Below are 111,070 nucleotides of genomic sequence, written 5' to 3'. Positions count from 1 at the left end.
TGCAGCAGGATCCAGAACACGCCGGACGAAAGGAACAGGCCGACAGGTGCGCCGAGCTGCGGGAACATGCCGTACCAGCTGCGCTTGCCGGGAGGGGCGTTTTCCGTGGCGAGCAGGACGGCGCCGCCCCATTCCCCACCAAGGCCGAAGCCCTGACCGAAACGGCAAAGCGCGAGCAGCAGCGGGGCCAGAACGCCGGCGGTCTCATAGGAGGGCAGGAGGCCGATCACGACCGTCGAGACGCCCATCGTGAGCAGGGCGGCGACAAGGGTGGTCTTGCGGCCGACGCGGTCGCCATAGTGACCGAAGACCACGGCGCCGAGCGGGCGGGCGAAAAAGGCGATGGAGAAGGTGGCGAAGGACGCCAGAAGCGCCGTCATCGGGTCATTGTTCGGGAAGAACAAAGTGGGGAACACGAGCACTGCGGCCGTGGCGTAAACGTAAAAATCGAAAAACTCGATGGTCGTGCCGACCAGGCTGGCAGTGAGAACTCGTGCAGGCGAATTTGTCTTTACAACGTTCGAATTGCCAGCTGTCGGCGATACCGGAGATATCGCGTCAGTCATGGTTTGGGTTCCATTTTGGAGGATTGCAATGTCATGCCTTGGGAGGCGATGTCTGCGTTAACGCAATTTTTGTTCCTATGGAATGCTGAAAAAGAAATAATGCAAATAATGTGATTGATGAATGCGACAGGCTTGGCCGTGGTGGCCGCGCTGCGGTCCGGCGATTGAGAGACTGATTCAGGCCGTGGATTTAAAACGCTGAAACGCCAGATTATTTTCCCTGGGGAATAATCCCGTCTGTTAACGTTTTGACCTTGCCTTCGTCGGGGAGCCGCAGCCCTGCCGGCGTGATTTTATTTCCGATCATTGAAAACCTGCATGTTGCAATCGGTGCAACTCTCTGATTCCAAGGAGGGAATCCGGATCGATGCTGATTCTTTAATGGAACTCGGCATGTTGGGCGCGGCGGTTAACGAAAGTAAACGATTCATTAACCTTAATGGCGTTTAACTGATCACAAGGATCATGTGCCAGAATCACCGTTCGTCAAATTCGGTCGGTTCGGGGGTGGTTCGTAACGGAGAGTTGGTGTCAGAGGTATCGATGGGCGGCAAGCACGTAGCTGTTCTTTTGGGTGGATTTTCGTCGGAGCGGCCGGTCAGCCTCTCGTCGGGCAACGCTTGTGCGCTTGCGCTCGAAGGCGAGGGCTACAAGGTCACCCGGGTCGATGTGGGGCGCGATATCGCCGCCGTGCTCGGTGAGCTGCGCCCGGATGTGGCCTTCAATGCGCTGCACGGTCCCTTTGGCGAAGACGGCACCATTCAGGGCATCCTCGAATATCTCGCCATTCCCTATACACATTCCGGCGTGCTCGCCTCCGCCCTTGCCATGGACAAGGCGCAGGCCAAGAAAGTTGCTGCCGCTGCTGGCATCCCGGTGGCTGCCGAGCGCGTCATGAACCGTTTCGATTTCACCAGCGAACATCCGCTTGCGCCGCCCTATGTGGTCAAGCCGGTGCGCGAAGGTTCGAGCTTCGGTGTTGTGATCGTCAAGGAAGACCAGTCGCATCCGCCGCAGATCCTCACCTCTTCGGAATGGCGTTACGGCGATCAGGTGATGGTCGAGCGTTATATTCATGGGCGCGAGCTGACCTGCGGTGTGCTCGACGGCGAGGCGCTGGGCGTCACCGAAGTGGTGCCGCTCGGTCACAATTTCTATGATTATGATGCGAAATATGCGGCTGGTGGCTCGAAACATGTCATTCCCGCAGAAATTTCACCGAAAATTTACCAAAAAATTCAAACACTGGCGGTTATGGCGCATCGGGCGATCGGATGCCGTGGCGTAAGCCGTTCAGACTTTCGTTACGACGACCGTTTCTCAGAAGATGGCGAAGTTATCTGGCTTGAAGTGAATACGCAGCCGGGCATGACGCCGACCTCCCTGGTGCCGGAAATGGCGGCCCATGCTGGCCGTTCCTTTGGTAACCTTGTCAGCTGGATGGTGGAGGACGCTTCGTGTTTGCGGTGACCGGCAAAAAGTCGACGGCAAAAAAGCGCGAACAATTCGCGGCGGCGGCCAGTGCCGACGACCGCATGGTGTTGCCGCGTCCTCTGCGTCGCTTCGTGCGTTTCGGTGTCAGCCTTGCGACCGGACGCATTCACATTCCCGCCCATACTGGCACGATTTCGGCTGTCGCCTTTTACGCGGTGACCGGGCTGTACGGCATGTCGCTCGGCGGGCACACCAATATCGTTACCCAGACCACGACATCGGCCGCGGGCTTCGCGGTCGAGGACGTGAAGGTCTCAGGCAATTTGCAGACCTCCGAGATCGAAGTGTTCCAGCTTCTCGGCCTTGATGGCAGCACCTCGCTGATCGCGCTCGATATCGATGCGGCGCGCCGCAAGCTGGTGCAGCTTCCCTGGGTGGAAGATGTCGATATTCGCAAGGTCTATCCGAAGACGGTTGAAGTTCGCCTGAAGGAACGTGAGGCCTTCGGCATCTGGCAGCACGGAACGGAACTGTCGCTGATCGAAAAAAGCGGCAGCGTGATTGCGCCGCTGCGGGACAATAAATTCGCCTCCCTGCCGCTCTTCGTCGGACGCGACGCGGAAACGGGTGCCGCCGGTTTCGTCGAGCAGCTGGCCGACTGGCCGGAAATCCGCAACCGTGTCCGCGCCTATGTCCGCATTGCCGGCCGCCGCTGGGATCTGCATCTCGACAACGGCATCGTCGTCAAGCTGCCGGAAGAAAACCTGCCGCAGGCGCTGCAATTGCTGGCGCGGCTCGATCTCGAGGAAAAGGTGCTGTCGCGCGATGTCGCCGCGGTTGATCTCCGGCTCGCGGACCGCACCACGATCCAGCTGACCGAGGGTGCCACGGAACGCCGCCAGGCCGCCGTCGATGCGCGCACCAAGGCTCTCAAGAAGGCGGAGAAGAACACATGAGCTTATTCGGTTCTTCCCATTTCGGTCTGCCTCGGCTGAAGCCGCTGTCCTCCAAGCGCAGCCACATCGTTTCGGTGCTGGATATCGGCTCGACCAAGGTCGTATGCATGATCGGCCGGCTGACGCCGCGTCAGGAAAGCGAAATCCTGCCCGGCCGCACCCACAAGGTCGAAATCATCGGCATCGGCCACCAGCGTTCGCGCGGTGTGAAATCCGGCGTTATCGCCGATCTTGACGCGCTGGAAGGCGTCATCCGTCTGTCTGTCGATGCGGCCGAGCGCATGGCGGGCCTTACCGTCGACAGCCTGATCGTCAATGTTTCCGCCGGACGCCTGGCAAGCGATATCTATACCGCGAGCATCGATCTCGGCGGCCAGGAAGTGGAAGCAAGCGATCTGCGCAAGGTTCTGGTGGCGGCAAGCCAGCAGTCCATGCGTCAGGACCGGGCGATCCTGCATTCGCTGCCGACGGGTTATTCGCTGGATGGCGAGCGCGGCATTCGTGATCCGCTCTCCATGTATGGCGATCTTCTCGGCGTCGACATGCATGTGGTGACCGTGGAGCGCACGGCGCTGAAGAACCTCGAGCTTTGCGTCAACCGCGCGCATCTTTCCGTCGAAGGCATGGTGGCGACGCCCTATGCCAGCGGTCTTGCGGCGCTGGTGGACGATGAAGTCGAACTCGGCTGCGCCGCCATCGATATGGGCGGCGGCACCACGACGATTTCGGTTTTCGCCGAAGGCCGGCTCATTCACACCGACGCGATCGGCCTTGGCGGCCATCACGTCACGACAGATCTTGCACGTGGCCTCTCGACACGAATCGAAGATGCGGAGAGACTGAAGGTGGTGCATGGTTCGGCTTTGCTGAATGGCGCGGATGAGCGCGACATGATTTCGATCCCGCCGATTGGCGAAGATGATCGCGATCAACCATCGCAAGTTTCAAGAGCCCTTGTAACCCGCATCGTGCGGGCGCGTATCGAAGAGACGCTGGAATTGATCCGTGATCGTATCCAGAAGTCCGGCTTCAGCCCCATTGTCGGTAAGCGCGTGGTCCTGACCGGCGGCGCAAGCCAGCTGACGGGGCTGCCGGAAACGGCACGGCGCATTCTCGCCCGCAACGTTCGTATCGGCCGCCCCATGGGTGTGGCTGGTCTTCCGGTCGCGGCAAAGGGACCGGCATTTTCAACCGCCTGCGGACTGATGATCTATCCGCAGGTGGCGGACATCGAAATTCATGCGGCGCAAGGCGGAATGTTCTCGCCGTTTGGTACGGGTAGCGGCCGGATAGCCCGGGTGGGGCAATGGCTGAAAGAGAGTTTTTGAGTGGCCTCGTGGCGTAAGCCGGAGGTTTCAGAGTTGAGTTTTCAAGAATCGGCCAGCGGGGCGATGCGGCCAGAGAAAGAAGGAATGCTAAAATGACGATACAGCTGCAAAAGCCTGATATCACCGAGCTGAAGCCACGCATCACCGTTTTCGGTGTCGGCGGTGGTGGTGGTAACGCTGTCAACAACATGATCACGGCCGGCCTCCAGGGCGTCGATTTCGTCGTCGCCAACACGGATGCCCAGGCGCTGACCATGACGAAGGCGGATCGGGTCATCCAGCTCGGCGTCAACGTCACCGAAGGCCTCGGCGCCGGTTCCCAGCCGGAAGTCGGCCGCGCCGCCGCTGAAGAATGCATCGATGAGATCATCGATCACCTGAACGGCACCCACATGTGCTTCGTCACCGCCGGCATGGGCGGCGGCACCGGCACGGGTGCTGCTCCGGTCGTCGCTCAGGCTGCCCGCAACAAGGGTATCCTGACGGTCGGCGTCGTCACCAAGCCTTTCCACTTCGAAGGCGGCCGCCGCATGCGTCTTGCCGAACAGGGCATCGAGGAACTCCAGAAGTCCGTCGATACGCTGATCGTCATTCCGAACCAGAACCTTTTCCGCATTGCCAACGACAAGACGACCTTCGCCGACGCCTTCGCCATGGCCGACCAGGTTCTCTATTCCGGCGTTGCCTGCATCACCGATCTGATGGTGAAGGAAGGTCTCATCAACCTCGACTTCGCCGATGTTCGCTCGGTCATGCGCGAAATGGGCCGCGCGATGATGGGTACCGGCGAGGCTTCCGGTCCGGGCCGCGCAATGCAGGCTGCGGAAGCGGCTATCGCCAACCCGCTGCTCGACGAAACCTCGATGAAGGGCGCACAGGGCCTGCTGATCTCCATCACCGGCGGTCGCGACCTTACCCTGTTCGAAGTCGACGAGGCTGCAACCCGCATTCGCGAAGAAGTCGATCCGGATGCCAACATCATCCTCGGTGCGACCTTCGACGAAGCGCTTGAAGGTCTCATCCGCGTCTCCGTCGTCGCAACCGGCATCGACCGTGTTGCCGGCGTCGGCGAACAGAACGTTGCCGATATGCGTGCCGCAGCAGCCGTTGCCAAGCCGCTTATCCGTCCTTCCGCGGCCGTTGCTTCCGCTCCGGCCGCAGTTCAGCCTGCTCCAGCAGTATCGCAGGCACAGAAGGCCGTAGACCCGATCGCCCAGACCATCCGTTCGGCGGAAGCCGAAATGGAACGCGAACTCGGTTTCGCCGCACACCAGCAGCCGGCTCAGGATTTCCGTCCGCAGAGCAAGCTGTTCGCATCTTCTCCGGCTGAAGCGCCGGCGGCTCTCCGTCCGGCCCAGCCGGTTCAGCAGGTCGCTCCGGCACCGGTTGCTCCGGCACCCGTCTACCATGCACCGGAACAGGTTGCCGCTCCGGCTCCGCGCATGCAGCAGCCGCAGGCACCGGTCTACCAGGAGCCTGCTCCGGTTGCCCGCCAGCCAGAGCCGGTACGCATGCCGAAGGTCGAGGACTTCCCGCCGGTCGTCAAGGCCGAGATGGAACATCGCACCCATGCCGCTCCTGCCGCCCAGGAAGAGCGTGGCCCGATGGGTCTTCTGAAGCGCATCACCAACTCGCTTGGCCGCCGCGAAGAAGAAGAAGTTCCGTCCGACATGATGGATGCACCGAGCATGGCTCCGCAGCAGCGCCGCGCACCGCTTTCGCCGGAAGCCAGCCTCTACGCACCGCGTCGTGGCCAGCTTGACGACCACGGCCGTGCAACGCCTGCCTCGTCCAGCCACCACGACGACGACCAGCTGGAAATTCCGGCCTTCCTGCGCCGCCAGTCCAACTAAAGGCGATTCCATCTGCCTCTTCGAACGCCCGGGTTTCACGATCCGGGCGTTTTGTTTATTTTACGTTATTAACGCTAAATTAATTCGTTTTTTCAAAGGCTTATGTGTGTAACAATCCGAAACGAACAGTGATTTGTCGTGGCACCTACATGTGCGTATGTATGAGCCTGGGTAAAGGAAAATACGGACTTGGCCGGTTGCCAAAACCGGCTTGAAAACTTGAACGGCGCCCAGGCGGCGCGGTTTGCAAAACAAGGCATATACGCATGACTATCGGACTGCTCGGATTTCAGACAACTATCGCACATGCTGTTCAGCTCAAAGGCATTGGCGTGCATTCCGGCAATCCGGTTTCGATGACGTTCCAGCCCGCAGAAGCCGGAACGGGCATCGTGTTTCATCGCCTTCATGACAATGGCAGCGTTACCGAGTTGAAGGCCGTTTCGGCCAATGTCGGCAATACCGATCTGTGCACCGTGCTCGGCCGTTCGCTCTCCCAGTCGGTGGCGACGATCGAGCACGTCATGGCTGCCATCTATGCCATGGGCCTCGACAACCTCATCGTCGAGGTTGACGGTCCTGAAGCGCCGATCATGGACGGCAGCTCCGCTCCCTTCATCGAGGCGATCGAATCGGTCGGCATCAAGAGCCTCGGCGTGAAGCGCCGCTATATTCGCGTCACCAAGCCGGTGCGTATCGATTCGGGTGCGTCCTGGGCGGAGTTCCGTCCCTATGACGGCACGCGCTTTGAGGTTGACATCGATTTCGACACGCCGCTGATCGGCAAGCAGTCCTGGAAGGGTGACCTGACGGCGGAGAGCTTCAAGAGCGAACTGTCTCGTGCCCGCACCTTCGGTTTCATGCGTGACGTTGAGCGCCTGTGGGCTGCCGGTTATGCGCTCGGCTCTTCGCTCGAGAATTCCGTCGTCATTTCCGACGATAACAGCGTCATCAACATGGAAGGCCTGCGTTACGCCAAGGACGAATTCGTCCGCCACAAGACGCTGGACGCCGTGGGCGATCTGGCGCTTGCCGGCGCGCAGTTCATCGGCTGCTACCGCTCCTATCGCGGCGGCCACAAGGTCAATGCGAACGCGCTGAAGGCTCTTTTGAGCGATCGTACGGCCTATGAGATCGTCGAGGCGCCGGCCGCCCGCAACCAGATGGTGCGTGCCCGTGAGTTCGTCGCGGTCAACATGCCGGAATTCGCACCCTGGTCTGCCTGAGTTTGTTTGCAGGCTATCAATTGACAGGAAAAGCCGCTCCTTCGGGGCGGCTTTTTCGTGATGCAGGACAAGATGTTTCGTCATATCGCCTGATATTCATGCGATTGCGCGCGCGGATGCCATAAAAATGCGTTAATGCGTCATCATTGCGTTGCCCTGCGGATGCTTTTATGGCTAGAAACGCCAGTGCAAAGCCGATGCTTATGTATTTGCGCGGGAAGTGGGAACTGTCGAATGAAGCATGTAGGGTCTGGTGCGATGAAGGGTACGATGCGGGGGATCGCCGTTTCGTTGTTGTTGGTCGGTGCAAGTGTCGCCGTCACGGCCTGCCAGTCCGATCCGGATATCGACATTACCAAGCTCGGCGTCGAGACCGATCCGCCTGACGTTCTGTACAAGCAGGGGCTTGCCAACATGAACGCCGGCAACATGACGGAAGCCTCACGCAAGTTCGAGGCGATCGACAAGCAATATCCCTTTACCGAATGGGGCCAGAAGGCGCTTGTCATGCAGACCTTCATTGCCACGCGTACCAACAAGAACGATGTGGCGATCACAACCGGCAGCCGGTTCCTGCGGCAATATCCGCGCTCCAAGGATGCCGCTTATGTTCAATACATGATCGGCCTTGCCTATTCGAAGCAGATTTCCGACGTGACGCAGGATCAGCGCGCCGCGCAGCGTACCGTCGAGGCGATGAACAAGGTCGTCAACGACTATCCCGATTCGGAATATGTCGCCGACGCGCAGGCAAAAATCCGTTTCGCCCGCGACCAGCTCGCCGGCCGCGAAATGCAGGTTGGCCGCTATTATCTTGAGCGCAAGGAATATCTCGCCGCCGTTTCGCGTTTCCGTATCGTCGTCGAGCAATACCAGAACACCAACCAGATCGAGGAAGCGCTGGCGCGTCTGACGGAGGCCTATTACGCGATGGGCCTGACGGACGAGGCGCAGACCGCGGCCGCCGTTCTTGGTAACAACTATCCCGACAGCCAATGGTATGCGGATTCCTACAAGCTGCTGAAGGGCAGCGGGCTGGAGCCGCGGGAAAACAAGGGGTCCTGGATTTCGCGCGCCGGCAAGAAGCTTATCGGCGCCTGAGACGGGGCATAGGCCATGCTGGTCCAGCTCTCGATTCGCGATATCGTCCTGATTGAAAGGCTCGACCTCGGTTTCGAGGCGGGCCTTTCCGTGTTGACGGGGGAAACGGGCGCGGGCAAATCGATCCTGCTCGACAGTCTTTCATTGGCGCTCGGTGGCCGCGGCGATGGCGGCCTTGTACGGCACGGCGAGGACAAGGGGCAGGTGACTGCCACGTTCGAAGTCCCCAATAATCATCCGACACGGCTTCTTCTGCGGGAAAACGGTCTCGATGACGACGGTGACCTGATTTTTCGCCGCGTGCAATCCTCCGACGGACGTACCAAAGCCTATATCAACGATCAGGCCATCAGCGTGCAGATGATGCGCCAGCTCGGGCAATTGCTGGTCGAAATCCATGGCCAGCACGATGATCGCGCGCTTGTCGATACCGATGCCCACCGCACGCTGCTGGATGCCTTTGCCGGGCTGAGCGATGAAGCCCGCGCTGTTCAGGGTTTCTACCGCACCTGGAAAGACGCCGAGCGCGCGCTTAAGACCCACCGCGCCAAGGTGGAGGCCGCCGCCCGCGAGGCGGATTACCTGCGTTCTTCCGTCGAAGAGCTGGAGACACTCTCGCCGCGTGATGGTGAAGAGGACGAGCTGGCCGAGCGCCGGGCGGTGATGCAGAAATCTGAACGCATCGCCGGCGATATCGCTGAAGCGAGCGAGTTTCTGAATGGCAATGCTTCGCCCGTGCCTGTCATCGCATCCATGATGCGCCGGCTTGAGCGCAAGAGCCACGAAGCACCCGGCCTGCTGGAAGACACCGTGCAATTGCTGGATGCCGCGCTGGACAGCCTTTCCAATGCGCAGATGGAAGTGGAGGCGGCGTTGCGCCGCACCGAATTCGATCCGCGTGAGCTGGAGCGGGTGGAGGAGCGACTGTTCGCGCTGCGCGCCGCCGGCCGCAAATATAATGTCGCGGTGCCTGACCTGCCGGCTCTAGCCGAAAAAATGGTGGCTGATCTCGCCGATCTCGATGCCGGTGAGGAAAAGCTCGGTAAGCTGGAGGCCAATCTCGGCGTCGTCAAAGCTGATTTCGACCGTGCCGCCCAGTCGCTGTCCGACAAACGCCGCCATGCGGCGGATGCACTTTCCGGTGCTGTGATGGCCGAGCTGCCGGCGCTGAAGCTGGAGCGGGCACGGTTTACCGTCGAGGTCACCTCCGATACCGATCAGGCGACGGCCGACGGCATCGATACCGTGGAATTCCACGTCCAGACCAATCCGGGCACACGGCCGGGACCGATCATGAAAGTCGCCTCGGGTGGTGAATTGTCCCGTTTCCTGCTGGCTTTAAAGGTTGCGCTGGCGGATCGCGGTTCGGCGCCGACCCTGGTGTTCGATGAAATCGATACGGGCGTCGGTGGTGCCGTGGCGGATGCTATCGGCCAGCGGCTGCGTCGCCTGTCGAAGACGGTGCAGGTTCTCTCCGTCACCCATGCACCGCAGGTGGCGGCGCGGGCGGCGACCCATCTCTTGATTTCCAAAGGCCCATCCGGCGATGGCAGCGAGCGCATTGCCACCCGCGTGGCGACGATGGAGCCGAAACACCGCACCGAAGAGATCGCCCGCATGCTTGCCGGCGCATCGGTAACCGACGAGGCGAGGGCTGCGGCGGCCCGTCTACTGGCCGCCAAGGACTGATCGTTCGCCAAAGCGTTGCGAGAGCACCTTCGGCATTGTGGGTCTTGTGAGTCTGGCGGCAAAACTGATTTTATTGCTGCTTTATTTCGGCTAAAAGCGTTCGGTAATTCCGAAAAGAGGCCGACATGTCGAAAGACCAGATTCCCGTCGAAAACCTGACTGAGCTTGAAGCCTCTTCCGAGCTGGCATTTCTGGCAGCCGAGCTCGCCCGTCATGACGCGCTTTACCACGGCAAGGACGCGCCGGAGATTTCCGATGCTGACTATGATGCGCTGAAGCGGCGCAATGATGCCATCGAGGCGGCTTTCCCGGCATTGGTGCGGGCTGACAGCCCGTCGAAAAAAGTCGGCTTTACACCGCTGCCGACCTTTGCACCCATCGTGCATGCCCGCCCGATGCTGTCGCTCGACAATACATTTTCGGAAGAGGACCTGCGCGATTTCGTCAGTTCCGTCTATCGTTTCCTCGGGCACCTGCCTGACGATTCCATCGCCTTCACCGCTGAGCCGAAGATCGACGGCCTTTCCATGTCGATCCGCTATGAGAAGGGCAAGCTGAAGACGGCGGCGACGCGCGGCGATGGCACGACCGGCGAGAACGTCACCGCCAATATCAGGACCATCAAGGAAATCCCGAACGAATTGCCTTCGGACGCGCCCGATGTGGTGGAGGTGCGTGGTGAGGTCTATATGGCCAAGAGCGACTTCATGGCGCTCAACGCCCAGATGGAGGCCGAGGGCAAGCAGACCTATGTGAACCCGCGCAACACGGCATCCGGTTCGCTGCGCCAGCTTGACGCCAATGTGACGGCGAAACGCAAGCTGCGGTTCTTCGCCTATGCCTTGGGTGAAGTTTCAAATGGCGGCCAGCCGGCGCGGATCGCCGATACGCAATATGGCATCGTCGAGAAATTCCGGGAGTGGGGTTTTCCGGTCAATCCGCTGATGAAGCGATTCACCTCCGCCCAGCAATTGCTTGAGCATTATAATGAAATCGGCGTCGCACGGCCTGATCTCGATTATGACATCGATGGCGTTGTCTACAAGGTCGACCGGCTTGATCTGCAGGAGCGGCTGGGCTTTCGTTCGCGCAGCCCGCGTTGGGCTACGGCGCACAAGTTTCCAGCCGAACAGGCTTTCACCACGGTCGAGAATATCGAAATCCAGGTAGGGCGCACCGGGGCGCTGACGCCGGTGGCGCGCCTGACCCCGATCACCGTCGGCGGCGTCGTCGTCACCAATGCGACGCTGCACAATGCCGATTATATCGAAGGCATCGGTAACAGTGGCGAGCGCATTCGCCCAGAGGATCATGACATTCGCATCGGCGATACGGTCATCGTGCAGCGCGCCGGCGATGTCATTCCGCAGGTGCTGGATGTGCTGCTGGAAAAGCGCCCTGCTGAAGCGGTGAAATATGCGTTTCCGGAGAAATGTCCGGTCTGCGGCAGCCATGCGGTACGCGAACGTAATGAAAAGACCGGCAAGCTCGATTCGGTCACGCGCTGCACTGGCGGTTTCGTCTGCCGGGCGCAGGCGGTGGAGCACTTAAAACATTTCGTCTCGCGCAATGCCTTCGATATTGAAGGGCTGGGCACCAAGCAGATCGATTTCTTCTTCGAAAGCGATGATCCGGCGCTCTCGATCAAGACTGCGCCCGATATCTTTACGCTGAAGGCGCGGCAGGAAGCATCCCACCTGACCAAGCTCGAGAATATTGACGGTTTCGGCAGGGTCAGCGTCAGGAAGCTGTTCGATGCCATCGATGCCCGCCGCGAGATCGATCTGCATCGGCTGATCTTTGCGCTCGGCATCCGTCATGTCGGCGAGACCACGGCGAAGCTTCTGGCGCGCTCCTATGGCACCTATGAACATTTCGAAGAGGCGATGAAGGCGGCGGCGGATCCGGCAAGTGACGCCTGGGCGGAGCTCAACAGCATCGACGGTATCGGCGAGGTGGTGGCCCGTGCCATCATCGAGTTCTACAAGGAACCGCGCAATCTCGACGTCATCGACCGGCTGATACGGGAGTTGCAGCCGAAGGAGGCCGAGAAACCTTCGACTGAGGGCAGTCCTGTGGCAGGCAAGACGGTGGTCTTCACCGGTTCGCTGGAAAAATTCACGCGGGATGAGGCAAAAGCCCGGGCTGAAAGCCTCGGCGCGAAAGTGGCTGGTTCCGTTTCGAAAAAGACGGATATTCTGGTGGCCGGGCCGGGGGCGGGCTCCAAGCTTGCCAAGGCGATGGAACTGGGCGTGCAGACCATGGACGAGGATGAGTGGCTGGCGCTGATCGGCGGCTGATCTGCCGTCATCACCCTGTTGTCCTGCACCGCCAGAGGTTTGCGCCTGAAACGGGGAACGCATCATGGATGACCGCATTGTCGTCACCGTTCAGCAGGTCCGGGCGCTGATTGCCAGCCAGTTTCCGCAATGGGCGGCGCTCGATGTTCGGCCGGTGGAATTGAGCGGCTGGGACAATCGCAGCTTCCGCCTTGGCGACGACATGCTGATCCGCATGCCAAGTGCTGAGCGTTATGTGGCGCAGGTGGAAAAGGAACATCGGTGGCTGCCGGCCCTTGCGCCGTTCCTGCCGGTTCCGATTCCCGCACCCTTGGCGCTTGGACAGCCGGGTGAGGATTATCCGTTCTGTTGGTCCGTCTATCGCTGGCTGAAGGGTGAACCTCTCGCCCGGCAACTGGACAGTATCGATCTTTCGGCCATCGCCAGCGATGTTGCGGGGTTTTTGAACGCCCTGCATGACATCGATGCTTCGGATAGCCCCCTTGCGGGCGCACATAATTTCCATCGCGGCGGATCGCTGGCGGTCTATGATGGCGAGGCGAGAGCCTCGGCGGCGCGCCTTTCCGATGAGGTGGATCAGGGGCTGGCCATGGAGATATGGCAGCTTGCGCTTTCGAGCCGTTGGCAGGGGCAGGGCGTGTGGGTGCATGGCGATATCGCCGAGGGCAATCTGTTGGTGCAGGACGGGCGCCTGTCGGCCGTCATCGATTTCGGCAGTTCCGGCGTCGGCGATCCGTCGTCCGATCTCATTCTCGCGTGGAATGTGCTTGATGCGGAAAGCCGGGCTGTTTTTCGCCGGGCGCTGGATCTGGATGAGGCCACATGGCAGCGCGGGCGCGGCTGGGCACTGTGGAAGGCGTTGATCGTACTGGATGCCGAGCGCGGGCGGAACGAAGAAATGGCCGAATGGTCGCGGCGAACCATTCGGCGCGTGTTTGAGGATCATTGCTTGGCCGTCTAAACCATTACCGCAGACGCGCCATGCAATAGGCATCGATATATTCGCCATCGCGGAAGGCGAAGGATTTCAGATGGCCCTCGACCTCGAAGCCGAATTTGCGATAAAGCGCCAGCGCCGGCTCATTGTCGGTGAAAACGGTCAGTTCGATCCTCTTCAGGTCCAGCCAGCGATCCGCAATGGCGAGGATTTCGCCGATCATGGCGCTGCCGATTCCCCGTCCCGTATAGGCATCATGAACACCCATGCCGATGCTGCCCGCATGGGCCCGGCGGTTGGTGTGGCGCGTCAAGCCGATATCGCCGACGATCTTGCCGTCGAGGATGGCGACCAGCGCAAAGCTGTTGGCCGACTGGGTTTCGATCCCCTTGCGAATATCTTCCGGATTCTGATGTGGCCAGCGCAGCGTCCCGTTGCGAAATCCGGCCATGTTGTGCAGTGCCGTTATCCCCGGCGCATCTGCCGGGGTGCGGGCGCGGATGCACAGGCCTTCGGGCCAGCGCGCATCGGGGTCCAGGGGTGAGGGTATATCGCATTCCGGCATGTCTGCTCTCCTTGGGTTTTTCAGCCGAGGCAGAGCGGGAACACCAGACCCTGCCAATATGCGGCAGGGTGGTGGACGGATGACCAGTTGACTAACGCACTGACACCGCCACGCGCCCTGCGGGGCGAATGGTCACGGCGAGATGCATGTGGGTGGCAAAACTGGTCATGGCGGCATAAGGCCAGAGGAGCCGCCGGGCGTCAAGACGGCACGGAAGCGTTCATTGCCGGAAAACATCGGGGTGAGAGGAAAAGAACGAGGCCGTTCTCTCGCAAGTCGGCCTCGATCGTCCGGCCTCATTGCAGCCGTTGGCGCGGCTGGCGCAATCTGGAAAGCAATCTGCCATCGATTGCGGCAAGACCGGCAGCGATCATCGCCATGCCGGCGAAATGTTTCATTTCCAGTTGCTCGCCGAGAAGCAGCGAACCGAGCAGGATGGCGCTGACGGGAATGAGGAAGGTGACGAGGGCGAGATTGGTGGCGCCGGCGCTGGCAAGAATGCGGAAGAAGATGAGGTAGGCGAGGGCTGTTGACAACAAGGCGATGCCGATCAGCGCGCCCCAGGTGCCGAGGCTTGGCATGGCGAGTGTCCATGGCCTGTCGACGAGAAGGGCGACCGGGATCAGCATCAGCGTCGAAGAGGATATCTGGCCGGTAGCGGTCATCAGCGGCGGCACGCCCATGGCCTTGAAGCGGCGGCCGAATATGCCCGCGAAGGAATAGGAGATGGCTGCGCCAAGAATGGCGATCTGGCCCCAGAGGCCGGATGATCCGCCAAAGGCTGCCGGACCGATCATTGTCGCCACGCCGGCAAAACCGATCAGCACGCCCACGAGCTTATTGCCCGTCATCTTTTCGTCAGCGGTCAGAAAATGCGCGACGATGACGGTGAAAAGGGGCGTCGTGGCGTTGAGGATCGAGGCAAGCCCGCTGGCAATATGGGTCTGGCCCCAGACGATCAGGCAGAAGGGAATGATGTTGTTAAGCAGCCCCATGCCGAAAAAGGCGCGCCACACCGCCCATTGGCGCGGCAGTTGAAGGCCCATGATACGGCAGACGATGAGAAGCGCCGCAGCGGCAAGCGTGACCCGCAACGTGACGATGGTGACGGGCGGCAGTTCCTTGACCGCGACGCCAACGAAAAAGAACGATCCGCCCCAGAGCAGCGAGAGCGCTATGAGCATTACCCACTCTCGGGCATCCATCTGTTTCTGTATCGCCATCATCGTCTCCCACGCTATATGAATATCGACATGATTGCAGGGAGGCACGCTGTCATCCACCCGATATCGGTTGAGTTTACCTCAAGCCGATATTGCGGCCTTTTCTCCGCCCCCATATCCTGTTGCGTCTATTTACTCCCTGTTTTATTGTGTTTTCAAACGATAGTTTCTCTCGCGATAATTGAGCCCAGCTAAATCATGGCAACGGAACTTCCATCGCTTAAAGGGTTGCAGGCCTTTGAAGCCGCGGCGCGGTATCGCAGCGTCACGCTTGCTTCCAACGAGCTGAACGTCACCCCCGGTGCGGTCAGCCTGCAAATCCGGGAGCTGGAGACGCGGCTTGGCGTGCAGCTGTTTTTCCGCAAGCCGCGCAGCATTCAGCTGACGCGGGAGGGGGAACGTTACTACGGCGCGCTTCGCACCGCCTTCCGGATGATGCGCGAGGCGACGGCGGAACTGACGGCACGCTCCGAAATCACGGTTCTGACCCTCAGCTGCACGCCGACTTTCGCCATACAATGGCTGATGCCGAGATTGCCGGCCTTTCAGCAGCAACATCCCTATGTGGACGTCCGCATCAGCGTGACCAACCGGCTGGTGGATTTTTCGCGGGACGATGTCGATCTGGCGGTGCGGCACGGTTTTGGCCGTTATGAAGGGCTGGAGAGCATCCGTTTCATCGATGACAGCACTTTGCCGGTCTGTTCGCCGCAGCTTCTTGAGAAATACGGACCGCTTCAGGAGGCGGGAGACCTGAAAGCCGTGCCGCTTCTGCATGATGAAAACCGCAATGAGTGGCGGCGCTGGCTGGAGGCGGCCGGAGCATCCGATGTCGACGCCTCCGGCGGCACGGTCTTCATCGACAGCAATGGCGCGCTGGATGCGGCGAAAGCCGGGCATGGCATTGCGCTGACCCGCCGTTCGTTCGTTTCCCGCGAACTTGCGGAAGGTGCATTGATCGCGCCCTTCGGGAAAGACATGGCCAGCACGCTTGCCTATTTTCTGGTTTATCCGCGACGCATGCTTGATAATCCCGATCTGGTGACGCTCATCGAATGGATGCTTTCGCAAGCGCGTTCAGCCGAGGCCGGTTCTCTTTGATGCCAATCCGGTCTATGCCGGAATGAAACAACGGGAATCACTCTTGAAAACCATCGCCATCGATTTCGAGACCGCCAATGAGGAACGGGGCAGCGCCTGCTCCATCGGGCTTGCGTGGATAGAAGACGGTAATATCGTTCGTGTCGAGGAACGTCTTATCCGCCCGAAGGACATGCGGTTTTCATCCTTCAACATTGCCGTGCACGGAATTCGGCCTGCTGATGTCGAGGATGCGCCGGAATTTCCTGAGGTGATGGAAGAGTTCATTGATGACTTCCATGGCGCTACCATGATCGCCCATAATGCCGCCTTTGATTTCAGCGTCATGCGGGCGTCCTTCGACAAATATCGGCAGCCCTATCCTGATCTTTCCTATCTGTGCAGCGTCAAGATTGCCCGGCATGTCTGGCCACATCTGGAATCGCACAAGCTGAATGTGATTGCCCATCATCTCCAGCTGCGCTTCGTGCACCACAATGCCGCCGAAGACGCGGTTGTCTGCGCTGCCGCATCGATTGCGGCGGCGAAGGCCTTGCGTGTCGCCCATATCCGCGATCTGCCGGAAAAGATCGGCATGGTCGCCGGCCGTCTCACCTCCACCGGCTACCAGCCCTGCAGCATGAAAAAACGCGCCGTCGCCCGGGTTGCTTAATGGTGTCGCCCACCTATGTTTGAAGCAGCGTAACGGAGAAGATGCGATGACGATGAAAACTCTGTCGGGTTTGTTTGCGGGCTTTCTGGCATTGCTTCCGGTGACAGCGGCGCATTCGCAGGTCGTGGGTGAAGTCGGGGTCGACTGGATCGGCAATGATATCGTCATCGAGGCGATCGCCGATCCCAAGATCAAGGGTGTCACCTGCCACGTTACCTATTTCGAGCGTGGCGTCATCGACCGGCTGAAGAACGGCAACTGGTTCGAAGACCCATCCAACAACGCCATTTCCTGCAGCCAGACGGGGCCGGTGGAGATCGGCGACATCGATCTGTCGAAGGGTGGGGAAGAGGTATTCCGGCAGGGCATGTCGCTGGTCTGGAAGAAGCTCGTCGTCAGCCGCGTCTATGACAAGGCCAATGGCACGCTGATCTATCTGGTGCATGCGCGGGAACTGACGGACGGTTCGGCCAAGATGGCGATTTCCACGGTGCCGCTCTATAATCAGCAGGTGACGTGGCAGAAGGGCAAGCCGTGAGCTCTTCCGGTATTTTGGTAAGAAATTACAATGCATTAGCCGTTGTGCCGGACTTGGTCCGGCATTCAGCCACGACGCGTCCGCGTCGTGAAGGGGCTCTTTCGCGATCAAAGACTTGATCGCGCTGGACCCCGGATCAAGTCCGGGGTGATGGGGTGGGGGGCTCAGGTGGTGCCAAACCCTAAGGTTCTGCATGCAGCCCGCATGGCTTCAGCTGATCAGGCCGCTTCGCGCGCCAGCTCGTCCGCAATGACGGTGTCGAGGTTGAGGAAGCAGACCATGCTCTTTTCCAGCGCCACGATGCCGCGGCAGAAGCTGCGCTGTTCTTCCGGAATGATATCCGGCGCGGGCTGCAGGTCTTCGGAGCGGATGGTCATCATGTCGGAGACCTGTTCCACCAGCAGGCCGACCAGCTTGCCGCCGATATCGGTGACGATGATGGCGGAGCGCTCGGACGGCTCGGTCATCTTCATGCCGAGGCGGCCGGCCATGTCGATGACGGGAATGACGGCGCCGCGCAGGTTGATGAGGCCGAGAACATAAGGCGGCGTGTGCGGCATCGGGGTCACCGGCGCCCAGCCGCGAATTTCGCGGATCGCCATGATGTCGATGCAGAATTCCTGATCGCTCAGATGGAAGGAAACGATTTCGAGATATGCGCCGGATTGCTTGATGGCGTTGGACATGACGGCAGGTTTCCTCTGATGGCTCTCTAACAGGCCCGCGCAGGATTGAGCTTTATGCGGTGGCCGGCATGGACCGGGAGACATCATGTCGAGGCTTCAAAAACCGCTGCGATCATAATGCGCAGCAAGATTTTAAACTTTCCCTAACAATTGCCGCTGCCGGATCGTCGAAGCCCAGTATTTTGGCGGTTTTCGCGCTTGCGCAAACAGGTTATAATAGAAGCATGAAGGCACTCACGTCCCATCCGCTGAAGTTTATTCTGGCAAGTCTTGCCGCTGCGGCTTCGCTTGCCGTTGTGCTTCTTGCCTTTGACGGCTGGGTGCGGCACAGCACGGATATTTTCCTTTCCACCGTGCAGAGCGGTATCGCCTGGTGTCTGTGATCGTTTGGGCCGTCCGCGCTTTGTGACAAATCAGCGCGGTTCCCGCAAATACGTCCAGTTGATTTGCCGTCGCCGTCGCCGTTCGTTATCAGTCTGCCAGGGCTGGCGACATGCCGCCGGCTTTCGGGGTAGGATTGGACAATGAGAAATATTCGCATCGTATTGTGGGCCGTGGTGGTCGTTCTCGCCGGTGTCGTCAGCTGGCTGACGATCGAGATGACGAAAACCCGTGAGCAGATGGTGGAAACGGCCTATGGCGTGCCGTTCGAACTGACGGCGCAAAACGGCCAGCCGATCACCGAAAAGGCGTTTCAGGGCAAGCCTACGGCCTTGTTCTTCGGTTTCACCCATTGCCCGGAAGTCTGCCCGACGACATTGTTCGAGCTGAACGGCTGGATGGAAAAGGTGGACCCGGCCGGCGACAAGATGCAGGCCTATTTCGTTTCGGTCGATCCAGAGCGTGATACGCCCGAGATCATGCAGCAATATGTTTCCAACGTTTCAAAGCGGATTACCGGCATTACCGGTCCGGCCGACAAGATTGCCGAGACGCTGAAAGGCTATCGCATCTACGCCAAGAAGGTGCCGGTGGATGAGAAGGATCCGAATGGCGATTACACCATGGATCATACCGCCTCCGTCATCCTGCTTGATGCCAAGGGCCGTTTTTCAGGCACCATCGCTTATGGCGAAAATCCTGAAGTTGCCGAGCAGAAGCTCCAGAATCTTCTGAAGGGCTGATAGAGCCGGCATAATTGCGCCAGGCTTATTGGACTGGCGCAGCTTTTGTGGCAAAGGCAAGACAACAACCTCAGCCAGAGAAAGCAGCCCGCCGTGAGCGAAATCCGACTTTACGTCACCACGACCGAAATCAAGGCCGGCGAAATCCTCGATCTCATGTCGGATTATTTCGGCGAGGAGGATGTTGCGATCGCCACGACCGAGGTGGATGAGAAGCGCGACATCTGGGAAGCCTCCGTCTATCTGATGGCCGAGCAGGAGGATGAGTTCCGCGAGCGTGTCGGCGCTTTGCTTGCACCTGCATTTCCCGGTCTTGTCATCGAAAAAGAGATCGTTCCCGATGTCGACTGGATCGCCAAGTCGCTCGAGGGGCTGAAGCCGGTCAGGGCAGGGCGGTTCATCGTGCATGGCGCGCATGATCGCGACAAGGTGCAGCCGCACGATCTGGCTATCGAGATCGAAGCGGGGCAGGCTTTCGGCACCGGCCATCACGGCACGACGGCGGGTTGCCTTGAGATGATCGAGGATGTTCTGCGGGCACGGACGGTGCGCAACGCGCTCGATCTCGGCACCGGCAGCGGCGTGCTGGCGATTGCCGTGCGCAAGATGCGCCCCATTCCGGTGCTGGCGACGGATATCGACCCCATTGCCGTCAAGGTGGCCAAGGAAAATGTACGGCTGAACGGCATCGTGTCAGGAATGGCGCTGGAAACCGCCCCCGGTTTTCACTCCGATGCTTTCCGCAAGCATGGTCCATTCGATCTCATCATCGCCAATATTCTGGCGCGGCCGCTGATCAAGATGGCGCCGCAGCTTGTCACGCATCTGGCGCCCGGCGGCACTGTCATCCTGTCGGGTATTCTTGCGTCACAGCGCTGGAAGGTTCTCGCCGCTTATAATGGCGCTCGGCTTTCCCATATCCGCACCATCTGGCGCAACGGTTGGGTGACGCTGCATCTGCGCAAAGACTGACGCTCTTTCGACCTTGCTTTGGGCAAAAGAAAAGGCGGCGCTTTCGCGCCGCCTGGAACCCGCGAGCATATGGGAGGATCTTGCTCAAGCGGGTCGACGTATTCCTGTTCAGACGCGGTGGAGGGAGGATCGCCGCGCCTGACGTGATCAGAATACGTAGCTGGACTTTGCCTTGCGACGCAGATCGGCGCGGTTCATGCCCAGCGCTTCGAGCGACTTGTCGTCAAGGTTCAAAAGCGCTGCGTTGACGTGGCGGCTGACCTGACGCTCGCGTGCTTCAACAACACGATCGAAGGCGGTGCGGAGGAAAGATTTTGCCATTGCTTCAAATCCCTTTTTGCCAGGAGAGCGTCTCTCTCGCTGTGTTGATCCAGATATAAGCGATGTGTTTTTGTTTGGTTAGAGAGGATATCTCACGGTAGATATGCGTTTTTCGCATATCATATCGCATTCAGTATTACTTATTTTGCGAATTATGCACAATTTATCGTCGAAACCGGGGCTGTCATATATGGCTTGAAACGGGGTTTGCCCGCATGGCATTGTCGATGCGCGCCAATGATTTGACGGCGCGACAGAACCGCTTTTCTCATGACAGTTCCCGAAAGACGCCCATGTTCCAGACCTTCGAAAACAAATCCGCGCCGCAATTTGGCAAGGCCCGTGTCGAGGCGCTGCGCGCCGGTTTCGACGCCCTCGGCATTGACGGTTTTCTGGTGCCGCGGGCCGATGAATATCAGGGAGAATATGTGCCGGAATGCGCCGAACGCCTGTCGTGGCTGACGGGGTTCACCGGTTCGGCCGGTGTTGCGCTGGTGACACGCGCGCAAGCGGTGGTGTTTGTCGACGGCCGATATACGACGCAGCTCAAATCCCAGGTCGATCAGTCCGTGTTTACCGGCGGCGATCTCGTGGGCGCGCCGCCGCCTGTCTGGCTGTCCGAACATGCCACGCAGGGCTTCCGGCTCGGTGTCGATCCGTGGCTGCATACCGGCGCGGAACTGAAGCGTCTGGAAAAGGCACTGGCAGGCAAGGGTGGCTCCGTTGTCCTGCTGGAACGCAATCCGCTCGACGCCCTGTGGCAGGATCGTCCGTCCGAGCCGCTGGAACCTGTCGTCATCCAGCCGGAAGCCTTTACCGGGGTACTCGCGAAGGAAAAGATCACGCTGCTGGCGGAGACGGTTTCGGCAAAGGGCGCGGATGCCCTGCTGGTTACCGATCCGTCCTCCATCGCCTGGATTTTCAATATTCGTGGCAATGACGTGCCGCATACGCCGCACCCGCTTGCCCGCGCCATCATCTATGCCGACGGCAGGGCGGATATTTTTCTCGACAAACGCAAGACCGGCATCGAGGCCGAGGCCTATCTGGCGCAACTGGCGACGCAGTTGCCGCCATCGAAGATTGCGGACCGCCTGCATGCGATTGCCAGCGCCAAGGGCCGGGTCATGGTCGATGCCGATCTGACGCCGGTGGCGTTGACGGGCGCAATCGCGGCGGCGGGCGGTACATTGGTCGAGGCGGCCGATCCGGTCCGCCTGCCGCGCGCCTGCAAGAACAGGGCGGAGCTTGCCGGTTCTGCCGCAGCGCACGTGCAGGATGGCGCGGCCATGGTCGAATATCTGAGCTGGCTGGATCGCCAGCAGCCGGGCAGCGTCACCGAAATCGCTGCGGTCAAGGCGCTGGAGGCAGCGCGGGGCAAAGTGGGGCAGGCGATGCAGAACCCGCTGAAGGATGTGTCTTTCGACACGATTTCCGGCGCTGGCGAACATGCCGCCATCATCCATTACCGTGTCACCACCGACACGGATCGCACACTTGCCGATGGCGAGATGTTCCTCGTCGATTCCGGCGCGCAATATGTCAACGGCACTACTGATATCACCCGTACCGTCGCAATCGGCACGGTGCCGGAAGAGCAGAAGCGTTTCTTCACGCTGGTACTGAAGGGGGTGATCGGCATCAGCACCGCACGGTTTCCGAAGGGAACGCGCGGTTGCGACCTCGATCCCCTGGCGCGCATCGCGCTGTGGAAGGCCGGGGCGGATTATGCCCATGGCACCGGCCACGGTGTCGGTTCCTACCTTTCTGTGCACGAGGGACCGCAGCGTATTGCAAGGCTTTCGACGCAGGAGTTGCTGCCGGGCATGATCCTGTCGAACGAGCCGGGTTATTACCGCCCCGGCGCTTTCGGCATCCGCATCGAGAACCTGATCTATGTGCGTGATGCGCAGGAGGTGGCCGGCGGCGACCAGCCAATGTTCTCCTTCGAGACGCTGACCTGGTGCCCCATCGACAACAGGCTTGTGGTCGTGTCGCTCCTGACCGACGAGGAACTCGACTGGCTGAACGCCTACCATGCCGACGTTCTGGAAAAGCTCTCTCCGCTGATCACCGATGAAGAGGTGAAAGCATGGCTTGTTGCCGCGACCAGGCCACTGGAGAGGATCGCTTAAAGCTGCCCGAAATGCCTGATGGCGATGACGACGGCCCAGCCGATTGCCAGCATCGTCAGGCCGGGAAACCGCAGGCAGACCAGAAGGGCTGCCACCATGCCGATCTTCACCTCGTATCCGCCTTCGAAAAAGGCGGGTGCGACGAGCGTGGTCAGAACCGCAACCGGTACGGCGTTAAGTCCGGCTTCCATGCGCGGCGGGATGGATTTCATCCGCGTCATCAGCACATAACCACCGATGCGGGTGAGATAGGTGGCGATGGCGGCGAGCGCGATCAGGATCATCGTGTCGGTATGGAGCATGTCGCTCATGGTGTTTCCACCCGGTTTTCGGCGTTCGCCCCGCCGGCTGGTTTCGGCGGATAAAGGACGGCAACGAGAATGCCGGCAATCGCGCCGAGGCTGACATGCCAGGGCGAGCCGACGAAATGATAGGCGACCGTCGCGCCGGCTGCGCTTGCCAGCATCACGGGGTAGAAATTCTCCCGCTGGCGGAAGCTCAGGACCATGCCCATGAAATAGATCGGCAAAAGCACATCGAGGCCGATGGCCTTCGGATCGCCGACGAGATTGCCGAGCGAGGCGCCGAGAATGGTCATGGCCAGCCACAGCACATAGACCGGTGCCGCAAAGCCCATATACCAGGAAAAACCGACCGTGCCGGTGTTCTCATATTTGCGGACCGATTCGGCGAATTGCGGATCCACTAGCACAAAGAAGCCGGCAGCTTTCTGCATCAGCGACCAGCCGGAGATCATTCGGGCAATGGCTGCCGAATAAAGGATATGGCGGAAATTGACGGCGAAGACGGAAAGAACGATCAGCCATGGGGCGACCTTCTGGCCAAACAGTTCGATGCCGACAAGCTGGCTCGCGCCGGCATAGACGGTGCCGCTCATGATCGTGGCTTCGGTGACGCTCAGGCCGTTATCGACTGCAACCGCGCCGAACAGCGCACCAAAGGGGGCGGCGGAAAGGGCGATCGGGAAACCGGTCCGCAGCCCCTCGCGAAAATCTTTATTGAACATTCTCTGGAAACTCCTTGCCGCCGCTCTATCGCCGTCCCGGCCGGCTGGCAAACGAATTGCATGAATGGATCGATTGATTCCCTTGAAGCTTCCGTTACGGTAACGCCCGCGCGATATTTCGTGCCTGAAATCGGATCATGGAAGACAGATGCTGGAAAAGCAGGAAAAGGCCGCGCTGGCCGCACGGATAAGGGATTACCTCGCCCGGGAGACCGAAACCGAAATTGGTCTTCTGCAGGCTGAGATCTTCGTGGAATTTCTGGCCGAGGAGGTCGGATATGTTTTCTATAATCAGGGGCTCAAGGATGCACATGCCGCAATCCTGAGACGGCTTGAGGACGCGGCCGGTGATATCGACGTCTTGGAGAAACCAAGGCGGCGCTGACGGAGCTTTCCATACCTCACGCCTGTGGCCGGCAGAACAGTGAGATCAGTCGCGCAATATGTCGCGGCTGTTGACGATTGCGGCGCCCTTTTCCCGCATCTCCGCAATCGCGGCCTTTATGCCCTGCGGATCGATGCCGCGGCTTGCATCCTCGATGAAACGGACCCTGACGCCGGGTAGCATGTCGAGCGCATCGAGCACCGAAAAACTGACGCAATAATCGGTGGCGAGGCCGCATATGTCGAGCTGCGTCACGCCCTGACGCGCCAGATAATCGGCAAGGCCCGTCGTCGCCGACTGGTCGTTGTCGCGAAAGGCGGAATAGCTGTCGACGGCGGGGTTTTCGCCCTTCTGCTGAATGTAGTCGAATGCCTCCGTCTTCAGGTCGGGATGGAATTCGGCATCCTGCGTGCCCTGCACGCAATGGTCCGGCCACATCATCTGCGGTTTGCCGGAAAGTTCGCCCATGTCGAAAGGTTTCCTGCCGGGGTGCTGCGAGGCGAAACTGCCGTGGTTTTCCGGGTGCCAGTCCTGCGATGCGACGACGAGATCGTAACCGCCATTGTCGATCAGGGCATTGGCGGCAGGCACGACCCTGTCGCCTTCGGCAACGGCCAGATTGCCGCCCGGGCAAAAGCCGTTCTGAATGTCAATGAGCAGCAGCGCCTTCATGATGTGCCTCCCTTTTTGCCAGCAGGATGCCAAGCCGGCTTGGGCGGATCAAGTGCCCTTTCAACCTTTGTGCCCGTGACGGGCGCTCGCCCCGTCGCAGTCCTGCCGTATTTGCAGCAAATTTCCGGCCAAGTCGGAATTTACCTGACGATGCGGCGACGGAAATTTTAAAGGCCGATGGCGCCCCGCAGGGGCCTTCTTCCGGGACGATGTGGTGCAGATGCACGCTATGCCCGTGTAAGTCATTGTTTTGCCTTCGCCCTACAATGCGCAGACCTTAACGAAATATTTTTGCAGGGACTCGTAAACACTTTGGTTACCATAATTCGTCATGCTTCGAACCAGTCAGTTCCGAAACCGGCGTGGTGTTTACCCGCTCTTCGGATGCCCCAAAATCCCACCGGCATCGGCCGGGTGTGCGTGAACGGTTCGAGTAACGAGTATCATGGCGTTTTCTGCTGCGGCCTATAATGGCGCCGGTCTTGCCGGCCCGTCTTCCGTCAAGAGAGACAAATCATTTTCGCTTGGCCGAATGTCCGCGCTTCTTGGTGGCGGCGCTTTCGCCGGGCTGTTCGCCTTTGCCGCCTTTGCTTCGCTGCACAGCATGGCGGCCGCCTCCCACGGTGTCGGGCAATTTGAAAAGACGCTGGTGGCAAGGCTCGATTCCGCCACGGCTGCCGCCCCTGCGGCTGGGCGGGATATTCACGTCCGCAAATTCTCGCGCCTGAGCGACCACAGCCATGGCCAGCAGAAGGCGGTTCGTCTTGCCGGCATCATGCCCGAAATCGGTGCGAAGGAATTCGGCGAGCGTTTTGGCGCGGCGGTGAATGCGAAGGGGCAGGCGACGGTCAGGGAACTTGCGGCGCTGCGGCCTTCGGCAATCGTCGATTCGGCGCTCGGACGCACCTCCGAGGTCGCCTATCGGAGCCCCGCCTCGCAACATCCGGCATTTGAAGTGGCGCTGGCGCGGCCGCAGATCGAGGAGGAGGCCAACAGCCTGCTTCCCGACGATGTGCCGCTGCCGAGCTTCCGCCCCGAGGTTGCTGCGGCTGAGACGGTGGAGCCATCACCGCGTCCCGCCGCATCTTCCAGGGCGGAGGAACGCGTCCCCGCTGTCGCTTCCGCCCCGGATTTCGATGCGCCGGTTCCGCTGCGGGCCCCGCAGGCGCCGAAGCAGAGCACCGGTGCCATGCTCGCCTTTGCGAAGCCGGACAATCCGATGCGTGAGCCGAGCAAGATGGATGCTGTTCCGTGGCCGGACCGCGGCAACGGCACGGCGATCTACGATATTTCCTCCGGCGTGGTGCACATGCCAAACGGCGAGAAGCTGGAGGCGCATTCCGGCATCGGCAAGATGCGCGACAACCCGGATTACGTTCATGTGAAGATGCGTGGCTCGACACCGCCTTCCAGCTATAAGCTGACGATGCGCGAGGCCCGTTTCCATGGCGTCGAGGCCATTCGCCTGACACCGGAAAACGGCGTCAACCCGCATGGCCGCGACGGCCTTCTGGCCCATACCTACATGCTGGCGAAACGCGGCGAATCGAATGGCTGTGTCGTGTTCCGGGACTATTCCCGCTTCCTCGCGGCCTTCAAGCGCGGCGAAGTCAAACGCATGGTGGTGGTGCCCAAGCTCAACGGCAATCGTCCCACGCTTGCCAGCGGCGGCAGCAAAAGCGGTGGCAAGACGCTGTTCAGCATGTTCTCGCGCGGCAGCGATTCCTGAGGCTGCCCGAGTTTTGTCAGCGGCCGCGCCGCTGTGTCAGTACCATGCCGGCAAGGATGAGAAGAATGCCGAGCGCGCTTGCCCAGATTTTCGGCGGATGATCGCTGAAAAGATCGAGCACGACGCCTGATACCATCTGGCCGCTGATGACCAGAAGGGCGGTGTTGACCGCGCCGATGCGCGGGATGAGCCAGCTTCCCGAAGCGATGAAGACGACACCGATCGGGCCGCCGATGAAGGCAAGCCAGGGGGCATCGGCCGCGCCCGGCGGAATGAGGCCGCCGACGATGAGCCCGATGACGGTCAGCACGCCAAAACCGACAATATGGTTCCAGAAGGAGGCGATGAGCGGTGAGTTCGACAGGCTGAGACGGCCGTTGATCTGCCGGCTCAGCGCCACGAACACGCCACCCGTAAAGGCCATGGCGATCCAGATAATCATGCCGTTCTCCCGACGAGAATAATAAGTGCGCTGCCGCAAAGGATCAGTGCCACCGCCGCCATGTCCCGCATGTCCGGTCGTCTTTTGGGCAGGCCGAAGAGGCCGAAAAGATCAGCCAGCAGGCTGAAGATCACCTGTCCGCCAAGACCGAGCGCAATGGTGCCGGAAAGCGCCAGCGGCGAATTGACGGCGGTGGAGGTGAGGATGACGATGGCCGCACCCACGACCCCGCCGCAATAGGCCCAGAGCGGCGCTTTCGGTTTTGCCGGTGCCGCTGGGTCTGTCTTCGGGCGCATGATGGCGAGATAGATCAGCGCCGCCACCGTGCCGGTGCCATGCGCCGTCCATGAGGAAAACAGCGCGCTGCCATAATGGGCAAGCTGGCCGTTGAAATGGACCATCAGCGTCAGGAGGCAGCCGCTGGCGAAGGCGGCGGCAAGATGCAGCGGGTTGAGGCGGGGATGCGTCGTATCTGTCATGGCGGGCCGGGAAAGCTGAAGAGGAACCTGAGCTTTAGCTGATATGTGCCTGAAGCGGAATCGAATTGCGCCTCTTCTTTGCCTTGGGCGACATTATCCTGTGCGCTACGGAACCAGCGACCCAGCCGCGCATTGTTCCAGCATGAAGAAAACGACGCGCAAGCCATTGAACCGGATGACGATTTTTGTCATTTCGATTTTCATTCTCGCAGCCATGGTGGCTGCGGTCTATCTCATCGGCTTCATGCCCGGAGAGATCTGAGCCCGCCGCTCAATCTCCGGCAGCGGCAGCTTTTCGCTTGCCGCCTTCCATTGCCACCCGTGCTTTCGCCACCGCAAAGCGGAGGCCGCGCAGGAGAAAACGGCTCGTTTCCAGATAGGCGCGGTAGGGCAGTACCGTGAAATAACGCCAGCGCGGCAGGCGATAAATGCGCAGGTTGTTCTGGATCTGGCTTTCACCGTCCGCATCCTGCGTCGCGCAGAGCGGGTAGATGAAGGCTCCCTTCAGGCCCGCGAGATATTCCAGATCAAAAGCGATATCGTAGGCGAGCCGCATGGGAATGAGTTTCGAGATCCACCGTCCGGCGCGGCGATTGACGAGATAGGCCCCAGATCCTTTTTCGCGGGTCAGTGCGATGGCGAGCGAACGGCCGCCGGCGAGCGGGCGAAACGGAAACTTCCGGCCATTGCTGACCGTGGTCAGCCGCAGCAGATCCCAGTCATCGCCGTTCAGCGCTGCCTCGTCGAGTGCATCGAGAAAATCATGGTCAAAGACGACGTCGTCTTCGAGGATGAGCGCGATATCGGCATCGCTGTCCATGAACTTATTGGCGCAGGCGACATGGCTGAGATAACAGCCGATTTCCGGCGGCGAGGTACGGCGGCCATGCATGAGCATGTAGGAAATCTCGCTGAATTCCGGGATCGGATACTTCAGCTCCCTGCCATTGACACCGGCCACCCGCTCCGCCTTCAGCCCCATGGCATCAAGCCGGGTCGTCATGTCCTCAAGGCGCCTGGTGGCACCGTCCATGTTGATCAGGAAAACGGCAAGCTTGCGCTGGCTTTTCGGTAAAATATGCAAAGCGGTCCTCGCCCGGTTTTCACTGTCGTGTAGCAATTCCTTTATTGCAACGGCTTGAGGCGGGCTATGGAAAAAGCTGTCTTGAACCTGTCTTAATCGTGCGAATCAAACCTTTTCCACAAATCCGTCCAGCACCCGTTTCTGCCCGGCGCGGTCGAAATCGATGGTCAGCTTGTTGCCCTCGATGGCGGAAATATTGCCGTTGCCGAATTTGAGGTGGAAGACGCGGTCGCCGACAAAGTATTTCGATGGCGTGTCGGCCACGGATTTCGCCACCAGCTCGCCGTCGATGGTGCGGGTGCGCGGGCCGCTTTCGCCATAACCGATCCGTTCGACCGCATGGCCGGAGCGGGTGCCCCAATTGTCGCGGGTGGCGTCGCTGCGGTTCTGCTGCGCACGCTTCCAGCCGGGGGTGGAGTAGTTGTTGGCGAAGGGATCGGCCTTGTCGAATCGGGACTGGCCATAGCCACCGCGGCCGCCATAACCGCCGTAACTGCTGTCGGACGCCGCCACATCCACATGGGCGGGTGGCAGTTCATCGAGGAAACGGGAGGGCAGGGTGGATTGCCACAGCCCGTGAATGCGCCGGTTCGATACGAACCAGATATGGCAGAGCTTCTTGGCGCGGGTGATGCCAACGTAAGCGAGACGACGTTCTTCCTCCAGACCGGCGCGGCCGCCTTCATCCAGCGCCCGCTGGTGCGGGAACAGGCCTTCTTCCCAGCCCGGCAGGAATACGGTGTCGAATTCTAGACCCTTGGCGGAATGCAGCGTCATGATGGAGACGGCATCGAGATTTTCGTTCTGCTCGGCATCCATGACGAGGGCGACGTGCTCAAGGAAGCCGCGCATACTCTCGAAGGCTTCCATCGAGCGGATGAGTTCCTTGAGGTTCTCAAGTCGTCCGGGCGCTTCTGCTGTCTTGTCGGCCTGCCACATGGCGGTATAGCCGCTTTCGTCGAGAATCTGCTCGGCAAGCGTGGTGTGTTCGGTGTTTTCCAAGAGGCCCTGCCAGCGGCGGAAATCCTGCACCACGTCGAACAGCGCCTTGCGCGCCTTCGGTTTCAGCTCGTCGGTCTCGATGATGTCCGCGGCTGCGGCCAGCATCGGAATATCGCGGGCGCGGGCGTAATCGTGCAGATTGCGGATCGTCGTATCGCCAAGACCGCGCTTCGGCGTGTTGACGATCCGCTCGAAGGCAAGATCGTCGGCCGGCTGGCAGACAAGGCGGAAATAGGCCATGGCGTCGCGGATTTCGAGGCGCTCATAAAAGCGCGGGCCGCCAATGACGCGGTAATTGAGGCCGAGCGTGACGAAGCGGTCTTCGAATTCGCGCATCTGGAAGGAGGCGCGAACGAGAATGGCCATGTCGTTCAGATTATGGTTCTTGCGCTGAAGCTGTTCGATTTCCTCGCCGACCGCGCGGGCCTCCTCCTCGGAATCCCAGGCGGCATGCACCACGACCTTTTCATCGTCAGGACTGCTGCGTTCGGTAAACAGCGTTTTGCCGAGGCGTCCCTCGTTATGGGCGATCAGATGGCCGGCCGCGCCGAGAATATGTTCGGTGGAGCGGTAGTTTCGCTCGAGCTTGATGACCTTGGCGCCCGGGAAGTCCTTGTCGAAGCGGAGGATATTGTCCACTTCCGCGCCGCGCCAGCCATAGATCGACTGGTCGTCGTCTCCAACGCAGCAGACGTTCTGCGGTTCGCCCTTGGCGCGCTGGGCCAGCAGCCTGAGCCACATATATTGCGCCGTATTGGTGTCCTGATATTCGTCCACCAGAATGTAACGGAACTTCTGGTGATACTCTTTCAGAATATCGGTGTGGCGGCGGAAGATGCTGATCGGGTGCATCAGAAGGTCGCCGAAGTCGCAGGCGTTCAGCGTTTTCAGCCGGTTCTGATAGGCGGTGTAAAGTTCGCGGCCCTTGCCGTTGGCGAAGGCGCGGCTGTCGCCCTCCGGAATATCCGGCGGCGTCAGGCCCTTGTTCTTCCAGCCGTCGATCATGCCGGCGAACTGCTTTGCCGGCCAGCGCTTGTCATCAAGACCTTCGGCCTGGATGAGCTGCTTGATCAGCCGCACCACGTCGTCGGTATCGAGAATGGTGAAATCCGATTTAAGACCGACGAGTTCGGCATGGCGGCGCAATAGCTTGACGCCGATGGAATGGAAGGTTCCGAGCCAGGGCATGCCCTCGACAGCGCCGCCGACCAGAACGCCGATACGCTCTTTCATCTCGCGGGCAGCCTTGTTGGTGAAGGTGACGGCAAGAATCTGGCTCGGATAGGCGCGGCCGGTCGCCAGAATATGGGCGATGCGGGTCGTCAGAACGCGGGTCTTGCCGGTGCCGGCGCCGGCGAGAACGAGAACGGGTCCGTCCAGCGTTTCCACGGCATCGCGCTGTTCCGGGTTGAGGCCGGAAAGATAGTCAGGCGCGGCACGCGTCTGGTCGCGCGCCGCCATGGCGCGGGCGGCAATGCCAAGCCCGCCGCCGCTTTCCGCACCGGCATTGTTCGTCGCCCTACGCGGCGCCACGGGTTCCTCATCGAAGAACGGCATATCGTCAAAACTGTTGCTCATGCGGCCCAATGTAGTGATTCGGGATATAAAGGCCAGAACCGTGTTCTGCTTTTATTCCGGTATCGTCAGTCAAAACGCCTATTCCAAGGCATTTTTTGTATCACGTCTGCCTGTCGGCGTCGAAAGCGGCGTCAACGGGCACTTGCAGAGCCACAGCAAGCTGGTTGGTTTTTGCGGCAAGCGCGATGACGCGCAGCAAATCGGCATGCTGCTCTTTCGTCATGCCCTTGGCTTTGGCGGCGGCCGTGTGGGAATGGGCGCAATAGGAGCAGCCATTGGTGACGGAAACGGCGATATAGAGCATTTCCTTCACCACGGGATCGAGCGCCGAGGGTGTCGCCATCACCTCCTTGACTTCACCCCAGGTCTTTTCAAGCAGATCGGCATCGAAGGCGAGGTAGAGCCACATATTATTGATGAAATCCGATTTGCGGGTGGCGCGGATATCATCGAACACCGCCTTGACGCGCGGGTCGGCTTCAGGATTCTCGGCTTTCGTCACGGTGCTCATGGTTCCTCCAGTCGTGTTTCTCCGTGGGGCAGATTATCCCAACGGAAGATATTTGCGACAGGATTGCGCGGAAGGATTGCCGGCCGGCTGCATGGCGCGGCAATTGCGCCCAAATTACAATTACGTAAGGAACGGATTTGTGCGTTGCCTTGCCCCCGCCAAGCAGGAATACTGCACCTGTCCCGGAACGTGTCGTTTTCGGGAATGTATCGTGCTGCGCGGATCAACCGGAGAAATACATGCGGGTCTGGAAACAGGTGGGTGTCAGTCTTGCCGTGGTGGGAGCCGGGCTCTGTCTCTGGGGCTTTTATTCGCCCGAAGCCCGCAATGTGCTCGCCGCCATCGGGCTCGGCAAAATGCCGGCCGGTGCGATCGAGGTGGCGGCATCCGGCGCCGGAACCTCAGGCGCGCCATCGGGCCAGAATGCCGGCGGCGCTCGCCGCAACGGCAATGCCACTCTGGTGGTGACGGCTCCGGTTAAAAAAGGCATGGTCAATGACCGGCTGAACGCTATCGGCAACGGCGAGGCGATCCAGTCTGTTGTCGTCATGCCGCAGACCTCCGGCACGCTTTCGGAAATCCGCACCTCCTCCGGTGCACGCGTCGTGAAAGGGCAGGTGCTCGCGCGGCTCGATGATGAGGAGCAGGTGATCGAGCGGGACAAGGCGCAGGTGACGCTGCGCAGCGCGGTCGAAAAATCGAATTCCTACAAGAACCTTAAATCCGTTTCCCGCCTTGATGTGCTGGATGCGCAGATTGCCGAAGAGGCCGCCAAGCTTGCGCTGAGCACCGCCGAGCTTAATCTCAAGCGTCGCGACATCGTCGCGCCCATCGAAGGCGTGGCCGGTATCGTCGCCGCCAATATCGGCGACAACGTTACCACGCAGTCGACCATTGTCAGTATTGACGACCGCTCGGAAATTCTCGTCAATTTCTGGGCCCCCGAGCGCTTCGTGACCGCGATCAAGGTCGGCATGCCGGTGGAGGCGACGTCGATTTCCCGGCCCGGCGAGACCTTCAGGGGCGAAGTCGAGGCGGTCGACAACCGCGTCGATGAGGCAAGCCGCACCATCCGCATCCGGGCGAAATTCGGCAATGAGAAGGATGAACTCAGGGCCGGCATGTCGTTTGGCGTCATCATGCGTTTTGCCGGGGAGATCTATGCCTCGGTCGATCCGCTTGCCGTGCAATGGGACGCGGAAGGCTCCTATGTCTGGCGCGTCACCGAGAACAAGTCGAACAAGGTGCGGGTGCAGATCGTGCAGCGCAATCCAGATGCCGTTCTCGTCAAGGCCGAGCTGGCGGAAGGCGAGCCTGTCGTGATCGAGGGCCTGCAGCGCGTGAGAGAAGGCGGCGCGGTCCGCGTCGGCAACCAGCCGAAGCCTGAAGAGGTCGCCAGCCAATGACGACGCATCCGCCTTCCGGTCAGGATTCCAAGCTCGCCTTTACCGCATTGTTCGTGCGCCGGCCGATTCTGGCGGCGGTTCTCAACACGCTGCTGGTCGTTGCCGGCCTTGCCGCGCTGGTTGGCGTCGAAGTGCGCGAACTGCCCGATGTCGACCGGCCGACGATCAGCGTCAGGACCACCTATGAAGGTGCCGCGCCGGAAACCATCGATCAGGAAGTGACGCAGACCATTGAAGGTGCTGTCGCCCGTGTCAGCGGCGTCAAGTCCATCTCGTCCAACTCGCAATTCGGCACCAGCCGCGTGACGCTGGAATTCGGCGACAATGTCGATCTGGCCGTCGCAGCCAACGACGTGCGCGACGCCATCGGCCGCGTCACCAATCAGCTGCCTGACGATGCCGACGAACCGCAGATCATCAAGGCGGATTCCGACAGCCAGCCGATCATGCGCCTTGCCGTCACCTCGACCACGCTCAGCATGGAAGACCTGACCAAGCTGGTGGATGACGAGATCATCGATCGCCTGGCCGCCGTCGATGGCGTGGCCGATGTGGAGCTCTACGGCGATCAGGAAAAGGTTTTCCGGGTCGATCTCAATCAGGCGGCGCTCGCCAGCCGCGGTTTGACGGTGACCGATGTTTCCAACGCGCTTGCCAGCGCGGCCCTCGACGTGCCGGCGGGGTCGCTGAAAAGCACGACGCAGGACATCGTCGTGCGCGCCACGGCCAGCCTGACGAAGCCTGAGGATTTCTCCAATCTCCTGATCAAGAACAATATCCGTCTCAGGGACGTGGCAACCGTCATGTTGGGTGCGGATGATGAATCCACCTCGCTGCGCTCCAACGGCGTGCAGGGTGTCGGTCTCGGCGTCATCCGTCAGGCGCAGTCGAACACGCTCAATATTTCAACCGGCGTAAAAGCCGCCGTCGCCGCCATGTCGGCCAATCTGCCTGAGGGTACGCGTATCGTCGTCACCAGCGATGATGCCGTCTTCATCGAAGGCGCGCTGCACGAGGTGGAACTGGCGCTCGGTCTCTCGGCGATCATCGTCGTTGTCGTGCTTTATCTCTTCCTGCGCGACTGGCGTGCGACCCTCATTCCGGCGATCACCATGCCTGTCGCGCTGATCGGCACTATCGTCGCCATCTATATGGTCGGCTTCTCGGTCAATATCCTGACCCTGCTTGCCATCGTGCTGGCGACGGGCCTCGTGGTCGATGACGCCATCGTCGTGCTGGAAAACATCGTGCGCCGCCGGGCGGAAGGCATGGGGCCGCGGGCCGCCGCCGTTCTCGGCACGCAGGAGGTCTTCTTCGCGGTCATCGCGACGACGGCGACGCTCGCCGCCGTGTTCATTCCGCTTTCCTTCCTGCCCGGCCAGCTTGGCGGCCTGTTCCGCGAATTCGGTTTCGTCCTGGCCTTTGCCGTGGGCTTGTCATCGATCGTGGCGCTGACGCTCTGCCCGATGCTGGCTTCCCGCATGCTGAAGGAGGGGCTGAAGGAGCCGACGGGACCGCTCGCCTGGTTCGGCAATGTCTTTGCCTCCACCTACAAAACGACGCTTTCCGCCTGCCTCAACAATCCGCTGATCGTCATCGTTGTCGCGCTGATCTTCTCAGGCCTGTCATGGATCGCCTTCGGCATGATCCAGAACGAACTGACACCGCGCGAAGACCGTGCCTCGATCATGATGCGGGTCACCGCGCCACAGGGCGTCAGCCTCGAATACACCCGCGACCAGCTGCAACGGATCGAGGAAAACCTGCAGCCGCTGCGCGACAGTGGCGAAATCCGCAATATCTACTCCATCACCGGCATGAACGGTTCGTCCAATACCGGCTTCATGGTGTTGACGCTGGCGCCTTGGGCCGATCGCGAGCGGACGCAGAACCAGATCGCCGCCGATGTCACCTCCGCCGCCAACAAAGTTCCGGCGCTGCGCGGCAATGCGATGCAGCCGAACAGCCTTAGAATTCGCGGCGCCGGCAACGGGTTGCAAATGGCGATGGTCGGCAGCAATTATGCGGCGCTGACGGCGGCGACACAGAAACTGCTGCTTTCCATGGAGGAAAGCGGCCTGTTCGACACGCCGCGTTTTGACAACGAGCCCAACCAGGCGCAGCTTTCCGTTTCCATCGACCGCGAACGTGCGTCGGATCTCGGCATCGACATCACCGGCCTGTCACGCGCCATGCAGTCGCTGCTGGAAGGGCGCTCGATCGTCGATGTCTTCGTGGATGGCGATGCTATCCCGGTGCGGCTTCTGTCCTCCACCCGGCCGATCAACGATCCGACCGATCTTGAAAACGTCTTCCTGAAAACGGGCGACGGCAAGATCGTGCCGATGTCGGTTATCGCCACGCTCAGGGAAAATGCGGTTGCGCCGCAGTTGAACCGCGAACAGCAGCTTCCCTCCGTCGGCTTTACCGCCAACCTCAAGGATGGCGTTTCGCTCGGTGCGGCGCTGCAGAAGGTGAATGAGCTTTCGCAATCCGTGCTGCCGCCCGGCGCGCGCCTGCTGCCGCTCGGCGAAGCGGCGACGCTGGAGGAAAACTCGAGTGGCATGTTGCTGACCTTCGGTTTCGCCATCGCCATCATCTTCCTCGTGCTGGCCGCGCAGTTCGAAAGTGTGCTGAGTTCGGTCATCATCATGTCGACGGTGCCGCTTGGTCTTGCCTGCGCGGTGATTGCGCTGCTGGTCACCGGCTCGAGCCTCAACGTCTATAGCCAGATCGGCCTTGTGTTGCTGGTCGGCGTGATGGCGAAGAACGGCATTCTCATCGTGGAATTCGCCAACCATCTGCGCGACCAGGGTGCCACCGTGCGCGAAGCCATCGAAAAGGCCACCAGCATCCGTCTGCGCCCCGTCATGATGACGATGATCGCCACCATTCTCGGCGGCGTGCCGCTGGTGCTGGCGCAGGGGGCGGGTGCGGAAGCGCGCATCGCGCTCGGCTGGGTCATCGTCGGCGGTCTCGGTTTTGCGACGCTGGTGACGCTTTACATCACCCCGGTCTCCTACCTGCTGATTGCCCGCTTCGCCAAGCCGCAGGCGGATGAGGAAATCCGCCTCCACCGCGAACTGGAACTTGCCGCCCGCCGCAAGGCGCTGGAGGAAGACAAGCCGCTGCTTGCGGCGGAATAAAAGTCTATGGGCAAGCCGAAAACCGACTTGCCCATTTTAGAAACCATTAAGTCCTGTTTGTCTCAGGCGACAAACAGGAAATCGTTTGCGGAAAGACTCGCAACGGAAACCCCGACCAGAGACAGGCTATCCGACGGAGTGAAGTTGATCACCGTCGATCCGTCTACGTCGTTAAACAAAGTGGCAAGATCAGAGAACTCGTCGATGCCGCTAAATCCTGTGATTTCGATCACATCCCCACCAGTCACTGAGAAATCAGCAATCACATCGTCTCCGAAGCTGGTGCGAAAGATGAAGGTGTCGCTCCCGTTTCCGCCCTCGAGTTGATCGTTGCCAAATTCGCCGGAAAGAAGGTCGTTGCCGTTTCCGCCTTGCAGGTTGTCATCGCCATCTTCGCCGAAAAGTTTATCGTTTCCGTCTCCACCGGCGACGGTATCGTTGCCAAAGCCGCTATAAGCCACGTCGTTTCCTCTGCCCAAATCGATCACATCATTTGCGCCATCGTCGGTCGTGTCTCCGGAATTTTTCCCTGCCAAATATAGCGTATCGGCGTTATCTGAGCCTCGAAACCTGGCGATGTCGGTGATTTGGACCTTCGTAAAGTCGAGGGTACCACCGAGATCATCAAATTCGATGCTGACATTTGTACGGCCAGCGCCTTTGATTTCTTCGATGTTGCGGATCGAGCGAATGCCGATGCGGCTTTCGTTGAAACTTGCCTCAATAATGTCATTTCCGGAGCCGCCGTCAAAATCCGTGCCCATGAGAGACGCACGGTTCGCATAGAAGATGTCATCGCCCGCGCCGCCTGAAATAAACATTTCGAAGCCATAATTGAGGTAAATTTTATCTGCGCCATCACCGCCATCGACCGTGGTGCGCGCGGTAATATGACCTATTCCAAGAACAATGGTGTCATCACCCATATCGCCATAAATGGTGTCGGCACCGCCACCGCCTTCAATACGATCGTTGCCCGAGCCGCCATCGATTGTGTCCAACCCTATGTACCGAAAATAATATCGTCTCCTGCTTCCCCATAAGCATAATTCCGCAAGGGGTTTTGCTCGAGATAGATTGTATCGTTGCCGTCACCGCCCCATACGCGGTCATATCCGGGCAACCATCCGCCGCCCGCATAAATGACGTCGTTGCCACCGTTACCGCGGAGTTCGTCGTATCCTCGTCCGCCGTAAATTATATCATCATAAGGAGTGCCGCTGTAGACATCAGCTTTGTCGCTTCCGGTATATCTGGCCATATAATATACTCCTGATATATATAATTAGTTAAAATGCATACTTATGGTTGCGTGTTTGGCTGTCTCTGTCGAGGGGATTTTTGTGAATATTGCAAGACAAGTTAGGGCCGCACGGGCATAGATGTATGCTCCTTGCGAATGCCGTTTCATTTGCCGTTACATTCGGGGTTTCTGGAAGTTGCCGAAGTGTTGAAAGCGGACTTTTAGTGGCGGCGGTCGTCGCGGAGACTGGTCAATTCCCTCCATTCGGACGATAAATCTGAACACCTTTGTACGATAGTTTAAAGGCTCCGACGCTAATCCTACCAGCGGCATCCGTCTCAATCAGATTTCCTGTTCTGTCGTAGCTCCTGAACAGGCTGGAAATCGTCTGATCGAGTTGATCCTTGGCGCGTTTTTTCCAGTAATTATTGCTTTCCTCGAGCATTTTAAGCGTTGCCCGCTGTTTCTCCGTCAAGGTTTCCGGATCCACTCGTTGGGTTTTAGCTTTGTGGGTGCTGTTATAGAAATCGATTGCATTCTGAAGTGTCTGTATGCTTCCGGGAACGCCCATAGCGGCATAGGTCGGGTTGTCCAAGCCAGACATATAGGCATCGAAATCGACGCCGTGTAATGCCCAACTTTCCCTCTGTTCCCGCTCTGAAGCGTTGTTCTGTGCTTGACTTACCGCTGCAAAATATGCCTCCGGCGTTAGGTCATAGACGCTTTCTTTCGTCATGCCTTCGGGAACGAAATTGCGGGTTACGTCTTCAGGCCGTATGCCAGGAATGAGGATGGCCCGTTCGAACCGCAACCTTTCTCCCCACAAATCCACTCTGCTGGAGGCAGGGGAAAGGTCGAGGCTGGTGGTCCGGATGAGTTCCGCTGCCCAGTCATGTTCCCCCTCGGCGCCTAAGTTGCTTTTCGCGTTATCAGCGTCGGCGGTGACTTTCGCCGACATGTTGTCGATCCTGCCTGTCCTGTCGTAGGTGAGGTCGCCGGTTTCGTTGTCCGGGTCGGACGCAAGCAGAGCGGTTAGAGGATCGACACCATTTATGGCGTGTGAGGGGTTGTTTGTCCGGTCTACTCCAGAGCTGTTTTCTGTCGACAGCCGAAAAGAACTCAATGTAGCGAAGGGCTGACTTGTAATTGCAGTCATCTTGAAACCCTGATGTTTGAACGCGGACCTGCTTTTCCAAGATCCGCATTCCGGTTGTAATTCATATGCATTTATGAGTATCGATGAATAAATTCACGTATAAGGTGTATACGGGGCGGAGCTTGCTCGGGGCTGGCAGTCGCCGAGTTCCGGAGCATTGGCAGTAGCCGTTCGTTCTTGCCGCGCAGGCAACTGATCGGCTGGACAAAGCGTTAACCTTATCCCATACCACCTGACGGAATTTCGTAACGGATCGAATCCGTTACGGGCGGATGTTGCGGTGGAGATGGATGATGGCGCTGAAAGATGTGGTGGCGGGCAAGCGGAACGAAGAGGGTATCGCATCTGCGCTCGCGGTGCTGAAGCAGCAGCTTGGTGACAGGCTCCAGACCGGGCAGGCGTTTCGCGAGCAGCACGGCCACACCACCACCTATCTGACCCTGCAGGCGCCTGACGGTGTTGTCTTTGCCGAAAACGCCGATGATGTGAAGGCCGTGGTGAAGGCTTGCGCGCAGTACAAGGTGCCGGTCATTCCGTTCGGAACGGGGTCTTCGCTCGAAGGCCAGGTGAATGCCCCCAATGGTGGAATCTGCATCGATTTCAGCCGGATGAATCGTATCATTGAGGTGAATGCCGAAGATCTTGACGTGACGGTGGAACCGGGCGTGACGCGCGAGGACCTGAATGTCCATCTGCGCGATACCGGCCTGTTTTTCCCGATCGATCCGGGTGCCAATGCCTCGATCGGCGGCATGGCCTCGACGCGGGCGTCAGGCACCAATGCCGTGCGTTACGGCACGATGAAGGACAATGTGCTGGCCGTCACCGCTGTCGTCGCCAATGGCGAGGAGGTCCGCACCGCGCGGCGCGCCCGCAAGTCTTCGGCAGGTTACGACCTGACGCGGCTTTTTGTGGGTGCGGAGGGGACGCTCGGCGTCATCACCTCGGTCACACTGCGGCTGCAGGGCATACCGGAAAAGATCGCTGGTGGGGTCTGTACCTTCGACAGCATCAAGGCAGCCTGCGATGCGGTCATCATGACGATCCAGATGGGCGTTCCGGTTGCCCGTATCGAATTGCTTGACGAGGTGCAGGTGCGGGCCTGCAACGCCTATTCCGGCCTGAACTACGCGGAAAAGCCGACGCTGTTCGTGGAGTTTCACGGCACGGAGGAGACGGCGGCGCTGCAATCGCAGCAGTTCGCCGAAATCGCTGCCGAATGTGGCGGCGTCGACTTCCGCTGGACGAGCGATGCGGCCGAGCGCAACAAGCTGTGGAAGGCGCGGCACGATGCCTATTGGGCCTCGCGGGCGCTTGCGCCCCATCTCGACGGGCTTTCCACCGATGTCTGCGTGCCGATTTCGCGGCTGGCGGATTGCGTGGTGGAAACACAGCGGGACATCGAGGAAAACGGCTTTCTGGCGCCAATCGTCGGCCATGCGGGCGACGGGAATTTCCACGTCCTCATTCTGTTCGATGGCAAGGATGTGGAAAGCGTGGCGAAAACGGAAGCCTTCGTCGCCCGCCTCAACCGCCGGGCGATTGCCATGGACGGCACCTGCACCGGCGAACACGGTATCGGCCAGGGCAAGATGAGTTTTCTCGCCGAAGAGGCGGGAAATGCGCTGGATCTCATGCGCGCCATCAAAACGTCGCTCGATCCGGATAATATTTTCAATCCGGGCAAGTTGTTCCGTCTTGTCTGATCATTCTCACATTTGATTGGTACAAAAGGCTGCTTGCCGTTAAGGCAGAAAAGAATAGGTTTGCAGCGTTCGCGAAGGGAGATGCAGGTCAGTGCTCGGGCGTATTCTGGTTTTTCTGGGCGGACTGCTGGCCTTGGTGCTGTTTTCGGCGCTGCTCATTCCCTATTTTGTCGACTGGACGGATTTCCGCCGCGATTTCGAGGATCAGGCAAGCCGTATTCTCGGCAAGAAGGTGGTGGTGCATGGCCGGGTCGAAGCCCGAATCCTGCCTTTCCCTTCGGTAACCCTGCATGATGTGCGTGCGGGAACGGATGCGGACGGCTCGCCGCTCATCCAGGTCGCCCGTTTTTCCATGGATGCCGAGCTTGCGCCGTTCCTCTCCGGTGAGGCGCGCATCTTCGACATGCGTATCGAGGAACCCAAGGCCAAGATCAGGCTCTTGAAAGACGGCACGCTGGACTGGATGCGTGGCAGCCGGGCGGAAATTCCCGCCCGCACCGTGGTGCTGGAAAGCGTGCAGATCGAAGGCGGACAGATCGAATTCATCGATGAGCAATCCGGCCGCAACCGTGTCGTGACCGGTCTCAGCGCCGACATGTCCGCCAATTCGCTGGCCGGCCCGTGGAAGGCGGAAGGGCGTGCTGCCGTCGACGGGCATCCGGGTTCCTTCTCCCTCTCCAGCAGCGAGCCCGATTATGCCGCCGGCCGCATGGGGCTCAGGGTGCGGCTGGTGCCGGACGAGCATCCGGTCGAGGTCGATCTGGACGGTGCGATCGCCGCGGCCGCGGGAAAGCCAGCCTATAGCGGCTCGTTCTCCTTCATCTTCCGTGAAGACGAAAAGCAGAAACAGGCCGGACCGTCGCTATTTTCCTCGCCACGCACCCGCGGCAGTTTCGAACTGACCAATGAGAGCGTGCGCATATCGAGCTACCGCATGGAACTCGGCGGCAGCGAAAATCCCTATGTCGTGACCGGGGAAGCGACGCTCGATACCGGTGCGAAGCCGGAGTTCCTGCTGACGGCGGATGGCCAGCAGATCGATGTCGCCCGCTTCGCGCCACCCGTCGTGCAGACGGGCAAGACCTCGCGCCAGCCCACCGTTTCGGTGCGACAGCGCATCGAGGCCTTTGCGGCCATGGTCGCCCGCATTCCGGTGCCGCCGGTGCCGGGCAAGGCCAGCATCAGTCTTCCGGCCCTTGTTTCCGACGATACGACCATCCGCGACATCAGGCTGGATGTGCGCCCGGAAGGCAGCGGCTGGCAGGTGGTGAATGCGGTTGCGACGCTGCCGGGCAGGACGCAGCTGGAAGCCAAGGGATCGCTGACACTGCTTGGCGGTCCGGCTTTCAATGGTAATCTGCTTGTGGCCTCCAACCAGCCCTCGGGGCTGGCCAACTGGCTTTCCGGTTCCGTCGATCCGGCAATCCGGCAGCTCAACGCCGCCGGTTTTTCCGCCGATGTCTCATTGACGACGCTCAACCAGCGTTTCGACAATCTCGAGCTTGCCATAGGCGAGGCATCGCTGAAGGGCGAGCTGGAACGGCGCTCCGACGGCAAGACCTCCAATCTCTCCATCGATCTCGCCGGCAACGAAATCGACCTTGATGCCCTGAAGGCACTCGGCAGCCTGGCGCTTGGCGATCAGGTGGGAAGCTCGGTTCTCGATCATCGAATCAATGCCAAGTTCAAGGCCGACCGTTTCAACATGGCCGGCGTGACCGCCAATCATGTGGAGACCGCCTTCAGCATGGCAGGCGGCATCCTGACGCTCGAAAACATGACGGCGGGCGATATTGCCGGCGCCGAGGTGCGGGCCAGGGGAGAGCTGCAGGGCTCGCTGCTCAAATATGCGGGCAAGGGTACGGTGAACCTGCATGCGGCGGATATGCAGCCGTTCTTCACCATGCTGCAGCAGAAATTGCCTGATCACCCGTTCCTCGGGCGTCTGGCGGCGAGCGCACCCTGGTACGCCAATTCCGACCTTGCCGTGGATGTTTCCGTCAACAGCGAAAATGGCGGGGCCAATGTGGCCGTTTCCGGTACCGTCAATGGCAGCCGTCTGTCGGCCGTTGCCAAGATGCCGGATTTCCTGTCGATCACCGATGATACCGCGATGTCGCTGGAAGCGGTCCTGAAAAACCAGTCGACGGCGATCCTGTTCGGACAGGCGGGGCTTGACCCGCTGCCCTTCGATGCGGATGGCGAGGGGCTTCTCTCAGTCAAGCTCAATGGCACGCTCGGTTCGCCCGCCCAGACCGACATACGTTTTTCGACGGAGCGCACGCATTTTTCGATGAACGGCTCCTTTGCCGTTGCGGCCGCCAATTTCGGTGAAGGCAGTGCCGATGTGGCGCTCGAAAGCGCTGATATAGAGCCATATCTCATCATGAATGCGGTGGGGCTGCCTCAGCTCGGCGGCGGCATGGCCGTGAAGGCCAATGCGAAAATGGCCGTCGATGGGCAGAAAATCGCTTTTTCCTCCGTTGGCGGGCAGGCCGGTGGCAATCCGTTCTCGGGCAATCTCGTCATTCAGCGAGCCGCGCCTTATCCTGTCAGTGGCGATCTTGCGCTCAGGACCGTCGATCTCGCCTGGCTGGGCGATGCGATCTACGGGCCGGTGATCGATCCGGAAACCGGTGCGCTCAATGCCAAGCCGCTGGCCATGGCTGCTTTCCCGCAGCTCAAGGCCGCGCTGTCGCTGAAGGCGGAGAATTTCGAAGCCGGGCCTTTCGGCACGATCACGGGTCTTGCGGCCAAGGTCACGCATGATTCGGGCAGTCTTGCGCTGGACGATGTCACGGGCGGCTTCATGGGCGGTAAACTGACCGGCCGGCTGGCCATGTCCACGGGCGAAGGGGCGGGAATTTTCCGCACCAAGATCGCGGTGGCCGATGCCAATCCGGAGCCGATCCTGTGGGCGAATGCCAATGGGCCGGTTGCGACCGGCCGGGTGGCGATCGACCTGACAGCCGAATCGACCGGCAAAAGCGTCGGCGAGATTCTGAAATCTGCCGGCGGCTCAGGTGAAATCCGTGCCGGCGGGCTCGTGCTGAAGGGGCTCAATCCCGGTGCCCTGCCGCCGATCCTGCAGGCGGCCGATGGTTTGCAGCAGCCGATCGACGCGCCCAAGGTTCGGCCGCTGGTGGATCAGAGCCTGTGGCAGGGTGAAATCGGGCTTGGCGATGTGGGCCTGCCGTTCTCGCTGAATGGCGGTGCGCTTCATTTCCAGAATCTGCGTGCCGGTATCGATCCGGTGACGCTTGCCGGCGATGCGACCGTCGACCTTGCCGCATCGACCGTGAACGGCGATCTCGATCTTCTCTTCAATCCGGGTACGGAAGCCGTTGCCGGGGCCGAACCGTCGCTGCGTCTCAACTATAACGGCCCGCTGGCCGCGCCGGCATTGACGACCGATGTTTCGGCGCTCAGCAATTACCTGTCGCTGCGGGCTTTCGAAAAGGAGCGCCGTCGGGTGGAGGCCATGCAGGCCAGCGTTCTTGAAAAGCAGCGCCTGCGCCGCGAAGTGGCGCTCTACCGTTCTCAGGCGGCCGAGCGGCAGGCTGAAAAGCAACGGGTGGAGGCGGAAGCCAAGGCCAAGGCGGAAGAGGAAGCCCGCCAGAAGGCTGCGGCTGAAGAGCGTCTTCGTCAGGAGAAGGAACAGCAGGAGCGGTTGCAGCAACAACAGCAGCAACAGCAGCAACAGCAACCCGTGCCGGAGCCGCAATCGGCACCGATGCTGGTGGTGCCGCCGACCGAAAATGCGATCCGGGAGTTGGCGCCGGAAAACGCGCCGGCCAATCGATAGGCCGTTTGAAAAGCTGGAGCACACCGGTCCAAACGAAATCGCCGGAGGTGCTCGAGCCTTTTGTTTTCCCGCATTTTCCGGACGTAGAACCGCCACGCACTTTTACCGGACATGCTCTGAGGCGGACCACTCTCCAGATTGCTCTATCTGGATATATCCCTGAAGCGGCATCATCTTCCGGTTCGCACCGGGAATGCGTGCCATTGCCGCGCCAGTTGCGAATCCTCAGTCCAACCCGGAGACGATTGTCGGACCAAGCTTCGCGATATTGTCTGGGGACGAATCTGATGCGGTCCTAGGCCTGCTTTTTCTGCCGCCTGTGACCTGCCCGGCAGCCGGCTAGATCCAGCTTTCGCGTTCGCCAAAGGGCGTGCTGGCGTCGAAGTTCTTCGTGCCGATCCTGCTGCTCTCGCCGGATAGGCTGGGCTTATCCGCACTGCCGGTTGAAGATGTGGACTTATCGGCGCTGTTTTCGAGGGCTTCAAGCTGCGCCTTGAGCGATGCGATGGCGCTCTTCAGCTCCTCCTGTGCTTTCGCTTCGGTGGTCTGGGCCAGTTCCGACTGCTTTTCGGCAATCTGGGCTTTCAGTTCGGAAACGCTTGAAGAGGAGGTCGATGAAGAAGAGAGAACGGAAACAGCGATGCTTGTTCCGGAAACGGCAGAAACCATGGGTCGCCTCGTGGCGGATGTGTGGATTGGAAAGGTATGGAATAAAGATCGAAAACAAGGCTACGCAATACGGGAATGCCTTGCAGCACAAATTAGGCCGCGAATGTTTAATGAATGCTTTCACGGCGTTACGAGTTTTTGGCAGGAATATTTGTAGTTGCCCGGAGAAAGAGCGGAAGCGGCGAGCCCGTATCGCCGGCCGGCCGGAAACGTTTACCGGGTCTTGAGCCAGTTCAGCACATAGACGCGCAGGGACGAGGACAGATTGCTGTCGGCGGGCCTGTTGTCATCTATTTCCGCCAGCAGGGCGGCGAAGCTGATCTTGCGCTTTTCCGCAATCATCTTCAGCTCTTCCCAGAAGGCGTCTTCAAGTGAAATGCTGGTGCGGTGGCCGTGCAATGTTGCTGAATGCTTGCGGATCATCAGATCGGCCTCCGGCTGGAAATCTGAATCATGTTTCGCCGGCAGGCCTCTGTCTTGCGGTTGGTTTCGATACTGCGGTGCGCTGGTTGCGGCAGCCCTGATACGTCAGTCCCTGTCGGTCCCGCCATCGTCCTTTTCGAGCCGGCCCTGGTCAAGGCGCTTTTCGGCTTTCTCGTTAAGGGCGGAGGTGAGGTCTTTTTCAGCCTTGGTGCGGCCGAAGGACAGGCGGTTCTGTTCCGCCTGCTTTTCCTTTTCGTTACGGGCTTTCTGCTTGCGAAACTGACGCAGATTGACGATATCGGCGGCCATGCGGATATGTCTCCCCGTGTTTCCTAATGTTGGGACAAAAGGCCGTTATTGCTTCTTGCGGAAAGCATCGAGCGAAACGACGGAGCCTTCCTTCTTTTCTTCACCGGTTTTGGGCGTCTCGGAAGAAGCTGCCGGCTTTGCTTCGCCGGATACGGGGTAGGCGGTGATTTCGGCTTCTTCCATCTCTTCCTCGTCGGCCAGCGGCACGTCGAACTCAAGCTCGAAATTGACGGAAGGATCGTAAAAACCGCGAATGGCGTTGTAAGGGATAACCAGCTTTTCCGGCGTATCGGAGAAGGACAGGCCGATTTCGAAGCCGGTTTCCGTAACCTTCATGTCCCAGAACTGGTGCTGGATGACGATGGTCATCTGCTCGGCATATTTGGCCTTGAGGTGCTGGGAAATCCGCACGCCCGGTGCGCCGGTCAGGAATGTGATGAAGAAATGGTGGTCGCCGGGAAGGCGGCCGGTGGCGGCCACTTCACCCAGAACCTTGCGAATAACGCCGCGAAGGGCATCCTGTGCGAGAATGTCGTAACGGATATGATCCTGCCCCATGCGGTCCTGTCTTTCCCTTATTCGAACGTCTTTTAATGCGCTGCGCGCCTTGCGCGCCAAGGACGCTGTAACAGTCTGAATCTTCGCACAATCCTTAACCGGATGTTGAACTCGATCCAAGCGGCTGCGCGTTGCCCAAGTATACGCAATGTCCTGAACGGCAGCAACGGAAAAGCCGATGCCGTCCGCAAGTCAGCTATCATATAACCAATTCAGGCAAAATGGAGAAGGTGGAGGTTTCTGTTGCCAGGTACCTCCGAACCCCGCCTCACGGGGCTAACCGTGAGGGCTTTAGAGCGGAATTCCCGCACCGCCATTAGGCAGCGAGAGCATATTCCTTAGCGTTGTTGTCGTTTGCAACTACACTTGTGACCCGATAACGGCGGTATCATGCCGAGCAAAAGTTCGATCTTTACGCCCTTGTCGATCCTGTTTCGCCCCCATCAAAAGCCGGCCTTCTTCCAGAGAGAGCCGCCGGTTTTTGGTGGAGGCGCCGGGTACCGCCCCCGGGTCCAATAGGTTTATTACACCGACCGTTTATCGCCATAGCCGGGTTGCCCCGGCAAGGCTCATATAGGCGTTTCGCCCGGCGGAGAAAAGGGGGGGCATGACAATTCCATGAAAAGGTTTCGTGATTGCGTCTGGCAGTTTAGACAATTCTTGACGACGAGGGATTGCTGTCACATTCTCCATGCAACCGGTCATTAGAAGCAACACCGGGCCGGGGATACACGAAGGAGTGGACATGACTGACTATCTCGCAGATGTGAAGAAATACGACGCAGCAGCCGACGAAGCCGTGGTCGGCAAGATCGTCAAACATCTCGGCATTGCCTTGCGCAACCGGGATTCCTCGCTGGTGTCCGCTTCCGATCCGGAAGAACTTGCGCGCGTCAAGGCGAGCTGGTGCGGCAAGAAGCTCGGTATCACCGACGATAGCGCCGACAAGGCGATCGACGCCGTCTGCAAGATCATGGCAGGTGACCGCTCCAAGTCGCGCGTGACCTTCTATTATCTGGTGGCCAAGGAACTGGGTAAGCTCCAGTCGCTGTGATTTGAGCCGGGGATAAGCCCGCATTAGGTGATTGGTTCTGCCGCCATGTGCTATTATATTCCCTGATATCAGGGAATCGGCGGCAGAACGTATGAAACAATATCTCGATCTTCTCCGGCATGTCATGGAAACCGGCTCCGACCGCGGAGACCGCACCGGCACGGGTACGCGCTCGGTCTTCGGTTACCAGATGCGCTTCGACCTTTCCGAAGGTTTTCCGGTTCTCACCACCAAGAAGCTGCATCTGCGCTCCATCATCCATGAATTGCTGTGGTTCCTGAAGGGCGATACCAATATCGCCTATCTCAAGGATAACGGCGTTTCCATCTGGGACGAATGGGCCGACGAGAATGGCGATCTCGGCCCGGTCTATGGTGCGCAGTGGCGTTCCTGGCCGGCGCCGGACGGCCGCCATATCGACCAGATCGCGCTTCTGATCGAGGGTCTGAAGACCAACCCGAATTCCCGTCGCCATATCGTTTCGGCGTGGAACCCGGCGCTGGTGGACGAAATGGCGCTGCCGCCCTGTCACTGCCTGTTCCAGTTCTATGTTTCCGATGGAAAGCTGTCCTGTCAGCTCTATCAGCGCTCTGCCGACATCTTCCTCGGCGTGCCGTTCAACATCGCCTCCTATGCGCTGCTGACACTGATGGTGGCGCAGGTCACGGGCCTGAAGCCGGGTGATTTCGTTCATACGCTGGGTGACGCGCATATCTATGCCAATCATTTCGAGCAGGCGCGGCTGCAGATGACCCGCACGCCGAAGGCCCTGCCGACGATGCGCATCAACCCTGACGTAAAGGACCTTTTCGGCTTTAAGTTCGAAGACTTTACGCTGGAGAACTACGAGGCCGATTCAAGCATCAAGGCGCCGATCGCGGTATGAGCGGGCCGCGTGTCACCCTCATCGTCGCGGTTTCGGAAAACGGTGTCATCGGCCGCGATCTCGACATGCCGTGGAAGCTTTCCACCGATCTGAAGCGCTTCAAGGCGATGACGATGGGCAAGCCGCTCATCATGGGCCGCAAGACGTTCCTGTCGGTCGGTGAACGTCCTTTGCCGGGGCGGCCGCATATCATCATCAGCCGCAATGCGGATTATCGGCCTGACGGCGTGGATGTCGTTTCGTCGCTGGATGAGGCGTTCAAGCTTGCAAAGACGAAGGCTGCGGAGCTGGGTGTGGACGAGGTTTTTGTTGCCGGCGGCGGCGAAATTTACCGTCAGGCCATGCCCTTCGCCGATCAACTTTCCGTCACCCATGTCGCCGTAAAACTCGATGGCGATACTTTTTTCCCGGAAATCGATCCCGCCGTCTTTGAAAAAATCGAGGAAAGTGCCGTTCCGGCAGGGGAAAAGGACAATTATCCGGTTCTGTTCACCACTTATGTGAGAAGAGCCGCGTCAAAGTGAACTATTTACCGCGATTGGGTATTTAGTTACCACCTCTGCGTTGAAACGGACGCTTCTCCTTCCTATAACGGGTCGATATTCCCGCCGCACGCGAGCAATCGCTTTCGAACGGAACCGGGAGAGGCTTTTATAAAGAGGTATTGATGCCCTGGAGCAATCAGAATGGCGGCGGCGGCCCTTGGGGCGGCGGCGGTGGAGGAAACAACCAGGGCGGCGGTGGCGGCCCGTGGGGGCAGGGGCCTAACCGGCCTCGCGGCGGCGGTGGCGGCAATAATGGCGGCCCGCCCGATCTCGAAGAGATCATTCGCCGCAGCCAGGACCGTTTCAAGAATGTCCTGCCTGGCGGCTTCAATGGCGGCGCGGTTGCGATCCTCGTGCTTGTCGTTCTCGTTTTCCTCGGCATCCAGTCCGTCTATACCGTTCAGCCGGACGAGCGTGGCGTGGAGCTGCGTTTCGGCCGTCCCAAGGACGAAATCTCGATGCCGGGCCTGCATTTCCATCTGTGGCCGATCGAGACGGTGGAAATCGTCAAGGTCACCGAGCAGCAGCAGAATATCGGCTCGCGCGCCTCGTCTTCCTCGTCGAGCGGCGTGATGCTGACGGGCGACCAGAACATCGTCAATGTCCAGTTCTCGGTGCTCTATACGGTCTCCGATCCGAAATCCTATCTCTTCAACGTCGACAGCCCGGCGGAAACCCTGCAGCAGGTTTCCGAAAGCGCCATGCGTGAAGTGGTTGGCCGTCGTCCGGCACAGGATATTTTCCGCGACAACCGTCAGGCGATCGCGGCGGATGTGCGCACCATCATCCAGTCCACCATGGACGGTTATGGCGCCGGTATCTCCATCAATGCCGTGGCCATCGAAGATGCGGCGCCGCCGCGTGAAGTGGCCGATGCCTTCGATGAGGTGCAGCGCGCCGAACAGGACGAAGACCGCTTCGTTCAGGAAGCCAACCAGTACGCCAACCAGAAGCTCGGTGCCGCACGCGGTCAGGCCGCGCAGATCCTCGAAGAGGCGAACGCCTACAAGTCGCGCGTCGTCAACGAGGCACAGGGTGAGGCACAGCGCTTCGTCTCCATCTATGACCAGTATCGCACGGCGCCTGATGTAACCCGTCAGCGCATGTTCCTGGAAACCATGGAACAGGTGCTCAAGGGTTCCAACAAGATCATCATCGACGAGAAACAGGGCGTGGTGCCTTATCTGCCTCTGAACGAGATCATGCGCAACAATCCGGGCGCAGCACAGCAGGGAGGCAACTGATATGAGCAACCGTCTTACGGCCGTTCTCGTCGGTCTCGCCGTCCTGCTTTTTCTTGGCTATTCGTCGATCTTCGTGGTCAACGAGCGTCAGCAGGCCATCGTCGTCCGCTTCGGTCAGATCCAGGATGTGAAAACGGCGCCGGGCCTCTATTTCAAGCTGCCCTTCGCCTTCATGGATGCCGACCGGGTACAATATATCGAGAACCGGGCGCTGCGCTTCGATCACGACAACATCCGTGTTCAGGTGTCCGGCGGCAAGTTCTACGAGGTAGATGCCTTCGTGGTCTATCGCATCACGGATGCACGCCGCTTCCGGCAGACGGTCTCGGGTGACCAGATGTCGGCGGAATCGCGCCTGCGCACCCGTCTCGACGCCTCGCTGCGCCGGGTCTACGGTCTGCGCGGCTTCGAATCGGCGCTTTCGGACGCACGTGCATCGATGATGCAGGAAGTGCGTGACGATCTGCGTCCCGACGCGGAATCGCTCGGCATCAGCATCGTGGATGTCCGTATCCGCCGTACCGACCTGACGCAGGAAGTCTCGCAGCAGACCTTCGAGCGCATGAAGTCGGAACGTCTGGCCGAGGCCGAATTGATCCGCGCCCGTGGTAACGAAGAGGCGCAGCGCCGCCGCGCCATCGCCGACCGTCAGGTCGTCGAGCTGGAATCCGACGCCCGCCGTCAGTCCGAAGTGCTGCGCGGTGAAGGCGATGCGGAGCGCAACAAGGTGTTCGGCGAGGCTTTCCAGCGCGATCCGAACTTCTTCGAGTTCTATCGCTCCATGTCTGCCTATGCCAACTCGCTGAACGGCAACGGCACGACGCTGGTCCTGTCTCCGGATTCGACCTTCTTCCGTTATTTCAACAATATCGACGGCGCGGCGCCTGCCGCTCCGGCCGCACCTGCGCCAGCACCGGCGAACTGATAGCGGATCAAATGATTTTGGAGGGGCCGGTTTTTACCGGCCCTTTCTTTTTACTCCGTTTTCGTGCCAATGCTGTCGACAGGGGCAAGCATCATCCGCCTGTTCACGAAAAGGTATTTTTACACTTCATCATTCCGCCTTATGCTTTGTCGATATATGCAGGGCAGGACTATTTGAAACGCGAGGACGCTTATGGCCGTGACCCTTCTTTCGCCTTTTCGCAGCAGCATTGCCGCAGTCGCGGGCATCGCACTTGTGGCGGGTAGCCTTTCGGCGCCGGTTGCAGCGAGAGCGCAGAGCCATGGGCCGGAATCGGTGGCCGATCTCGCCGAACCGCTTCTTGATGCGGTGGTGAATATTTCGACGTCGCAAAACGTCAAGACCGAGGGCAAGGGGCCCGTTCCGCCGCGTCTGCCGGAAGGGTCGCCCTTCCAGGAATTCTTCAAGGATTATTTTGACAGCCAGAAGCCGGAAGGTGGCGAAAAGGTCAATTCGCTGGGCTCGGGTTTCGTCATCGATCCGGCCGGTTATGTCGTCACCAACAACCACGTCATCGAGGGTGCTGATGCCATCGAGGTGATTTTTCCGAACGGCTCGAAACTCAAGGCGACGCTGGTTGGCACCGATACCAAGACCGACCTTTCGGTCTTGAAGGTGGAGCCGAAAGCGCCGCTGAAGGCGGTCAAGTTCGGCGATTCGCGCAGCATGCGCATTGGTGACTGGGTGATGGCCATCGGCAATCCCTTCGGGCTTGGGGGATCGCTGACCGTCGGTGTCATTTCCGCGCGCGGCCGCAATATCAATGCCGGTCCCTATGACAATTTCATCCAGACGGATGCGGCGATCAACAAGGGCAATTCCGGCGGCCCGCTCTTCAACATGAAGGGCGAGGTGATCGGCATCAATACGGCGATCATTTCGCCGAGCGGTGGTTCGATCGGCATCGGTTTTGCCGTGCCGACGGAACTCGCGCAGAATATCGTGCAGCAGCTGATCGAATTTGGCGAGACGCGCCGAGGCTGGCTCGGTGTTCGCGTCCAGCCTGTTACTGACGATGTGGCCGCGAGCCTCGGCATGGACAGCGCCAGGGGGGCGCTGATTTCCGGCGTGGCCAAGGGCGGGCCGGTGGAAAACGGCCCGATCCAGGCCGGCGATGTCGTGCTGAAATTCGATGGCAAGGATATTCATGAAATGCGTGATCTCTTGCGGATCGTGGCGGAAAGTCCGGTCGGCAAGGAAGTCGATGTTGTGATCCTGCGCGACGGCAAGGAAGAGACCGTCAAGGTCAAGCTTGGCCAGCTGCAGGATACCACCGACGAAAAAGCCGCCACCGAAGACCCGCAGGCCGAGGATGGTGATGGCGGGATGGTGGCGCCGGAAGACGATGGCGGCACCGACGATCAGGCGCAGGACCAGACGCCGGAAGTGCGCGAGGCGCCGCAGAGCGTTCTCGGCATGAATCTGGTCGTGCTCAGCAATGAGTTGCGCACCGAAAAGGGCATTGCCGAAAGCGTCGAAGGTGTGCTGGTCGCAAGTGTCGATCCCGGTTCGACTGCCGAACAGAAGGGCATGAAGGCCGGCGATATCATCGTCGAGGTCGGTCAGGACTTCATGGAGGTTCCCGGCGACGTTCTGGTCCGGGTCAACGGTCTGAAATCCGAAGGCCGCAAGAATGCACATATGATGGTTGCCGATGCCCAGGGCAATCTGCGCGTTGTGGCGTTGCCGCTGGAGTAAGCCGCTTTCCGCCCGGTCCGGCAGGAATCGGGTGGTTACGATCCCGACCTCTCTCTAATCCTTGGTCTCCATCAAAGGAGGCCAAGGATATGAAATTGCTCGAAAACAAGGTTGCCATCATCACCGGCGCGTCATCCGGCATCGGCCGGGCGACGGCAAAGCTGTTCGCCGCTCAAGGGGCAGCTGTCGTTATCAATGCGCGGGGTGCTGCGGCTCTGGAAGAAGTCGCCGCTGAAATTCGCGAGGCTGGCGGTCGCGTCCATACGGTGGCGGGCGATGCCGGTGTTGCCGAAACCCACTACCGGCTTACGGATGCGGCCGAGAGCGTCTTCGGCGGTCTCGATATCGCCGTCAATAATGCCGGGGCGGTCGGGGTCATGAAGCCGCTGGCGGAGATTTCGGCCGAGGAATGGGAGCATGTGTTTAATGTCAATCTCACCTCTGCCTTTCTGGGCGCGCGTTGCCAGATTCCGCCGATGTTGACGCGGGGTGGCGGGTCCATCGTCTTCACCTCGAGCTTTGTCGGTACCAGCGTCGGCATACCGGGCATGACGGCTTATGGGGCTGCGAAGGCGGCGTTGATGGGGCTCGTAAAAGGCGTTACCGCCGACTATGCCGTCAGGGGTATCCGCGCCAACGCGTTGCTGCCCGGCGGGGTCGATACACCTGCCGCCGGAGACGCGGCCCAGAAGGAATGGGCCGCCGGCCTGCATGCGATGAAGCGCATCGCCGAGCCGGAAGAAATTGCGCAAGCCGCGCTTTTCCTCGCCAGCCCGATGGCGAGCTTCGTGGCCGGTTCGGCGCTATTTGCCGATGGCGGCAACGCGGCGGTGAAATAAACTCCGGAACTGGTGGGCGGGGCGTTACCGCGTCCGCCATTCCTCCAGCGTCAGCGCATAGGTCACGTGTGGTCGCAGATGGGGGTGCGTTTCTTCTGGTACGCGCGGATGATCGAAATCGCGGGAGGGGTCGCGCTTCAGGCCGATACGCTCCATTACCGCCGTCGAACGCTGGTTGTTATGGACGGCGAAGGAGACGATTTCCGGCGTTTCCTTTTCATCGAAGGCCATGACGAGCAGCGATTGCGCGGCTTCCGTCACATAGCCGTGCCCCCAGAAGCGGGTGGCGAGCCGCCAGCCGATCTCCATGGTTCCGAGCGGGAAGGGCGGGTCGAGGTTCATGACGGGCGATATGCCGCAAAAACCCATAACCTCGCCGGTCTCGCGCAATTCCATGGCGTAGAAGCCATAACCGCTGCCACGGATCATGCCGTTGATGGTTTCCAGTACGGCGTCCGCTTCCGCATGGCTGCGGCGGAAGGGGAAAAACTCCATGACCTTTTCGTCGGCATTGATTTCGCGGAACAGGTCACGATCGCTCTCCTTCCACTCGCGCAGAATGAGCCTTGGTGTCTCGCGGATGATCATGGAGTGACAAAATCCGTCTTGCGATAGCCCTGAATGTAAAGAAGCGCGGTCAGGTCGCCGTGGTCGATGCGCATCTGCGCTTCGGCGGCCACGGCCGGCTTGGCGTGCAGGGCAACACCCGCGCCGGCCAGATGCAGCATGCCGAGATCGTTGGCGCCATCGCCGACCGCCATTGCCTCTTCCGGCGAGATGCCGAGCTTTGCGGCGATATCGTTCAGCGCATCCACCTTGGCCTGCTTGCCGAGGATCGGCTCGGCCACCGTGCCGTCAAGCTCGCCATTGGCTTCACCGAGCAGATTGGCGCGGTTCTCGTCAAAACCCAGCATGGCGGCGACGCGGCCGGTGAAGACGGTGAAGCCGCCGGAAACGAGGGCGGTGTAATAGCCTTTCGCCTTCATGGTGGCGATAAGCTCCCTGCCACCGGGGGTGAGGGTGATGCGCTTTTCGATGACGTCGTCGATGACCGAAACCGGAAGGCCTTTCAGCAGCGCCACACGTTCGCGCAATGCCGGTTCGAAGGCGATCTCGCCATTCATGGCGCGGGCGGTAATAGCGGAGACCTTGTCCTTCAGACCGACTTCGGCGGCCAGCTCGTCGATGCATTCCTGGCCGATCATGGTCGAATCCATGTCGGCGATCAGCAGTTTCTTGCGGCGCTGATCCTGCTCCTGAATGACGATATCGATTTTCCGGTCGATGATTGCCAGGCGCAGGAGACGATCCGCCGTCGCCATATCCGTTCCTTCGGGCAAAGCGATATCGCAGGCGATGCCATCCGCCAGCCAGTAAAGGCCTGACGCATTGACGGCCTTCGCGGCCGCTTCGCCGAGGGCCGGTGTCAGAACAGGATTTGACGGATTGGCGATAAGCGTGGCAACGAGAGCCATGATGAAAAACCTTGATGAGAATTTTGATGCGATCCTGATAACCGGCCCGACGGCAAGCGGCAAGTCCGCGCTTGCGCTTCGTCTGGCGCGGGAGCGTAACGGTGTTGTCATCAATGCCGACAGCATGCAGGTTTACGATACGCTGCGGGTGCTGACCGCCCGGCCTTCGGAAGAGGAAATGGCGGGGGTGCCGCATCTTCTCTACGGCCATGTGCCGGCGCGCAACCTCTATTCGACGGGAGAATGGCTGCGGGATATCTCCGCCCTGCTTTCCGACTTGCGCGGGCAGGGGCGTTTTCCTGTCATCGTCGGTGGCACGGGGCTTTATTTCAAGGCACTGACGGGTGGCCTCTCCGACATGCCCGCAATTCCCGATGACATCCGCGAGGGTTTTCGCGCCCGACTGGTCGCGGAAGGGGCGGCGACACTTCACGCCGAATTATCCCGCCGTGACCCGGCCACGGCGGAAATGCTCCAGCCGGGAGACGGGCAACGCATCGTCCGGGCGCTGGAAGTGCTCGAGACGACCGGAAAATCGATCCGGGATTTCCAGCAGGCCCGAGGCCCGGTGATTATCGATCCCGACCGCGCACAAAAATTCGTCGTCCTGCCGGAAAGGCCGGTGCTTCATGAGCGCATCAACCGGCGTTTCGAGGCCATGATGGACAGCGGCGCGGTGGAGGAGGTGGAGGCGCTTCTCGCGCTCAGGCTTGCGCCCGACGCAACGGCGATGAAGGCGATTGGCGTTGCCCAGATCGCCGATATGCTGGCCGGACGCATGGGTGAGGCCGAGGTGATCGAAAAATCGGCCGCCGCAACCCGCCAATATGCCAAACGGCAGATGACCTGGTTCCGCAACCAGATGGGAGAAGACTGGACCCGCATCCAGCCCTAAAGGCCGGCGTCAATCCTTGCGGTAAAGACTGCCGAGCGGTTTTTTCAGCAGGCTTTCGCGCAGCGAAGGGCGTGTATCGGCGGGCGGGCCGCTTTGCGCCTGCATCTGGAAGCCGGCCTTGCGCAATTCGTTGACGGCTCCCGAGGCGCTGTCCGTCCTCGCCGGATTTTGCGGTGCTGGCGGCGTGCGGCCGGGCAGCATGTCGGGGCGATAGGGCTCGTATCCCCCTTCCGTCGTCGGACCCAGTTCACGCTTCCAGCTGTCGATATCGTCGGCCTTCCCATGGGGCGGCAGCGCCTCCTGCTGATCGGAGAAGGCCGCCTCGACGCTTTGCTGGAAGCCGGTGATGACCGGTCTGGCTGCGGCGCGCATGCGGGTGACGATGTTGTTCAGGTCGACGGTATCCGGCGTCTCGTGGGGGGCGTGGCTGACCGTACCGCTCGCCTTCGGCAATTTACTCATGGGCACCCGGTCGAAGCGCATGCGCATCGGCACACCGACAGCCTCGCCGAAGGCGATGGCCTCACCATTGCCGATGGACGACAAAAAGCTGGTGGTCGAAGCCGAGGCGTTCGGAACGGCAGACAGGATGATCTTCTGGTCGATCTCGTTCGAGAGCCGCATGGCGAAAACGGTCGAGCACTGCGACAGGATGGTCTGGTCCAGTTCGCTCGGCCGCTGGCTGATGACGCCGAGCGAAATGCCGTATTTGCGGCCTTCCTTGGCAATCTGGGCGATGGATTGCCGGGTGGGGAAAAAGCCGCGTTCGGGGTCGGCGGGAACATAACGGTGGGCTTCTTCGCAGACGACCAGCATGTGCAGCGATCCGCGTGCGAGAACGGCAAGCTCGAAGGACATGCGGCAGAGGACGGAGACCACCGAATTGACGACTTCGGAGGGAATGCCCGACAGCTGGAACACTGAAATCGGCCTGCCTTCGCCGGGAATACGGAAGATATGCGCCACCGTCTCCAGAATGGTGTCACTGATCGTATTGCTGGAGAACATGAAATTATAGCGGGGGTCGTTGATGGCCGAGAGGATGCGGCCTTTCAGCGAACGCAGCGCCGGCTTTTCGCCGCGCCCTTCCAGCCGCCCGATGCGCTCGTCGATGAAGGCCAGAAGATCGGCCATGCGGTAGGGGATCGGCGTGTCCGGCGTGATTGCGCTCTTGTCGGAGGTGCGGCGGACGGCGGAGCCTTCGGTACCGCGAAATGCCTTTTTCGCCTCCGGGATGACTTCGCGCAGAACATCCATCTCTTCCGGCACGGGTTTGCGGCCACGGAAGATCACCTCCGTAAATTCCTCAAGGCGCATCAGCCAGAAAGGAAGGTCGAGCGTATCGGTATCGATGACGACAGAATGATCCGGAAAAGCGGCGGCGAATTCGTTATGCGGATCGAGAATGAGAACGCGCAGTTTCGGGTCTGTCTCGATCGCCTTGTGCAGCAGCAGGGACACCGCGGTGGTCTTGCCCACGCCTGTCGAACCCACGACCGCGAAGTGTTTCGAAAGCATCTGGGGAATGCTGATGGAGGCACCGATCGTCTCGTCCTGCGTCAGCTTGCCGATGATGCAGCTGTCGCGCTTGCCGCTGTCGTAAATCCTGGCGAGGTCACTGGTGCGGATGCGATGCGCTACCGCACCGAGATAGGGGTAACGGGAAATGCCGGAGGAGAAGCGTTCGCTGCCGTCTTCGGTACGGTAGACTTCTCCCACCAGTTCCACGTCGATCAACAGCCTGTTCGCCCTGTCCGACGACCAGTATCTTTCATCGGTGCGCATGGCGAAGACCAGTGCCGCAACACGGCTCGTTCCCATTTCGATGGAGATCAGGCGTCCGACGGACCAGAGCTGCGCAATATCGGTGGAACCCGGTTCCGTTTCAGCGGCGATTGTCGCATGGGCACCGTCGCAGGCGATGACACGGCCAAGCATGCGGTTTGCCGGTTGCTGATCGGATCGCCGTTCGTTTTCGTCCGCGCGGGACGCTTTATGAATCTCGCTATTGTTCACATCGTATCCCGGGACATGCGGATGATCGCGGTGGTTCGGGCAGTATCTGCGTCTTCGAGAATAAAAGATTATATTTAACAACAGGTGTATCAATCGCGTTCGAAAATTTCGTGGGCCTATGCTTTTTCGCAATAAAAGAAGCGGCCGCCGATTTTTTCCGCAATATGCGTTGACGACAGGCGCTTTTCTGGCTAACACTCCGGCCCATGAAAAATCTTAACGTACTTATCGTGGTGGGACGGCGCATGGGCAGGATGGTGTAACCATCCGGCGAAAGCACCCATGCGCTGAACGAGGCTCCTCTAGGGGCCTTTTTTTATGTCTTCAAACAGGCCCTCGGGCTCCTCGATATCCAAAGCCAAAGCGGGATGGAAACAGGCAATGACGGATAAGGACAATACGGAAAACAGCAATCGCATGACAGGGGCGGAGATCGTTCTGCAGGCGCTGAAGGACAATGGCGTCGAGCACATCTTCGGTTACCCTGGTGGTGCCGTGCTTCCGATCTATGACGAGATTTTCCAGCAGGAAGACATCCAGCACATTCTCGTGCGCCACGAGCAGGGCGCCGGCCATGCGGCCGAAGGTTATGCCCGCTCCACCGGCAAGGTTGGCGTCATGCTCGTCACGTCCGGCCCCGGCGCGACAAATGCGGTTACCCCGCTGCAGGATGCGCTGATGGATTCCATTCCGCTCGTCTGCCTGTCCGGCCAGGTTCCCACCACGCTGATCGGTTCCGACGCGTTTCAGGAATGTGATACCGTCGGCATCACGCGCCCCTGCACCAAGCACAACTGGCTGGTCAAGGACGTCAACGAACTGGCGGGCATCATTCATGAGGCTTTCCGCATCGCGCAGACGGGTCGTCCCGGTCCTGTCGTCGTTGATATTCCGAAGGACATCCAGTTCGCCACCGGCACCTATACGCCGCCTTCCGCCTCCGTTCAGCAGAAGAGCTACAAGCCAAAGGTTCAGGGCGATCTGAACGCCATTCATGCGGCCATCGAGCTGATGTCGAAGGCGAAGAAGCCGGTTTTCTATACCGGCGGCGGTGTCATCAATTCCGGCCCGGAGGCAACCCGTTTGCTGCGCGAACTGGTCGAGCTGACCGGCTTCCCGATCACCTCGACGCTGATGGGTCTCGGCGCTTATCCGGCTTCCGGCAAGAACTGGCTCGGCATGCTGGGCATGCACGGTTCCTACGAAGCCAATATGACGATGCATGATTGCGACGTTCTGGTCTGCGTCGGCGCGCGTTTCGACGACCGAATTACCGGCCGTATCAATGCCTTCTCGCCGAACTCCAAGAAGATCCACATCGACATCGACCCGTCCTCGATCAACAAGACGGTTCGCGTCGATGTTCCTGTTATCGGCGATGTCGGCCATGTTCTGGAAGATATGGTTCGCCTGTGGCGCGCTTTGCCGAAGAAGCCGGAGAAGGCGCAGACCGCCGACTGGTGGGCGCAGATCGAGCGCTGGCGCGCCCGCAATTCCTTCGCCTACAAGAATTCCAAAGATGTCATCATGCCGCAATATGCCTTGCAGCGGCTTTATGAGGCTTCGAAGGGACGCGACACCTACATCACTACCGAAGTCGGCCAGCATCAGATGTGGGCGGCGCAGTTCTTCGGTTTCGAGGAGCCCAATCACTGGATGACCTCGGGCGGTCTCGGCACCATGGGCTACGGCCTGCCGGCGGCCATCGGCGTTCAGGTCGCGCATCCGGACGCACTGGTCATCGACATTGCCGGTGACGCCTCGATCCAGATGTGCATTCAGGAAATGTCCTGCGCCATCCAGTACGGCCTGCCGGTGAAGATTTTCATTCTCAACAACCAGTATATGGGCATGGTGCGCCAATGGCAGCAGCTGCTGCACGGCAACCGCCTGTCCAATTCCTATACGGAAGCCATGCCTGATTTCGTCAAGCTGGCGGAAGCCTATGGCGCGGTCGGCATGTATTGCGACGATCCGAAGGAACTGGATGACAAGATTGCCGAGATGATCGCGGTCAAGAAGCCCGTCATCTTCGATTGCCGCGTTGCCAATCTTGCCAATTGCTTCCCGATGATCCCGTCTGGTAAAGCCCATAACGAGATGCTGTTGCCGGACGAGGCGACGGATGAAGCGGTTGCCAACGCCATTGACGCCAAGGGCCGTCAGCTAGTCTGAGCCGGGAGAGGAAAAGGACATGAACGCACACCTACAACCCACCGGCTCCGCCTATTTCATCCAGAAGGAAACGGCTGCCGTCGAAAATCACACGCTGTCGGTTCTGGTCAGCAACGAGCCGGGCGTTCTCGCCCGGGTCATCGGCCTGTTCTCCGGCCGCGGCTACAACATCGAAAGCCTGACGGTTTCGGAAACGGAACATGAGGCACATCTGTCGCGCATCACCATCGTCACGCGCGGCACACCGATCGTGCTGGAGCAGATCAAGGCGCAGCTGGAGCGTATCGTGCCCGTGCACCGGGTTCTTGACCTCACCGTTCGCGCCCGCGAGCTGGGACAGGAGCGGCCGATCGAGCGCGAAGTGGCGCTTATCAAGGTGGCTGGTACGGGCGAAGTTCGCGCCGAAGCGCTGCGCCTTGCCGATGCGTTTCAGGCCAAGGTGGTGGATGCGACGGTGGAGCATTTCATCTTCGAAATCACCGGCAAGTCGTCGAAGATCGACCAGTTCGTGGCGATCATCAAGCCGCTCGGCCTGATCGAGATCTGCCGCACGGGCATTGCCGCGATGAACCGCGGTTCGCAGGGGATGTAATCTCCCTGTTCGGCGCAGATGCCGGAATATAAGCCCGCGGTTCGCCGCGGGTTTTTTTATGCGCTTCGTCTCCGCCAATCAATATTCAACCATATGGTTGACTTTTGTGGTTGGCAGTCTATATTCAACAACATGGTTGAATTATCTGTTCCACAACTCGACACTGTCTTTCATGCTCTTGGCGACGCGACGCGGCGCACGATGCTGCGTGACCTTTCCCTTGGCGAGCGAACGGTAAGCCAGTTGGCCGAGCCGTTCGACATATCGCTGGCTGCGGCTTCCAAGCACATCAAGGCGCTGGAAAATGCCGGGCTTATCCGCCGCGAGGTGAGGGGGCGCACCCATGTTTGCCGGCTGGCGCCGGAACCGCTGGCGCAGGCGCATGAATGGCTGGGCTTCTACCGGCAGTTCTGGAACAGCCGTCTCGATATTCTTGAGCAGATGCTCCGGGAGGACGATCAGGGAAAAACCCCTGCAGATGGAGGAAATGACAATGGCTGATATTGCAATGGCTGACACCTATGGTCAGCTCGTGGAGCCCGCAACCCTGAAGATCGAGCGGCTGTTGCCGGGACCGATCGAGCGGGTGTGGGCCTATCTGACGCAAAGCGATCTTCGCCGCCGCTGGCTGGCATCGGGCGAAATGCGGCTGGCACCCGATGCGCCATTCGAATTGGTCTGGCGCAACGACGAGCTTTCAAATCCGCCCGGTCGCCGGCCGGAGGGCTTTTCCGAAGAGGAAAAGATGGCATCCCGCATCATTACCGTCGTTCCGCCGCATCGCCTTGTCTTCAGCTGGGGCGAAGGCGGCGAGGTATCGATCGAGCTTCAGGCTCTGGGCAAGGATGTGCTGCTGACGCTGGTTCACCGCCGGCTGGTTGACAGGAAGACCAGGCTCGATGTCAGCTCCGGCTGGCACGCGCATCTCGATATTCTCGCGGCCCGCCTTCAGGAGAAGGAACCGGGACCTTTCTGGGATGCCTGGCTGGCGCTGCGGAAAGAATACGAGCAGCGCATACCCTCATAAGATACGCTCGGCCCACGGGCCTGACGGCGCGGCTTGCCGCGCCGTTACTGGCGGTTCCGGTGGCGCGGCGGTGTCGTCCCGCTTCTCACGTTCCGATTCAACCGCTTCAGCACCTGATTCCGGAATGTCTCTTAACCCCATGTTCCGTCAGAGCATTTCCAATACTGTCTTGCGCGTCGGTGGCGGGAATGCGGCGTCGAGGGCGGCCCAGTCTTCCTCGGTTATCTCAAGATCGGTCGCGCCGCGATTTTCCTCGACGCGGGAGGCGCTGGCGGATTTCGGGATGGCGATGACGCCATCTCTCTCCAGCAGAAAGGCGAGCGCCAGCTGCGCCGGTGTCGCCTGATAGGCCTTGGCGATGCGGATGAGTTCGTGGTTCTTCAGGATGCGGCCCTGCTCTATGGGAGAATAGGCCATCAGCGGCACGCCATGCTGCTGGCACCAGGGCAGCAGCGAAAACTCCGGCCCGCGCCGGGACAGATTGTAAAGCACCTGATTGGCGGCGCAGTTTTTGCCATCTGGCACCGCGAAAAGCTCCTCCATGTCGTCGGTATCGAAATTGGAGACGCCCCAGTCGCCGATCTTGCCATCCCTCTTCAGCCTTTCGAAAGCCGCCACGGTTTCTGCGAGTGGGTGCTCGCCGCGCCAGTGCAGCAGATAGAGGTCGATATGGTCGGTGCCGAGCCTTGCAAGGCTGCGCTCGCAGGCCTCCACCGTGCCTCTGGCGCTGGCGTTCCAGGGATAGACCTTGCTGACCAGAAACACGTTGTCCCGGCGGCCGGCGATTGCCGTGCCGACCACCTCTTCCGATCGGCCGTCCGCATACATTTCAGCCGTGTCGATCAGCCTCATGCCGAGATCGATCGCCCTGCGGATGCTTTCGACTTCCTGTGGTGCGGATGATCTTGTCTCCCCCATGTTCCAGGTGCCGAGGCCAAGGGCTGGAACCTCTTTTCCGGATGGAAGGCTAACGGAAGGAATGTCGTCATACATCGTTTCGCTCCAGCGTTGTCGACTGAGAATAGCCCTTTGCTCCAACTTCTCAAACCCGGCATGGCGGGGATCGATCCATCAAAAAAATTGACCCCGTCCATCTGTCTGGTGGGGTGGTCTGATGATTATCCCATGGCTAGGGTCCCCAGCACAGGAGAGACCATGACCGTTGAAACTTTCGTTGCCCTGGTGCTGTTTGCCTTCACCACCTCCATCACGCCCGGCCCGAACAATATGATGCTTTTTGCTTCCGGCGTGAATTTCGGGTTCCGCCGCACCATTCCGCATATGCTGGGTATCGGGGCGGGGTTCCTGTCGCTGTTGATCGGGGTCGGTTTCGGTCTCGGGGCGCTGCTGCATTCGGTGCCGCTGCTCTATACCGGGCTGAAATTCGCGGGCGGGCTCTATCTCGTCTGGATCGCGTGGAAGATCGGCACTTCCCGCAGCCTGAATGAAGATACGGCCGCTACGCAGCCGATGAGCTTTCTTGCCGCCGCCGCGTTTCAGTGGGTCAATCCCAAAGCCTGGGTGATGGCGGTGACGGCGATGGCGACCTATACCAACGAGGCGCAATATTTCGTCACTGTTCTGGTCGTCGGTGTGGCCTTCGCCGCCGTCAATCTTCCCAGCGTTTCCACCTGGGCCGGTTTCGGCTCTGCGCTGCGCGACTGGCTATCCGTGCCGGTGCGGCTCAAATGGTTCAACATCACCATGGCCGTGCTGCTCGTCATCAGCCTCTGGCCAATGCTGAAATAACAGTCTTTACGTCGGGAATTGCCGGTAACATTCCTCGGCGATCGCCTGCACCTCGTCGCGTGTCAGTTCGGCCGACACGGCGTAACCCAGTTCGTTGTCGATCCAGTAGAAGGTCTCGATGCCGTCGGCGCTGGCCATACGGAAACTGGTGGTGCGGTTTTCCTCGTTGTGGCCGATCAGCACCGTCACCCGGCGGCCGGTCTTGTCCTGATACATCAGCATCGCGCCCGGCTTGCCGCTGACGGGGATGAGGCGTCCACCGACGAGGTCATAGCCGATCTTCGAGAGATCGGGGATGGCGAAGGGATAGCCGAGCCGCTTGCCGAGCCATGTCGCGAGATGCTGCTGCTCTCCGGCGCCGACTTCGACGGGATGGCGCACCTCGCTCGCATAGATGAGATAGGCGGATTTCGCCTGTGCCGGAATATCCGTCGTCAGCGATGCCAGCGTCACGTCCTGGGGGGTGGAAAAAGACGATGGCAGAAGCCTGCCGGCTGCGGCACCCGCGACGAAGATCATGAGGGCCGCCGCCGTTTTCAGGAGAGCCGGTTTCCGCCGCCATGGTTGGCCCGGTTCTTGCGGGCCAAGCAATGATGCATCATGCGGATGTGCGGCTGCATAGGAAGCGAAGGCATTGCGAAGACTATCGGCCTGTTGTTTCCAATCCTGCACACGGGCCTGTTCTTCAGGTCTTTCTGCGAGCCACGCCTCGACAGCCGCGCGGTCGTCGTCGGAAAGAAGCCCGTCGACATAGGCGTGCAGGTCGTCTTCGGTTATGGCGTCGGGCCGTTTCATCGTGGTCTCCGCAGGGGAATGATATTGTCCGCCGCCAGCTGCTGGCGAAGGGTTTCGCGGGCGCGGGACAGTCTGGACATGACGGTGCCGAGCGGGATCGACAGCATCTCGGCCGCCTCCTGGTAGCTGTAGCCTTCCACCGTCACCAGCATCAGCACAGCCCGCATATCAGGCGCAAGAAGGGCGAGCGCGCCGTGCAGCCGGTCATTCTCCAGCGTATCGGAAAGCGTGTCGGCGACGGCGATGGTTTCATGGCCCTCGAGGCTTTCTGACGGGTGACGTTTCTCGGCGCGATAGCGGTTGCGATAAAGATTCGTCATTATCGTGTAAGCCCATGATTTCAAACCTGTTCCGCGCCATTGCCTTTTATTGGCAAGGGCCTTTTCCACGCAGTCCTGCAGAAGGTCCTCGCCGTCGGCGTCGGAGCGGGAAAGGCTGCGGGAATAACGGCGCAGCATGGGTATCAGGGCCAGCATCTCCGCCTCGAAGCTGCCGGCTGCGGGGGAGAGGCTCCCCCGCGTTTTTCCAGTCATGCCGTCAAGGTTTTGCGGCATCCCATACACCGTTCATGCCATCGCCGGTGGCGTCGCCCTTCTTGGTATCCTTGATCCAGTAATAAAGCGGCATGCCGTCCTTTGCCCACTGCATCTTGCCATCCTTGCGTGTCACGAGGGAATAGGCGCCTTCCGCTTTGTCGCCGGTGGCCGCGAAAAACGGCGGCCAGTTCGTGGCGCATTTGTCATAACAATTGGATACGCCCTTCTTGTCGTTCTTGAAAGTGTAGAGCGTCATGCCTTTTTCGCCTGCCAGCACATTGCCTTTGGCGGTCTTGACCGTTTCGACCGCAGGGGCGGCATAGGCCGTTCCGGCAAAGGCCAGAATGAGGGCGGGAACGATAAAGCGGATCTTCATGGACATATCCTCCTTGGTTCGGGCGGGCTCAAGCCGCCAGCACACCAAGAGACACCGCAGGCGGCGGCTTTATTCCACGGGATCGCGAAATTTTCGCGATTTTTAAACTTATCCATTGAGCTAAGTGTTGCGTCGTGATAGTTAGCCTTATGGAAAACTATTCAGACGCGCTCGACGATATCTTCCAGTCTCTTGCCGATCCGACCCGCAGGGCGGTGATCCTGAGGCTGGGCGGCGGGGAGGCGAGCATCGGAACGCTGGCCGAACCCTTCGACATGGCCCTGCCTTCCTTCATGAAACACATTCGCCAGCTGGAAGAGGCCGGGCTGATCGTGACGCGTAAGCAGGGCCGTGTCCGGTTCTGCTCGCTGGAGAAACAGCGGTTTTCCATGCTTGACGGCTGGCTTTCGCAACAGCGCGCCATCTGGGAAGGCCGCACGGACCGGCTCGAACAATTCGTCATGGCGCAACAGGACAGGATGTCCGGCAAAGGGGAGAATGAGCAATGACCGAGACTTTCAATCCCGATCTCGATCTGAAGATTTCACGCATCATAAGGGCGCCGCGCCGGCTTGTGTGGAATGCATGGGTGGACAAGAACAGCCTTGAACAATGGTGGGTGCCACATCCCGGCCAGTGCCGGGTGGAAAAAATGGAGCTTTATCCCGGCGGCGCCTTCGAGACCCGCTACAGCGAGGATGGTACGACATTCGGCGACCATATCAGCGGCTGTTTTCTGGCGGTGGATGATGGGGAGCGTCTGGTTTTCACCGATGCGCTGATTGCGGGTTTCCGCCCCTCCGCCCAACCGTTCCTCACCGCCGTCATGCAGTTTCGCGATCATCCCGAGGGCATGGAATATGTGGCCTATGCCATGCACAGAAACCCCGGGGATCGCGACCGGCACTCCGAGATGGGGTTCTTCGACGGCTGGAACACGGTTGCGGAGCAACTGGCGCAGCTTGTCGAAAAGCAGGCGGCCCATTGAACGGCATCAGCCGAACAGGGCAATATCCGGCTTGTTGAGCATCAGCCAGATGATGCCGAGGACCGCAAAGAAAGCGGGGAAACCGCAGGCGAACCAGATGCGGTAAAGACCGAACCATTGCGCCGGCAGGGCCTGTCCCGTGGCGGCGCAGTCTCGGGCGATATTGCGCAGTTGGATCTGTATCCACACCACCGGCAGCCAGAAAATGCCGGTGAAGACGTAAAGGCCAAGCGAAAGGGCGATCCAGCCTTCGGTCAGCGGCCAGCCGATGGTGCGCGCGAGAAAATAGCCGGTCACCGGCTGGACGATCGCCGCCGTGGCGGTGAAGATCGTATCGGCAATGACGACCGTGCCCGCCACATGCGCGATCAGTGCCGGGTTTGCCGTTCGCCGTGCCATGACCATGAAAAATGCGATGCCCGCGCCGGTGCCGAACAGCACCGTTGCGCCGATGACATGGGCAAGCCGCAGCAGTTCCTCAAGCGTCATCAGCGTTCATCCAGCGTGGTGAGGGCGACAAGTGTCAGGGCGATGGAAGGCAGGACCTTGACCAAGGGGCCGAGCGGATCGAGCCACAGACCCGGCTCCAGCAGGCTGCCGCCGGCGAGGTAAGCAGCGCTGACCAGCAGCATGCCGATGAGCGCCTTTCTGGCGAGCGGCCGCAACAGGACGGTGGCGCCGAGGGCGATATCGATGAGGCAGGTGGCGAGTGTGAGGGTGACAGCCGGTGCCTGCGGCATGAAGGGCAGAAAATGCGCCGCTGCTTCATTGATGTTCAGCAGCGGCACGAGGCCGGACAGCAGCCAGAATAAAGACAGGCAGAGGATGACCAGCGGTTTGAGCAGATAGGATCTGGCAAACCAAAGGTCCTGCACGCCGGAAGGGTGGGCGGCCAGCGTCTGTTTCAGGGTCTTGAGCGACGCCATCCTCGGTCCCGTTTCATTTTCCGTCACGATGCCTTCCGACATCACCGTCATGGCGGTTGAACGAAGCGGCGAGCGCCAACCGAGCGCGCCTGCGGCGTCCGCCACAAGGCTGACAGGGTGCATGAGCGCCGACGGAAGATTTATGACGGGGGCAGGAGGCAGGCCGAGCCATTGCCGGTGCGTGGTGACCACATCCTGCAATGTCAGTGTTTCATCCGCGGCGAGTTCGAGATCGCTGCCAGGTGGAATTTCGCCGTCGATCGCCGCGTTGACGGCTGCCGCCACATCCTCGACCGCGACCGTCTGGACCGGCATCGTGCCATTGACGAGCGGCAGCGCGAGGGGAAAGCTGGCGAGCGCGCGCACAAGTGCCGTGCCGCCATGGGCATTGCGCCCGACAACCAGCGCGGGGCGAAGAATGACGCAAGGCAGGCCGCTTGCGGCAAGTGCCGTGTCGGCGCGGCGTTTTGTGGCGAGAAAGGGCAGGTCGGCTGCGGCTCCCGCTGTGCGGGCCGATATCTGGATCAGCAGCCTGCCGCCCGCCTGTGCCGCCGCCTCGTAAAGCACCAGCATGGCTTTTTCCTGTGTCGCGGCAAGATCGTCCGACAGACCGTCCTGAAGCGCGCCGGCGCAATTGACGATGGCGTCGTGATCCCCGACCAGGGCATCCCAGTCCGACGCGCGTGTCATGCGGGCAAGGTCGGCGGAAATCCAGTTCGTGAAAGGCCATTTGTCGCGGGCGCGGGTAACCGAACGCGCAAGCCCCGTCACGGGGTGGCCACGGAGATGCAGGTTTCTGAGAACCTCCGAACCGATGAAACCTGTCGCGCCGAGAATCAATATCTTCATGCCCGGCATGATAGCGACCATGGCTCAAAAACCAGCCGTGTTTTATTGCCGCATTCTGGCTGGATGATTCATCTTTCGTTCTTTTTCTGTTGCGCATGACGCTCGAATCCTGCGATGAGGACGCATGTTATTTTCACCGCAACAGGACGAAGCGCTCAAGGCTGTTTCCCGCTGGCTGAAGGAAGGCCGGACACCGGTTTTCCGGCTGTTCGGCTATGCCGGAACGGGCAAGACGACGCTTGCCAAGCATTTTGCGGAAAATGTCGATGGCGAGGTGCTGTTTGCGGCCTTCACCGGCAAGGCGGCGCAGGTGCTGCGTTCGCGTGGCGCGACCAATGCCCGCACCATTCATTCACTGATCTATCGCCCGCGCGGTGAAGAAACGGTGGAAGACGAGGAAACCGGCAAGACCTCGATCGCGCCGATGTTCTCCATCAACCGCCAGAGCCCGCTCGCCAAGGCGGCGCTCATCATCATCGATGAATGTTCGATGGTGGACGAGCAGCTCGGCAAGGATCTGATGAGCTTCGGCACGCCCATCCTCGTGCTCGGCGATCCCGGACAGCTGCCGCCGGTTTCGGGCGGCGGCTTCTTCACGGAGCAGGAGCCGGATTACCTGCTGTCGGAAATCCATCGGCAGGCCAAGGACAATCCCATCATCCATCTCGCCATGGATGTGCGCGAAGGCCGTGAGATCATGCGTGGCGATTATGGTTCCGCGCAGGTGATTTCCAAGTCCGAGGTGACGCAGTCGCTCGTTCTGGAAGCCGATCAGGTGCTTGTGGGCACCAACCGCACGCGCCGCCGCTACAACCAGCGTCTCCGCGAGCTGAAGGGCTTCACGGCGGATTATCCGCAGTCGGGCGACAAGCTGGTCTGCCTCAGGAACGATCCGGCCAAGGGCCTGCTGAACGGCTCGCTCTGGCAGGTCATGAGTTCTTCGCGCGAGACGGTGAAGCCCGGCATCAACCTGATGATCCGGCCGGAAGACGACGATATGGACCGCGGCGCGGCCAAGATCAAATTGCTGAAGGCGGCGTTCGAGGATGTGGAGACCGAAATTCCGTGGTCGACCCGCAAGCGGTACGATGAATTCGATTTCGGCTATGCGCTGACCGTGCACAAGGCGCAGGGCTCGCAATGGAACAACGTGGTTCTCTTCGATGAGAGCTACGCTTTCCGGGATTCTCGCGAAAGGTGGCTTTATACCGCCATTACGCGTGCGGCAGAGACCCTGACGATCGTTCGTTGAGACAGGCTATTGGTTCTGTCTCCTTGTCCTGCGCATCGTCCGGACGGAAAGCCGCCATGCACCTTTCCAGAACATGCTTTCAAGCGCGGATGACGCCGAGCAGGACCGCCTTGGCGACCGCCTGAAAGCGGTTGCTGGCATTGAACTTGCCGATGATCTTCGCCTCCAGCGCGTTGAGATCGCTGCCCGAAAGCCCGAGTGCGCGGGCAAGCCGCACCGGCGCGTAACCTTCCGCCATCAGTTCCAGGCATTTCCGTTCGGTATCGGTGAGCGCTATGTCCCTGGCCGAGCTTCGCTCCGCCGCATCGACACCGTCTCCATCGTCTTCGGCGACAAGCAGTTCCTCGATCTGGTGGGCCTGGCGCTGGAGGGTGGAAAGCTCGGCGGTCAATTCCCTCTTCCGCTGCCTCAGCGCCGCGCGGAATATGTCGTCCGCCTCGTCCTGGGAAAGCGTGCGCACGAGCTTTTCCATGATTTCGGTGATTGCTGCGACGGAAATGCCGACTTCGCGGCAGACATTGATGACAGCCATGCGCTGGACGTTGCGGTGGGAATAGACCCGCATCTGGCCGATGCGTTTCGAGGTCAGCAGGGCCTTTTCCTCGTAAAAATGCAAGGTCCGGTGGGTTACCCCGAAGATATTGGCCATGTCGGCGATGGGGACGGGTTCCGCGGGCAGGGAGGAGGGCAGGCTTATATCCGGTAAAAAGCTGCTGATCCTTAGATTGGGTTTGTCCTCGTCGCCGTGACTTTCGAACGGCATCCGGCCATCCTGCATTGTCTCCCCCTTCGCGCTCTCTGGCAGCGTGCCTGCCTTTTAAGGCGTCCGTTGCTTGTTCCCCCGCGACGGACATGTTTTCCGATCAAGACATTGTGCCAAACGCTACATCAGAACCGTAACGTGTATCGTGTGTTTTCGTTCCCGCCATAATAAAAAATTTATCGGCCTCCTTGCGATTGGCGTCAACCTGCGTGAAACAGGGTGTCAATTCCGAACCGGAGCCGATGTCATGCCCGCAAAACTTTCTGTCAATCTGAACGCAATTGCCATGTTACGCAACCGTCGCGATCTTCCATGGCCGGATGTCGCGCATTTCGGGCATATTGCACTGGCGGCGGGGGCAAGCGGCCTGACTGTACACCCGCGACCCGATCAGCGCCATATCCGCTTTTCCGATCTGCCGGTGCTGCGCGCCCTGATCGACGACAGTTTCCCCGGCGCGGAATTCAACATCGAGGGTTATCCGACCGAGGATTTCCTCGTTCTCTGCGAGAAGACCCAGCCGGAACAGGTGACGCTGGTGCCTGACGACCCGTCGCAGGCGACGTCCGACCATGGCTGGGATTTCCGCAAACATGCGGTTTTCCTCAAGGACGTCGTGGGACGGCTGAAGGCTGGCGGCATGCGCGTCTCGCTGTTTGCGGATGGCGATGGTGAGCGCGAGCCGGTGGAGCTGGCGGCAGAGACGGGGGCTGCGCGTATCGAACTTTACACCGGCCCTTATGGCGGCTGTTTTGACGATCCGCAAAAGGCTGATGCGCTTGTCGAGAAGCTTGGGCAAACGGCAGACCATGCCAGAGCGCTCGGACTTGCGGTTAATGCCGGCCACGATCTTACGGTGGCAAACCTGCCCAAGCTGATGAAACGTATTCCTGATCTCGCCGAGGTTTCCATCGGCCACGGGCTGACGGCGGATGCGCTGGAATATGGCATGGCTGAAACAGTCCGGCGTTTTTGTCAGGCCTGCGGTCAGCCTATTTCATAACCAAAGTCAATTTTTTCGCCTATGCTTTGGCTGCGCATGCTCCGTGCGCGAGCTTTTGAAGGCAGAGACATATGCAAGAACATCATGTTGTCGTCGTGGGTGGAGGCTTCGGCGGTTTACAACTGGTACACGGGCTGGAGGGGGCCCCTGTCCGCATTACACTGATCGACCGCCGCAACCATCACCTGTTCCAGCCACTGCTTTATCAGGTGGCGACCACGGCGCTGGCGACATCCGAAATCGCCTGGCCGATCCGCCATCTTTACCGTGACCGCAAGGAGGTAACGACCCTGCTTGCGGAGGTGACCGGCATAGACCGGGCGGCGCGGACCGTGCATTTAAGTTCCGGTCAGGTGATCGGTTTCGATACGCTGGTGCTGGCCACCGGCGCGCGCCATGCCTATTTCGGCCGTGACGAGTGGGAGCGTTCCGCTCCCGGCCTCAAGACGCTGGAAGATGCAACGACAATCCGCCGCCGCCTGCTTCTGGCTTTCGAACGGGCCGAACTCGCCACCAGTGAAGAAGAACGGCAGGCGCTGCTGACCTTCGTCATCATCGGCGCAGGCCCGACGGGCGTGGAAATGGCGGGCATGATCGCCGAACTGGCCCACAAGGCGCTGCCGGCGGAATTCCGCAATGTGGATACCAGAAAGACCCGTGTGCTGCTTGTCGAGGCCGGCCCGCGCGTCCTGCCGGTTTTCACCGAGGATCTTTCTGCCTATGCCAAGGAAGCGCTCGAAAAGCTCGGTGTCGAGGTTCTGCTCGGTACGCCGGTGACAGCCTGCAGCGATGAAGGCGTGACGGTGGGCGACACTTATTATCCCTGCCGCACGGTCGTCTGGGCCGCCGGTGTGCAGGCGTCTCCCGCCGCGAAGTGGCTAGGGGCGGCGGCCGACAGGGCGGGGCGCGCCATCGTCGGACCTCATCTCAATCTGCAAGACGATGCCGATATCTTCGTCATCGGCGATACGGCCGCCGTCAATCAGGAAAACGGTAAGCCGGTGCCGGGCATCGCGCCCGCGGCAAAACAGCAGGGCGCTTATGTTGCAAAGGTCATCAGGGCGCGGCTGGACGGCAAACCATCGCCGGCACCCTTCCGCTACAGCCATCAGGGCAATCTCGCCACCATCGGCAAACGTGCGGCGGTGATCGATTTCGGCAGGTTCAAGCTCAAGGGCGTGCTGGCATGGTGGATCTGGGGCCTTGCCCATATCTACTTCCTGATCGGAACGCGTTCGCGGCTTGCCGTGGCGTGGAGCTGGCTGTGGATTTATCTGAGCGGCCAGCACAGTGCGCGGCTGATTACCCAGAAAGAGACGCTGAAGGATGAGGCCTGAGGGCCGGGCGGGCAAAGGAAAAGGCGGGAAGCATGGCTTCCCGCCCTTATGTTATGACAGCTGCGCCAAACTACTCCTCCGTCATGCCGGACTTGATCCGGCATCCAGACGCCGCGCGTCTGCGCGGCGAGAAGAGTTTTTCAGCCCAAGGACTTGGGCTGGCTGGACCCCGGATCTAGTCCGGGGTGACGGCGTGCAGATGGGGCGGGTTTGCCCAATCCAAGACTCACGCGTCGAGCGACGCCATGTCGATGACGAAGCGATACCGCACGTCGCTCTTCAGCACGCGCTCATAGGCTTCGTTGACGTCCTGGATGTTGATCGTCTCGATTTCGGAGACGATATTGTGCTCGCCGCAGAAATCCAGCATTTCCTGGGTTTCCTTGATCGAACCGATCATCGAGCCCGACAGGTTCCTCGCGCCGACGATCAGCGCGAAAGCGTGAACCGGAATCGGGTGCTCCGGTGCGCCGACCACGACCATGCTGCCCTTGGGCTTCAGGAGGCCGAGATAGGCATTCCAGTCGATGGCGACGCCGGCCGTGCAGATGATCAGGTCGAAGGTGCCGGCCAGCTTCTCGAAGGTCGAGGCGTCGCTGGTGGCGTAATATTCCTTCGCGCCGAGCTTCAGGCCGTCTTCCTTCTTCGACAGCGTCTGCGAGAGAACGGTGATATCCGCCCCCATGGCCGCGCCGAGCTTGACGCCCATATGGCCAAGGCCACCCATGCCGACAATCGCGACCTTCTGGCCGGGACCGGCGTTCCAGCGGCGCAGCGGCGAATAAAGCGTGATGCCGGCGCAGAGAAGCGGTGCGGATGCATCGAGTGGCAGGTTGTCCGGGATCGACAGGACATAACCTTCCTTGACGACGATCGAGTCCGAATAGCCGCCATGGGTTGCGGTCTTGGTGTGCGGGTCGACGTCGTTATAGGTCTGGACGAGGCCCGGCATATAATGCTCGTTGTCGAGATCGCGGGTGGCGCAGCCGACGCAGGAATCGACGAAGCAGCCGACGCCGACATGGTCGCCGACCTTGAATTTCGTGACCTTGGAGCCGACAGCCTTGACGACACCGGCAATCTCATGGCCGGGAACGATCGGGAAGACGGCATTCTTCCATTCGTTGCGGACGGTGTGGATGTCCGAGTGGCAGATGCCGGCATATTTGATATCGATGACGACATCGTCATCGTTCGGCTCGCGGCGTTCGAAGGTGAACGGGGTAAGCGGCTTCGACGCATCGGTCGCAGCGTAACCTCTAGCAATAGCCATCTGAATATCCTTTCGGGAGTTGGGGACGACGGAATATGCGATGGAAGAGGGACGCGGCGTTAGAGCGATCCTCCGAGCTTTTTGCACGATCCTGCAAAAATATGGTGGTGCGCTCTTTGCGCGGGCCGCGCGGCTTTCTAGATAAAAGGCATCAGACGCATCTCTTCCTTCAGTTAAGGGATTTCCCCTATGTCCTTGCCGTTCAATGTCTATCAGGAGATCGCCTCCATTGCCGCGCGGCATGCTACCCAGGATGGCGAGGTGCAGACGGCAATCGACTCCCTCGGCATCAGCCGGCGCACGACGCCCAGCGCCCCTTGCCACGGCAGCTATCGCCCCTGTCTCGCCATGGTGATCCAGGGGTCGAAAAGCGTTCAGCTGGGAACGGACACCATCAATTACGGCGCGGGGGATTATCTCCTGACGTCGCTTGATCTGCCGGTTGCGTGGCGGGTGGTGGAGGCGAGCAGGGAGGTGCCGCATTTCTGTATCGCGCTTGCCATCGACAGTGAAAAGCTGCTCGACCTCATGCGGCGTGTGCCGATCGATCCGCCTTCGGAGCCGGCCAATGCGCAGCGTGGCATCGTCGTCAATGCCGCCACGCCGGAACTGCTCGATGCGGCCATCCGGCTGTTGCGCTTGCTCGATCGTCCGGCGGAGATTGCCGCCATGGCGCCGCTGATCGAGCAGGAAATCCTCTATCGCATCCTGACCGGACCAGCCGGCGGGCAGCTGATGAATATCATCGCGGCCGGCAGCCAGGGTAACCGCATTGCCCGCGCCATCGCCTGGCTGCGGGAGAATTTCGCGCGCCAGCTGCGCATCGAAGACCTTGCCGAGCATATCGGCATGAGCGTGTCGTCCTTCCATCACCATTTCAAGACGATCACGGCCATGACGCCGGTGCAGTACCAGAAGCAGCTGCGGCTGCATGAGGCGCGCCGGCTGATGCTTGCGGAACGGCTGGATGCCGGCACGGCCGGCCATCGTGTCGGTTACCAGAGCCCGTCGCAGTTCAGCCGCGAATATAGCCGTTTTTACGGATTGTCGCCGTCACGCGATATCGATGCTTCGCGTGAGATTATCGCGGCGGAACAGGCTGTTTCGCCTTCGACCCTGCGGGCTTGAGCAAAGGTCGCTGTTTTAAAGCCCGTTCCGTCCCGGCGCGGGGTGGAACGGGCCGGCATTTCAGCCGAGCAGTGCGGATTTATGCGCGCTGAAGAAATCCGCTGCGGATTGCGGCGTCGCACCTGTCAGCGTTTCGAAGTCTCGGGTCACGATATCGAAGTTTCCAGCGGCGATATTGGCGTCGGCGGAAGCGATCATGCCGGCAATGATCTCAGGCAATCCCGTCGCTGTTATGGCCTGCTTGAGCTGCTCGGGTGTGACCTGCACCACGGCAAGCGGCTTGCCCGTCACCTCGCTTATCAGGGAAGCCAGACCGTCGGCCGTCGATGTTTCCGCCCCGGTCAGCGTATAGGTCCGGTTTTCCGCCGGCTTCAGCAGTGCGGCGGCGGCGGCATGGGCGCAGTCTTCCCGGGAAATATCGGCGACCCTGCCGTTGCCGCGGGCCGTGAACCACTGGCCGTTTTTCAGATTTTGCGGCATGCCGTGCAGGTGGTTGTCGAAATACCAGGCATTGCGAAGAATGGTGTAGGGCAGGCCGCTTGCCTTGATCGCTGTTTCCGTTCCCAGATGATCGGGTGCGAAGCTGACGAGCGATTTGTCGGGGCTTGGCATCGACGTATAGGCGATATGCCGGATACCGGCTCTTGTGGCTGCCTCCACCGCCGTTTGGTGCTGTCTGAGGCGAAGGCCGGGGACCATGAGCGCGTCGGTGGAGATGACCAGCAGCGTGTCGATACCGGAAAAGGCCGCGTCAAGCGATGCGGGATCGTCGAAGTCCGCGCGTCGCACTTCGACGCCTTTTGCTGCAAGCGCGGAGAGCCGGGATACGTCGCGGGTGGCGGCGACGATGTTGGCGGCCGGGACATGGTAGGTCTCCAGGAGGTGGCGGATGACGGCCTGTCCAAGCTGTCCGGCGGCGCCGGTCACCAGAATTCTGCTCATGATTTTTATCCTTTCGGCGGTCTCAAAAAGAGAGCAGCACTAAAATAGGAATTGCCTAGAGGCTGTAAAGAAGGCAGGTTCTGTGCGGATCGTTACCAAAAGGGAACCATGCTTATGGATGTTGTCGGACCCGCGAGGCAGGAAAACAGGCTGGACGAGGCCTTCGGGCTGGTGTTTTCCGCCACCAGTGTTGCCGATTGCCCCGTGCGGGACGTCATGAGCCAGATCGGCGGAAAATGGTCCACTTTGCTGCTGGGGGCGATAGCATCGAAGCCCTACCGTTTCGGCGAACTGCGGCGCATGGTGCCGGATATTTCCCAACGCATGCTGACGCAGACACTGCGGGATTTGCAGCGCGAAGGCTATATTCACCGGCAGGTCTTTCCGACGAAGCCGCCCAGCGTGGAATACAGCATCACCCCGCTCGGCGCATCGCTCTACGCGCCGCTTAAAGTCGTCATTCAATGGGCGCTCGACAATCACGATGCGATACGCAAGGCGAGAAGCCGGTTCGACATCGAGAACTGAATGCCGGCGCCTGCCACGCTTCATGCTGCGGCGCGTGGCCATGCCGCAGCGCGTCAATTCTCGTCCTCCTCCGAAGAATCCGCTTGACCGGGAAGCAGCCTCCGCTTAAATGGCGCTCGAACCGTACCGTACGGTACATTAATCGAGCCCCTGGAGTGGAAAAGACTTGGCTTCCGACCCGATCACAGCGCAGGAATTTTCGCCGCGCCAGAACGCCGTTCTGGATCAGGCATTGCGTCTATTGGTCGAGGGCGGCGAAAAAGCGCTCACCACATCCGGGCTGGCGCGCGCCGCCAACTGTTCCAAGGAAAGCCTCTACAAGTGGTTCGGCGACCGGGACGGCCTGCTGGCGGCGATGATCACCTTTCAGCAGAGCAAGGTCCGCACCTTCGAGAAGGCGGGCGACCGTGTCTCCGCACCGCAGCTTGCCGATCACCTTGAGGTTTTCGCGCATGATCTGCTGGATGTACTGGCGGGTGACGTGTCGCTGGCGCTCAACCGTCTGGCCATCGGGCAGGCGAGCCGCGACGGTTCGAAGCTTGGCGATCTGCTGCTGGAACGCGGCCGTCGCCAGATCGACCGCCGCGCCCGTGGACTGATCGAAGCGGGTCGCCGATCCGGCTACCTGCGCTTCGATGACGCCGAAGAGGCGTATCGCGGTTTTTACGGTCTCATCGTTTCGGATCTGCATGTGCGCATGCTGCTGGGCGAGGCGCCGGACAAGGATTTTTCCGCCCGGGCGAAGAAGGCGGTCGTCGCCTTTCTGACGCTTTACGGGACGGAAAAGGTACATTCGGAACTGGGCGGCAAGGTCGCCTGAGATTCCGGTTCAGACAACTGAGAGACAAGCATTAGGGAAGGACCATAAAATGCGCGTTTATTATGATCGTGATGCCGATCTCAATCTCATCAAGTCCAAGAATGTCGTCATCGTCGGTTACGGCTCCCAGGGCCGCGCCCATGCGCTGAACCTCAAGGATTCCGGCGCCAAGAACGTCGTTATCGCCCTGAAGGCCGGTTCGCCGACCGTCAAGAAGGCAGAAGCCGACGGCTTCAAGGTCATGACCGTTGCCGAAGCCGCCAAGTGGGGCGACCTGCTGATGATGGCGACGCCGGACGAACTGCAGGCCGACATCTACAAGGCCGACATTGCCGGCAACATCCGTGATGGCGCGGCGATTGCCTTCGCACACGGCCTCAACGTTCACTTCGGCCTCATCGAGCCGAAGGCATCGCTCGACGTCGTCATGATCGCACCGAAGGGCCCCGGCCACACGGTTCGCGGCGAATACCAGAAGGGCGGCGGCGTTCCCTGCCTCGTTGCCGTTCACCAGAACGCTTCGGGCAACGCGCTTGAGCTCGCTCTCTCCTACGCCTGCGGCGTTGGCGGCGGCCGTTCGGGCATCATCGAAACCAACTTCAAGGAAGAGTGCGAAACCGACCTCTTCGGCGAACAGGTCGTTCTGTGCGGTGGTCTCGTCGAGCTCATCCGCGCCGGTTTCGAAACGCTGGTTGAAGCCGGTTACGCTCCGGAAATGGCCTATTTCGAGTGCCTGCACGAAGTGAAGCTGATCGTCGACCTGATCTATGAAGGCGGCATCGCCAACATGAACTACTCGATCTCCAACACGGCCGAGTGGGGCGAATACGTCACCGGTCCGCGCATCATCACCGCCGACACCAAGGCTGAAATGAAGCGCGTTCTGCACGACATCCAGACCGGCAAGTTCACCTCCGAGTGGATGCAGGAATGGAAGGCCGGCGCTGCCCGCTTCAAGGGTATCCGTCGCAACAACGACGCCCACCAGATCGAAGAAGTCGGCGCCAAGCTGCGCGGCATGATGCCCTGGATCGGCAAGAACAAGCTGGTCGACAAGGCTGTCAACTAAGCTTCATTGTTTGGTAGAGAATTGGAAGGCCGGAGCGAAAGCTCCGGCCTTTTTGTTTTCGATGCGCCGCTACACGATGGCGTCGTCTTCCTCGACGATGACGGAAACGGGGAAGTGATCGGAAAAACCGCCGAGATTGACGTTTTTGACCGCATCGCCTTTCGACAGGCCGAAGCGGATCGGCCCCTCATTCTTGCTGTGGCTGACCATGGCGGCAATCGCTTCGACCTTTGCGGTTTCTTCCCGCACCTTGAAGCCGCTGTTGCCGGTCAGAAGCGATCGGGAAACGAGAATCTGATCGAAGATATTGGCGTCGCCGTTGAAATAGAGCGTGCCGTAGATCGTTCTGGCCGAGCCGACGGAGTCCACCACCGGCTGGCGCAGATAGTTCCAGGCGAGATTGTAGAACATGGCCGATTGCGAATTCTCGACATCGTCGCGCTCGCGGGTGGAATTGGCATGGTAGCGCAGCGAGGCATCGGAAGGGTCGTCGTTGAAGTCGCCGAAGGCGATGACCGCGATGTCGTTGCCTTTTTCTTCCCTGATACGCTGGTGCCAGTAGCCCAGCGTTTCGCCGGCCGTCATGCGAAAACCGGCGCTTTCCACCGCGCCGCCCGAGCGCGACGGCCAGTGATTGGAGAGCGCGATAAGCTGGCGGCCGCCCTTGGTGATGAAAGTGCATTGGGTAATGTCGCGCGTGCCGGTGCGGCGCATCACGAAATGGCTGAAAATCTCGTTTTCGTTGATCAGCAGCTTTTTGCTGTCATAGATGAAGGCGGTATCGATGCCGCGCTGGTCCTTGCTGGAATCGGCGTGCACGACGCGATAGGCGCGCGCCGGCAGGAGGTCGTTCAGATGGTCCGCCAGCGTCTCCAGAACGAAACGGTTTTCGACTTCGCAGACACCGAGCAGATCCGGACCCGCGCCGCCGATCTGGCTTATGATCACACCGAGCTGTTTGACCTTGGTTTTGAACAGGTCCTCGGTCCAGCCTTTCAGATCGTTCTTCAGCCGTTCGGCAATCCACGGCTCGCGCGCCGGATAACCCTCCGGCGCAAACAGGTTTTCGACATTCCAGAACGCCAGGACATATTGGGTCATGATCCGCACACCTCCGGTTGGTTTTTGAAGCCTAGTGGAAGTTTTTGCCACAACAACTTGAAATTGTCATGAAGGCGGGCGGCTGGCGCAATTTCCGTATGCGGCCTTATGCGGCCGGCGGGATGACACCCTTTGTCAGGAGGAAGCAGCCATAAAACCGGGTTTCGCCCGTGGTGATGACGCAGTAGGCCTGTTTGGCTTTTTCGTAGAAGGCGAAGCGTTCGATGCCATACATGGGGGCGGGTTTTCCTTCCGCCGCATCGATTTCCTTCTGCACTTCGGCCTGCACCGGTTCCAGCTGATCGGGTGCGCCCATCACTTCCATGCGGCCGACGGATGGCTGCAACGGCGTATCGAGCGGCAGGACGGACAGGATGGCCTTCATGGCGCGGGCTGCCGAGACATTGTCGATATGCAGCACCTTGCCGACGGTCGTGTGGCGGGCAACCGAATCGGAAGGGAAGTTGGTGTCGGAGATCACCATCGTATCGCCGTGACCCATGGCGCGCAGCGCGTGCAGGACATCGGCGTTCAGCGCCGGGTCGATGTTTTTCAGCATGTCGTCAAACTCCCATGATACTTCCGCGTGTCGCGGCGCGCGCGCAATGCAGCCGGAAAACCATGCCGCGTCAATCGCAAAGGTGTGATTGTGAAGCTTTGCGCAAGGGTGTATTTGGCTTTGTCCGCAAAATCCGGCCCCAAGGCGGGTGGGTTGCGGGCAATGTGCTGGGAGGCAGAAATAATTCGAAAAACTGATAAGTCAGTATTGCTGACGTATCGACATTTCTGTAAAGATGCACGCATAAAAACGACACAAGAGGAAACGTACCCATGCTTGATTGGGAACAAATTTTCGCCACGCGCTCTTCGCGCATGAAAGCGTCTGAAATCCGCGAGCTGCTGAAGCTGCTCGAGCAGCCCGACATCATCTCCTTTGCCGGCGGTATTCCGGACCCGGCTCTTTTCCCCGCAGAGGAGTTCCAGCAGGCTTATGCGGAAATTTTTTCGGGTTCGCAGGTCAACGCGGCGCTGCAATATTCGGTGAGCGAAGGTTACAAGCCGCTGCGCGAATGGCTGGCGGGCGAAATGGCCGATATCGGCATCGACTGCACCGCCGATAACGTCTTCATCGTTTCCGGTTCGCAGCAGGGCCTCGATTATCTCGGCAAGCTCTTCCTGTCGCCGAAGGATACGGCGCTCGTCACCTGGCCGACCTATCTCGGCGCGCTTTCCGCCTTCAACGCCTATGAGCCGAATTACGATCAGCTCAATCCCGGCGGCAATCGCACGCCGGAGGCTTACCGCGAAACGGCAGCCAAGCTCGGTGGTGCGGTGAAGTTCGCTTATCTCTCGGCTGATTTCTCCAATCCGACCGGCGAAACCGTCGATCTGGCCGGCCGCGAAAAGGTTCTGGCGCTGGCCGATGAGCTTGACATCGCCGTCATCGAAGACGCTGCCTACCAGTCGCTGCGTTACGATGGCGAGGCTATCCCGCCGATCATGGCACTCGACATCGCCCGCTCGGGCGGTATCGAGAACACCCGCACCATCTATTGCGGCAGCTTTTCGAAGACGCTGGCACCCGGCCTTCGCGTCGGTTACATCGTCGCTTCCGCGCCGGTTATCCGCAAGCTGGTGCTGATGAAGCAGGCCGCCGACCTGCATTCCTCCACCATCAACCAGATCGCCATCGAACGGGTCGCCTCGCGTGGCTTCGACAAACAGGTCGCCAAGATCAAGGCAGCCTATAGTGCCCGCCGTGACGCGATGCTGGCCGCGCTCGACAGATACATGCCGAAGGGCACGCACTGGACGAAGCCGGAAGGTGGCATGTTCATCTGGGTGACGTTGCCGGAAGGTATGGACGGTGCGGCGCTGCTGGCCAAATCCATCGCCACGGAAAAGGTCGCCTTCGTTCCCGGCCGCGCCTTCTTCGCGGATGGCTCCGGCACGAACACGCTGCGCATCAGCTTCTCCTGCGCCAACGAGGCGATGATCGAGGAAGGCATGAAGCGGCTTGGCCGGTTGATTGCAACGGCGCAGGCGGAAACGGGCGAGGCGCTGCCGGCGATTTGAGGGCGGCTGGCGATGAGGCCTTGAAAGGTGGAGGGTGCGGCTTACCCCTCTCTGCCCTGCCGGGCATCTCCCCCTCAAGGGGGGAGATCAGCAAGACGCTCTACCGTTACTCCACTCTCAAGCTTCGAGATGGGCGAGGCCTAGCCACAGATCGATCTCCCCCCTTGAGGGGGAGATGCCCGGCAGGGCAGAGGGGGGTAAACCGCGAGTGCCGAGGGGCAACGTTACTCTCAACCCCGCCGCCCCAAGATATCCCATCCCAAAAATCCTGCCTGTCACATACATGTTATGCAATCATGTTTAAGCGGTCCCACCAAACAACAGGGACTGGACCCATGAAAACGCTGCTCTCCGCTTTCACCGCCATCGTATCGCTCGGCTTCATCGCCACCGCCGCCAATGCCGCCGATCTGGTGCTTTACACCAGCCAGCCGAACGAGGACGCACAGGCGACCGTTGATGGTTTCAAGGCCGCCAATCCCGGTCTCGAGGTTGAATGGGTACGTGACGGAACGCCGAAGATCATGGCCAAGCTGATGGCCGAGATCAATGCCGGCAATCCGGTTGCCGACGTGCTTCTGATCGCAGATACGGTCACGCTGGAGCGCATGAAGCAGGCCGACCAGCTTCTTGCCTACAAGTCTGCGGAAGCCAGGAACATCGACGCTTCGCTTTATGATGCGGACGGCTATTATTACTCCACCAAGCTCATCACCACTGGCATCATGTACAACACCGCTGCCGCAATGAAGCCGACGAGCTGGAAGGATCTGGCCAAGGCTGAAGCCAAGGGTCTCGTGACCATGCCAAGCCCGCTGACCTCGGGTGCGGCGCTGATCCACGCACAGACGCTTGCCGCTGCCGATGGCCTCGGCTGGGACTATTACAAGCAGCTGAAGGCCAATGAAGCCATTGCCGGCGGCGGCAACGGCGCGGTTCTGAAGTCCGTCGCATCGGGTGAAAAGGCCTATGGCGTGGTCGTCGATTACATGCCGATCCGCGAAAAGGCCAAGGGCGCGCCGGTCGAGTTCGTTTTCCCGGAAGAGGGCGTGTCGGCCGTCACCGAGCCGGTTGCGATCATCAAGGGCACCAAGCACGAGGACGCGGCCAAGAAGTTCGTCGATTACGTGCTTTCTGAAAAGGGCCAGCAGGGCTTCGTCAAGCTCGGTTACATTCCTGTTCGTGCCGATGCCGGTATGCCGGAAGGTTTCCCGTCCCGCGACAAGATCAAGGTTCTGCCGCTCAACGCCGCCGATGCGCTGAAGAATTCCGAACAGGACCTGAAGACCTTCTCCGACACTTTCGGCTCCAAGGGCTGATAGTACGGCATGTCCCGTTCAAGTGCCTATGGAAACAGCCAGCCGCGCTGGCTGTTTCCTTTTGTGGTCGGCGTTGTTTTTGCGCTCAGCGCCCTGCCGCTCGGGCGGCTTGCCTATACCGGTATCGTTTCGTCACTTAATGGTGACATATGGCGTCTTCTCGCCGATCCGGCCCTGTGGGATGCGGTGCTGAACACGCTCTCCACCTCGTTTTTCGGCATGTTGATTTCGCTCGGCATCGGCGGAGCTTTCGCGCTGTCGCTGACGCTCTGCGACATACGCGGCAAGTCGATCCTAAGCTTCCTGTTCATGCTGCCGATGATGATCCCGCCGCAGGTGACGGCGCTGTCATGGATCGGCATGACCGGCCCGTCGAGCACGCTGTTGAAGGCCATCGGCCTTGCGCCGGCGATGGGCTCGCCGCAGCCGCTCTATTCGATTGCGGGCATCGCGCTTCTGCTCGGTGTGCAGCACGCGCCGCTCGTCTATCTGTCGCTGCGTGCCGGTCTGCTTGCCTTGCCGCAGGACGGTATCGAGGCTGCAAAACTCTCCGGCGCTTCACCGCGCCGCGTGCTGTTCGATATCATCCTGCCGCTTTCGACGCCGGGATTGATCGCCGGGGCGGCGATCTCCTTCGTCTCCAGTGTCGGCAATTTCGGTATTCCGGCGATCCTCGGCATTCCGGCCTCGATCTTTACCCTGCCGACGCTGATCTACAGCCGTTTCGCCAGTTTCGGCACCAGCACATTCGGCGACATCGCCATTCTCTCCACCATGATCGCCATCATCTCGGTCGCTGGGCTCGCGCTTCAGGAACGGGCGATGAAGGGCAGGGACTATCGCATTATCGGCCTTTCCGGCAAGGCGGCGACCTTCCGGCTGGCACGCTGGCGGGTGCCGGCGGAGTTTGCCCTGTGGCTCGTGTTGTTCTTCATGCTGGTGGCGCCGCTTGCGGCACTGGTGGCAAGCTCGCTCGCGCCTGCCTATGGCGTGCCGCTCAGCCTCAAGACCGCGACGCTGCATGCCTATGAGGAGTTGCTCTACCGTCAGAGCGTGACCCGCACGGCGTTCCGTAATTCGCTGTTTCTGGCGACGGCGACCTCGCTTTGCCTGCTGGCGGTGACGGTGCTGACGGCCTATTTCCTGGTGCGGGGCAAGAGCCGTTTCATGTTCCTGCTCTCGGCGCTGGTGGATATCCCCTATGCGCTGCCGGGCGTTGTCATCTCGGTGTCCTTCGTGCTGCTCTTCGCAGCCCCCATCCCGCTTGTCGGCATCACGCTTTACGGCACGATCTGGATCATCCTGCTCGCCTATTTCTCCTCTTTTTTCGCCGTCAGCCTCAAACCCATGGTCAGCGCCTTCCTGCAATTCGACCCGTCGCTGGAAGAGGCGGCACGGCTGTCCGGTGCCGGTTTCTGGCGGCGGCTGAAAGATATCATCCTGCCGCTGGTCGGGCCTGCGGCGGGGGCGTCGGTCATTCTCGTTTTCCTCATCGCCTGCAATGAGCTGACGGTCTCGGCACTGCTGTGGTCAGCCGGCACGCAGACGCTCGGCGTACTCATCTACAATCTCGATGATAGCGGCAGCTTCGATCTCGCCTCCGCACTTTCGGTGCTCGTCGTCATCATGGTGATTATCCTTATGCTGCTGCTCGAAATTCTGGGGCGCTATCTGCCGAAAGGAGTTGTCCCGTGGCGAAACTGATCCTCAACCGCCTGTCGAAAAGTTTCGGTGCCGGTTCGAAGCCCGCCGTCGATGACGTTTCGCTGACGGTGCGCGACGGCGGTTTTCTGGCGCTGCTCGGTCCCTCCGGCTGTGGCAAGACGACGGTTCTGCGCATGATCGCCGGTTTCGAACAACCGACCGACGGTTCCATCCTGCTCGGCGAGCGGGTGCTGGCCGATGCCGGCAGCATGGTGCCGCCGGAGCGGCGTAACATGGCGATGGTGTTCCAGTCCTATGCGCTGTGGCCGCATATGTCGGTTGCCGACAATGCCGGTTATCCCTTGAAGGTGCGTGGCATTTCGGGGGAGAAATATCGCGAAAAGGTGCGTCAGGCGCTTGCCGCCGTCCGCCTCGACAGCTTTGCCGATCGCCGCCCCGCCGAATTGTCCGGCGGCCAGCGGCAGCGTGTGGCGCTTGCCCGCTGCCTCGTTACCGAGCCCGACGTGGTGCTGCTCGACGAGCCGCTGGCCAATCTCGACCGGCACCTCAGGCAGGAGATGGAGGAGACGTTCCGCGAGTTCCACATCCGCTCCGGCGCGACGATGATCTATGTCACCCACGATCAGGCCGAGGCCATGGCGCTGGCGACCGATGTTGCCGTCATGTCGCAGGGCAAGCTCTTGCAGGTGGCGCCGCCGGCGGAGCTTTATGCGCGGCCCGAAGGCAGGCTGGTCGGCTCGCTGGTGGGACAGGGGGCGATCGTGACCTTGCCCGTGCCGGAAGGGACTTCGCGCGATCTCGACTGGACGGGGCTTCGGGCGGCGATGGAGAGCGGCAGGCAATTGCCGCAGGCGGATATTCTCGTGCGGCCGCAGGATGTGGTGCGCGATGCGGAGGGCATCGCCTGCACCGTCACCTCGGTTCTTTATGAGGGTGAGCGTTATACTCTCCGTCTCGACCTGCCGGATGGGCAGGCACTCAGGGCCTATTCGCGCGAAGCGGTTGCTGTCGGTGATCGTCTGTCGGTTGCCATTCGGGCGGCGTGGCGGCTTTAAGGTAAAAAGGTTTCCTCCCTTATCCCTGTGCCTGCCACAGGGATCCAGCCGACACGCCTCTGCGCGGCGAGAGGCGTCCTTTTCAGCCCAGGGATTTGGGCTGGCCGGATTTCTGTGACAGGCACGGGAATGAGGGCGGGGTGAACATCGCGTCTTAGCCTACTGGCGATGCCGAACGGGAGCGGCTAAGCTTTCCCCGCAGCAATAGGATTGATTCATGTCGCTTCGGCTTGCCACCTTCAATATCGAAAATCTTCTCACCCGTTTCGATTTCACCGGCTTTCGCAACCAGACGCGGCGCGACAGGGCGATCCAGCTTTTCGATATCAGGGACGAGGCGACCTATCAGGCGCTGGAAAGTGCGCGGATGGTCTCTTCCACTGACGATACGCGCCAGCTTTCGGCGCTTGCCATCGCCGATGCGGATGCCGATATTCTCTGCCTGCAGGAAGTCGACAACATGGCCGCGCTGCAGGCCTTCGAATATGGCTATCTCTACCGCATGGTCGGCAATGGCTATCTGCAGAAATATCTGGTCGAGGGCAATGATGGCCGCGGCATCGATGTCGCCGTCGTCATGCGCGAGGAGACGCGGGATGGCGACAGGATCGAGGTCGTCGACATCAAGAGCCATGCGGCGCTGACCTATCGCAATCTCGATCTCTTCAATACGGAGCTGGCCGCGACCAACCAGATCGACGACAAGATTTTCAAACGGGATTGTCTGGAAATCGATTTGAGGATCGGCGGCAAGCCGCTGACGCTTTACGTCACGCATTTCAAGTCCATGACCAATGCCCGCGATGCGGTGGATGCCCGGATTGGCACCATGCCGATCCGCGAGGCGGAAGCCAGGGCCGTGCGCCGCATCATCGAGAACCGCTGGGGCGTGGGCAATACGCGCAACAAGAATTTCGCCATCTGCGGCGATATGAACGATTATCAGGAACGTGTCGTGATTGCGGGTGATCGGCGCAATGGCTACAGCTTCACACCCGTGGAGGAGGAGAGAAGTGCGCTCGATATCTTCACGGCCGATGATTTCGTCACCAATCCGATGCTGCGCCGTGAGGTCATGGATCGCTGGACACTTTACCATTCCCGCGGGCCGCAGGAGCAGCACCTGTGCCAGCTGGATTATATCTGGCTTTCGCCGCGTCTGGCCGAGATCAATGCCACAAGGGCTCCGGAAATCATCCGCGCCGGTCAGCCATATCGCACCATCTTTCCGCCGGGGCAGGAGGTGGAGCGTTATCCGCGCACGGGCTGGGATCGCCCCAAGGCTTCGGATCATTGCCCCGTGGTGATGACGCTGGATCTGATCTAGGCATTTCCCCTTTTAGCGGAAGGCGCCAGCGCTCCGGCAGGATTGCCGGATTGTCTCCCTATCCGTTGGCGACCTTGGGAAAATAGGTGGCCCAGACGCGGTTACGGCCGGCGCGCTTCGCTTCGTAAAGCCGGTCGTCGGCGATCGCGATCAATTCGTCCCAGCTGTTGATTGCCCGGGCTTCCTGCCACACCACGCCGAAGCTTGCCGTCAGCGACAATCCGCTCTGTTCGTCAATGGTCTGGGCTTCGATCAGGCGGCGAAGCCGGTCGGCGGTGGCGGTTGCCGTGGCGTGGCTGACATCCTGCAGCACGATGACAAATTCCTCACCGCCGTAACGGGCCAGAATATCGTTCTTGCGCAACGCGCCGCGCAAAAGTCTCGCCGTCTTCTGAAGCGCCAGGTCGCCCATGGCATGGCCATAACGGTCGTTGATCGATTTGAAGTGGTCGATGTCGACAATCATCACCCCGAGCGACTGACACTGGTCCTCGCCCATCAATATGGCCCGGACAGCCCTTTCCAGCGCACGGCGATTGAATACACCCGTCAGGGCGTCGGTTTCGGAAAGTGTACGCAGCTGTTCGGCCAAAGCGCGTTGCTGGTCTTCCATTTCGCCCTTCTGACGAAGCTGCTCGCGCAGGAAATCCAGTTCCTCGAACATTTTCTTCACCTCCGGCGCGACCCTGTCTTGGTGCCGGGTCTCGGAAAGATCGCCGGCGGCGATGGCGGCGATCTGTGCGCGGACCGATTGCATGGGCTGGAACAGCGTCGTCCTGTAGACGGACGTGAGCCGCAGCAGGACCATGACCGCGATGCCGGCGAGAAAAAGAGATGCGCCGCCATAGATCAACGCCTCGTTCTTTTTCGCCTCGAGCCTTGCCCGCGTTTCGGAGAGAATGAGATCGCGCAGCGTATCGGACGAACGCATGCCGGCAATATAATTCCTGGAAAACTCAAGCACGCTCGGCTGGGCGGAGGGGATGGCGATCACGATCGTGTTCTGCGCATAACGCAGCGCCTGACCGAAATAATAGGTCTCGAGATCGCGAAGTGCGTCGTCGAGCCGCGGCGTCGACAGATAGGCGGCGGTGTAGTTGGTGAGGGACGCCTTCAGCGACAGCAGGCTTTGCATCTCGGTGTCGAATTTGGCGCGATAACCCAGCTTTTCCTGCCTGTTCGCCCGCAGGCTCATGATCACATAGGAGCCGAGCCGGCCGATCCTGTCGCGCATAACGCCAGCGGTGCCGGTCATCGCGATGTCGATCGCCACGTCGGGCGTGACCTTGATGATGGCACGTGCCGCCTTGCCGCGCAGCATGTTGACGCTGTCCGCCGCCTTGAACATCGATGAAATCGCGTTCGACATGGCGCTGTGGCCGCGCGCGGAAGGGGGAAGCGCGGCAACCTGGTCCACGGCCTCGCGGGATTGGGCGAGCTTCTGGCGGGTTTCGGCAAGTGACTTTGCCAGTTCGGACTGAGTACTGATCTCTTCGTTAAAGGAAGCTTCCAGTTCCGACAGCTTGTCGTCCGTCGCCTTGCGCGCGGCAGCAAGGCCTTCGACCAGCTTCGGTTCGGGGGTGGATGCCCCCATCAGATTGTTGGCAGGGCCGCGCTCGGCCGAAACCAGCCAGGCGGACTGGAGGGCGGTTTCAAAGCGTGTCAGCTGGGCGACATTGGTACGATATCGCAGATAATTGGTGACGCTTGGCAGCGCGGCAAGAGTGGCCAGCAGGATGGAACTCGCGGCAATGACGATCGTGCCTGTCAGCTGTATTTTCTGGATACTCGCGCGCATGTGATGCGTTGTTCTCACTGCAATGGTTATGTTTCATTGCCATCTTACCTGCGCCGCGTAAATACTTCGCTTATTTTGCGGGCCTTTCGCCACAGCCGCGCCCTTGCCGACCTTTCCGCGGACGCGATGTGGAAAAGCGGTTTGCGGATGGCGTGCAATCCAGTTTTTACTTTACACAAAGTCAGAATCTGATAGTTGGCAAGGCACTGGCTTGCCCTTGTAGCTCAGTTGGTAGAGCACCTGATTTGTAATCAGGGGGTCGCGGGTTCGAACCCTGCCGGGGGCACCAGTATTTTCAATGACTTGATCTCCCCGACATGGTCTTTCTGTCCACCGCCTGTCTAGGGTTTGATGTGGTAGAGCTTGTGCACGATCGACCAGTTGCCTTCGTGTTCCAGCAGGGACAGGTATTCGTAAAAATCCATGCTGTCGAAACGGGTCGTCAGTTTCACCGAGGCGCTGTCGCCTTCCTTGTCGATGCCGAGGATTTCAAACGTGGGGTCGTGATCGGGAAGGCCGCGTTCGGTTTTTCGCATCTGGTCGACGAAGTCCTCCAGGGACAGCCATTCGGTCTCGCCCTCGAACGTGCCGACGATGCTGGCGCGTGGATCGAAAACGTCACGCATCAGGCCCTCATCCGCATAGGCCATGGCATGCACATAGTCCGTGACGGTCTGGGTAATGGTTTGCGGCATCGGATCGTCCCTCCCTTCAAATCCAAAAGCCGAGCTTACACCCGTTGGCGGATTTCCACCATAACCCCCTGAAAACGCGCCTCTTACGCCTTCACGATGCCGTCTTGCGGCAGCCTGCGGCAGCAATGGTGCGCGGGGCTGCGGCATGTTTTGCCGGCGCTTTCCACAATTTTGTCCCGCCTGTCATTATAGTCGCCTTGGGTCCGACAAATTTCGGCATCAATGGCTTTTCCGCCGGTCGCTCCGCGGGCTTTTGTGTGGGCTTTGCCGGTTTAACCGACGGTGCGGGGTGCCGCGCGGGGCGGATTTGGCCTATGATCCACCCGCAGGTCCTGTGGCGACGGTATCAGGCATGCGGGTAACAGTTTGCGTTTGAAGGTGTTTTTGTGATCGATCCCTATGTTTTGCTTGGCGTGGAGCGCGATGCCGACGAGGCGGCGGTCAAGTCGGCTTATCGCAAGGTTGCCAAGGCGGCCCATCCCGACAGTGGTGGCGACGCCGATCAATTCGCCCGTCTGCAAACCGCCTATGAGCTCCTGAAGGATCCGGTGCGGCGCAAGGTGTTCGACGATACCGGCTATGACCCCCAGCTTGCCGACGCCAAGGACCTGAAGGGCCTGCTGATGCTGGAAACACTGGTCAACGAGTTCATTCTGGATGAGCGTGAGCCCGGAAGTTTCGATCCCGTGGCCGCCATGCGCCGCAAGCTGACCGACGACATTCTCAAAAGCCGCTTCCATATTCTCGAACTCGAACGCCACCGAACCCGGGTTCGCAAACATATGGATCGTCTTGGCCGCAAGCCGGAGACGGATGTGCTGAGTTCCATGCTGCGCGCCCGCAGCCAGTCGATCGCCGAAGCCATTCGTAATGCGGAGGCGCAGATCGAGGCGATCGAGCAGGCCTATACCATGCTCGAGGGCTATTCCTACGAGCTGGAAACCATGGTGCTTTCCGAACCGCTGCTGAAAGGCGAGGCGGCGGAGTAGTCGTCCCTTCAGGGGCCGTTGACCAGAGCCAGAATGAGTTGATGCACCCGTCCGCCCGGCGACAGTTCGTCCCGGTCGAAATCGCGGCCGCGCTGGCGCTGCTCGTTGGAAAGCTCGCCCAGCCGCTGTTGCAGAACAACACGCACCTTCTGGCATTTCGGATCGTTTTCCGCCCTCAGGCCGGTGCTGAAGGCTTCGATCTTCCGGACCATGTCGAGGATATGGTCGCCATGGACGCGCTCATGGGTTTCCACGCCGGAAATGAAGGTTTTCCAGCTGGCGGCAACGGCCGGCGGCAATTTTGCCGGCGCTTTCGGCCAGGTGTAGATGATGGTCAGATTGGGCCTTGCCGTGGCCAGCACACAGGCGCCGTCCGGCTGCGGGCGGTAGTCCCGCCGCCATGTCAGCTTGAAGGTGGTGTGGGCGATCGCCTGAACGCCGGCGGTTGGACCGCGTTCGCCGATCGACTGATAGAGCGCACCGCCCGTATTGCCGCTGATGGCATAGGTTTTTATCTGTTCGGCAGGTTTCCAGCCGGCCGATTGCGCTGACAGCGGAACGGCGCTCAGCATGATCATGGCGGCACTGACGGCGAGGGAGGAGAGACTGTTGGCGGGCACACATCGATCCTTGGTGGGTTGCGCGCCGAAGATAGGCTGGAGGCGGCCCCTCAGGCAAGGGTCTGTGCGGCCGGGATAGACGGGTATGGTGCCGTAATCTCACCCATGAGAACCCCCGCGACAAAGCGCGGGGGGACAAGCGTTCGACTGCAGGGGTAATCAGTCGTCCAGCTTGTCGTAATCGAGCTTGGGCGCGTTCTGCAGTGCATCCTTGGTCGTGTCGACATAGGCCTTCCAAGTGCCGTTGTCGTTGTGAACCGCGACGGAGGCCGGGTCGAGCACCACATAGCTCTTGTCGATGCCGAGGAAGCCGCCGACGCTGGCGACCAGGCCGATCACCGACTTGCCGTCGCCGATCACCACATCTTCGATCTCGCCGATGTTTTCGTTCTGGGCGTTATAGATGTCCATGCCGTCAAGCTGGGAGGCGGTGAGGTCGGTCTTTTGGACATTGACGAACTTCAGCGGGCCGCTGGCCTTGGTGCCCATGGTGATGCCGGGGCCGGACAAGGTCGCATCCGCGCCGGCAGCAGGGGCCGTGGCTGCCGTCTGGGCAAAGGCCACAGAAGAGGAGAGCGCTGCTGCGGCAGCGAGAGCGATGGCATTGATTTTCATGATGTTTCTTCCCTTTTTATGCTGAACGTTGCGTTCGGGGAGGAAACGGTGGGGAGCAAATTTGGTTCCGCTTGGGAAGACAGGAAAATTTGGTCTATGCTGAGAGACGAAACGGGGACATGACGGACCGTGAGCGGCGGTTTGGCGAAATCGGGAGGCCAGCATGGCGAAAAGCACAGCGGAGAAAGATGCGGAGGAGATCTAGGCATCGGAGTTTATCGACCGGAAGATCGCGGAGTTCGGCGACTGGCGGGGCGCCATGCTCGCGCATATTCGTGCACTGACCAAAAGGGCCGACCCGGAGGTGGTCGAAGAGGTGAAATGGCGCGGCGTTCCGGTCTGGTCGCATGACGGCATCCTGTTTACTGGCGAGACCTACAAGAATGCCGTGAAGATGACATTTGCGAAGGGTGCTTCGCTCACCGATCCGGCAGGCCTGTTCAATGCCAGCCTTGACGGCAATATGCGGCGGGCGATCGATTTCCACGAAGGGGATGTGGTGGACGAGGAGGCGCTGGTGGCGTTGATCAGGTCTGCGGTGGCGTTGAACGTTGCGGCGAAGGGCGGGAAAAAGCGGCCCGGCAAGTGATTGGGATCATCCGGTGATACGAAAACTGGCGAATATCTCAATCCTGCGCGACATCCGCCGCCTTGTCCCATTCGCCATCAATGAACTTCAGCGCATCGATGATCGAAACCTTCCACACTGACCAGACGTGATCGCCGTCGGTTACCCGCAGCTCGGATTTGCGCTTGTCGGCCTGCAGCGTCTCATGCAGGGCGATGGCGCCGCGCCAGAGGAAGAAGCCGTCATCGTCGCCGACGGTCAGATAGGTCGCGGGCAGATCCTGGCTTTCGGCGACGTGTTGGGCGACGAGGGTGAAGACGTTCTTTTCGTTAAAAAGCCTTGCGTCGAAAGGTGTGCCGAAGGCGCCGGAGAAATGGTCGCCGGTTGAAGGCAGCACGACGCCGCTGGTGATGGTGGTGCGGTCGAGCTGATGGAAAAAGGCGCTGTCCTGAATGAGCTTGAGTTCGGCTGGCGTCTTGTCGAGGTCGGAGGCAGGTACATTCTGCCAGATCGCGCCTGACAGGCTGGCGACGGCGCCATAGAGGTCCTCGTGGCCATAGGCCAGATGCAGGGCGCCGAAACCGCCCATGGAAAGGCCGGCAATGGCGCGGCCTTCACGATCCTTGCGTACCGGCAGCGTTTTTTCGATCTGATGGCGCAGATCGCCGGTCAGCGCCGTTTCGTAATCACCGGGGCCGCCGACGGCGGCGGAATCGACATACCAGCTGTTCTTGACACCGGGCATGACGACCACCAGCGGACGGATGGTGCCGGCCTCGATGAGCGTGTCGAGTGTCTTTTCGATATTGCCGAGATCACGCCAGCTGTTCTGGTCGCCGTCATGGCCATGCAGGAGATAGAGCACCGGCCAGCCGTTTTCCGGCGGCGTGCCATCCGGGCGGTAGATATTGACGGGAAGCGGCGCGTTGAGGGCGGCGCTGTGGAAGGTGGCATCCTCGATCTGCCCGGAGAAGGCCGGTCCGCAGGAAAGGAAAAGGCAGAAGGCTGCGAGATTTTTTCGATGCATGCTGTCTCTCCATCTGGCCATTCCACCAGGACACTCAACGTTGGTGGGAACCCCCAGGTTCCGCAACACAATGTTGCGGTAACGCCGTTCGTGCAAGGTTGCGGGCCGGCGTGGCGGATTCATTTTTAAGAGGGCTGTTTGCCCGATCCCGTCGCGCATCACACCGCAACCTTCAGGTTCGACAGATGCTCACATTGATATTATCGCGTTTCATACGATTGCTTGTTTTGCCTTTGTTTCTCTCCGGCTGCATGACGACGCCGGTTTCCAGTATTCCCAAGCTCATGCGGCTCGATTTCCTGACGATGAATTTCGAGCATGTGCGGGTGGGGTTGCAGCTTCCAACCTTCCTTTCATTACGCGCCGGTGATGCGGTGATGATCATCCGTAGTGGCATTGAGGGCGTGAAAGACAGGACTGTCGAAACATTCGAACTGATCGAAGAAGATATGTCTGAGGCTGACCGCGCCCGGTTCAGCGTAAAAAACCGGGCCGGATGGGGCACAACCGTGTGGCGAATAAAGCCCGAGGATGTTGCACGGCTCACCGTATTGCAGGAGAAGGTGCGCCGTTCGCGCATTGAGGGGCCGCGCATCCGCGGCAGTACGGAGATAGAGATATTGCGGGTCTGCGCCGCCGGCACCCTGCCGAGTGGGCCGATTTATTTCTCGACCTATATCAAGCCTGCGGAAAATGAGGACTACATCCCGATGTCCATCGATGCGGATCTGGTGAAGGTGTTTGGAGCAGCGCAGATTGCGACGCGGGTCAGCCGCTGCGAAGGTTAGAACGGTATCCGGTTAAACGGAGGCGCTCGACGTGTTTTGTGTTTTTACGCATTTCCGGGCGTGAAGCGGCCATGAACCTATACTGGAAATGCTCCGGCAAAGGTTGCCGGAGCGTGCAGGCGCTCGAGCTATGGTTGGAAGCTGTTCTGCCACGCACAACGCTACAGCGGGGGCAAATCTATCGCCACCCGCCTGATCGATCGTTGCGTATCAGCGGCCGGGACGGCCGGTCTTGCCCTTGGTCCGGCTTTTGCGCTTCTGCTCGCCGGCATCCTCATAGGAGCCCGCGCCGATCTTGCCGCGTACCAGAGGTCCTGGATCGTCGGTCGCATGCTCCGGCTGACCTTCCAGCAGCGGCGAGAACCGTTTGCCGGGTTCGGTTTCCGGCTTGTCGGGCAGAGCACCGCGCACGGGTTTTTCGGTTCTACCCACGGTCATTTCGTCCAGCGTGTTTTTGCGGAATAGCGGCTTTCCTGCGTCCGAGCCGGGACCCATCTCGTCCAGTGCGGGTTTGGCGAAGAGGGATTTTCCGCTTTCGTTCGTGGCGGCATCCCCCTCTGGGGAGGAGATCGGCAGGCGACTGCGTCGGTTGTTTTTTCCGCCGCCTTCGACCGCGCGGGCCTCTTCCTTGGCCATGGGATCGTCCATGGTGGCCAGTTCGGCGGCCTTGAGGCGTTTGATTTCGTCGCGCAGGCGGGCGGCTTTTTCGAAGTCGAGATCGGCTGCGGCATCGCGCATGGATTTTTCCAGCGCGTTGAGGTGGGCCTGCAGATTGTTGCCGACCAGATGGCCGCCGTCGGCGAAGCCCTTGCCGGAAACGCCTGAAATATCAGCCCTTACGTGATCGCGCTCATAAACAGAATCAAGAATGTCGGAAATCTTCGCTTTGACCGATTCCGGCGTGATGCCGTGTTCGGCATTATAGGCCATCTGCTTTTCGCGGCGGCGGGAGGTTTCCTCCATCGCCCGTTTCATCGAGCCGGTGATGTTGTCGGCATAAAGGATGACCTTGCCGTCGACGTTACGGGCGGCGCGGCCGATGGTCTGGATCAGCGAGGTTTCCGAGCGCAGGAAACCTTCCTTGTCGGCATCGAGGATGGCGACAAAACCGCATTCGGGAATATCGAGGCCCTCGCGCAAAAGGTTGATGCCGACAAGCACGTCGAAAGCGCCGAGGCGCAGGTCGCGGATGATCTCGATGCGTTCCAGCGTGTCGATGTCAGAGTGCATGTAACGGACGCGGATGCCCTGTTCGTGCAGATATTCGGTCAGGTCCTCGGCCATGCGCTTGGTCAGCACGGTGCAGAGCGTGCGGTAACCCCTGGCGGCGGTCTCGCGGATTTCGCCGAGAACGTCGTCCACCTGGCTGCGGGCGGAACGCACTTCCACCGGCGGGTCGATGAGGCCGGTCGGGCGGATGACCTGTTCGGCGAAGACGCCGCCGGACTGCTCCATTTCCCATGAGCCGGGGGTGGCCGAAACCGCGACGGTGAGCGGGCGCATCGCGTCCCATTCCTCGAAGCGCAGCGGCCGGTTGTCCATGCAGGAGGGCAGGCGGAAGCCATATTCGGCCAGCGTCGCCTTGCGCCTGAAGTCGCCGCGATACATGCCGCCGATCTGGCTGACGGAGACGTGGCTTTCGTCGATGAACAGCAGCGCGTTATCGGGGATATATTCGAACAAAGTCGGCGGCGGTTCGCCGGGATTGCGGCCAGTGAGGTAACGCGAATAGTTCTCGATGCCGGCGCAGGAGCCGGTCGCTTCCAGCATCTCGATGTCGTAACGGGTGCGCTGTTCCAGCCGCTGGGCTTCCAGCAGGCGTCCGGCCTTTTCCAGCTCGGCGAGGCGGCCCTTCAGCTCTTCCTTGATCGACTTGATCGCGCCATTCAGCGTCGGGCGCGGGGTGACATAGTGCGAATTGGCGTAAATCTTGACGGATTGCAGGTCGCCGGTCTTCTGGCCGGTCAGCGGGTCGAATTCGGTGATGGAATCGATCTCGTCGCCGAACATCGAGATGCGCCAGGCGGCATCCTCAAGGTGGGCGGGGAAGATTTCGATGGTATCGCCGCGCACGCGGAACGAACCGCGCTGGAAATCCATGTCGCGGCGTTTGTATTGCTGGGCCACGAGGTCGGCCAGAAGCTGGCGCTGGTCGAGCCGGTCGCCCACCTGCATCTGGAAGGTCATGGCCGTATAGGTTTCCACCGAACCGATACCGTAGATACAGGAGACCGAAGCGACGATGATGCAGTCGTCGCGTTCCAGCAGCGAGCGGGTGGCGGAGTGACGCATCCGGTCGATCTGCTCGTTGATCGAGGATTCCTTCTCGATGAAGGTGTCGGAGCGCGGCACATAGGCTTCCGGCTGGTAATAATCGTAGTAGGAGACGAAATATTCCACCGCATTTTCGGGGAAGAAGTTCTTGAACTCGGAATAGAGCTGTGCCGCCAGCGTCTTGTTGGGGGCGAGAATGACGGCGGGCCGTTGCGTCGCCTCGATGACCTTGGCCATGGTGAAGGTCTTGCCGGAACCGGTGACGCCGAGCAGAACCTGGCTGCGCTCGCCGGAATTGATGCCCTCAACGAGATCGGCGATGGCGGTCGGCTGGTCGCCGGCGGGCTGGTAGTCCGAGGCCATGCGGATGGCGACGCCGCCTTCCGATTTCGGCGGCCGGGCCGGGCGGTGCGGCGTCCAGAGCTTGCCGTCCTTGAACAGGGGATTACCGCTTTCGATCAGCGCGGAAAGCGCCTCGACCGTGGCGGTCACGGAACTGGGTGCAAGGTTGGCGGCATCCTCCAGCGAGACATCAAGACCCGCCACGGGATTAAGACCGGCGGCGGCGCGGGTTTTCGGATCGCTCGACGCGCCGATGGAAACACCGCGCGCGGTCTTGGATGCGGTGGTTTTCCTGGCCGTCTTCGAGGCTGCCTTTTCGGCCTCCTTGCGGGCCTCGATCTCGATCTTCTTGCGGTGCTTGCCCGCTTTCGAGGCGATTTCGCGCTGGGTTTCCACCGAGCCCGCCTCGGCTTCCGCCTCCAGCTGTTTCACCCAGTCGGCGACGCTGCCGCTCAGCGGCGCGCCTTCGAATGACGATTGCGGAGCTTCCTCGAAGCCCGGGGGCGAGGAGGTGGGGTTTTTCGGTGATCTGGCCATGGGCGAAATATGGAGGGAGTCACGCGCAAAGGGAAGGGGAGGTGATGAAAAAATGAGTACAAAAAGGAAACAAGCCACGCGGAACAAAATTCGGCCGGCTGCGTTGCGTAGCGGCTGGATGCAGCTTTATCAAACCATGTCGAAAATCGATTCCGGTTTTCGGTGTGATGCGCTAGAGCAAATCCCTGTCGGCAGAATGATGGTTGCGTTTTCAAACTGCCTCTCATGACATCCTCCCCTATTTTCAGGAATCATCATGCCGTTTTCGATCAGTCCCGCTCACATCTGGCCTGTCCTGATGCTTATCGCTTCCAATGTTTTCATGACTTTCGCCTGGTATGGCCATCTCAAGCACAAGGGCAGCGCGCTCTTTCTGGCGATTGTCGCCAGCTGGGGCATCGCGTTTTTCGAATATATGCTCGCCGTCCCCGCGAACCGCATCGGGTCGGAGGTCTATTCCACCGCGCAGCTCAAGACCATTCAGGAGGTCATCACGCTCGCGGTTTTCGCACTGTTCTCGATCTTCTGGCTGAAGGAGAGCATCACCATCAATCACGTGATCGGTTTCGCGCTGATCGCTTTTGGTGCTTCCTTCATTTTCCGGTCCTGATCCCGCATGGTGAGGCTCCGGCCCTGGACCATATGCCAGCAGTCGCAACACCTATGAGGTTGATACATCGATGAAGATACGGCCTGCGAGAGACGATGATGCGGCTGGCATGGCGGCGGTCCAGAACGAGATATTCTCGGCAGGCCTCCGAAAGGCGCCGACTGATATCGGTGTGGTGCTGGAAAATTACATCCGGCATGCCGACCGTATCGAGTGTTCGGTCGCCGAGGACGAGGACGGGCGTATTCTGGGCTTCCAGTCGCTGCGTTACGCGCGGGCGGACAATCCCTACGGCGTGGCGGAAGGCTGGGGTATCATCGGCACCCATGTCAGCCCGCATGCGGCGCGAAGGGGTGTGGGGTCCGCGCTCTTTATGGCTACCCGAAAGGCGGCGAAGGCTCGCGGCCTGAAAAATATCGATGCCAGCATCGGCGCGGATAACAGGCTCGGGCAGAATTATTACGAGGCGATGGGCTTCACAACCTACCGTCAGCCGGAAGGGCTGGTCTGCAAGGTCTATCGTCTGGCCTAGGCACGGTTTGCGATCCTGTCCGTGCCGGCAACCCGATCAGCCGCGATTGTCGTTTTCGGAATATTGCAGGCGCGCCTTGCAGATGCGGATATGGTTCTCGTCGGCCCATTGCACCAGCAATTGCATCGGCACCAGAAACGAGCGGCCGAGATTGGTCAGCTCATACTCCACGCGCGGCGGCACTTCGGCATAAAGCGTGCGGCGGATGAAGCCGTCTTCTTCCAGCCGCTTCAGCGTGCGCGACAGCATCTGCTTGGAAATATCGTCGATCCTGCGGTTCAATTCGTTGAAGCGCAGCACGCCGCCCTGCAGGGCTTCCAGAACCAGCAGGCTCCATTGATCGCCGATGCGGTCCAGCACGTCGCGGATCGGGCAGGGTTGCTCGAAGGTGAAGATTTCCTTTGTTTGCGTGTCCGACACTGTTCTTACCCCTTGCCCTTTTTCACCTTTCAAGGTCATCGCCATGTGACCAGATCAGTCGCCGCTGACTTCTTGCGGTGATGGTTGCGATACCATAGCTCTCTTTCGCGGTCTATTATTTAGACCGATAACGATAGTGACGAAAGGACAGAAGCCATGGCTAAAATCGCGCTCGTCGGCGCTTCCGGCAATGCCGGCTCCCGCATTTTGAAGGAACTTTCCGACCGGGGGCATCAGGTAACGGCGATTGCCCGCGCTCCTGAGAAGATCGCCAGCCTGCCGAATGTGGTGGCCAAAAAGGGCGATGTCTTCGATCAGGCGGCGCTTTCCGAGCTGCTGAGGGGTCACGATGCTGTGATAAGCTCGGTGCACTTCACCGCCAGCGATCCCTTGAAGCTCATCGAGGCGGTGCGTGCTTCCGGCGTTCAGCGTTATCTCGTGGTCGGCGGTGCCGGCAGCCTTGAAATCACGCCCGGCCAGCGCGTGGTCGACCTGCCGGATTTCCCGGCCGCCTACAAGGCCGAGGCGACGAAAGGTGCGGAATTCCTGGATCTGCTGAAACAGGAAAAGCAGCTCGACTGGACCTTCCTGTCACCCTCAGCCGAATTTGTGCCGGGGGAAAGAACCGGAAAATTCCGGATCGGCAAGGACAGCCTGCTCAGCAATGACGAAGGCAGCCGTATTTCCTTCGAAGACTATGCCATCGCGCTTGTCGATGAAATCGAGAAGCCGCAGCATTCCCGCCAGCGTTTCACCGTCGGTTATTGAGAGGTATCACCCATGAATTTCGTAACACGTCGTCTTGCCATCGCCGCTTTCGCCCTCGTGCCCGCTTTGGTGGCCGCGCCGGTTCTGGCGCAAACCGCAAATCGCGATCTGGCTCAGGAAGAAGCCAACCGCAAGCTGGTGATCGAATTTTACGACACCGTCTTCAACAAGCACGAGGTGGAGAAGGGCGCTGCCGTTGTCGTCGACAGCTACAAGCAGCACAACCCCAATGTGCCTGACGGCAAGAAGCCGTTTGTCGATTATTTTACGGGATTCTTTAAGGAAAACCCGCAGTCGAAAGCGCGCATCGTCCGCAGCGCAACGGATGGCGATCTCGTCTATCTGCATATTCACTCGACCGAAAAAGAGGGCGATCGCGGCACGGCTATCGTCGATATCTTCCGCGTCACCGATGGCAAGATCACCGAGCATTGGGATGTGATCCAGCCGGTGCCGGAGACGGCGGCAAACAACAATACGATGTTCTAAGTCAGACTTTCGTCAATAACGAGGGAAACAGCCGGGATTTTCGCCCGGCTGTTTTCATTTTAGAGGATGCCTTTTTAACCCGCCCGCCGCTTCTGGCGAGACTGCACGATCAGATCCAGCGCCAGCATCACCAGCAGGCTCGCACCCACCAGCGGGAAAAGGATGCCGCCGATGGCGAGCACGGCGAGGAGCCCGCGCAGCACGCGTTTTTCCTGCGGCAAAGGTGGTACCCCGAGCGAGCCTTGCGGGCGGCGTTTCCACCACATGATACCGGCGGAGACGGCAAGCAGCACAATGCCGATACAGGCCGCCAAAAGCACGATCTGGTTGGCAAGGCCATATTGCTGGCCCAGATGCACGTTGATGCCCCATTCCAGCGCCTTGCCGAGCGGGCCGTAATCGGCGTAGCTCATATCGATAAGCGGTTCACCGCTATATTGATCGAGATGGACGACGCGCTGTTTCGCCAGATCATCGGGATAGACGGAGCCGCTATAAACACCGGCCGGTTTTCCCGGCAGGGCGACAGCGTAACCGGCTGCAAGGCCGAGCGTGTCAAAGCGCGCGATCGCCTCGTCTATTCCAATCGGCTGGCCGGCAGAGGACGTGGCGGATTCCGGTATTTTTGCCTGTTCCAGCGACCAGCTTGTCTTGGCCACGTGATCGAGATGGTCACCCGACATCGGAACATCGGTGCGCACGCCGGCCGGGTATCCGAAATTGCTGCCATTCGCCCATTCATTGACCTTCGCGCCCCACACGCCGGACCATGGCATGCCGGTGACGGCGAGGAAGACGATGAAAAAGCCGACGAAGATGCCGGTGACGGCATGGGTATCGCGCCAGAAGACCCGCCTTTTCGGCGTTCCGCGCACGGTGACGACACCGCCCGTCTGTTTTCGTGGCCACCAGAGATAGATGCCGGTGGCCACGAGCAGGATGGACCAGCCGGCGGCGATCTCGATCAGATAACGGGCATAGGTGCCGAAATATTTCAGGCTGTGGAGATAGCGGATCGTCCACATGATGGTGCCGCGATCCGGCAGGGAGCCGGCAACCTCAGCCGTATGGGGATTGACGTAGACGGCGCGCCTGCCATCCGCCGTATTGACGGTGATTTCCACCGATGCGCCGGGATCGGCGGGGGTCGTATATTTGACGGCAGTGCCAGGAACGGCAGTCAGCGCAGCGGCAATAATTTCGGAAGGCAGCGCTTTCGGTGCGTTTTGTACCACCTTTATCCGCTTCAAATCCGAATGGATGAGGTTATCGAATTCGTCCCGGAAGAGATAAAGGGCGCCAGTGACGGCGAGCGATATCATGAAGGGCAGGACGAAGAGACCGGCATAGAAATGCCAGCGCCACACGGCGCGGTAAAGATTGATGGACGAGGAATGCGCAGGCGCGCGATCGCCCTCGAAAGAGGTCGTAACGGACATGGATGTCTCCGCAAGAAGAGTGATTTCCGGCAAGCCGGGAAAGTTTCAGTTCTGCGAAGAGGCGGGCGGTGCGCGCGGGCGCGATTCCAGATTGGGCGGCGATGGCGGCAATGCCGCGTCGAAGTTCAAAAAGGCGACTTCGCCCGTCGGAATGATCCTGTCCGCGCGTTCGACAGGAATGACCGGGAGAGTGGCAATGGTGGCCGATGCCAGCCGGCACAGCGTTCCGCAGCAGTCGGCGGCAATTTTGCCCGCCGGGTCCTGCTTTGCGGGGCCGTCCGGCATGTGGCTGGAACAGATGACCTCATCCGCCGCAAGCGCGGCCATCGCCATGTTGCCGCTGGTCAGGCCATTGGCGAGACCCTGCAAAAGGAAAAGCAGGACGGCCAGCGTGGCGATGGCGCCAGCCGAGCTCCTGTCCTGCATGATCCTGCGAATAAATCCCATATGGCCGCAATGCCATAGTCGCGGCGAAATGTCACCGCGACACAATGACGGCATCAGGGTGTTGCGGCCTTCAGGCCAGCAGGTCGTAGGTGCGGAAAATCCAGGCGATCTGGTAGATCAGCGCGAAGACCACGAGGAACCGGTGGAAGCGGCGGTTGCCGATGAAGGCGGCACAGGTGAAAAGAACGACGTAAATGGCTGTGCGGATGAGATATTCCGGGCCGAGCGAGGCGAGATAGTCCTGTCCCTTTAGCAGTGTGTCGCCGATATCGGTGACGAAAAGTGCCGCCAGGAAGGCGAAGAACCAGCTTTTGCGGGAAAAGAAGTAGTCCTCATATCCCTTATATTCCTTCATGTCCGTGGGAAAGAGCAGCACGCAGAGGAAATAGAACAGCGAGCAGAACAGGATGAGGAACAGGAACGCGCCGAAGCCCAGCACGTGGCCGGTGGCGGAAAGCCGGTGTTCCCACCACCAGAAATGCACCAGCATCAGGAACAGAAACGCCACCCAGCCGAGATGCAGCGGGTAGATGCGCTCCTTCTTTGGATGCTGCACGAAGCCGGCAAGACCGGTCAGCAGACGGGCGAGGCTGAGGCCGACCACCATGCCCATGACCGCGCGAATATGCGAATAGGCTTCTGCGGCGTTGACGGCGGCCTCCATGGCGCTCACTCCGCCGGAGGAATGGGCGTCGGCTGCCCGTTCTCGTCCATCGCCACCATGATGAAGGTGCCGGCGGTAACCTTCTCCAGCTTGTCATAACGCGACCGCTGTGCCCAGGCTTCCACCGTTAGCGTGATGGAGGTGCGGCCGACGCGGGCGATGTCGGTATAGATGGACAGCGTATCGCCGATCTTCACCGGCAGTTCGAAGGCCATTTCCTTGACCGCCGCCGTGACCACACGACAGCGCGAGCGTTCGGCTGCACGGATGCCGCTCGCCAAGTCCATCTGCGACATGACCCAGCCGCCGAAAATATCCCCGGCGGGATTGGCATCGGCCGGCATGGCGAGTGTCCTGAGCGTCAGCTCGCCGGTCGGTTTGATGGTCTGGTCGGTCATGTTGAGATTTACTCCGTGCGAATGACAAAGGTGCAGCATGCGATGCGCTTTGCGATTTCGCAAGGAAGGGCAAGCGTCAGGACGACGCTTTGCCCAGAAATTGCTGTGTTGCGTAAAGGGCGATGGCCGCGGCATTCGATACGTTGAGCGATTTGATCTCGCCCGGCATATCGAGACGGGCAAGCGCCGAGACGGTTTCGCGGGTTTTCTGGCGCAGCCCCTTGCCTTCGGCACCCAGTACCAGCGCGATCTTTTCACCGCTGAAGGTCTGTTCGATGGGGGCGGGACCTTCCGAATCCAGGCCGACGGAGAAGAAGCCGAGCTTGTGCAGTTCGCCCAGCGCATCGGCGAGATTGGTGATCTGGATATAGGGAATGAGTTCCAGCGCGCCGGAAGCGGATTTCGCCAGCACGCCTGACTCGGTCGGGCTGTGACGCATGGTGGTGATGACGGCGCCGGCATTGAAGGCGACGGCCGAGCGCATGATTGCGCCGACATTGTGCGGGTCGGTGACCTGATCGAGCACGAGGATGAGCGGGCTGTCCTTCAGCGCGCCAAGCCGCTTGACCGGCAGCGGCCGGGTTTCCAGCATCACGCCCTGGTGGATGGCTTCGGGGCCGAGCACCCGGTCGATATCCTGCGGCGACACCATCTCCACCGGGAAGGGCTGCGCATCCGCTTCACCGATATCGAGACGCGCGAAAGCGTTCTGGGTGACGGAGAGCTTGACGATCTGCCGTTCGGGATTGGCGAGTGCGGCGCGCACGGTATGCAGGCCGTAAAGATGCACCTGATCCGGTGCAAGCTGCGGCGGCTTCCAGTCGTCGGCGCCGCGGTTGCGGCGTTTCGGCTGCTGCGGAGTCGGAATTTCGCCCCGCTCTCGCTTGGCGTCGCGCACGGCACGGCGCAGGTTGGCGTAATGCGTGTCGCGGGTGGATTTGTTCTTGGGATCGTCTTTGCTCATGGCGCCTTATATCTCCGGCGTGAGCCGCGCACCAGCCCCCGCGATAATCCACAGGGCTGCAAAGGGGTTTGAATTTTTTCCCGAAAATTCGTGAAAGGGCGTGTTGACAGAAACGAACGAGGCCGTCATATACGCGCCACAGACGACGCAACGGCGCTTCGCCGCAGCGAAATCTGAAGAGCTTGGTCGCTTGATCCTCGCAGATAACTGGAGGGATGCCCGAGTGGTTAAAGGGGACGGACTGTAAATCCGTTGGCTACGCCTACGTTGGTTCAAATCCAACTCCCTCCACCATTCTGCACGGATCGAAATCGCCACCGCGGGTATAGCTCAATGGTAGAGCAGCAGCCTTCCAAGCTGAATACGCGGGTTCGATTCCCGCTACCCGCTCCATATTTTTCAATAATTTACATCAGTGCCGTGTCACTCATGTCAGAACGTGTCAGGTTCTGTTTTTCTCTCTGGCTTCGGTTATCTTCCTGCTCGTTTCCAAACCATCGCCACGGCTGTAACGCCTAGTCGTCTTTGTCGTCGTGTGCGTTGCCAAATCTCTTGCGGCTTCCAGCGATCCCGTCGCTTCGATTGTTTCCGAAACAGCACCCGCACGAGAATCCATCGACCACACGTTTGATGGAACGCCGGCAGCATTTCTCACCTTCTTAAATTTCTCGGTGTATCGATTATCCCAATAGGGCTTTCCGTCGAGCCGCATCATTGCTGTTGGATGTACCGTCAAGCCTACCCGTCACCCGTCGCGCAGTAGTCGATGATCTCTTATCGGACACCAACCCCGTACTCAGTGTAGATGCCTGCTGGCCGAAAGCGTCTATCGCGCCATTCCCTTCGATCTCGCCCATAGTGGCCACGATCTGCACGCCAATCCCGGCGATCATAATCGCGGTAGTGGCGATTTCTATCGTAGGTGCGGTAGTAGACGCCGCTCGTATAGTATCCGCCACTTCGGTATCCCGGGTCGTCAACGCAGCCGCTTAGGATGCCGACCGAAACCAGACAGATTGCTGCAGTGAGTATTTTCATAATCTCATCTCCGAATAACAGACAATAACGTGTGTCGAGGTCTGCAGTTCCAACGGTCTGAGAGTGACGGGGCAGCAATTAACCTGACCTGAACAGACCCTAAAAAGGATTTCATTTTCATCCGCAGTTGGCGGCGTGTGCTGTGGCGCACGGCGTAGCTTTTGGTCATCAAAAATCTGAAAATCTGGAGAACTCCATGGCTCGGGAAACGCTTCCCGTCGCTCTCGACCTTATGTTTGGTCACGAGGGCGGCTACGTGAATGCAAAGACGGATCGGGGCGGCCCGTCCAAATACGGCATCACCCACAAGACACTCGCCGCGCATCGTGGTGTTGCTTCCGTCACGGCCGAACAGGTCAAGGCAATGACGAGGGAAGAGGCAACTGAAATCTATCGCCGGTCGTATTGGGTGCAGAGCGGCGGCGACTTGCTGCCGAAGGGCCTCGATTACGCAGCGTTCGATTTCGGCGTGAATTCTGGGCCAGCAACCGCAGTACGCCGCCTTCAGCGCGTCCTTGGCGTGCGCGAGGATCTGCATCGGAATATCGGCATCAGGCCGCCGTCGGTTCATGCGCATATTTCATGCCATGTTCAGGGGAGCCGCCGCGAAGGCGGCGCCAGCCATTCTTTATAATTGAGGTCAGGGGCCATGCATGGTTCCATGCCGGGCGCGTAGCTGATTCCTCCCCGTCGATGCCAAGCTGTGATTCCGAGAGGCCCATGTCGATTTCAGATACGATCTTTCGCCCTTTCGAGACGCTGATACGGCCGCTCGACATTCCCTTCCGGCCGCTGCCGTCGAAAGGTCCCGTCGCGGTGCTCTTGCATTTCATCGCGATGTTTCGCGGTGTCCTCATTGCCCTTGCCTTGTCGTCCATGGCGGTGGAAGCCATCAATCTGTCGATCATCTGGGGATTGTCCGTCATCGTCGATGGGGTGACGGCGCAGGGAGCGGAGGCCTTCTTACGCAATGAATGGCCGCTGCTTACCGTTCTCGGATTGTTGATTTTCCCGGCCATGCCGGTGGCTTCGTTTCTTCTCAATACACTCAATTCGCACACGCTCGGCATCGCCATGCCGGTGGCCATCCAGTGGCAGGGACACAAGGCGGTGGAGCGGCAGGATCTGGCATTTTTCCATGAGCTTTATGCCGGGCAGGTCGCCTCGCGCCTTTCGCAGGTCTCGTCGGCGGTGCAGCAGCAGATCATCAACGCATTCCAGATCGGACCGCGTTTCCTGCTGCAAATGATCGGCTCTCTTGCGCTTCTTGCCGCCCTGTCCTGGCAGCTGGCGCTGCCGGTGTTCATCTGGATCGTGCTGAATGTGGTTCTCGCCGTCAAACTTGCCCCTGTCTTCACGGAGCGTTCGCGGCGCTCGGCGAAACAAAAGAGCCTTGTCTCGGGCGCGATTACCGATCTCTACAGCAATATGCAGATGATCAAGCAATTTGCCGCCGAAGACAGCGAGGCGGGCGCAATTCGCCGCATCCTGATGAAGGCGGTGCAGACGCAGAACAGGGAGCAGCGTGTCTACCGCGCGTCCGAACTGGCCGTGGTTGCGCTCAACATGGCGTTGTGGCTGGCGATCCTGTCGGTGGGGTTTTCCGGTCTGGTGAAGGGCTTCATCACGGTCGGAGAATTCGTCGGCGCCGTTTATATATTGCAGCGGCTGTCGGGGCACACATTCACCTTCCTGCAGATGGGCCAGCAGATCTTTCAGGCGATCGGCACGATCAAGGACGCCATGCCTGTCATGACGACGCCGCCGACCATTACCGACAGGGCAGGCGCTGCGGAACTCGGTGTCTCGCGTGGGGACATTGATTTCGACCATATCCGCTTTGCCTACAAGTCTGGCAGGCCGGTGATCGATGATCTGTCGCTGACCGTGCGCGCCGGGGAGAAGGTCGGACTTGTGGGGTTGTCAGGTGCGGGAAAAACCACGCTGGTCAATCTGCTCCTGCGGTTCTACGACATTCAGGATGGTGTCATCCGTATCGACGGTCAGGATATTCGCGAGGTCACACAGGCGAGCCTGCGCCGCAATATCGGAGTGATTGCCCAGGACGTGGCCCTGCTGCACCGGTCGGTTGGTGACAATATCCGCTACGGGCGACCGGATGCGACGCAGGAGGAGGTGGAGCAGGTGGCGAAAGTGGCGAAGGCCGACGCCTTCATCGCCGATCTCGCCGATAATGAGGGGCGCAAAGGATTTCAGGCCTTTGTGGGAGACCGCGGCATCAAGCTTTCCGGCGGGCAGCGCCAGCGGGTCGCCATTGCGCGTGTGCTGTTGAAAGATGCGCCGATCCTGATCCTCGACGAAGCCACCTCCGCCCTTGATAGCGAGTCCGAAGCCGATATTCAGGAGAAGCTGAACCTGGTGATGGAGGGCAAGACGGTGATCGCCATCGCGCACCGCCTGTCGACCATTGCACGAATGGACCGGATCATCGTGCTGGATCATGGCAGGATTATCGAAGAGGGAAGGCCGGAGGAGCTGGTGGAGCGGGGTGGGCTGTTTGCGCGCCTCTGGAAACGTCAGATCGGCGGCTTCATCCCGGAAGACGAGTGATCAGGCCGGAAGACGAGTGATCAGGTGAAATCTGCGGCCACGGGCCAGCGGGGCGATGACCGCATCGAGCTATACCGTTGGTGGCAGCCGGCTGGCGTGACGTGCGTTCAGACTGCTTCAAGCGCGGATTGAACCCGCTGTTTCTCGGCGTCCAGTTCACTCAGCCTTCCCATATGCGCCGCGATTTTTTCAAATATCGAAGAATGCTCATCCTGCGAAAGGCGCTCCACATGGCTGAGGGCGGTGATGACCTCGATCAGTTCCACCCTTTCCTGTTCCAGCTTTTCCAGATTCCACAACATCGCGTCTGCCCCGTTGACCTGCGCTTCAAACGGCCTGCGAGGAAAAAGGTTCAGGTCAATAAAATTTAAGGTAAATTTTATCTTGCCGGCAACGGGCGAGGTTTTCCGCCCGTTACGCAAGACGGTGTTTCGGGTCGGTCAATAGGGCGAACGACATTGCGTGCGGGTGCCGGCGGGGGCCATGTAGCTGTTATCCGTCGGATGGTATGAGGTGTATCGGGCCGCACACCATTTCACGTGGTTTATTTCCGCTTGCGTCAGGGCATAGCCATTGGTCGTGGCATCTTCGCCGGTTCCTGCGGCGAAGGCGGAGGCGGGATAGCTGCGCTGCGTGGAGGTCTGAGCCTGTTCCGGCGGTTGATAGGCCGGCTGTATGAGGCTCAGCGCATGAGCGGGCATGACGGAAGCGCCAGATAATGCGACGCCAAGAGCGAGCGCGGAGATAGTCTTCGGCATCCTCAACATCGATAAATCCTCGTTATTCGTTCGGGATGCTAACGAAAATTTAGGGATTTCGTTCCCTCGAGGGGTTGACGCCACACGAATACGTGATTCTCCGGGGCGGCGTGACATTTGAAGCGGCTGGATTTGAAGATGCTGGCTGCGCTGCGGCAATATCCTGTCCGCGCCTGCGGTTTTTCTGCGTCAATCCCGCTTTCGATCCTTGCTGCAATGCTCGTTGACAAGCGGAAAATCCGGTCGGATAGTCGCCCGGCAATCATGCACACGGGAGTCTCCAATGTTTAACAGGGTTGTCATTCTCTCATCCTTTGCGCTGCTGGCATCGGCAGCGTTTGTCTCCCCCGCAGCCGCACTCACCATGAAAGAGTGCAGCGTGAAATATCAGGCGGCGAAAGCTGACGGGTCCGCGAAGGACGTCAAGTGGAACGACTATCGCGCCAAATTCTGCGGTGCCGATGCGGCAGCCGAGGATGCGGCCGACGACAAGCAGGTCGCGGCCACAACCGACAAAGAACCCGAAAAAGCGACGATAAAGGCCCCGAAGGGCGTCGCTTTTCCGAGTGCTGTCGATAAGAAATATTCAAGCGAGACGCCCGGCAAGGCGCGCCTGAAAACCTGCGTCGATTCCTACCACAAGAACAAGAATGACGGCACGCTCGGCGATCTGAAGTGGATTCAGAAGGGCGGCGGCTACTGGAGCCTGTGCAATACGGCGCTGAAGAGCTGACAAGGGCCGGATAAGGGCCGGGGTGGCGGCTGATCGCCGTCACCCGACCATTCATGTAAATGCAGGACCAGACCGGAAAGCGGATGCCGCTTGTGCCGGACGGGTTTTATGTGACCTCTGGCGGAACATGCGCCCGTCTTTGCAGTTTCGTGCGCCGGCATGGCCGGGCTTTGTTTTGTCCTCTCTGTCACCATTGCCAACTGTCTGGATGCCTTCGGTTCCGCGCGATCCATGGCGGGGCCCAAGTGAAGTTGCCCGGCTGAGCCCGGCAGCCTTTGTGCGACCCCGGTTTAGGGCGGGTAAAATCTGCGAATGGTCCGTGATTCCGTATCTTGGTAGAAGGGTTGATCGTGCGGTTCGACCCGCATCCAGCAATTCAACGGCGAAAGCTGTCCTCCCGGGCGGCCGGCCGGCAATGTGGGCGGATGACAAGACGATTTAGAAACTATCTCGCCGTACTGGCCATATCGTTGCTGATGTGGGCAGTGATTCTCGGGATCGCGTACTGGATATACTACCGGTAGCGTGCGATGGCTGATTCCAGAGTGAACTGGCGGTGGCTGAAAGCATAGCCCCCGGCCATTCGTGATGCGCCGTCCGTCGTTGATGGCCCTGATAATTCTGCGGATCAGGAACAGCTGCCCAATTTTGGCTTTGCTGCCGTGGCCTTATGTCCCGGCCTAATCAGGAAAGGGACATCATGACAAAATCCATCGCCGCCATCTGCTTCGTCGTCCTGTCGTCGGCCGCCTCCGGCGCCCTTGCCGAAGATCTGGTGATTCCGCTTCCGAAGGATACGGCGGTCGAGAAGGTGGAGACTGTCTACCAATGCGGCTCGGACACGGTGGAGGCCGTTTATTTCAATGCCGGGGATATCAGCCTCGTGCGGCTGGGGCTGAAGAATGGGGTCCTCGTTGCGGCGAATGTCATTTCAGGCTCGGGGGCCAGATATGAGGGAGGCGTCCATGTCTGGTGGTCGAAGGGCGAGGAGGCGGATCTTTACGATCTGATGGCGGACCCGGAGATGAAGAAGCCGGTTCATTGCGTGGAAAAGAAAAAGTCCTGACCGCCTGCGGCATTGCCTGAAGGAGCGGCGGCAGGGCGGTTGTGAAACCTTGCCATGCCGCCGGTCAATGTTGGTCTGCGCTTGCGGCACGTTCAGCCAAGAACGAGCGACACCATGAGCGCGAGAAGGATGAGGGAGCTTGCGACAACGCCGAGTTTCATCCTTCGAAGGCGGCGGGTCCGCCCGCCGCTCCAGTCATAAGCCATTGGCAGCTTTACCTTTCTTTTTATTATTATGACTTATTGCTAGCTCCCTAGGCTTGCCCGTGGCTGACCTCAATTGCCAAAATCCATGGGCGAAAAATCACGATTTCCCTGTCTTGTCCGGATGTTGCAGCTGTTGTGGCGGGTGATTCCCCGAGACGTCTGCCGGCAGCTGGGATGAGATTTTCGGGCGGACGACGCCGCGCAACATGGCGCAAAAAAAGCCCGGAAACCGAAGTTTCCGGGCCTTGGCAGGCGGTGCCGTTATGGGGCGGCTCAGCCCAGATAAGGCTTGATGTAGGGCAGGACCTCGATCACGCCGTGATAGAGCATGTTGAGCGCCACATAGATGATGACCATCAGGCCGAGATAGGAAATCCAGCGATAGCGGTGCAGCAGCTTGGCCACGAAGTTCGCTGCAAGCCCCATGAGGGCGATGGAGACGATGAGCCCGATCACCAGTACGGTCACATGCTCCTGGGCGGCGCCGGCGACGGCAAGCACGTTGTCCAGCGACATGGAGACGTCGGCGATGACGATCTGGGTCGCGGCCTGGAAAAAGGTCTTGTGACCCTTGGTCAGGTCGGCCTCTTCGTCGGTTACCTCGTCTTCGATGGAGCCCGCGGCCTCGCGCAGCTCGGACCACATCTTCCAGCACACCCATGCGAGCAGCAGGCCGCCGAACAATTGCAGGCCGACGATGGAAAGCAGCTGCACGGTGACGGCGGCAAAGCCGATGCGCAGAACGGTGGCGGCAATGATGCCGACCAGGATCGCCTTGCGGCGGAGATGGGCAGGGAGGCCGGCTGCGGCAAGGCCAATGACGATGGCGTTGTCGCCCGCCAGAACGAGATCGATCGCGATCACCTGTAAGAATGCCGTGAAACCGGCGGCTGTGAAGATTTCCATGGGATGTCCTGAAACGGATGCAAGGTCGCGCGGGAGAACGCGGCTGGTCGAAATGAAGATATAAGATGGTGCGCCCGGCGCATTGTTCCGCTCGCCCGTCTCCCTCCGGCGATGGAATGTCCATAAGCCATCATGCGGGCATAGGTAAAGAAGTTGTGATGGAAATACCGCAAATAGTGATCGGCGACAGTGGAGGAGGAGGCTTCCCGCGTCTCGTGCCGACTTGCCCCTTTCGAGGGTTTAAATGTCGCAAACGATACACCATATACGCGCCTCAGGGTACGTCGCGGGCGTGTGCGATGGCGCTTTGACAATTAAGTCTTGCGCATTCGCTTACAAAGCCTTAAACGGCGACACCAAACCGGTTCGCCGGGGAAACTACTTCACGTTCACAGGAAGCAATTCACATGGCAAAGAGCAAGTTTGAGCGGACGAAGCCGCACGTCAACATTGGCACGATCGGTCACGTTGACCATGGCAAGAC

110 protein-coding genes, 3 tRNA genes, 1 other RNA gene and 1 pseudogene (1 of these 115 cut by a window edge) are annotated in these 111,070 nt (G+C 60.1%); 64 read left to right on the top strand and 51 right to left on the bottom strand.

From position 1 onward, the window contains the following. Window positions 1-566, bottom strand: the start of a protein-coding gene (locus tag JZX88_RS08105) for an MFS transporter (RefSeq protein WP_065113760.1). Its footprint begins 739 nt before the window's first position; only the first 566 of its 1,305 coding nucleotides appear in the window; its start codon is at window positions 564-566; the stop codon falls past the left edge of the window. 543 nt (window positions 567-1,109) lie between these two features. Here JZX88_RS08105 and JZX88_RS08100 point away from each other — a divergent pair. The 9 genes from JZX88_RS08100 to JZX88_RS08060 all read left to right on the top strand — a co-directional run bounded on the left by JZX88_RS08100 (window position 1,110) and on the right by JZX88_RS08060 (window position 13,414). Then, window positions 1,110-2,036 (top strand): D-alanine--D-alanine ligase, encoded by a 927-nt coding sequence (locus tag JZX88_RS08100; protein WP_142857530.1) that lies wholly within the window; start codon window positions 1,110-1,112, stop codon window positions 2,034-2,036. After that, window positions 2,024-2,956, top strand: a complete 933-nt coding sequence (locus tag JZX88_RS08095) for a cell division protein FtsQ/DivIB (protein ID WP_065113758.1) — start codon at window positions 2,024-2,026, stop codon at window positions 2,954-2,956. Before JZX88_RS08100 ends, JZX88_RS08095 begins: the two co-directional genes overlap by 13 nt. Next, a complete protein-coding gene (gene ftsA / locus JZX88_RS08090; RefSeq protein WP_003522206.1) occupies window positions 2,953-4,284 on the top strand; it encodes a cell division protein FtsA in 1,332 nt (443 codons plus the stop codon). The genes JZX88_RS08095 and ftsA overlap by 4 nt, the downstream gene beginning before the upstream one ends. 92 nt (window positions 4,285-4,376) lie before the next feature. Next, on the top strand, window positions 4,377-6,137 hold the full coding sequence (ftsZ, locus tag JZX88_RS08085) for a cell division protein FtsZ (RefSeq protein WP_206913227.1): 1,761 nt from the start codon (window positions 4,377-4,379) through the stop codon (window positions 6,135-6,137). 266 nt (window positions 6,138-6,403) lie between these two features. Continuing rightward, complete coding sequence (lpxC, locus tag JZX88_RS08080; RefSeq protein ID WP_206913225.1) at window positions 6,404-7,363, top strand: UDP-3-O-acyl-N-acetylglucosamine deacetylase; 960 nt, start codon at window positions 6,404-6,406, stop codon at window positions 7,361-7,363. Window positions 7,364-7,597: 234 nt separating this feature from the next. After that, a complete protein-coding gene (locus tag JZX88_RS08075; RefSeq protein ID WP_065113755.1) occupies window positions 7,598-8,464 on the top strand; it encodes an outer membrane protein assembly factor BamD in 867 nt (288 codons plus the stop codon). A gap of 15 nt (window positions 8,465-8,479) precedes the next feature. Continuing rightward, on the top strand, window positions 8,480-10,153 hold the full coding sequence (recN, locus tag JZX88_RS08070; protein ID WP_206913224.1) for a DNA repair protein RecN: 1,674 nt from the start codon (window positions 8,480-8,482) through the stop codon (window positions 10,151-10,153). 125 nt (window positions 10,154-10,278) lie between these two features. Beyond that, window positions 10,279-12,453 carry an NAD-dependent DNA ligase LigA gene (gene ligA, locus JZX88_RS08065; RefSeq protein ID WP_206913223.1) on the top strand — a complete coding sequence of 725 codons (2,175 nt, stop codon included), beginning with the start codon at window positions 10,279-10,281 and terminating at the stop codon, window positions 12,451-12,453. A 64-nt stretch (window positions 12,454-12,517) separates the two neighbouring features. Beyond that, window positions 12,518-13,414 (top strand): aminoglycoside phosphotransferase family protein, encoded by an 897-nt coding sequence (locus JZX88_RS08060; protein ID WP_206913222.1) that lies wholly within the window; start codon window positions 12,518-12,520, stop codon window positions 13,412-13,414. A 4-nt stretch (window positions 13,415-13,418) separates the two neighbouring features. On the opposite strand, the gene JZX88_RS08055 is transcribed toward JZX88_RS08060, so the two are convergent. Next, window positions 13,419-13,955 carry a GNAT family N-acetyltransferase gene (locus JZX88_RS08055; RefSeq protein ID WP_206913221.1) on the bottom strand — a complete coding sequence of 179 codons (537 nt, stop codon included), beginning with the start codon at window positions 13,953-13,955 and terminating at the stop codon, window positions 13,419-13,421. 296 nt (window positions 13,956-14,251) lie between these two features. Continuing rightward, window positions 14,252-15,178, bottom strand: coding sequence for a DMT family transporter (locus tag JZX88_RS08050; protein WP_206913220.1), 927 nt, complete (start codon window positions 15,176-15,178; stop codon window positions 14,252-14,254). Between the two features lie 198 nt (window positions 15,179-15,376). On the opposite strand from JZX88_RS08050, the gene gcvA reads away from it, so the two are divergent. From gcvA to JZX88_RS08035, 3 genes are read left to right on the top strand one after another with little or no spacing between them, the layout of a single operon-like run. Continuing rightward, window positions 15,377-16,279: a transcriptional regulator GcvA gene (gene gcvA, locus JZX88_RS08045; RefSeq protein ID WP_206913219.1), complete on the top strand. Its 903-nt coding sequence runs from the start codon at window positions 15,377-15,379 to the stop codon at window positions 16,277-16,279. A gap of 43 nt (window positions 16,280-16,322) precedes the next feature. Further along, window positions 16,323-16,931 carry a 3'-5' exonuclease gene (locus JZX88_RS08040; protein WP_206913218.1) on the top strand — a complete coding sequence of 203 codons (609 nt, stop codon included), beginning with the start codon at window positions 16,323-16,325 and terminating at the stop codon, window positions 16,929-16,931. 46 nt (window positions 16,932-16,977) lie between these two features. Continuing rightward, window positions 16,978-17,469 (top strand): CreA family protein, encoded by a 492-nt coding sequence (locus JZX88_RS08035; protein WP_206913217.1) that lies wholly within the window; start codon window positions 16,978-16,980, stop codon window positions 17,467-17,469. 218 nt (window positions 17,470-17,687) lie between these two features. Here the strand turns inward: JZX88_RS08035 and JZX88_RS08030 are convergent, their stop codons facing one another. Continuing rightward, window positions 17,688-18,155 carry a chemotaxis protein CheW gene (locus tag JZX88_RS08030; protein ID WP_004430791.1) on the bottom strand — a complete coding sequence of 156 codons (468 nt, stop codon included), beginning with the start codon at window positions 18,153-18,155 and terminating at the stop codon, window positions 17,688-17,690. A gap of 224 nt (window positions 18,156-18,379) precedes the next feature. Between JZX88_RS08030 and JZX88_RS08025 the strand changes: the two genes are divergently transcribed. The 3 genes from JZX88_RS08025 to JZX88_RS08015 all read left to right on the top strand — a co-directional run bounded on the left by JZX88_RS08025 (window position 18,380) and on the right by JZX88_RS08015 (window position 20,251). Further along, complete coding sequence (locus JZX88_RS08025) at window positions 18,380-18,538, top strand: hypothetical protein (protein WP_236771146.1); 159 nt, start codon at window positions 18,380-18,382, stop codon at window positions 18,536-18,538. 141 nt (window positions 18,539-18,679) lie between these two features. After that, window positions 18,680-19,279 (top strand): cytochrome oxidase assembly protein Sco, encoded by a 600-nt coding sequence (gene sco, locus JZX88_RS08020; protein ID WP_065113746.1) that lies wholly within the window; start codon window positions 18,680-18,682, stop codon window positions 19,277-19,279. 93 nt (window positions 19,280-19,372) lie between these two features. After that, the gene (locus tag JZX88_RS08015) at window positions 19,373-20,251 is read left to right on the top strand and encodes a 50S ribosomal protein L11 methyltransferase (RefSeq protein ID WP_065113745.1); all 879 of its coding nucleotides are present in this window, start codon (window positions 19,373-19,375) and stop codon (window positions 20,249-20,251) included. Window positions 20,252-20,398: 147 nt separating this feature from the next. Here JZX88_RS08015 and JZX88_RS08010 read toward each other — a convergent pair whose 3' ends face one another. After that, entirely contained in the window at window positions 20,399-20,572 is a 174-nt protein-coding gene (locus JZX88_RS08010) for a hypothetical protein (protein WP_003522343.1), read from the bottom strand. Between the two features lie 293 nt (window positions 20,573-20,865). On the opposite strand from JZX88_RS08010, the gene JZX88_RS08005 reads away from it, so the two are divergent. Then, window positions 20,866-22,707, top strand: coding sequence for an aminopeptidase P family protein (locus JZX88_RS08005; RefSeq protein ID WP_206913522.1), 1,842 nt, complete (start codon window positions 20,866-20,868; stop codon window positions 22,705-22,707). Here JZX88_RS08005 and JZX88_RS08000 read toward each other — a convergent pair. Together JZX88_RS08000 and JZX88_RS07995 are read right to left on the bottom strand one after the other, a co-directional pair. Further along, the gene (locus JZX88_RS08000; protein WP_206913214.1) at window positions 22,704-23,018 is read right to left on the bottom strand and encodes an AzlD family protein; all 315 of its coding nucleotides are present in this window, start codon (window positions 23,016-23,018) and stop codon (window positions 22,704-22,706) included. The genes JZX88_RS08005 and JZX88_RS08000 overlap by 4 nt on opposite strands. Then, complete coding sequence (locus tag JZX88_RS07995; RefSeq protein WP_110760194.1) at window positions 23,015-23,734, bottom strand: AzlC family ABC transporter permease; 720 nt, start codon at window positions 23,732-23,734, stop codon at window positions 23,015-23,017. Before JZX88_RS07995 ends, JZX88_RS08000 begins: the two co-directional genes overlap by 4 nt. 148 nt (window positions 23,735-23,882) lie before the next feature. On the opposite strand from JZX88_RS07995, the gene JZX88_RS07990 reads away from it, so the two are divergent. Continuing rightward, window positions 23,883-24,119 carry a DUF2164 domain-containing protein gene (locus JZX88_RS07990; RefSeq protein ID WP_065113743.1) on the top strand — a complete coding sequence of 79 codons (237 nt, stop codon included), beginning with the start codon at window positions 23,883-23,885 and terminating at the stop codon, window positions 24,117-24,119. Window positions 24,120-24,164: 45 nt separating this feature from the next. Here JZX88_RS07990 and pncA read toward each other — a convergent pair whose 3' ends face one another. Next, window positions 24,165-24,791, bottom strand: coding sequence for a bifunctional nicotinamidase/pyrazinamidase (gene pncA, locus JZX88_RS07985; protein WP_142856987.1), 627 nt, complete (start codon window positions 24,789-24,791; stop codon window positions 24,165-24,167). A 445-nt stretch (window positions 24,792-25,236) separates the two neighbouring features. Here pncA and JZX88_RS07980 point away from each other — a divergent pair, with 445 nt between their 5' ends. After that, complete coding sequence (locus JZX88_RS07980) at window positions 25,237-26,520, top strand: DUF2778 domain-containing protein (protein ID WP_206913212.1); 1,284 nt, start codon at window positions 25,237-25,239, stop codon at window positions 26,518-26,520. 16 nt (window positions 26,521-26,536) lie between these two features. On the opposite strand, the gene JZX88_RS07975 is transcribed toward JZX88_RS07980, so the two are convergent. The 5 genes from JZX88_RS07975 to JZX88_RS07955 form a co-directional block, all read right to left on the bottom strand. Continuing rightward, on the bottom strand, window positions 26,537-26,962 hold the full coding sequence (locus JZX88_RS07975) for a DMT family transporter (protein ID WP_065113740.1): 426 nt from the start codon (window positions 26,960-26,962) through the stop codon (window positions 26,537-26,539). Further along, complete coding sequence (locus tag JZX88_RS07970) at window positions 26,959-27,441, bottom strand: DMT family transporter (RefSeq protein WP_065113739.1); 483 nt, start codon at window positions 27,439-27,441, stop codon at window positions 26,959-26,961. The genes JZX88_RS07975 and JZX88_RS07970 overlap by 4 nt, the downstream gene beginning before the upstream one ends. 271 nt (window positions 27,442-27,712) lie before the next feature. After that, window positions 27,713-28,525 (bottom strand): glycosyltransferase family 25 protein, encoded by an 813-nt coding sequence (locus tag JZX88_RS07965; protein ID WP_174029810.1) that lies wholly within the window; start codon window positions 28,523-28,525, stop codon window positions 27,713-27,715. Between the two features lie 105 nt (window positions 28,526-28,630). Next, entirely contained in the window at window positions 28,631-31,105 is a 2,475-nt protein-coding gene (locus JZX88_RS07960; RefSeq protein ID WP_065116011.1) for an ATP-dependent helicase, read from the bottom strand. Between the two features lie 100 nt (window positions 31,106-31,205). Then, entirely contained in the window at window positions 31,206-31,616 is a 411-nt protein-coding gene (locus JZX88_RS07955) for a carboxymuconolactone decarboxylase family protein (RefSeq protein WP_206913210.1), read from the bottom strand. Between the two features lie 239 nt (window positions 31,617-31,855). On the opposite strand from JZX88_RS07955, the gene JZX88_RS07950 reads away from it, so the two are divergent. After that, window positions 31,856-33,022, top strand: coding sequence for an efflux RND transporter periplasmic adaptor subunit (locus JZX88_RS07950; RefSeq protein ID WP_206913209.1), 1,167 nt, complete (start codon window positions 31,856-31,858; stop codon window positions 33,020-33,022). Further along, entirely contained in the window at window positions 33,019-36,168 is a 3,150-nt protein-coding gene (locus JZX88_RS07945) for an efflux RND transporter permease subunit (protein WP_206913207.1), read from the top strand. The genes JZX88_RS07950 and JZX88_RS07945 overlap by 4 nt, the downstream gene beginning before the upstream one ends. Before the next feature lie 62 nt (window positions 36,169-36,230). Here JZX88_RS07945 and JZX88_RS07940 read toward each other — a convergent pair whose 3' ends face one another. From JZX88_RS07940 to JZX88_RS07930, 3 genes are all read right to left on the bottom strand, one after another. After that, entirely contained in the window at window positions 36,231-37,169 is a 939-nt protein-coding gene (locus JZX88_RS07940) for a calcium-binding protein (protein ID WP_206913205.1), read from the bottom strand. A 2-nt stretch (window positions 37,170-37,171) separates the two neighbouring features. After that, the gene (locus JZX88_RS07935; RefSeq protein WP_206913520.1) at window positions 37,172-37,429 is read right to left on the bottom strand and encodes a hypothetical protein; all 258 of its coding nucleotides are present in this window, start codon (window positions 37,427-37,429) and stop codon (window positions 37,172-37,174) included. 232 nt (window positions 37,430-37,661) lie between these two features. Next, window positions 37,662-38,567 carry a hypothetical protein gene (locus tag JZX88_RS07930; protein WP_206913203.1) on the bottom strand — a complete coding sequence of 302 codons (906 nt, stop codon included), beginning with the start codon at window positions 38,565-38,567 and terminating at the stop codon, window positions 37,662-37,664. 293 nt (window positions 38,568-38,860) lie between these two features. Here JZX88_RS07930 and JZX88_RS07925 point away from each other — a divergent pair, with 293 nt between their 5' ends. Together JZX88_RS07925 and JZX88_RS07920 are read left to right on the top strand one after the other, a co-directional pair. Continuing rightward, window positions 38,861-40,273, top strand: coding sequence for an FAD-binding oxidoreductase (locus tag JZX88_RS07925; protein ID WP_206913201.1), 1,413 nt, complete (start codon window positions 38,861-38,863; stop codon window positions 40,271-40,273). 91 nt (window positions 40,274-40,364) lie between these two features. Then, window positions 40,365-44,078: an AsmA-like C-terminal region-containing protein gene (locus JZX88_RS07920; RefSeq protein WP_206913200.1), complete on the top strand. Its 3,714-nt coding sequence runs from the start codon at window positions 40,365-40,367 to the stop codon at window positions 44,076-44,078. A 339-nt stretch (window positions 44,079-44,417) separates the two neighbouring features. Here the strand turns inward: JZX88_RS07920 and JZX88_RS07915 are convergent, their stop codons facing one another. From JZX88_RS07915 to ssrA, 5 genes are all read right to left on the bottom strand, one after another. Beyond that, the gene (locus JZX88_RS07915) at window positions 44,418-44,747 is read right to left on the bottom strand and encodes a hypothetical protein (protein ID WP_206913199.1); all 330 of its coding nucleotides are present in this window, start codon (window positions 44,745-44,747) and stop codon (window positions 44,418-44,420) included. A gap of 213 nt (window positions 44,748-44,960) precedes the next feature. Continuing rightward, window positions 44,961-45,170, bottom strand: a complete 210-nt coding sequence (locus JZX88_RS07910) for a ribbon-helix-helix domain-containing protein (RefSeq protein ID WP_110760203.1) — start codon at window positions 45,168-45,170, stop codon at window positions 44,961-44,963. Window positions 45,171-45,275: 105 nt separating this feature from the next. Continuing rightward, window positions 45,276-45,479 (bottom strand): DUF4169 family protein, encoded by a 204-nt coding sequence (locus JZX88_RS07905; protein ID WP_065113730.1) that lies wholly within the window; start codon window positions 45,477-45,479, stop codon window positions 45,276-45,278. Between the two features lie 45 nt (window positions 45,480-45,524). Beyond that, entirely contained in the window at window positions 45,525-46,037 is a 513-nt protein-coding gene (locus JZX88_RS07900; protein WP_065113729.1) for an SspB family protein, read from the bottom strand. 229 nt (window positions 46,038-46,266) lie between these two features. Further along, window positions 46,267-46,640: a transfer-messenger RNA gene (gene ssrA / locus JZX88_RS07895) on the bottom strand. Window positions 46,641-46,782: 142 nt separating this feature from the next. On the opposite strand from ssrA, the gene JZX88_RS07890 reads away from it, so the two are divergent. From JZX88_RS07890 to JZX88_RS07860, 7 genes are all read left to right on the top strand, one after another. Continuing rightward, a complete protein-coding gene (locus JZX88_RS07890; RefSeq protein WP_065113728.1) occupies window positions 46,783-47,091 on the top strand; it encodes a DUF2853 family protein in 309 nt (102 codons plus the stop codon). Between the two features lie 91 nt (window positions 47,092-47,182). Then, window positions 47,183-47,977: a thymidylate synthase gene (locus JZX88_RS07885; protein WP_206913198.1), complete on the top strand. Its 795-nt coding sequence runs from the start codon at window positions 47,183-47,185 to the stop codon at window positions 47,975-47,977. Continuing rightward, window positions 47,974-48,501, top strand: a complete 528-nt coding sequence (locus tag JZX88_RS07880; protein WP_110760207.1) for a dihydrofolate reductase — start codon at window positions 47,974-47,976, stop codon at window positions 48,499-48,501. Before JZX88_RS07885 ends, JZX88_RS07880 begins: the two co-directional genes overlap by 4 nt. Window positions 48,502-48,644: 143 nt before the next feature. Beyond that, complete coding sequence (hflK, locus tag JZX88_RS07875) at window positions 48,645-49,766, top strand: FtsH protease activity modulator HflK (RefSeq protein ID WP_065113725.1); 1,122 nt, start codon at window positions 48,645-48,647, stop codon at window positions 49,764-49,766. A gap of 1 nt (window position 49,767) precedes the next feature. Further along, window positions 49,768-50,691, top strand: a complete 924-nt coding sequence (gene hflC / locus JZX88_RS07870; protein WP_065113724.1) for a protease modulator HflC — start codon at window positions 49,768-49,770, stop codon at window positions 50,689-50,691. Between the two features lie 192 nt (window positions 50,692-50,883). Beyond that, window positions 50,884-52,428, top strand: a complete 1,545-nt coding sequence (locus JZX88_RS07865) for a Do family serine endopeptidase (RefSeq protein ID WP_206913197.1) — start codon at window positions 50,884-50,886, stop codon at window positions 52,426-52,428. Between the two features lie 89 nt (window positions 52,429-52,517). Then, entirely contained in the window at window positions 52,518-53,267 is a 750-nt protein-coding gene (locus JZX88_RS07860; protein ID WP_206913196.1) for an SDR family oxidoreductase, read from the top strand. Between the two features lie 24 nt (window positions 53,268-53,291). Here JZX88_RS07860 and JZX88_RS07855 read toward each other — a convergent pair whose 3' ends face one another. Continuing rightward, complete coding sequence (locus JZX88_RS07855; RefSeq protein WP_065113721.1) at window positions 53,292-53,855, bottom strand: GNAT family N-acetyltransferase; 564 nt, start codon at window positions 53,853-53,855, stop codon at window positions 53,292-53,294. After that, window positions 53,852-54,742, bottom strand: coding sequence for a phosphoserine phosphatase SerB (gene serB / locus JZX88_RS07850; protein ID WP_142856957.1), 891 nt, complete (start codon window positions 54,740-54,742; stop codon window positions 53,852-53,854). Before serB ends, JZX88_RS07855 begins: the two co-directional genes overlap by 4 nt. Here serB and miaA point away from each other — a divergent pair. Further along, window positions 54,741-55,637, top strand: coding sequence for a tRNA (adenosine(37)-N6)-dimethylallyltransferase MiaA (miaA, locus tag JZX88_RS07845; protein ID WP_206913195.1), 897 nt, complete (start codon window positions 54,741-54,743; stop codon window positions 55,635-55,637). The genes serB and miaA overlap by 2 nt on opposite strands. 9 nt (window positions 55,638-55,646) lie before the next feature. Here miaA and JZX88_RS07840 read toward each other — a convergent pair whose 3' ends face one another. Further along, complete coding sequence (locus JZX88_RS07840) at window positions 55,647-57,653, bottom strand: helicase HerA domain-containing protein (RefSeq protein WP_206913194.1); 2,007 nt, start codon at window positions 57,651-57,653, stop codon at window positions 55,647-55,649. 381 nt (window positions 57,654-58,034) lie between these two features. On the opposite strand from JZX88_RS07840, the gene JZX88_RS07835 reads away from it, so the two are divergent. From JZX88_RS07835 to JZX88_RS07820, 4 genes are all read left to right on the top strand, one after another. Then, window positions 58,035-59,828: an acetolactate synthase 3 large subunit gene (locus JZX88_RS07835; RefSeq protein WP_065113717.1), complete on the top strand. Its 1,794-nt coding sequence runs from the start codon at window positions 58,035-58,037 to the stop codon at window positions 59,826-59,828. Between the two features lie 19 nt (window positions 59,829-59,847). Further along, a complete protein-coding gene (gene ilvN, locus JZX88_RS07830; protein WP_003507555.1) occupies window positions 59,848-60,420 on the top strand; it encodes an acetolactate synthase small subunit in 573 nt (190 codons plus the stop codon). Window positions 60,421-60,552: 132 nt separating this feature from the next. Further along, window positions 60,553-60,921, top strand: a complete 369-nt coding sequence (locus JZX88_RS07825; RefSeq protein WP_065116010.1) for a helix-turn-helix transcriptional regulator — start codon at window positions 60,553-60,555, stop codon at window positions 60,919-60,921. After that, window positions 60,914-61,447 carry an SRPBCC family protein gene (locus JZX88_RS07820; RefSeq protein WP_110760211.1) on the top strand — a complete coding sequence of 178 codons (534 nt, stop codon included), beginning with the start codon at window positions 60,914-60,916 and terminating at the stop codon, window positions 61,445-61,447. The genes JZX88_RS07825 and JZX88_RS07820 overlap by 8 nt, the downstream gene beginning before the upstream one ends. 147 nt (window positions 61,448-61,594) lie before the next feature. On the opposite strand, the gene JZX88_RS07815 is transcribed toward JZX88_RS07820, so the two are convergent. Then, a complete protein-coding gene (locus JZX88_RS07815; RefSeq protein ID WP_206913193.1) occupies window positions 61,595-62,440 on the bottom strand; it encodes an aldo/keto reductase in 846 nt (281 codons plus the stop codon). Between the two features lie 162 nt (window positions 62,441-62,602). Between JZX88_RS07815 and JZX88_RS07810 the strand changes: the two genes are divergently transcribed. Further along, window positions 62,603-63,196 (top strand): LysE family translocator, encoded by a 594-nt coding sequence (locus JZX88_RS07810; protein ID WP_065113714.1) that lies wholly within the window; start codon window positions 62,603-62,605, stop codon window positions 63,194-63,196. Between the two features lie 6 nt (window positions 63,197-63,202). Here JZX88_RS07810 and JZX88_RS07805 read toward each other — a convergent pair whose 3' ends face one another. From JZX88_RS07805 to JZX88_RS07795, 3 genes are read right to left on the bottom strand one after another with little or no spacing between them, the layout of a single operon-like run. Then, on the bottom strand, window positions 63,203-63,991 hold the full coding sequence (locus tag JZX88_RS07805; RefSeq protein WP_206913192.1) for an anti-sigma factor: 789 nt from the start codon (window positions 63,989-63,991) through the stop codon (window positions 63,203-63,205). Beyond that, entirely contained in the window at window positions 63,988-64,545 is a 558-nt protein-coding gene (locus tag JZX88_RS07800; protein WP_206913191.1) for a sigma-70 family RNA polymerase sigma factor, read from the bottom strand. Before JZX88_RS07800 ends, JZX88_RS07805 begins: the two co-directional genes overlap by 4 nt. Then, window positions 64,529-64,909, bottom strand: a complete 381-nt coding sequence (locus tag JZX88_RS07795; RefSeq protein WP_065113711.1) for a hypothetical protein — start codon at window positions 64,907-64,909, stop codon at window positions 64,529-64,531. The genes JZX88_RS07800 and JZX88_RS07795 overlap by 17 nt, the downstream gene beginning before the upstream one ends. Window positions 64,910-65,052: 143 nt before the next feature. Here JZX88_RS07795 and JZX88_RS07790 point away from each other — a divergent pair, with 143 nt between their 5' ends. Continuing rightward, complete coding sequence (locus JZX88_RS07790) at window positions 65,053-65,412, top strand: helix-turn-helix transcriptional regulator (RefSeq protein ID WP_181424039.1); 360 nt, start codon at window positions 65,053-65,055, stop codon at window positions 65,410-65,412. Then, the gene (locus JZX88_RS07785) at window positions 65,409-65,891 is read left to right on the top strand and encodes an SRPBCC family protein (RefSeq protein ID WP_206913190.1); all 483 of its coding nucleotides are present in this window, start codon (window positions 65,409-65,411) and stop codon (window positions 65,889-65,891) included. Before JZX88_RS07790 ends, JZX88_RS07785 begins: the two co-directional genes overlap by 4 nt. A 6-nt stretch (window positions 65,892-65,897) precedes the next feature. Here the strand turns inward: JZX88_RS07785 and JZX88_RS07780 are convergent, their stop codons facing one another. After that, the gene (locus JZX88_RS07780; protein WP_206913189.1) at window positions 65,898-66,380 is read right to left on the bottom strand and encodes a DUF2269 domain-containing protein; all 483 of its coding nucleotides are present in this window, start codon (window positions 66,378-66,380) and stop codon (window positions 65,898-65,900) included. Beyond that, a complete protein-coding gene (locus JZX88_RS07775) occupies window positions 66,380-67,666 on the bottom strand; it encodes an SDR family oxidoreductase (protein ID WP_206913188.1) in 1,287 nt (428 codons plus the stop codon). Before JZX88_RS07775 ends, JZX88_RS07780 begins: the two co-directional genes overlap by 1 nt. A gap of 124 nt (window positions 67,667-67,790) precedes the next feature. Here JZX88_RS07775 and JZX88_RS07770 point away from each other — a divergent pair, with 124 nt between their 5' ends. After that, the gene (locus JZX88_RS07770) at window positions 67,791-68,918 is read left to right on the top strand and encodes an ATP-dependent RecD-like DNA helicase (protein ID WP_065113707.1); all 1,128 of its coding nucleotides are present in this window, start codon (window positions 67,791-67,793) and stop codon (window positions 68,916-68,918) included. 79 nt (window positions 68,919-68,997) lie between these two features. Here the strand turns inward: JZX88_RS07770 and JZX88_RS07765 are convergent, their stop codons facing one another. Further along, a complete protein-coding gene (locus tag JZX88_RS07765) occupies window positions 68,998-69,696 on the bottom strand; it encodes a MerR family transcriptional regulator (protein WP_174034385.1) in 699 nt (232 codons plus the stop codon). A 232-nt stretch (window positions 69,697-69,928) separates the two neighbouring features. On the opposite strand from JZX88_RS07765, the gene JZX88_RS07760 reads away from it, so the two are divergent. Both JZX88_RS07760 and JZX88_RS07755 read left to right on the top strand, forming a co-directional pair. Continuing rightward, on the top strand, window positions 69,929-70,684 hold the full coding sequence (locus JZX88_RS07760) for a pyridoxine 5'-phosphate synthase (RefSeq protein ID WP_206913187.1): 756 nt from the start codon (window positions 69,929-69,931) through the stop codon (window positions 70,682-70,684). A gap of 71 nt (window positions 70,685-70,755) precedes the next feature. Then, a complete protein-coding gene (locus JZX88_RS07755) occupies window positions 70,756-72,021 on the top strand; it encodes an NAD(P)/FAD-dependent oxidoreductase (protein ID WP_206913186.1) in 1,266 nt (421 codons plus the stop codon). A 226-nt stretch (window positions 72,022-72,247) separates the two neighbouring features. Here JZX88_RS07755 and JZX88_RS07750 read toward each other — a convergent pair whose 3' ends face one another. After that, window positions 72,248-73,294 carry an NAD(P)-dependent alcohol dehydrogenase gene (locus JZX88_RS07750; protein ID WP_065113703.1) on the bottom strand — a complete coding sequence of 349 codons (1,047 nt, stop codon included), beginning with the start codon at window positions 73,292-73,294 and terminating at the stop codon, window positions 72,248-72,250. A 189-nt stretch (window positions 73,295-73,483) separates the two neighbouring features. Between JZX88_RS07750 and JZX88_RS07745 the strand changes: the two genes are divergently transcribed. Next, a complete protein-coding gene (locus JZX88_RS07745; protein ID WP_174034388.1) occupies window positions 73,484-74,422 on the top strand; it encodes an AraC family transcriptional regulator in 939 nt (312 codons plus the stop codon). Window positions 74,423-74,482: 60 nt separating this feature from the next. Here the strand turns inward: JZX88_RS07745 and JZX88_RS07740 are convergent, their stop codons facing one another. Continuing rightward, window positions 74,483-75,367 (bottom strand): NmrA family NAD(P)-binding protein, encoded by an 885-nt coding sequence (locus JZX88_RS07740; RefSeq protein ID WP_206913518.1) that lies wholly within the window; start codon window positions 75,365-75,367, stop codon window positions 74,483-74,485. Between the two features lie 105 nt (window positions 75,368-75,472). Here JZX88_RS07740 and JZX88_RS07735 point away from each other — a divergent pair, with 105 nt between their 5' ends. From JZX88_RS07735 to ilvC, 3 genes are all read left to right on the top strand, one after another. Then, a complete protein-coding gene (locus tag JZX88_RS07735; protein WP_246753456.1) occupies window positions 75,473-75,892 on the top strand; it encodes a helix-turn-helix domain-containing protein in 420 nt (139 codons plus the stop codon). Between the two features lie 166 nt (window positions 75,893-76,058). Then, a complete protein-coding gene (locus JZX88_RS07730; protein WP_110760222.1) occupies window positions 76,059-76,712 on the top strand; it encodes a TetR/AcrR family transcriptional regulator in 654 nt (217 codons plus the stop codon). Window positions 76,713-76,761: 49 nt separating this feature from the next. Further along, window positions 76,762-77,781: a ketol-acid reductoisomerase gene (ilvC, locus tag JZX88_RS07725; protein ID WP_035260000.1), complete on the top strand. Its 1,020-nt coding sequence runs from the start codon at window positions 76,762-76,764 to the stop codon at window positions 77,779-77,781. 69 nt (window positions 77,782-77,850) lie between these two features. On the opposite strand, the gene JZX88_RS07720 is transcribed toward ilvC, so the two are convergent. Then, window positions 77,851-78,882 (bottom strand): endonuclease/exonuclease/phosphatase family protein, encoded by a 1,032-nt coding sequence (locus JZX88_RS07720; RefSeq protein ID WP_206913185.1) that lies wholly within the window; start codon window positions 78,880-78,882, stop codon window positions 77,851-77,853. Between the two features lie 106 nt (window positions 78,883-78,988). Beyond that, window positions 78,989-79,441 (bottom strand): RbsD/FucU family protein, encoded by a 453-nt coding sequence (locus JZX88_RS07715; protein WP_206913184.1) that lies wholly within the window; start codon window positions 79,439-79,441, stop codon window positions 78,989-78,991. A gap of 272 nt (window positions 79,442-79,713) precedes the next feature. Here JZX88_RS07715 and JZX88_RS07710 point away from each other — a divergent pair, with 272 nt between their 5' ends. From JZX88_RS07710 to JZX88_RS07690, 5 genes are all read left to right on the top strand, one after another. Further along, window positions 79,714-80,958: a PLP-dependent aminotransferase family protein gene (locus JZX88_RS07710; protein WP_065113697.1), complete on the top strand. Its 1,245-nt coding sequence runs from the start codon at window positions 79,714-79,716 to the stop codon at window positions 80,956-80,958. Window positions 80,959-81,293: 335 nt separating this feature from the next. Continuing rightward, entirely contained in the window at window positions 81,294-82,277 is a 984-nt protein-coding gene (locus JZX88_RS07705) for an ABC transporter substrate-binding protein (protein WP_206913183.1), read from the top strand. A 9-nt stretch (window positions 82,278-82,286) separates the two neighbouring features. After that, window positions 82,287-83,981 carry an iron ABC transporter permease gene (locus JZX88_RS07700; protein ID WP_206913182.1) on the top strand — a complete coding sequence of 565 codons (1,695 nt, stop codon included), beginning with the start codon at window positions 82,287-82,289 and terminating at the stop codon, window positions 83,979-83,981. Then, on the top strand, window positions 83,969-84,997 hold the full coding sequence (locus JZX88_RS07695; protein ID WP_206913181.1) for an ATP-binding cassette domain-containing protein: 1,029 nt from the start codon (window positions 83,969-83,971) through the stop codon (window positions 84,995-84,997). The genes JZX88_RS07700 and JZX88_RS07695 overlap by 13 nt, the downstream gene beginning before the upstream one ends. A 217-nt stretch (window positions 84,998-85,214) precedes the next feature. Beyond that, window positions 85,215-86,324, top strand: coding sequence for an endonuclease/exonuclease/phosphatase family protein (locus tag JZX88_RS07690; RefSeq protein ID WP_206913179.1), 1,110 nt, complete (start codon window positions 85,215-85,217; stop codon window positions 86,322-86,324). Between the two features lie 58 nt (window positions 86,325-86,382). Here the strand turns inward: JZX88_RS07690 and JZX88_RS07685 are convergent, their stop codons facing one another. After that, a complete protein-coding gene (locus JZX88_RS07685; protein ID WP_206913178.1) occupies window positions 86,383-88,122 on the bottom strand; it encodes a GGDEF domain-containing protein in 1,740 nt (579 codons plus the stop codon). 213 nt (window positions 88,123-88,335) lie between these two features. On the opposite strand from JZX88_RS07685, the gene JZX88_RS07680 reads away from it, so the two are divergent. Continuing rightward, window positions 88,336-88,411, top strand: a tRNA-Thr gene (locus JZX88_RS07680). 52 nt (window positions 88,412-88,463) lie between these two features. On the opposite strand, the gene JZX88_RS07675 is transcribed toward JZX88_RS07680, so the two are convergent. Continuing rightward, entirely contained in the window at window positions 88,464-88,817 is a 354-nt protein-coding gene (locus tag JZX88_RS07675) for a nuclear transport factor 2 family protein (protein WP_110760228.1), read from the bottom strand. Between the two features lie 386 nt (window positions 88,818-89,203). Here JZX88_RS07675 and JZX88_RS07670 point away from each other — a divergent pair, with 386 nt between their 5' ends. Beyond that, window positions 89,204-89,806, top strand: a complete 603-nt coding sequence (locus JZX88_RS07670; protein WP_046798137.1) for a J domain-containing protein — start codon at window positions 89,204-89,206, stop codon at window positions 89,804-89,806. A gap of 8 nt (window positions 89,807-89,814) precedes the next feature. On the opposite strand, the gene JZX88_RS07665 is transcribed toward JZX88_RS07670, so the two are convergent. Together JZX88_RS07665 and JZX88_RS07660 are read right to left on the bottom strand one after the other, a co-directional pair. Continuing rightward, window positions 89,815-90,426: a DUF922 domain-containing Zn-dependent protease gene (locus JZX88_RS07665; RefSeq protein ID WP_142856915.1), complete on the bottom strand. Its 612-nt coding sequence runs from the start codon at window positions 90,424-90,426 to the stop codon at window positions 89,815-89,817. A gap of 159 nt (window positions 90,427-90,585) precedes the next feature. Further along, window positions 90,586-91,041 carry a PRC-barrel domain-containing protein gene (locus JZX88_RS07660; RefSeq protein ID WP_206913177.1) on the bottom strand — a complete coding sequence of 152 codons (456 nt, stop codon included), beginning with the start codon at window positions 91,039-91,041 and terminating at the stop codon, window positions 90,586-90,588. A 217-nt stretch (window positions 91,042-91,258) separates the two neighbouring features. Between JZX88_RS07660 and JZX88_RS07655 the strand changes: the two genes are divergently transcribed. After that, the gene (locus JZX88_RS07655; RefSeq protein WP_371741110.1) at window positions 91,259-91,630 is read left to right on the top strand and encodes a DUF1801 domain-containing protein; all 372 of its coding nucleotides are present in this window, start codon (window positions 91,259-91,261) and stop codon (window positions 91,628-91,630) included. A 37-nt stretch (window positions 91,631-91,667) separates the two neighbouring features. Here JZX88_RS07655 and JZX88_RS07650 read toward each other — a convergent pair whose 3' ends face one another. Continuing rightward, entirely contained in the window at window positions 91,668-92,636 is a 969-nt protein-coding gene (locus tag JZX88_RS07650; protein WP_206913176.1) for an alpha/beta hydrolase family protein, read from the bottom strand. 110 nt (window positions 92,637-92,746) lie between these two features. Here JZX88_RS07650 and JZX88_RS07645 point away from each other — a divergent pair, with 110 nt between their 5' ends. Next, on the top strand, window positions 92,747-93,424 hold the full coding sequence (locus JZX88_RS07645) for a hypothetical protein (RefSeq protein WP_371741106.1): 678 nt from the start codon (window positions 92,747-92,749) through the stop codon (window positions 93,422-93,424). Window positions 93,425-93,634: 210 nt separating this feature from the next. Here JZX88_RS07645 and uvrB read toward each other — a convergent pair whose 3' ends face one another. Beyond that, window positions 93,635-96,577: an excinuclease ABC subunit UvrB gene (uvrB, locus tag JZX88_RS07640; RefSeq protein WP_206913175.1), complete on the bottom strand. Its 2,943-nt coding sequence runs from the start codon at window positions 96,575-96,577 to the stop codon at window positions 93,635-93,637. A 256-nt stretch (window positions 96,578-96,833) separates the two neighbouring features. On the opposite strand from uvrB, the gene JZX88_RS07635 reads away from it, so the two are divergent. Then, window positions 96,834-97,187 (top strand): DMT family protein, encoded by a 354-nt coding sequence (locus tag JZX88_RS07635; RefSeq protein WP_035223996.1) that lies wholly within the window; start codon window positions 96,834-96,836, stop codon window positions 97,185-97,187. 70 nt (window positions 97,188-97,257) lie between these two features. Beyond that, window positions 97,258-97,719 carry a GNAT family N-acetyltransferase gene (locus tag JZX88_RS07630; RefSeq protein WP_256436300.1) on the top strand — a complete coding sequence of 154 codons (462 nt, stop codon included), beginning with the start codon at window positions 97,258-97,260 and terminating at the stop codon, window positions 97,717-97,719. A gap of 36 nt (window positions 97,720-97,755) precedes the next feature. On the opposite strand, the gene JZX88_RS07625 is transcribed toward JZX88_RS07630, so the two are convergent. Beyond that, a complete protein-coding gene (locus JZX88_RS07625; RefSeq protein ID WP_110760230.1) occupies window positions 97,756-98,139 on the bottom strand; it encodes a helix-turn-helix domain-containing protein in 384 nt (127 codons plus the stop codon). A gap of 156 nt (window positions 98,140-98,295) precedes the next feature. Between JZX88_RS07625 and JZX88_RS07620 the strand changes: the two genes are divergently transcribed. Beyond that, entirely contained in the window at window positions 98,296-98,907 is a 612-nt protein-coding gene (locus JZX88_RS07620) for an NAD(P)-dependent oxidoreductase (RefSeq protein WP_206913174.1), read from the top strand. A gap of 12 nt (window positions 98,908-98,919) precedes the next feature. Further along, window positions 98,920-99,396, top strand: a complete 477-nt coding sequence (locus JZX88_RS07615; protein WP_206913173.1) for a nuclear transport factor 2 family protein — start codon at window positions 98,920-98,922, stop codon at window positions 99,394-99,396. Between the two features lie 74 nt (window positions 99,397-99,470). Here the strand turns inward: JZX88_RS07615 and JZX88_RS07610 are convergent, their stop codons facing one another. The 5 genes from JZX88_RS07610 to rlmB all read right to left on the bottom strand — a co-directional run bounded on the left by JZX88_RS07610 (window position 99,471) and on the right by rlmB (window position 103,308). Next, window positions 99,471-100,835, bottom strand: a complete 1,365-nt coding sequence (locus tag JZX88_RS07610) for a PepSY domain-containing protein (protein WP_206913172.1) — start codon at window positions 100,833-100,835, stop codon at window positions 99,471-99,473. A gap of 45 nt (window positions 100,836-100,880) precedes the next feature. Continuing rightward, entirely contained in the window at window positions 100,881-101,282 is a 402-nt protein-coding gene (locus JZX88_RS07605) for a DUF2946 family protein (protein WP_142856900.1), read from the bottom strand. A 70-nt stretch (window positions 101,283-101,352) separates the two neighbouring features. Further along, complete coding sequence (locus JZX88_RS07600; RefSeq protein ID WP_110760235.1) at window positions 101,353-101,946, bottom strand: hypothetical protein; 594 nt, start codon at window positions 101,944-101,946, stop codon at window positions 101,353-101,355. A gap of 5 nt (window positions 101,947-101,951) precedes the next feature. After that, window positions 101,952-102,344, bottom strand: coding sequence for an acyl-CoA thioesterase (locus JZX88_RS07595; protein WP_004442658.1), 393 nt, complete (start codon window positions 102,342-102,344; stop codon window positions 101,952-101,954). A gap of 76 nt (window positions 102,345-102,420) precedes the next feature. After that, on the bottom strand, window positions 102,421-103,308 hold the full coding sequence (gene rlmB / locus JZX88_RS07590) for a 23S rRNA (guanosine(2251)-2'-O)-methyltransferase RlmB (protein ID WP_142856897.1): 888 nt from the start codon (window positions 103,306-103,308) through the stop codon (window positions 102,421-102,423). 209 nt (window positions 103,309-103,517) lie between these two features. On the opposite strand from rlmB, the gene JZX88_RS07585 reads away from it, so the two are divergent. Further along, window positions 103,518-103,602: transfer RNA gene (locus JZX88_RS07585), tRNA-Tyr, on the top strand. 25 nt (window positions 103,603-103,627) lie between these two features. Further along, window positions 103,628-103,701: transfer RNA gene (locus tag JZX88_RS07580), tRNA-Gly, on the top strand. A gap of 49 nt (window positions 103,702-103,750) precedes the next feature. On the opposite strand, the gene JZX88_RS07575 is transcribed toward JZX88_RS07580, so the two are convergent. Further along, the gene (locus JZX88_RS07575; protein ID WP_206913171.1) at window positions 103,751-104,044 is read right to left on the bottom strand and encodes a hypothetical protein; all 294 of its coding nucleotides are present in this window, start codon (window positions 104,042-104,044) and stop codon (window positions 103,751-103,753) included. Window positions 104,045-104,542: 498 nt separating this feature from the next. Between JZX88_RS07575 and JZX88_RS07570 the strand changes: the two genes are divergently transcribed. Beyond that, entirely contained in the window at window positions 104,543-104,980 is a 438-nt protein-coding gene (locus tag JZX88_RS07570) for a glycoside hydrolase family 108 protein (RefSeq protein WP_246753455.1), read from the top strand. An 86-nt stretch (window positions 104,981-105,066) separates the two neighbouring features. Next, window positions 105,067-106,917, top strand: a complete 1,851-nt coding sequence (locus JZX88_RS07565) for an ABC transporter ATP-binding protein (protein ID WP_206913170.1) — start codon at window positions 105,067-105,069, stop codon at window positions 106,915-106,917. 107 nt (window positions 106,918-107,024) lie between these two features. Here JZX88_RS07565 and JZX88_RS07560 read toward each other — a convergent pair whose 3' ends face one another. Next, window positions 107,025-107,219 carry a hypothetical protein gene (locus JZX88_RS07560; protein WP_065116007.1) on the bottom strand — a complete coding sequence of 65 codons (195 nt, stop codon included), beginning with the start codon at window positions 107,217-107,219 and terminating at the stop codon, window positions 107,025-107,027. 138 nt (window positions 107,220-107,357) lie between these two features. Beyond that, entirely contained in the window at window positions 107,358-107,684 is a 327-nt protein-coding gene (locus JZX88_RS07555) for a BA14K family protein (RefSeq protein WP_065113675.1), read from the bottom strand. Window positions 107,685-107,958: 274 nt separating this feature from the next. On the opposite strand from JZX88_RS07555, the gene JZX88_RS07550 reads away from it, so the two are divergent. Then, entirely contained in the window at window positions 107,959-108,408 is a 450-nt protein-coding gene (locus JZX88_RS07550; protein ID WP_065113674.1) for a hypothetical protein, read from the top strand. A gap of 700 nt (window positions 108,409-109,108) precedes the next feature. Then, window positions 109,109-109,474 carry an MliC family protein gene (locus JZX88_RS07545; RefSeq protein ID WP_206913168.1) on the top strand — a complete coding sequence of 122 codons (366 nt, stop codon included), beginning with the start codon at window positions 109,109-109,111 and terminating at the stop codon, window positions 109,472-109,474. Between the two features lie 479 nt (window positions 109,475-109,953). Here JZX88_RS07545 and JZX88_RS07540 read toward each other — a convergent pair whose 3' ends face one another. Then, window positions 109,954-110,586, bottom strand: a complete 633-nt coding sequence (locus tag JZX88_RS07540; protein WP_065113672.1) for a TerC family protein — start codon at window positions 110,584-110,586, stop codon at window positions 109,954-109,956. Between the two features lie 407 nt (window positions 110,587-110,993). Here JZX88_RS07540 and JZX88_RS07535 point away from each other — a divergent pair. Further along, window positions 110,994-111,070 (top strand): annotated as a pseudogene (locus JZX88_RS07535) (elongation factor Tu); the annotation flags it as partial.

It is taken from the genome of Agrobacterium sp. OT33, assembly GCF_017313365.1.
GTDB lineage: Bacteria > Pseudomonadota > Alphaproteobacteria > Rhizobiales > Rhizobiaceae > Agrobacterium > Agrobacterium rhizogenes_A.
The sequence above is the reverse complement of the archived record's forward strand: the minus strand, read 5'-3'. Positions and strand labels throughout refer to the sequence as shown.

Excerpts from the sequence above, each read along its gene's own strand:
- JZX88_RS08100 (WP_142857530.1), top strand. The coding sequence starts at position 1,110 with ATGGGCGGCAAGCACGTAGCTGTTCTTTTGGGTGGATTTTCGTCGGAG.
- ftsA (WP_003522206.1), top strand. The coding sequence starts at position 2,953 with ATGAGCTTATTCGGTTCTTCCCATTTCGGTCTGCCTCGGCTGAAGCCG.
- ftsZ (WP_206913227.1), top strand. The coding sequence starts at position 4,377 with ATGACGATACAGCTGCAAAAGCCTGATATCACCGAGCTGAAGCCACGC.
- lpxC (WP_206913225.1), top strand. The coding sequence starts at position 6,404 with ATGACTATCGGACTGCTCGGATTTCAGACAACTATCGCACATGCTGTT.
- JZX88_RS08075 (WP_065113755.1), top strand. The coding sequence starts at position 7,598 with ATGAAGCATGTAGGGTCTGGTGCGATGAAGGGTACGATGCGGGGGATC.
- recN (WP_206913224.1), top strand. The coding sequence starts at position 8,480 with ATGCTGGTCCAGCTCTCGATTCGCGATATCGTCCTGATTGAAAGGCTC.
- ligA (WP_206913223.1), top strand. The coding sequence starts at position 10,279 with ATGTCGAAAGACCAGATTCCCGTCGAAAACCTGACTGAGCTTGAAGCC.
- JZX88_RS08060 (WP_206913222.1), top strand. The coding sequence starts at position 12,518 with ATGGATGACCGCATTGTCGTCACCGTTCAGCAGGTCCGGGCGCTGATT.
- JZX88_RS08055 (WP_206913221.1), bottom strand. The coding sequence starts at position 13,955 with ATGCCGGAATGCGATATACCCTCACCCCTGGACCCCGATGCGCGCTGG.
- JZX88_RS08050 (WP_206913220.1), bottom strand. The coding sequence starts at position 15,178 with ATGGCGATACAGAAACAGATGGATGCCCGAGAGTGGGTAATGCTCATA.
- gcvA (WP_206913219.1), top strand. The coding sequence starts at position 15,377 with ATGGCAACGGAACTTCCATCGCTTAAAGGGTTGCAGGCCTTTGAAGCC.
- JZX88_RS08035 (WP_206913217.1), top strand. The coding sequence starts at position 16,978 with ATGACGATGAAAACTCTGTCGGGTTTGTTTGCGGGCTTTCTGGCATTG.
- JZX88_RS08030 (WP_004430791.1), bottom strand. The coding sequence starts at position 18,155 with ATGTCCAACGCCATCAAGCAATCCGGCGCATATCTCGAAATCGTTTCC.
- JZX88_RS08025 (WP_236771146.1), top strand. The coding sequence starts at position 18,380 with ATGAAGGCACTCACGTCCCATCCGCTGAAGTTTATTCTGGCAAGTCTT.
- sco (WP_065113746.1), top strand. The coding sequence starts at position 18,680 with ATGAGAAATATTCGCATCGTATTGTGGGCCGTGGTGGTCGTTCTCGCC.
- JZX88_RS08010 (WP_003522343.1), bottom strand. The coding sequence starts at position 20,572 with ATGGCAAAATCTTTCCTCCGCACCGCCTTCGATCGTGTTGTTGAAGCA.
- JZX88_RS08005 (WP_206913522.1), top strand. The coding sequence starts at position 20,866 with ATGTTCCAGACCTTCGAAAACAAATCCGCGCCGCAATTTGGCAAGGCC.
- JZX88_RS08000 (WP_206913214.1), bottom strand. The coding sequence starts at position 23,018 with ATGAGCGACATGCTCCATACCGACACGATGATCCTGATCGCGCTCGCC.
- JZX88_RS07995 (WP_110760194.1), bottom strand. The coding sequence starts at position 23,734 with ATGTTCAATAAAGATTTTCGCGAGGGGCTGCGGACCGGTTTCCCGATC.
- JZX88_RS07990 (WP_065113743.1), top strand. The coding sequence starts at position 23,883 with ATGCTGGAAAAGCAGGAAAAGGCCGCGCTGGCCGCACGGATAAGGGAT.
- pncA (WP_142856987.1), bottom strand. The coding sequence starts at position 24,791 with ATGAAGGCGCTGCTGCTCATTGACATTCAGAACGGCTTTTGCCCGGGC.
- JZX88_RS07980 (WP_206913212.1), top strand. The coding sequence starts at position 25,237 with ATGGCGTTTTCTGCTGCGGCCTATAATGGCGCCGGTCTTGCCGGCCCG.
- JZX88_RS07975 (WP_065113740.1), bottom strand. The coding sequence starts at position 26,962 with ATGATTATCTGGATCGCCATGGCCTTTACGGGTGGCGTGTTCGTGGCG.
- JZX88_RS07970 (WP_065113739.1), bottom strand. The coding sequence starts at position 27,441 with ATGACAGATACGACGCATCCCCGCCTCAACCCGCTGCATCTTGCCGCC.
- JZX88_RS07960 (WP_065116011.1), bottom strand. The coding sequence starts at position 31,105 with ATGAGCAACAGTTTTGACGATATGCCGTTCTTCGATGAGGAACCCGTG.
- JZX88_RS07955 (WP_206913210.1), bottom strand. The coding sequence starts at position 31,616 with ATGAGCACCGTGACGAAAGCCGAGAATCCTGAAGCCGACCCGCGCGTC.
- JZX88_RS07950 (WP_206913209.1), top strand. The coding sequence starts at position 31,856 with ATGCGGGTCTGGAAACAGGTGGGTGTCAGTCTTGCCGTGGTGGGAGCC.
- JZX88_RS07945 (WP_206913207.1), top strand. The coding sequence starts at position 33,019 with ATGACGACGCATCCGCCTTCCGGTCAGGATTCCAAGCTCGCCTTTACC.
- JZX88_RS07935 (WP_206913520.1), bottom strand. The coding sequence starts at position 37,429 with ATGGCCAGATATACCGGAAGCGACAAAGCTGATGTCTACAGCGGCACT.
- JZX88_RS07930 (WP_206913203.1), bottom strand. The coding sequence starts at position 38,567 with ATGACTGCAATTACAAGTCAGCCCTTCGCTACATTGAGTTCTTTTCGG.
- JZX88_RS07925 (WP_206913201.1), top strand. The coding sequence starts at position 38,861 with ATGGCGCTGAAAGATGTGGTGGCGGGCAAGCGGAACGAAGAGGGTATC.
- JZX88_RS07915 (WP_206913199.1), bottom strand. The coding sequence starts at position 44,747 with ATGGTTTCTGCCGTTTCCGGAACAAGCATCGCTGTTTCCGTTCTCTCT.
- JZX88_RS07910 (WP_110760203.1), bottom strand. The coding sequence starts at position 45,170 with ATGATCCGCAAGCATTCAGCAACATTGCACGGCCACCGCACCAGCATT.
- JZX88_RS07905 (WP_065113730.1), bottom strand. The coding sequence starts at position 45,479 with ATGGCCGCCGATATCGTCAATCTGCGTCAGTTTCGCAAGCAGAAAGCC.
- JZX88_RS07900 (WP_065113729.1), bottom strand. The coding sequence starts at position 46,037 with ATGGGGCAGGATCATATCCGTTACGACATTCTCGCACAGGATGCCCTT.
- JZX88_RS07890 (WP_065113728.1), top strand. The coding sequence starts at position 46,783 with ATGACTGACTATCTCGCAGATGTGAAGAAATACGACGCAGCAGCCGAC.
- JZX88_RS07885 (WP_206913198.1), top strand. The coding sequence starts at position 47,183 with ATGAAACAATATCTCGATCTTCTCCGGCATGTCATGGAAACCGGCTCC.
- JZX88_RS07880 (WP_110760207.1), top strand. The coding sequence starts at position 47,974 with ATGAGCGGGCCGCGTGTCACCCTCATCGTCGCGGTTTCGGAAAACGGT.
- hflK (WP_065113725.1), top strand. The coding sequence starts at position 48,645 with ATGCCCTGGAGCAATCAGAATGGCGGCGGCGGCCCTTGGGGCGGCGGC.
- hflC (WP_065113724.1), top strand. The coding sequence starts at position 49,768 with ATGAGCAACCGTCTTACGGCCGTTCTCGTCGGTCTCGCCGTCCTGCTT.
- JZX88_RS07865 (WP_206913197.1), top strand. The coding sequence starts at position 50,884 with ATGGCCGTGACCCTTCTTTCGCCTTTTCGCAGCAGCATTGCCGCAGTC.
- JZX88_RS07860 (WP_206913196.1), top strand. The coding sequence starts at position 52,518 with ATGAAATTGCTCGAAAACAAGGTTGCCATCATCACCGGCGCGTCATCC.
- JZX88_RS07855 (WP_065113721.1), bottom strand. The coding sequence starts at position 53,855 with ATGATCATCCGCGAGACACCAAGGCTCATTCTGCGCGAGTGGAAGGAG.
- miaA (WP_206913195.1), top strand. The coding sequence starts at position 54,741 with ATGATGAAAAACCTTGATGAGAATTTTGATGCGATCCTGATAACCGGC.
- serB (WP_142856957.1), bottom strand. The coding sequence starts at position 54,742 with ATGGCTCTCGTTGCCACGCTTATCGCCAATCCGTCAAATCCTGTTCTG.
- JZX88_RS07835 (WP_065113717.1), top strand. The coding sequence starts at position 58,035 with ATGACGGATAAGGACAATACGGAAAACAGCAATCGCATGACAGGGGCG.
- ilvN (WP_003507555.1), top strand. The coding sequence starts at position 59,848 with ATGAACGCACACCTACAACCCACCGGCTCCGCCTATTTCATCCAGAAG.
- JZX88_RS07825 (WP_065116010.1), top strand. The coding sequence starts at position 60,553 with ATGGTTGAATTATCTGTTCCACAACTCGACACTGTCTTTCATGCTCTT.
- JZX88_RS07820 (WP_110760211.1), top strand. The coding sequence starts at position 60,914 with ATGGCTGATATTGCAATGGCTGACACCTATGGTCAGCTCGTGGAGCCC.
- JZX88_RS07815 (WP_206913193.1), bottom strand. The coding sequence starts at position 62,440 with ATGTATGACGACATTCCTTCCGTTAGCCTTCCATCCGGAAAAGAGGTT.
- JZX88_RS07810 (WP_065113714.1), top strand. The coding sequence starts at position 62,603 with ATGACCGTTGAAACTTTCGTTGCCCTGGTGCTGTTTGCCTTCACCACC.
- JZX88_RS07805 (WP_206913192.1), bottom strand. The coding sequence starts at position 63,991 with ATGAAACGGCCCGACGCCATAACCGAAGACGACCTGCACGCCTATGTC.
- JZX88_RS07800 (WP_206913191.1), bottom strand. The coding sequence starts at position 64,545 with ATGCCGCAAAACCTTGACGGCATGACTGGAAAAACGCGGGGGAGCCTC.
- JZX88_RS07795 (WP_065113711.1), bottom strand. The coding sequence starts at position 64,909 with ATGTCCATGAAGATCCGCTTTATCGTTCCCGCCCTCATTCTGGCCTTT.
- JZX88_RS07790 (WP_181424039.1), top strand. The coding sequence starts at position 65,053 with ATGGAAAACTATTCAGACGCGCTCGACGATATCTTCCAGTCTCTTGCC.
- JZX88_RS07785 (WP_206913190.1), top strand. The coding sequence starts at position 65,409 with ATGACCGAGACTTTCAATCCCGATCTCGATCTGAAGATTTCACGCATC.
- JZX88_RS07780 (WP_206913189.1), bottom strand. The coding sequence starts at position 66,380 with ATGACGCTTGAGGAACTGCTGCGGCTTGCCCATGTCATCGGCGCAACG.
- JZX88_RS07775 (WP_206913188.1), bottom strand. The coding sequence starts at position 67,666 with ATGAAGATATTGATTCTCGGCGCGACAGGTTTCATCGGTTCGGAGGTT.
- JZX88_RS07770 (WP_065113707.1), top strand. The coding sequence starts at position 67,791 with ATGTTATTTTCACCGCAACAGGACGAAGCGCTCAAGGCTGTTTCCCGC.
- JZX88_RS07765 (WP_174034385.1), bottom strand. The coding sequence starts at position 69,696 with ATGCAGGATGGCCGGATGCCGTTCGAAAGTCACGGCGACGAGGACAAA.
- JZX88_RS07760 (WP_206913187.1), top strand. The coding sequence starts at position 69,929 with ATGCCCGCAAAACTTTCTGTCAATCTGAACGCAATTGCCATGTTACGC.
- JZX88_RS07755 (WP_206913186.1), top strand. The coding sequence starts at position 70,756 with ATGCAAGAACATCATGTTGTCGTCGTGGGTGGAGGCTTCGGCGGTTTA.
- JZX88_RS07750 (WP_065113703.1), bottom strand. The coding sequence starts at position 73,294 with ATGGCTATTGCTAGAGGTTACGCTGCGACCGATGCGTCGAAGCCGCTT.
- JZX88_RS07745 (WP_174034388.1), top strand. The coding sequence starts at position 73,484 with ATGTCCTTGCCGTTCAATGTCTATCAGGAGATCGCCTCCATTGCCGCG.
- JZX88_RS07735 (WP_246753456.1), top strand. The coding sequence starts at position 75,473 with ATGCTTATGGATGTTGTCGGACCCGCGAGGCAGGAAAACAGGCTGGAC.
- ilvC (WP_035260000.1), top strand. The coding sequence starts at position 76,762 with ATGCGCGTTTATTATGATCGTGATGCCGATCTCAATCTCATCAAGTCC.
- JZX88_RS07720 (WP_206913185.1), bottom strand. The coding sequence starts at position 78,882 with ATGACCCAATATGTCCTGGCGTTCTGGAATGTCGAAAACCTGTTTGCG.
- JZX88_RS07715 (WP_206913184.1), bottom strand. The coding sequence starts at position 79,441 with ATGCTGAAAAACATCGACCCGGCGCTGAACGCCGATGTCCTGCACGCG.
- JZX88_RS07710 (WP_065113697.1), top strand. The coding sequence starts at position 79,714 with ATGCTTGATTGGGAACAAATTTTCGCCACGCGCTCTTCGCGCATGAAA.
- JZX88_RS07705 (WP_206913183.1), top strand. The coding sequence starts at position 81,294 with ATGAAAACGCTGCTCTCCGCTTTCACCGCCATCGTATCGCTCGGCTTC.
- JZX88_RS07700 (WP_206913182.1), top strand. The coding sequence starts at position 82,287 with ATGTCCCGTTCAAGTGCCTATGGAAACAGCCAGCCGCGCTGGCTGTTT.
- JZX88_RS07690 (WP_206913179.1), top strand. The coding sequence starts at position 85,215 with ATGTCGCTTCGGCTTGCCACCTTCAATATCGAAAATCTTCTCACCCGT.
- JZX88_RS07685 (WP_206913178.1), bottom strand. The coding sequence starts at position 88,122 with ATGCGCGCGAGTATCCAGAAAATACAGCTGACAGGCACGATCGTCATT.
- JZX88_RS07675 (WP_110760228.1), bottom strand. The coding sequence starts at position 88,817 with ATGCCGCAAACCATTACCCAGACCGTCACGGACTATGTGCATGCCATG.
- JZX88_RS07660 (WP_206913177.1), bottom strand. The coding sequence starts at position 91,041 with ATGAAAATCAATGCCATCGCTCTCGCTGCCGCAGCAGCGCTCTCCTCT.
- JZX88_RS07650 (WP_206913176.1), bottom strand. The coding sequence starts at position 92,636 with ATGCATCGAAAAAATCTCGCAGCCTTCTGCCTTTTCCTTTCCTGCGGA.
- uvrB (WP_206913175.1), bottom strand. The coding sequence starts at position 96,577 with ATGGCCAGATCACCGAAAAACCCCACCTCCTCGCCCCCGGGCTTCGAG.
- JZX88_RS07635 (WP_035223996.1), top strand. The coding sequence starts at position 96,834 with ATGCCGTTTTCGATCAGTCCCGCTCACATCTGGCCTGTCCTGATGCTT.
- JZX88_RS07630 (WP_256436300.1), top strand. The coding sequence starts at position 97,258 with ATGAAGATACGGCCTGCGAGAGACGATGATGCGGCTGGCATGGCGGCG.
- JZX88_RS07620 (WP_206913174.1), top strand. The coding sequence starts at position 98,296 with ATGGCTAAAATCGCGCTCGTCGGCGCTTCCGGCAATGCCGGCTCCCGC.
- JZX88_RS07615 (WP_206913173.1), top strand. The coding sequence starts at position 98,920 with ATGAATTTCGTAACACGTCGTCTTGCCATCGCCGCTTTCGCCCTCGTG.
- JZX88_RS07610 (WP_206913172.1), bottom strand. The coding sequence starts at position 100,835 with ATGTCCGTTACGACCTCTTTCGAGGGCGATCGCGCGCCTGCGCATTCC.
- JZX88_RS07605 (WP_142856900.1), bottom strand. The coding sequence starts at position 101,282 with ATGGGATTTATTCGCAGGATCATGCAGGACAGGAGCTCGGCTGGCGCC.
- JZX88_RS07600 (WP_110760235.1), bottom strand. The coding sequence starts at position 101,946 with ATGGAGGCCGCCGTCAACGCCGCAGAAGCCTATTCGCATATTCGCGCG.
- JZX88_RS07595 (WP_004442658.1), bottom strand. The coding sequence starts at position 102,344 with ATGACCGACCAGACCATCAAACCGACCGGCGAGCTGACGCTCAGGACA.
- rlmB (WP_142856897.1), bottom strand. The coding sequence starts at position 103,308 with ATGAGCAAAGACGATCCCAAGAACAAATCCACCCGCGACACGCATTAC.
- JZX88_RS07570 (WP_246753455.1), top strand. The coding sequence starts at position 104,543 with ATGGCTCGGGAAACGCTTCCCGTCGCTCTCGACCTTATGTTTGGTCAC.
- JZX88_RS07565 (WP_206913170.1), top strand. The coding sequence starts at position 105,067 with ATGTCGATTTCAGATACGATCTTTCGCCCTTTCGAGACGCTGATACGG.
- JZX88_RS07560 (WP_065116007.1), bottom strand. The coding sequence starts at position 107,219 with ATGTTGTGGAATCTGGAAAAGCTGGAACAGGAAAGGGTGGAACTGATC.
- JZX88_RS07555 (WP_065113675.1), bottom strand. The coding sequence starts at position 107,684 with ATGTTGAGGATGCCGAAGACTATCTCCGCGCTCGCTCTTGGCGTCGCA.
- JZX88_RS07550 (WP_065113674.1), top strand. The coding sequence starts at position 107,959 with ATGTTTAACAGGGTTGTCATTCTCTCATCCTTTGCGCTGCTGGCATCG.
- JZX88_RS07545 (WP_206913168.1), top strand. The coding sequence starts at position 109,109 with ATGACAAAATCCATCGCCGCCATCTGCTTCGTCGTCCTGTCGTCGGCC.
- JZX88_RS07540 (WP_065113672.1), bottom strand. The coding sequence starts at position 110,586 with ATGGAAATCTTCACAGCCGCCGGTTTCACGGCATTCTTACAGGTGATC.